The organism is Ochrobactrum sp. PL_is501, from assembly GCF_055816895.1.
Genome location: NZ_JBVPGR010000036.1, coordinates 282,836 through 398,178, shown reverse-complemented (window position 1 = coordinate 398,178; position 115,343 = coordinate 282,836). Strand labels below are relative to the sequence as shown.

Below are 115,343 nucleotides of genomic sequence, written 5' to 3'. Positions count from 1 at the left end.
GGCGGCAGCGCCCTTGAAGCCGCTTTTTACCAAGGCATTCGAATATTCGGATTGCTGGGTTGACGATGCGCGCTTCGTTGCCTTGACCGCCCGCGATGCTGCGGATCGCGGTGCGATGATCCGCACCCGGACCAAAGTCGTGGCGGCCCGCCGCGACCGGGAATGCTGGACCATCACGCTGGAAGATACTGGCACGCACGAGCGCGAGGACGTTCGCGCCCGCCTGCTGGTCAATGCCGCCGGTCCATGGGCGGACAGGATTTTGCGGGATGTCGAGGGAGATCGGCAGCTTCACAATGTCCGCCTCGTTCAGGGCAGCCATATCGTGGTGCGCAGGAAATTCTCCGATCCGCGCTCCTATTTCTTCCAGAACAATGACGGGCGCATCATATTCGCCATTCCTTATGAAGACGATTTCACCCTGATCGGCACGACCGATCAGGACTATCAGGGCGATCCGGCCAAGGTCGCGATCACTGACAGCGAGACCGATTATCTTTGCGCGGCAGCCAGCGAATATTTCAAGGAACCCGTCAGTCGCGGGGATATCGTCTGGACTTATTCCGGTGTCCGGCCGCTTTATGATGACGGCGCCAGCAAGGCACAGGAAGCGACCCGCGACTATGTGCTGAAAGAGGATGCGCCCGATGGGCTTGCTCCGCTGATCAACGTGTTCGGCGGCAAGCTGACCACGGCGCGGCGGCTTGCCGAACATATGCTGGAGAAGATCGAGCATCGGCTGGGAAAAAAGGGCGCGCCATGGACCCACGCCGCACCGCTGCCGGGCGGGGATTTCACTGATGTCGAGTTCGAGCGCGAGCTGCAAAAGATGAATGCCGCCTATTCCTTCCTGACGCCTGCTCACGCGCGGCGGCTGTTCCGGCAATATGGAACGCGCATTCATGTCCTGCTTGGAGATGCCGCTTCGCTCGCCGATCTCGGGCAGCATTTCGGGGCCGACCTTTACGAAGCCGAAGTGCGTTATCTGCTTGAGAATGAATGGGCTGTCAGTGCCGAGGATGTTTTGTGGCGGCGCACGAAGCTTGGTCTTCGCCTCAATGCGTCGGATGTTTCCTCGCTTGAGGAGTATCTGAAGCCGGCACGCGTCGCCTGACACTACAGTTGCATTCCTCGTGATGCCGGGCTGCAAAGAGCAATTTTTTGCGCTCCGGTGCTCACGTACCCTTAAGTACGCTCCGCTCCGGTGCTCGAAAATCACCCTTTTCGCCACGTCCTGACGAGTTTGCAACTGTAGTGCCAACCCTCTCAATCTTTAGCCGCACTTGCCAGTTGTGCCGTGAGCCGTCATTATCCTCCCATAAAGCGGGTTCCAGCCTTCCTGGGAGGAAAAGATGGGCACACCGCAAGACCGAACGCATGCTGACCGAATCCAGTCCGCGATCATGACGGCGGGTGGCGCTGCGCGGTCCGCTCTGGTCGCCTCGTGGCGACGCTCGGCGGAGCTGCACGGGCTCGACCCTGCCGAGCCGGGTGCCGTGCGCACGCTTTCCGATGGGGAATTCCGGACCGCTCATCAGCGTATCGAACGCCTTGCCAGCATTGCACAGGCCAGCATGGACCGTCTTTATCTGGCTGTCGGCGGCGTCGGCTGCTGCGTGCTGCTGGCCGATAGCGAGGGCGTGCCGGTCGAACGGCGCGGCGCACCCGGCGACGACGACACCTTCTACCGCTGGGGGCTGTGGACGGGCGCTGTCTGGAGCGAACAGAGCGAAGGCACGAACGGCATCGGCACCTGCATCGTCGAACAGCGCGCGCTGACGATCCATCGCGACCAGCATTTTCATACGCGCAATATCGGGCTTTCCTGCACCGTCGCCCCGATCCATGACCATCAGGGGCGGTTGATGGCGGCGCTCGATGTCTCCTCATGCCGCGCCGATCTGACAGAGGCTTTTGCGCAGCTTATATTGGTTGCCGTCATCGACGCCGCGCGGCGCATCGAGGCTGAAAATTTCCGTCAGGCTTTTCCTGATGCCCGTATCATGCTGGTTCCCAGCCCCGACCGTACCGGCGGCGCGCTGATCGCCGTGGACAAGGACGACCTCGTTGTCGGGGCGACCCGCGCCGCACGGCTTGCGCTGGAGCTTGACGATGACACACTGGCAGGCCCGTTGCCTGCCGCCGACCTTCTTGGCTGGCATGCCGACCCGCGTGAAGATATGGCGGAATCGGAGCGGAGCGTTATTCTGCGGGCTCTTGCGCGCGCCGAGGGGAATATTTCGGCTGCCGCCGGGCTTCTGGGCATCAGCCGCGCCACGCTTCATCGCAAGCTGAACCGTCTGAAGATCATTCGCGCCCATTGAGAAAGCCACGCTGAAATAGGCGGGCGAAACTGTCTCAATATTGCGACACATAACCTTGCCAGCTTGAATCTGCGGGATGACTCTTCCCCACCGCCGCGCGATCCTCAACCATGAAGCGCTGTAGGAGCAGCGTTGTTTCTGGGAGGATGTCATGAACAAGGTTGAATTCAGCCGGACAGTGAAGCCGGCCTTTGCAAAGCGCTATGGAAACTTCATCGGCGGCAAATGGGTAGAGCCCAAATCGGGCCGCTATTTCGACAACACATCGCCCGTCAATGGACAGGTGCTTTGCGAAATAGCCCGTTCCGATGCCGCCGATGTGGAAGCGGCGCTCGACGCAGCGCATGCCGCCAAGGATGCATGGGGCAGGACGAGCGCGGCTGAACGCGCGCTCATCCTCAATCGCATCGCCGACCGGATTGAGGAAAACCTGCCTGCGCTGGCGGCTGCCGAAACGTGGGACAACGGCAAGCCGATCCGCGAAACCACCAATGCCGACCTGCCGCTGGCGGTTGATCACTTCCGCTATTTCGCAGGCGTCATTCGCGCTCAGGAAGGCGGCATTTCGGAAATCGATCACGACACGGTTGCCTATCATTTTCATGAACCGCTTGGCGTCGTCGGTCAGATCATCCCTTGGAATTTCCCGATTCTCATGGCGACGTGGAAGCTTGCGCCCGCCCTTGCCGCAGGCAATTGCGTGGTGCTGAAGCCCGCCGAGCAGACACCGGCTTCCATCCTCGTTCTGATGGAACTGATCGGCGATCTGTTGCCGCCGGGCGTGGTCAATGTCGTCAACGGCTTCGGCCTTGAGGCAGGCAAACCGCTCGCGTCGAGCCCGCGCATCGCCAAAATCGCCTTCACCGGCGAAACGACGACGGGACGCCTGATCATGCAATATGCCAGCCAGAACCTCATTCCGGTCACGCTGGAACTGGGCGGCAAATCGCCCAACATCTTCTTCAAGGATGTTGCTGCCGAAGACGACGATTTTCTCGACAAGGCCATTGAAGGCTTCGTGATGTTCGCGCTCAATCAGGGCGAGGTGTGCACCTGCCCGAGCCGCGCTCTCATTCATGAATCGATCTATGACAGGTTCATGGAAAAAGCGCTGAAGCGTGTCGAAGCCATCGTGCAGGGCGATCCGCTCGATCCGGCCACGATGATCGGCGCGCAGGCCTCCAGCGAACAGTTGGAAAAAATCCTGAGCTATCTCGATATCGGCCGTCAGGAAGGCGCGGAAGTGCTGGCGGGCGGCGAGCGCAATGTCCTGCCGGGCGATCTGGCTGGCGGCTATTACGTCAAGCCGACCGTGTTCAAGGGCAACAACAAGATGCGCATTTTCCAGGAGGAAATTTTTGGGCCGGTCGTCTCGGTTGCGACCTTCAAGGACGATGCGGAAGCGCTGTCGATTGCCAATGACACGCTCTACGGTCTGGGCGCCGGCATATGGACGCGGGACGGAACGCGCGCCTATCGCTTCGGTCGCGCCATTCAGGCGGGTCGTGTCTGGACCAACTGCTACCATGCCTATCCGGCTCATGCGGCATTCGGCGGCTACAAGCAGTCGGGTATCGGTCGCGAAAATCACCTCAAGATGCTGGACCACTACCAGAACACCAAGAACATGCTGGTAAGCTACAGCCCGAAGAAGCTCGGCTTCTTCTGAGTGACTGTCCGCGGCCTGTAATCCGGCAATGCGGTGCGAATGCCCGTGCAGGGAAATCAGTCCAGCAGCTGATTTCCCTGTACGGATCTTTTGCTGGAATAGGAGCGCTGTTGATCCACAGTGTAGTGGATGAATGATGAAGCAACGGAAGGCGGATAAATATTTCCGGTGGCAAATTTCAGGTCGTATTAACTGAAAGGGATGATAGTATTTACAAAGTATATTTATCTTTTAGTTAGTGTAGCGACGGAAATATGAGGCCATATAATACCACCAAATATAATATTTACAGTTTGCGTGTACTGCAATTGTAGAAATTTTACTCCATTTCGCGTCACCATTCGTTCAATGTTGAATGTTGCCGTCGTGTCAATTGCTTCTGCATTGGTTCTGAGAAACGGAATGTTGGATATGCCGCCAAAGGGTATCGTGCTTACGCTAAGGGCAGTATTGGACTGGCACACCATTTTTTCTATATTGATCTGCTGGTGAAGCACATCTTTCAGCGGTTTGTTCAAATCGTCTGGATCATACCCACCGGGAAATGGTCCAGCACGATACGGGGCATTGTATCCGATTGTGAGGGGAGGTCCCCCCGGCACAGGACGCGCCAGGGGTGATGCTGAAGGGATGTATGGCGCTTGATCATCGGTATATGACGTGCCTTGTGCAAGCAGGGTCGTACCGTGCGGAATGCTCGACTGACGTACGACAGATGGCCCCCCGGGAGGACTTGTGGTCGCCGGTATGTTCAGCCAGATGCCGGGTTCGATGTGGATGCGCTGTCCCGTGCTCTGATCGTTTATTGTTTGAAGGTAGGTCACGCCCGCCAGAGATATGTCATCCTGACTGTCTCCGCGATTTACAACAGTTTGTGTTGGCTGAAAGGTCAGTGTCTCGGAGGTGGCATTGATCAAAACACGAAAAGATTTCCGATCGTGGAAATCAGGAAGTCCTATTACATTGTAACCAAATCCGGTCCAGGTTCCGGGCAAGTCGGCAAGAGGTCCGAGGGGATCGTCTGCAGCGGCAAAAATTGGCGAAGCTTGTTCATGATGGAGTTCGTCCATTTTGCTTTCCTTTTAATTATAAATACATTTATTGTTTTATATTCTATTTTAAAAATTTATATACGACAGTATTTACAGGATTATATTGTTAATATATACAGTATAAATTATTCCTGATAAGTGATGCGAGTCAGCAACCTGATGGAGGAGGCTATGGCTGAGGATATTTCAGGGAATGCTAAGAGGCAGGTGAGCGCCACGCCGGCGGCGCTCGAACTTATCCGCGAGTTGCAGGCCGAATATGGGCCGATCATGTTCCACCAGTCGGGCGGTTGCTGCGACGGATCATCGCCGATGTGCTATCCGCAAGGCGAATTCATCGTCGGTGATACGGACGTGAAACTCGGAGAAGTCGGTGGCGCGCCGGTCTATATCAGCGGTCCGCAATATGAAGTCTGGAAGCACACCGAGCTCATCATCGATGTCGTTCCCGGACGCGGCGGCATGTTTTCCCTCGACAATGGGCGCGAAGTCCGGTTTCTGACGCGCTCGCGGGTCTGCTCAATTCCCTGATTTCTCTTTTCGTTTTGCGGCGAAGCGGTTAGAGCATTTCCAGCAAAAGTGCGAAGCGGTTTTGCGTCGGATAATGCGTGAAAACAGAAGGATAGATCGGAGGGGAGGGAGACGATCCGACATGGCCGCAGCAGGAAAACGAGCAACGATACATGATGTGGCGCGCCTTGCCGGCGTGTCGATCAAGACAGTTTCACGTGTCTATAATGACGAACCGAATGTGCGCGAGGCCATTCGCGAAAAGGTCCGGCAGGCCGGAAGCGAGCTGCGTTACCGTCCCAATGCCGCGGCCCGAAACCTTGTCGAACGCCGTTCTCACCTGATCGGTCTTTTCTTCGAAAATCCGAGCGCCAGCTATGTCACCGAATTGCAGATGGGGGCGCTGGAACGGTTGCGTGACACACGATACCGTCTGCTGATCTTTCCGGTCGAAAATCGCGATGATATTCGCGGCGCGCTGATCGAAACGGCGCATGCTTCCGGCCTTGACGGCATTATCGTGACCCCGCCCATGTCGGACGATCCTGAAATTCTTGCCGAATTGAGCGCCTCTGCAATGCCCTTCGCCCGCGTTGCAGGCGACGTGAATGTGCACCCGACCGACAGCGTCACCATCGATGACGAGGCCGCTGCCGCAGATCTGATGGAATATCTTCTGAAACTCGGCCACCGCCGGATCGCCATCGTCATTGGCGATCCGACGCACCGTTCGGCTGAACTGCGTCTTGCTGGCTATCGGCGAGCGCTGCAGGAGGCGGGGATCGAGCGCAATCCGGATTATGAGGTGCAGGGCGGCTTCAGTTTTGCAAGTGGGCTTGCGGCGGGAGAAAAGCTGCTGTCGCTCGCCGAGCCGCCCACTGCCGTATTTGCGTCGAATGACGATATGGCGGCTGCCGTCATGCAGGTCGCTTATGACCGTAACATCGCTGTGCCGGATCAGCTGACGGTCGTGGGTTTCGATGACAGCGCCATTGCCAGTATGGTCTCGCCGCAGATCACCACCGTCCGCCAGCCGATTTTCGAGATGACCCGCGATGCGGCGGATATGCTTTTGAAGCAGATCGAAACCGGCCATGCATCAGCTTCGCGGCGGATCGACTACAAGCTCATCATCCGCCAGTCTTCCGGCAAGGCACCGATTTAGCTCTGCGCGGGATGCGCGGGGAAGAACCGCTCCCGCGCATAATTGCTGCCGAAGATCATGTCATATTGCAGCATCTGGTAGTCGCGGAGCAGCGGCGGGAAGGGCGGCCGTTGCTGCCAGCCTTCCTCGGCGTTTTCCGACCGGTCGAAAACCGCATGATTATCGACAACCCGGTATTGCTCGTGCAACTGGCGCAGGAAGCCGGTGTAATAGGGATGCTGCATCCCGGCCATGTCCAGAATATGCAGCGGCAGGAAAGCCGGGCTGATCGTGCCGGTGCCCCGCTCCGCGCCACGCTTGTTTGACCACAGGACAAGCGGCGTCTCGTGCTGCAACATCATGTCGGCGGCAGGCGCCGTGCGGCTTGCAACCCGGTTTGGCATGAATCCGGTCTCGACATAGACGGGGCCGAGCGGGGGCAGATGGTCGCCGAAGAAGACCAGAATGGTTTCGCGGTCACGCCTGGACGCCCATTCCATCAGCCGCGCAAGGCTTGCATCGGCATCCATCGCGCCTTGCGAATAGGAGCGGATCGACTGGCGCGTATGCTCGCTGGCGTCGGTCTGCACATCAAGTCTGGAATCCGGATAACGGTTGGTTTCGTAGGGGCCGTGTCCCTGAAGGGAAACCGCGAAGAAGAAGAACGGCGCGTCGGTGGCGTCAGCCTCCCGGATGATTTCATCGGTCAGGGCCGCATCCGATGCCAGCGCGCCGCGCTTTTCCAGCGGCGGCATGTTCTCTTCCGACATGAACCGGTCGAAGCCCATGTTTTCATAGACGGGGCCGCGGTTCCAGAACCACTGCCGATAGGGGTGGATCGCCCGCGTGGCATAGCCCTGATCCTTGAAGAAGCTTGCCAGCGACGGCAGCGGGCGGCGAATATATTGCTGATAGGGAATGCTGCCGGAAGGCAGGAAAGCCTTGGAAAATCCAGTCAGCGCCTCGAATTCGACATTGGCGGTCATGCCGCCGAATTCCGGCGAGAAAACATGGCCGGACTGTTCCGCACGCACTGTCGGGATCGGGTCGGCGCTGAAAGCCACGCCCGGAAGGCGCGTCGGGTCCCAGAAGGATTCGCTCATCACCATGATGACGTCGGGCTTGCTGCTGTCGAAGGCGGCAGGGATCAGCTGCGCTGGCGGTTCGATGGCGGCGATTGTCTCGGGCGAATAGCCGTCAGGGGCGAAGACGGTTGCCATCGGCACATTCAGGATGAAGGCCATGGTGAAGCCGTTATGCGCGTAATTTTCCTTCTGGTCCCACATGATGGGCAGGATGCGCAGACGGTCCCGCGCCAGCGAAAAACTCGCATAGTCGGAAATCACCGCGAACCAGGCCAGCAGCGGCAGCGCGAAGGCAAGGCGCAGCATGCGCCCCTTCCACGGAATGGGATCGAAGCGCCGCCACCAGAACAGGGTAACGGACACCATCAGCGCCAGGCAGGCGATGAGCAGCAGGCCGATGCCCAGAGCGCTCCATGGCCGGTCGCGCACCAGAAGCGGCAGCAGGTCGACGATCTGGCGGGCATAGAGAAAGTCGCTCGGATAGAGCGGGTCGCCAAGATAGAGGCTCTTTTCGCGCGCCGTTGTGGCGGCAAGCAGCATCATGGGGCCGATGACGAAAAAGCCGTAATGAATGCGCCCGAAAATCGCGTCGCTTGCGGTGAGCATGACGACGAAAAGCGCCACGGTCGTCCATGCGGGCTTGTGCGGCGTGCGAAAGAACTGCATCGTTTCGGTGAACGAGCCGCGCACGATCCATTCGACGGCAAAGACAAGCAGGGTTGAGAGAACGACGGAGGCAAGTGCGATTGCGGCAAAGCGCAGGGGCCACGCCATGCGGGCGGGCCCGAAAATCGCCGCATCGCTCCAGCGACGCGTCTCTGCGTTTTCCATCACATCCGACATGTACTCGCAACTCCCGATAATTTCAAAAAGCGTGTCACATTTCCGTCATGGAAATGTCAACTCACGTTTGACCCGCGCTTGGGTCGCGAGTGATACGCGCCGTGATCTGAATGGATGATGAATGGAGCGTGTCTGCCGAAAGCGGGCGCCCGTCAGGGTTAAAAACATGCGTAAATACAAATGAATATGAAATGAAAACAGGGCCGGATCGCTCCGGCCCTGTCCATCGCCACATTGCGGGGCAACATAGCGGAGCGGATTACGAAATGACGTCTTCCAGCCCCTTGGTCAGTTCCAGCGCCTGCCGTTCGAACAGGCGGCGATAGATGCCGCCCGGCTTGCGGATAAGCGCGTCGTGATCGCCTTCTTCAAGGATCTTGCCCTTGTCGAAAACCAGCAGCCGGTCGAGCGCGCGAACCGTCGAAAGCCGGTGTGCGATGACAAGCGTCGTGCGGCCAACCATCAGCCGTTCCATCGCCTGCTGGATCAGCACTTCCGATTCTGAATCAAGGCTCGATGTGGCCTCATCCAGAATGAGGATCGGTGCATCCGCCAGAAACGCGCGCGCTATCGCCACACGCTGGCGCTCGCCACCCGACAGCTTCACGCCGCGTTCGCCGACAAGCGTTGCATAGCCCTTCGGCAGACGGCTGATGAAGTCGTGCGCGCTTGCAAGCTTTGCGGCCTCCTCGATCTCCGCCTGCGTCGCGCCGGGGCGGGCATAGGCGATGTTCTCGGCCAGCGTCCGGTGAAACAGGATCGGCTCCTGCTGCACGATGGCGATCTGCGACCTGAGCGATGCCTGCGTGACATCGGCGATGTTCTGCCCGTCAATCCGGATCGCGCCGCCGCTGACATCGTAAAGCCGCTGGATCAGCTTGACGAAGGTCGTCTTGCCCGAACCCGAATGACCGACCAGACCGACACGCTCGCCAGCCTCTATCTTGACCGAGAAGTCGCGATAGAGAGCCGCATCGTGATTGCCGTAATGGAAGGTGACTTGATCGAAAGTGATCTCGCCATTTCCGATCTTTATCGCCGGTGCATTCGGCTTGTCGGCAATGCCGTAAGGCTGTGCTTCGATGTCGACCAGTTCCTCCATGTCGTTGACCGAGCGCTGCAGGTTGCGGATATGCATGCCCACATCGCGCAGATAGCCTTGCAGCATGAAGAAGGCGGTCAGGACGAAGGTGATGTCGCCCGCCGTCGCCTTGCCCTGGCTCCACAGATAGAGCGCAAAGGCAATGACCACGCCGCGCATCACCAGAAGGTTCGTACCCTGAATGAAGCCATTCAGCGTGCCGATCAGCCATGTGCGGCGTGTGCGGCCGCGCCACTTGGTCACGACCTTGGCAAGACGCACATCTTCGCGGGATTCCGCGCCGAATGCCTTGACGACGGCATTGCACGAAATCGCATCGGCCAAAGCACCGCCCATCCGCGTGTCCCAGCTATTGGCAAGCGTCGCGGCAGGCGCGACGAAGCCGAGCGAGATCACGATGGTGCAGACGATGAACAGCACCGAGCCGATGGCGACCAGCAAGCCCATCAGCGGCCAGTACCACGACAGAAGCGCGACCGAGCCGAGCAGCATCAGGATCGAAGGCAGGAGGGCCACGATCAGCGTATCGTTGAGCAGGTCGAGCGCCCACATGGCGCGCGAAACCTTGCGGACCGTCGATCCGGCAAAGGCATTGGCGTGCCAGTCGGTCGAAAACCGTTGCAGCTTGCGGAACGAGCTTGCCGCCATGTCGCTCATGATTTTCAAGCTGAAGTCCGTGATGACATAGAAGGTCAGCTGGCGCGTAATCAGCGCCAGCGCACCCAGCGCAAGCAGGACAATCAGCGCGTGAATGGCTGCATCCCATGCGCCGTCACTACCCAATGAAAGCGCATCGACCAGCCGGCCCGAATAGAGCGGGGTCAAGACATCTGCGGCTGTTGCGAGCAGCATGCCGATTATCATCAGCGTCAGCCGCAAGGGCTGACTTCGCCAGTGGCCGAATGTGTAGCCGAGGACGTTGCGGAAGGCAGGTCCCCGGAAATCTATGCGAAACCGAGTCATATCTACAATACCAGGCCGCGTTTGGGCGGATTCTGGTTCCTTTAAAAGCATTTTCAGCAAAAGTGCGAAGCGGTTTGGCGTCGGACAATGCGTGAAAACAAAGACAAAACAAGCAGCCGGTAATGGCTGCGGCAAATTTGGAAGTTTTGGAATGTGCCCTTTTAGGGAGGGCGTTCAGGCCTTAGCCTGCATCGCGGGCCAAGGACTTAAAGCTTGGAAGCGCCCGCGCGAACACTGGGCACCATCGGGAATGGGTAATAGACACGCATCTCATACCTCTTGCCAGTGTTGCGGATGGGTGCACAATAAATGAGCAAAAAGATTTGCCAAGCCGCAAAATGACAATTTTTCCAACTGGTCATTGACTGTGACAAATTTGCAAGACGGCCCTTTCCGGGCCGGGCGGCGCCACTTATTTTCACTTTTTTCGTTACAGGACGGCTCCGGCCTTGCAATTCCGCCGCTCATGGGTGAAGGGTCATCCTGAGATATATCAGAGCCTTGCGGCGCACAGGGAGAGTTCCATGACAGTACATCAAAATCTGATTGCGGGCGAATGGGTCGGCGGTGACGGGATCGCCAACATCAATCCTTCGGACACCAATGATGTCGTGGGAACCTATGCGCGGGCGACCGCCGACGACACCAAGACGGCTATCGCCGCCGCGAAAGCCGCTTTCCCGGCCTGGTCTCGTTCCGGCATTCTGGAGCGCCACGCCATCCTGCGCAAGACCGCCGATGAAATTCTCGCCCGCAAGGACGAGCTTGGCCGTCTCCTGTCGCGCGAGGAAGGCAAGACGCTGGCCGAAGGTATCGGCGAAACCATCCGCGCCAGCCAGATTTTCGATTTCTTCGCAGGCGAGTGCCTTCGCCTTGCCGGTGAAGTTCTGCCGTCGGCGCGTCCGGGCATCGGCGTTGAGGTCACGCGGGAGCCGGTCGGCGTTGTCGGCATCATCACGCCATGGAATTTCCCGATCGCCATTCCGGCATGGAAAATCGCGCCAGCGCTTTGCTACGGCAACACCATCGTATTCAAGCCGGCTGACCTCGTGCCGGGTTGCTCCTGGGCGATTGTCGATATCCTGCATCGCGCCGGTCTGCCAAAGGGCGTTCTCAATCTCGTCATGGGCAAGGGTTCGGTGGTCGGCCAGACCATTCTGGACAGCGCCGACGTCAATGCCGTCACTTTCACCGGTTCGACCGGCACGGGCAAGCGCGTTGCGGCGGCTTCCATCGAGCACAATCGTCGCTTCCAGCTCGAAATGGGCGGCAAGAACCCGGTCGTGGTTCTGGATGACGCCGATCTCAATGTCGCCGTGGAATCGGTCGTCAATTCGGCCTTCTTCTCCACCGGCCAGCGCTGCACGGCGTCCTCGCGCATCATCGTGACGGAAGGCATTCACGACAAGTTCGTCGCCGCGGCAATCGAAAAGCTGAAGACCGTGACGGTCGACAATGCGCTGAAGCAGGGCACGCATATCGGCCCGGTGGTCGATGAGAGCCAGCTCAAGCAGGACATGGATTATATCGAGATCGGTCGCAAGGAAGGCGCCAAGCTTGCCTTTGGCGGCGAGCGCCTCAACCGCGAAACGCCGGGCTTCTATCTCCAGCCTGCGCTGTTCACGGAAGCCACCAACCAGATGCGCATCAGCCGCGAGGAAATCTTCGGCCCCGTCGCCTCGGTCATCCGCGTCAAGGATTACGAAGAAGCGCTTGCCACCGCCAATGATACGAATTTCGGCCTGTCATCGGGCATCTGCACGACGAGCCTGAAACATGCGACCCACTTCAAGCGCAATTCGGAAGCGGGCATGGTGATGGTCAATCTGCCGACGGCAGGCGTCGATTTCCATGTGCCGTTCGGCGGGCGCAAGGGTTCGAGCTTTGGCCCACGTGAGCAGGGTCGCTATGCGGCTGAGTTCTACACCACGGTCAAGACGGCCTATACGCTGGCCTGATGATTCTGGCCTGACGATTCTGGCTTGACGATTCTGGCCTGATGATCTCGATGAATGCGAAAACCGGCGGGCGACCGCCGGTTTTTTCACGGGGTTTTCATGTGGTTTTGCGGGGCCATGCGGCAAGCTTGCGCGCAAAATATGAAACCGTCGCATGTAAAAGCATGGTGAAGGCCGCGAGCACGAAAAGGCTCGCGAACATGAGGTCCACCTTGGCGCGGCCGTTGGCAAGCAGCATCAGATAGCCAAGCCCTTTCGAAGCGCCGACCCATTCGCCGACCACGGCGCCAATCGGTGCATAGACGCTTGCGAGGCTCAGGCCCGAGGCGAGCGACGGGAACGCCGCCGGTATGCGCACGCTGAAAAGAATATGCATCCGCCCGGCCCCCAGATTTTCAGCGGCATCGATCAGGGTCCGGTCGGTGCGCTGCATTCCATCCAGAAAGGTGGAAACGACGGGAAAGAAGATCATCAGAATGGTAACGGCGATCTTCGATGCGGGGCCATAGCCGAGCCAGAGCGTAAGGATCGGCGCAAGCGCAAAGATCGGGATTGCCTGACTGAACACCATCACCGGCATGACAAGCCGCTGCGCCAGCGGCGACATCATCAGGCCGATGGCGGTCAGGACGCCAATCGCAGCGCCGAGCAACAGCCCGCCAAGCACTTCGCCGAATGTCACAATGGCATTGCCGGCAATCAGCTGCGCATTGGCGATGAGCGATTGCACGACATCGAGCGGACCGGGCAGGATGAAGCGCGGCATCTGCCAGACCGTCACTACCGCCTGCCACAGGCCAATCACGGCAACCGCCGACAGGAACCCGTCGGCGATGCGTTTTTTGCGGGAACGAAGAGGCGCGCTCGTCATGCAGCTTTTAGGCCCATGCTCCAGAAATCGGCTTCAAGCCTGCTTGCCGTCGCAAAGATCTGGCAGAGTTTTGGCCAGCGCGGGCTTTTCTCGAAATCGCCGCCGATGCGGTCCTTTGCAGCCTGATCGAAAAGCCGGCCGACCGTGTGGCACATCTCCTGATAATCAGCCCCGGCATAGGTATCGATCCACTCCTGATAGGGTGTTCCCGCCGTGGCCGTGGCGGCAAGGTTAAGCCCGATCTCGCCATAGCCGTGGGCGCAGGGCACAAGCGCGGTCAAGAGATCGAGGAAATCGCCCGCCTGTCCGCAGTCGAGCACATAGCGCGTATAGGCGAGGTTTTCCGGCTCTTCCTTCGTCGCGTACAGGTCGTCCTCGCTGATGCCTTCCCGCGCACAGATACCGACATGAAGCGGCAGTTCCGTCACCGCCAGACCGTGCATGATCTGGGCGCAGAGCCGGGTTTCCTGCAATGTATTGGCCTTCACGACGCCAAGCGCGAAGGCGCGGGCATAATGGTGCAGATAGACATAGTCCTGCCGCAGATAATGCAGGAACGCCGATTTCGGCAGTGTGCCGTCGCCAAGCCCGCGCACGAAGTCATGATCGATATAGGGCTTCCAGTCGCCAAGCGTCGCGGCGCGCAGGCGGGTGAACAGTTCGGATGAATAATGCGGTTGCGGCATGGTCATGATTTGCTCCCTTCAGCGTTTACGTCAGTGGCGAATTTTTCAACGGGCAGGATCGAAGGCACGAGACCGTTTTCCTTGAGATAGGCCTCGTAGCGGCTCCAGCGCCCATGATCGACGCTGGCAGGCGAGCGCGAGAAACGGGCGACGGTGTCTTTCCAGGCGCGCTTGTTCAGCGCGTCATTCAGTTCCGAACTGTAGGACGCGAACACATCGAAGCTCTGTTCGGGGTGATTGACGATATATTGCGCCGCCCTTTCGGTCGCAGCCAGGAAGCGCGAAATCCGGTCTTTTTCGGCGGCGTCGAGCCTGGCGGAATTGGCGACATAGACCAGCTCGTCATAGACCGGCACGCCTTCCTCCTCGACGAAGAAGCATTTGCCCGGCACGCCTTCGACGGCCATCTGGTTCAGTTCGACATTGCGATAGGCACCCATCACCGCATCGACCTGTTTCGACATGAGCGATGGCGCGAGGGAGAAATTCACATTGATCAGCTCGACGTCCGAGAGCTGGATACCGTGCTTCTTGAGGATCGTGCCGAGCACCGTTTCCTCGACGCCTGCAACCGAGAAGCCGATCTTCTTGCCCTTCAGATCGGCGATCGATTTCACCGACCCGTCATCGCGGGTCATCAGACAGTTGAGCGGGGAATCGATCAGAGTGCCGACCCGGATCAGCGGAATATCGGCATGGACATCGAGATGCACCTGCTGCTGATAGGAGATCGCCAGATCCGCCTGTCCGGCGGCAACCATTTTGGGCGGCACCGACGCATCCGCCGGAGCCACGATATCGACATCGAGACCGGCATCCTTGAAGTAGCCGAGCTTGTCGGCGACGATGATCGGCCCGTGATCGGGATTCACATACCAGTCGAGGATGAGCTTGAATTTATCGTTCGCCTGCGCAGCCTGAGCTGAAATCAGGGCGAACGAAGCCGTGGCGCTGAAGAGCGCTGCAAAAACCAGTTTTTTCAATGTTTCCTCCAGAAACTAATGCATGTCTCCCAAAAGTGGGAACCGGTTTTGGGATAAAGACATGCGTTAAGACAAAAACTTAAAGCGTGTCGTATGACTACGATAAAACGCGACACGCTTTAGATTACATGGGGCCGTGTAATTTCGATCCATTGCCGCACGCGGGCCTCCGGATCGGGGTTAAGGGTGATGTCGGTGACAACGGAAACGATATCGGCGCCTGCTTCGAACACGCCCGGCGCGCGGTCCACATTCATGCCTCCGATGCCGACAAGCGGGATATCGCCAAGTGCCGCTTTCCATTCGCGCACGCGATCCAGTCCCTGTTCGTGCCATTTCATCTTTTTCAAAATGGTCGGATAGACGGGACCGAGCGCGATATAATCAGGCTTCAGCGCCATTGCGCGGCCAAGTTCCGCCTCATCGTGGCTGGAAACGCCGAGCTTCAGGCCGCTTTCCCGGATCGCATCGAGATCGGCATCATCGAGGTCTTCCTGACCCAGATGGATGAAATCGCAGCCTTCCTCGATAGCCAGTTTCCAGTAGTCGTTGACGATAAGCTGGCAGTCATGGGCAAGGCATATGTCGCGAGCCGCACGGATTTCAGCGCGCAATTCAGCCTCGCCTTTGTCCTTGATGCGCAACTGCACCAGCTTGATGCCAAGCGGCACCAGACGCTCGCACCAGTTGGCGCTGTCAAAGATCGGGTAGAACGGATCGAGGGCCATTAGAGAAAAGCCTTTCCGATAAGGGGAGTGGAGGGAGAGGCCATGTCGCGGGCTTCAATCGGATCGGCTTCATAGGCGATGCGACCGGCTTCGACGGCCAGCGCAAAAGCGCGGGCGATGGCGGCCGGATCGCCCGCCTTGGCGACGGCGGTGTTGATGAGCACGGCGTCAAAGCCGAGTTCCATGGCGGCGGCTGCATGGGACGGTACGCCGATGCCTGCATCCACCACCAGCGGAACATCGGGGAAATGCGCCCGCATGGTTTTCAGCGCATAAGGGTTGTTGAGGCCGCGGCCCGAGCCGATGGGCGCCCCCCACGGCATCAGCACCTTGCAACCGGCTTCAAGAAGTTTCTCCGCGACGACCAGATCGTCATTCATATAGGGAAAGACCTCGAAGCCGTCGTCGCAGAGAATGCGGGCGGCTTCCACCAGTCCGAACGGATCGGGCTGCAATGTGTCGTGATCGCCGATCACTTCGAGCTTGATCCAGTTGGTGCCGAAGATTTCCCGCGCCATTTTGGCGGTGGTCACCGCTTCGCGCGGCGTGTGACAGCCTGCCGTATTGGGCAGGACGGATACGCCCATTTCCTTGATCAGCGTCCAGAAGTCCTGACCGGCACGCATGTTGCCGCTTTCGCGCCTGAGCGAAACCGTCACGATTTCGGTCTTTGAGGCGCGGACGCTTTCGGCGAGGATAGAAGGCGAGGGATATTGCGCCGTGCCCAGAAGCAGGCGGCTTTCGAATTGTTTTCCATAAAATTCCAGCATCTCAGCCTCCCTGCATCGGGGCGAGCACTTCAATACGGTCGCCTTCGCTGATCGGGGTTTCACCGCGCTCGTCGCTCGCCACGAACTCGCCGTTCAGTGCCGTTGCAACGACCGCTTCATCCAGTTCGATTTCGGCGAGCAGCGCCGCCAGATTGGCGGCTTTCGTGGTGATGACTTCACCGTTCAGCACGATCGTCATGCACAATCCTCCACAAATTCGGGCATGGTTTCGGGCGCGGTCGCTGCCGCAACCGCCATGCGCGCAACCGCAGGCGAGAGCAGGAAGCCGTGGCGGTAAAGCCCGTTGACATAGATGGTTTCGCCTCGCCGGCGCACACGCGGCAGATTGTCGGGAAAGGCCGGGCGCGCATCGACACCCACTTCCAGTATTTCCGCCTCGCCGAACGCCGGATGCAGCGCATAGGCAGCGCTCAAGAGTTCCAGCGTCGAGCGCACGCTGATGCCGCCCCGCTCATCGCTTTCGATCATGGTCGCGCCGATCATGTGCACGCCATCGCCGCGCGGCACGATGTAGAGCGGAATGCGCGGATGCAGCAGGCGCACGGGGCGCGAAAGGTTGATGTCACGCGAGCGGACCACCAGCATTTCGCCCTTGACTCCGCGCAGATCGGAAAGGGTATCGCGGGCGGCAAGACCGCGCGCATCGACGGTGATGTCCGCGTCGATTTGCACGTCTTTGGCGTCCTGCCCCAGGTGAAAGATCACGCCTTTGCGCTGCAATCTTTCGGCAAGCTCGATCAATGTCTTGCGCGGATCGAGATGGCCTTCGCCCGCGAAGAACAGTCCCTGCCGGAAGCGCCCGGCGAGATCGGGTTCCAGCGCATCGATGCGGCCCTGATCGATTGTGTCGAAGGCTTCTGTCCGGCGGGCGAAGCGGCGCAGCTCGCTCATGTCGCGATCATGCGAAAGAACCAGCGTGCCTTCGCGCCTGACGCCGCTGACATGCTTTTCCCACCAGCCGATTGCTTCCTGCCCGAGCCGCACCACCGGCTCCTCGGCGCTTTCGCCCTCGCACCATGGTGCCAGCATGCCGCCCGCAAGCCACGAACAGCAATCCGCGCCGATCTGCGGGCTGCGGGCGATCACGGTCACGGCATGGCCTTGGTCGTTGAATTCAGTAGCGCAGGCGAGGCCCGCAACACCGGCGCCAATGATGGTGACGCGCATCACACCGCCTCCTCTTTTGCGGCCTTCCAGAGGTCATGGAAATGATGCACCGGCCCATGGCCGTGGCCGATCCTCAGGCTGTCGGCAGCGCGGATTGCGCCTTGCAGATAGGCATGGGCCGAAAGCACCGCCTTTTCCAGCGGCAGGTTCTTGGCAAGCTCTGCGGCTATAGCCGAGGAAAGCGTGCAGCCGGTGCCGTGGGTGTTGGCGGTCAGCACCCGCGGCGCTTCGATCCGCAGGGTCGGACGGTCGCGGCGCACCAGCAGATCGACGCAGACCTCGCCCTCCGCATGCCCGCCCTTCATCAGAACCGCTTTCGCTCCGCGCGCCAGCAGAGCACGGCCCTGTTCCTCCGCCTGGCCGTCGTCGCGCGCGGTCTCCGTGTCGAGAAGGCAGGCGGCTTCGGGTCGGTTGGGTGTCAGCAATGTGGCCAGCGGAATGAGTTTCTGGCGCAGAAGCGCAATGGAATTTTCGCTCAAAAGCCGGTCGCCGGATTTTGCCACCATCACCGGATCGACAACCACGGGGCCGGAAAAATGTGCAAGGCCGCGCGCGATGGCGTCGATGGTTTCAGGCACGGAAACCATGCCGATCTTCACCGCGGCAACATCAAGATCGCTGAAAACGGCGTCGATCTGCCCGGCGACGATGGCGGGCGGGATGTCGTGCACGGCGCTCACCGTGCAGGTGTTCTGCACGGTTACGGCGGCAATGACGCTCGCGCCATAAACACCAAGCGCCGAAAACGTCTTGAGGTCGGCCTGTATGCCCGCGCCGCCGCCGCTGTCGGAACCGGCAATGGTCACGCAGATGGGTACGGATCGCGACGGATCGCTCGTTGATTTGGTTCGGGAGAAACTGTTCTTTTGGTCCATCATGCCGTCTCTCATTCCGAACGGAAGATGAGACGTCATGAACCTGATCGGAGCCGAGACTCCATCTGGGGCCTTGCCCCGTCCGCGACGCGCCAAACTCCGTTCCCTACGCAGGTATTACCCGGATCAGGTTCAATGGGTTGACGCGATCAGCGCCTCTCAGCCTCTTTTGTCGCAAGATCGGACGGAAAACCGCTCAGCGCTTTTCCTGATCCTGCTTCGAAGGCACCCCAACGAATTTTGCACCTGTAGGCATAGGACGGAAGTTGAAGCCGGTCAAGCGATGGAAAAAGTCTCGTTTTAAAGAAAATCCTTAAATCGACCCGCAATTTGTATATGGTTTATTAAAATTCTCAGCTTTAATCTAGGCTCGGGGTGCATCTGAATCGGGTTGCTCATAGTGCTAACAAACGAGACGGTCTGCTCGTGGAGTGGATCTGTATAAACCTGTAGGATCAGTAGGATGAGGGGTATGCGATGAAGAAGCGGGGGGGCGCTTCGGCTTCGGCGGAAGGTACGATGGCGCGCACGTCCGAACAGGACTTCCGCATTCTTTTCACGACGCATCCGACACCCATGTGGGTCTATGACCCGCAGACGCTGCGCTTCATCGTGATGAATGACGCCGCATACCGGCTGTACGGTTATACAGCCGACGAAATCCCGGCCATGACCGTGCTCGATATTCGCCCGCAAACCGAGCGGGACCGGATGCTTGCCGCCATTCGCGACCGCAGCGACCTTGAACGGCCTGAGCGCTGGCAGCATCTGCGCGCCAATGGCGAGATTATTGAGGTTCTCACTTACGGGCGCCAGGTGCTGTTCGACGGCAAGGAAGCGATTCTCGCCATTGTCCAGGACAGGACGGAACTCGCGGAAGCCAACCGTCAGGCCAGCCACGCACAGACCTTGCTGGACAGCCTCGTCAACAATTTGCCGCTCGGCGTGTTCGTCAAGGACATGCACGACGATGGCCGCTACGTGCTCTACAATCAGGCCGCATCGGCGGCGAGCGGCCAGCCGATAGACGAAGCCATCGGTTCCACCGACCTCGATCTTTTCCCCGAGGGGGAGGCCGCTATCATCAGGCAGCAGGATCGCACGACGATGCGCCGCCGGGACGTATTGAACGTCGAGCGCAAGATTTTGCGCAAGGACGGCACTTCCCGCACGATGCGTATCATAAAATGCTCGATCCCGCCGATCGAGGGCAATGAACCCCGCTATCTGATCGGCCTTCTGGAAGACATAACCGAGCGGCGCGAGATCGAGGAACGCATGGCGCATATCGCCATGCATGACAGCCTCACCGGCCTGCCGAACCGGGCCTATTTTGCCCATCATGTCGAAAGCATGCTGAAAAAGGGCGGGGATTGCGAGCCTTTCGCATTGTTCTATCTCGACATCGATCATTTCAAGAACATCAACGACAGTATCGGCCATCAGGCGGGCGACCAGCTTTTGCAGGAAGTGGGGCGTCGCCTGAAACGGATCACGACTTCGGACGAGTTCATCGCCCGGCTGGGCGGCGACGAGTTTGCCATCGTTTATCGTAGCGGAACGCTGGGGCAGGTCGCCATGTTCGCCGACCGCGTTCTTTCGGCTTTTCAGGACCCGTTCAAACTGGTCGGCAATTCGGAATTTGTCACCTGCAGCATGGGCATTGCTCAAGCGCCGCTGCACGGCGATACGCCCGATGCGCTGATGCGTAACGCCGATCTCGCGCTTTACGCATCGAAATCCGGCGGACGCCGCACATTCCGTTTTTATCAGCACTCGCTGCGTCTGGCAGCCGAGAAGCGTCACGTCATGACCGGCGAGCTTCGGCAGGCGCTGCTGGATGGACAGTTCGAGCTTCACTATCAGCCGATATTCAACCTGGAAAGCGGCAGGATTTCCGGCTTCGAGGCGCTGATCCGCTGGCGTCATCCGGATCGCGGCATGGTTTCGCCCGCCGAATTCATCCCCTTGGCGGAAGAAACCGGGCTGATCGGGCCGATTGGCGATTGGGTCTTGAGGGCGGCATGCCGGGAAGCGGTGCTGTGGCCGGAGGACATCAAGGTCTCCGTCAATCTCTCGCCGGTCCAGTTCAGCCAGACCACGCTCCTGCAATCGGTCAAGGACGCGCTGGAAGCGGCGCGCCTGTCGCCAGACAGGCTTGAGCTTGAAATCACGGAATCGGTCTTCCTGTCGAACAGCAAGAACAATATCGAGCTGCTGTTCGAACTGCGTCGGCTGGGCGTTCGCATTGCGATGGATGATTTCGGAACCGGTTATTCGTCGCTGAGCTATCTGCGTTCATTCCCGTTCGACAAGATCAAGATCGATCGCAGTTTCGTTTCCGGAATTGAGGTCGATACGCGCGATCTGGCCATCATTCAGGCGGTCGCGACGCTTGGGGCGGGTTTCAACATTGTCACCACGGCAGAAGGCGTGGAAACCGCGCAACAGCTTGAGCGCCTGAAGACCGAACGTTTCGGCGAGGTGCAAGGTTTCCTCACGGGCCGTCCGATGCCCGCCGGCGACGTGCAGTCCTTTATCGCCAATCGCAGCAATGCAGGGCTGGGACTGGTCGCGGCGCATAACACATTGCCGATTTAGAGCCGTCTGCCTAACCTGCGTGAGCGGATGCCGTAATATATAGCGGACCTTGTTTCGAAAAGGGCTTGACCTTCCAACGGTGGGAAGGACTATTTAAGGAGCAACTCTCGAATTGTGCCCTTCACGGGCAGTGAAAGGGATTGCCATGAACAAGCCAGTTAATCACGAAACCATCAGTTTTCCCGTGCCGGTCGAAGGGATGACCTGCGCATCATGCGTGTCATCCGTGGAAAAGGCTGTGGCGAAAGTTCCGGGTGTGGACAGGGTTTCCGTCAATCTCGCCACGGAGCGCGCCGACGTGACTTTCAAGGGCGCGCCGGATTTGCCATCGGTGGTCGAGGCCATCCGCAAGGCGGGCTATGAAGTGCCCGCAGCCAGCATCGATCTTGCCATCGAAGGCATGAGCTGCGCTTCCTGCGTCAGCAAGGTGGAAAAAGCCCTCAACGCCGTGCCGGGCGTGACGCGGGCCAGCGTCAACCTCGCGACCGAACGCGCCCATGTGGAACTGGCGGGCCCGGTCCAGACTTCCGATCTCGTCAAGGCGGTTGAGCAGGCGGGCTATGAAGCGCGCTCGCTCACTGACGCCGCATCCGATGCAAAGCCCGAGACGCAGGCCGAAAAGCGGGATGCGGAAGCGGCAGAGCTGAAGAAAAGCGTCATCCTTGCGGCTGTGCTGACCCTGCCGGTGTTTATCATGGAAATGGGGTCACACCTCATCCCGGCCATTCATATGTTCGTCGCCGACCGCATCGGGATGCAGAACAGCTGGTATCTGCAATTCGTGCTGACCACGCTCGTCCTGTTCGGCCCGGGCCTGCGCTTTTTCAAAAAGGGCGTCCCGACCTTGTTGCGCGGCACGCCGGACATGAATTCGCTGGTCGTTGTCGGCACGTTGGCCGCCTGGGGATTTTCCATCGTCGCCACCTTCTTCCCCGGCTTCCTGCCGGAAGGAACCGTCAATGTCTATTTCGAAGCGGCGGCGGTGATCGTGACGCTCATCCTGATAGGCCGCTATCTGGAAGCGCGCGCCAAGGGGCGCACCAGCGCGGCAATCAGCCGTCTCGTCGGCTTGCAGGCAAAGTCCGCCCGGGTCGTGCGTGACGGAGAAGCCATTGACGTGCCGCTCGAAGAGGTTCGCGCAGGCGATATCGTGCAGGTGCGTCCCGGCGAGAAAGTGCCCGTCGATGGCGAAGTGATCGAAGGTTCCTCCTATGTCGATGAATCGATGATCACCGGCGAGCCTGTGCCGGTTGTCAAGGAGAAGGGCGCGGAAGTGGTCGGCGGCACGATCAACAAGACCGGCACCTTCACCTTCCGCGCCACCAAGGTTGGCCGCGACATGGTGATCTCGCAGATCATCCGCATGGTCGAAGACGCACAGGCCGACAAGCTGCCCATTCAGGCCATGGTCGACAAGGTGACCGGCTGGTTCGTGCCTGCGGTGATGGCCGCCGCCGCTTTGACCTTTGCATTGTGGCTGGCGATTGGCGGCGCGGGCATGCTGGGTTACGCGCTGGTGAACGCCATCGCGGTTCTCATCATCGCCTGCCCGTGCGCCATGGGCTTGGCCACGCCGACCTCGATCATGGTCGGCACCGGTCGCGCAGCCGAGTTCGGCGTCCTGTTCCGTCGCGGTGACGCCTTGCAAACCTTGCGCGATGCTTCCGTCATTGCCGTCGACAAGACCGGAACGCTGACACAGGGAAAGCCTGCACTGGCGCACTTTGCAACCGTCGAGGGTTTCGACAAGGACGAACTTCTGGCGCTGGTTGCCGCTGTGGAAGCCCGCTCCGAACACCCGATTGCCGACGCGATTGTGGAAGCGGCAAAGGCGAAAGGATTGAAGCTCGCGGAGGTTTCCGCTTTCGAGGCCGTGCCCGGTTTCGGCTTGAAGGCGCAGGTTTCCGGCCATGAGGTCGCCATCGGTGCCGACCGTTACATGGCAAAGCTCGGACACGATGTGACTGTGTTCGCTCACGATGCGAAGCGTCTTGGCGATGAAGGACAGTCTCCGCTTTACGCGGCCATTGACGGCAAGCTGGCGGCAATCCTGACGGTCGCCGACCCGATGAAGGAAACCACGCCAGCGGCGATTGCGGCCCTTCACGAGCAGGGGCTGAAGGTTGCGATGATCACCGGCGACAATCGCCGCACGGCTGAGGCCATTGCAAAACGGCTGGGCATCGATGAAGTGGTTGCGGAAGTGCTGCCGGACGGCAAGGTCGAGGCGTTGAAGCGTCTTTCGGCGGGCGGCAAGCGGATTGCCTTTGTCGGCGACGGCATCAACGATGCCCCCGCACTCGCTGCCGCCGATGTCGGTATCGCCATCGGCACCGGAACGGATATTGCGATTGAAAGTGCGGATGTGGTGCTGATGTCGGGCGACCTGCGCGGCGTGGTCAATGCCATCGCCATATCCAAGGCGACGATCCGCAATATCGGTGAAAACCTGTTCTGGGCCTTTGCCTATAACGTGGCGCTGATCCCGCTCGCAGCCGGTGTCCTCTATCCCTTCACCGGCACACTGCTGTCGCCGGTTCTGGCGGCGGGCGCCATGGCATTCTCAAGCATTTTTGTTCTGAGCAATGCCTTGCGGCTCAAGGCTTTTAAAAGCCCGATAGAGGTCTGAGCAAAAGAAAGGCGCGGTCCCGGCCGCGCCTTTCTGTTTCAGAGCATTTCCAGCAAAAGTGCGAAACGGTTTTGCGTAGGATAATGCGTACAAACAAAGACTAATGAGTGCCGACAGCCTTGCCGTAAGTCCGCACGACATTGCGGACGGCCTCCACCATCAAGGCGTGGGGCGTTGCTTCCACCGCACCGGAGGCCACAGCCGGATAGAGCGTGCCGAGATACTGGCTGATCAGCGTTTCCGGTATCTTGCGGCCTTCGAGACGCTTCAAAAGCGCATCGACAGCAGCCGTTGCGACCGGATGCGGCCAGTAATAGCGAATGCGGTCGCTATAGGAGAAATGGCGTTGCAGCCGCAGTTCTTCCGCGTCGCCGTGGTAATATTTTTCCCAGTTCTTCGGCTCGGCCAGAAGCAGCGCTTCCATCTTGCCGCGCAGAGTTTCCTCTTCCGGCAGCTTGTCGAGGAAAGCGGCAATCTGGTCGAGACCATAGAGCGCCTCGCGCAGCGCGAAAGTCAGGCCGGGGCCGACTTTCAAAATGGCGAAACCATCGTGCACCAGATCGGAAAGCGCTTCCACCGGCTGATAGTCGGTCGAATGCGCCTCGAACACGAATTGCGGCATTTCGCTCAGAACGCCGCTCAACGCGGTTGCCTTGTCGCTGTTGTAGAAGACCACGTTCTCGTTGCCGAACTCGACGCCCGGCTGCACTACGACGCCGATCGCGCGGGCAAAGGCGTCTTCCAGTCCCAGCGCCGCGAAAGCCTTGCGGTGAATGGCGACGGTTTCAACCGCTGCATCCGGCCTGGTCAGTTCCAGCTCCTCGATCTCTTCCATCGCGCCGCCGGGGATCGGTACTTCGGTGCCGATGATGTAGACCGGCAGGTCATATCCGGCTTCACGGGCCGCCGCTTCCGACACCTTGGCAAGGCGCGCCGCGCGCTCGGCGGTCACGGCATCCGGCAGCGCGACCGGCTCGCCCGCGCAACCCATCGACGTATCGAGATGGATCTTGGTGAAGCCTGCGCGCACGAATGCGTCGATCATCACGTCCGATTTCGCAAGGGCTTCCTCGGCGGGCAGGTGCTTCCACGGGTTCGGCCCAAGATGGTCGCCGCCCAGAATGAGCCGCCCGGTGTCGAAGCCGACCCGCGCCGCGATTTCTTCCACAAAACGGCGGAAATCGGCAGGCGTCATGCCCGTATAGCCGCCATCCTGATTGACCTGATTGCAGGTGGCCTCGATCAGAACGTCCGTATTGGTCGTAACGCCTTCCAGAAGGGCGGCTTCAATGACCAGAGGATGCGCGGAGCAGATCGAGGTGATGCCGCCGCGAACGCCGCTGGCGTAACGTGCGGGAAGTGCGCTCAGAACTTTCGTGCTGCTCATGCTGGAACTCCGTCTTTCTGAAGGAAGGCTTCGATTTCAGCCATGGTCGAGGTGCCCTCCATCGGTCCCTTGACGCCGACGGCGCGCGCGCCGGTGGCATTGGCGATGGTCAGAGCGTCCTTCGGCGCCATGTCGCGCAGCCAGCAGGTGACGAATGCCGCGCCAAAACTGTCGCCTGCGCCGGTCGGGTCGATTTCCTCCACCTTGAAGGCAGGCGCGAAAACCTCGCCGGATTGGTCGAAATAGCTGGCGCCTTCCGCGCCGCGCTTGACCACCACGGCCTTGATGCCGCGCGCCAGAAGTTCTTCCACGGCTGGTTTTTCCTCGGTCGCCTTGGTGAAGAGAAAGATTTCCGGGCCGCTCGGCATGAACAGGTCAGTGTTCTCCAGCGCATGGGCCAATGCCTGGCGCATGCCCGGCAGTTCCAGCATTTCCTTGCGGATATTGGGATCGAAGGACACGGTGCCGCCCTTCGCCTTGATGCGGATCGTCGCCTCGTGGATCGCCGAAACAATGCCGTCGGAGAACAGCGCCGAACCCATGATATGGAGGTGATCGGCGGTTTCGATCAGCTTTTCGGCTTCCGGCGTCAGGCCGATGGCGCTGCATGCGCTGTGCTTGATGTTGAAGATGAAATCGCGGTTGCCGTCCGGGCGATAGCGCACGAAGGCGCTGCCGGTGGCGGCTGTCGGATGCACGCCGATGGCCGAAACATCCACGCCGTCTCTTTGCAGGCGCTCGACATTGAGCGCGCCGAAATCGTCATTGCCGACCGCGCTGACCATGCCGCAGGGCTGGCCCATCTTGGCCGCCTGATCGATGAAGATTGCGGGCGCGCCGGAAGCGAACGGACCGATCAACGGGATGGCGGACTTGAAGCCGTTGCCGGTTTCCACGGCCATGATTTCGACGACGATCTCGCCAATGGTGATGATCTTTTTCATGTTTGGGACCGCGATTACGTGCGCATGGATTTCGAGCGCACGTCGAGCCAGACGGCGACCAGAATGACCACGCCCTTGACGATGAGCTGGTAGAAATAGGGCACCGACAGCATGTTCATGCCGTTGTTGATGACGCCGATGATGAGCGCGCCCAGAATGGTGCCGACCATGGTGCCGACGCCGCCGGCAAGCGAGGTGCCGCCAAGCACCACTGCCGCAATGGCGTCGAGTTCATAGCCCATGCCCGCATTGGTCTGCGCGGAGGACAGGCGCGAGGAAAGCAGGATGCCGCTGATCGCCGCCATCACGCCGGAAAGCATGAAGACGATGATCTTGATGCGGTCGACGCGGATACCGGAATAGATCGCTGCTTCCTTGTTGCCGCCCGACAGATAGATGCGGCGGCCGAAGACCGTCTTCGAAAGCAGGATATAGTTGAAGATGAACAGGACGCCGACGATCCAGATGATGATCGGCAGGCCGAGCCAGCTTTCCGAGCCGATGGCAAGCCATGCATCGTTTTCGATGATTTCGGGCGCGCCATTGGTCGGCAGGCTGACCATGCCGCGATAGATGCCCATGGTCGCGACCGTGACGATGAAGGAGGGCAGCATCAGCTTGGCCGAAAGCACGCCGTTCAGCCCGCCCATGATTGCGCCCGCCGCAAGGGTGAAAACGACCGTTGGCACAAAGCCGAAGCCCATGGCGAAGGCTTGCGCCGCCACCATGCCGGAAACGGCGATGATGGAGCCGATGGACAGATCGATTTCGCCGAGCAGGATCACATAGGTCATGCCATAGGCGGCAACGGCAATCACCGCCACCTGCTGCATGATATTCATGAAGTTGTTGAAGGCGAGAAAGCGCGGGTTCAGCACCGCGAAGACCACGCAGAGCACGGCCAGCGAAATGATGATGCCGCCATACTGGCGCACCAGCGGGGAGGAGAAAAGCGAACGGCGGACTTCGGCGTCCACGGCTTTCTTCTGGATATCTGCGTTGCTCATTGATGCATTCCTGCTGCGTAGCTCATGACGGTTTCGGGCGTGAGGCCATCGGCATCGACAATGGCGGCGACATGCTTGTTATGCATGATTGCCACGCGGTCGCTGAGACCCAGCACTTCCGGCAGTTCGGAGGAAACCATCAGGATCGCCGCGCCATTGGCGGCAAGTTCTCGGATGATGCGATAGATTTCGAATTTCGCGCCCACATCGACGCCGCGTGTCGGCTCATCGAGAATGAGGATGCGCGGTTTTGTCTGCAGCCACTTTGCCAGCACGATCTTCTGCTGGTTGCCGCCGCTGAGCGATCCGGCAACCGTGTCGAGCGACGCTGTCTTGATGGCAAGCCGCAGCACTTCGGCCTTGGCGGCGGAACGCTCCGCCCTCGACCGCATGAGCCCGAGCGGGCCTGCGAGCTGGCCGAGCCCGACCATATTGATGTTGCGTTCCACGCTGTGCGGAAGAACGAGGCCTTCTTCCTTGCGGTTTTCGGTCACGAAGGCAATGCCGTTGCGAATGGCGTCGGTCGGCGAGGAGAGCGTGACAGGCTTTCCGTCGAGCCGGATTTCACCCGTTGGCCGCAGCATTCCGAACAACGCCTTCATGACGTCCGAACGACCGGAGCCGACCAGCCCGAAAAGACCCAGAACCTCACCGGGTTTCACGCCGATGGAAACCTCGTGAAATTTGCCCGGAACGGACAGGTTCTTCGTTTCGAGAATTGGCGCAACTGTGTCCGCAGGGCGCGGTGCTTCACGCGGCGGATAGATGTCGTTCATCTCGCGGCCAACCATCAGGGCGATCAGCCGTTCGATGGTGGTCTCGCCCTTTTCCGTGGTGGTGACATATTCGCCGTCACGCACGACCGTAATGTCGTCGGAAAGCCGCATGATTTCTTCCATGCGATGCGAAATGTAGATGACCGCCGTGCCGCGTGCTTTCAGGCGCTCGATGATCGAGAACAGGATTTCCGCTTCGCTGTCGGAAAGCGATGAGGTCGGCTCGTCCAGAATAACCACGTCGGCGGGCTGGCTCAGGCCCTTGGCGATTTCGACGAGCTGGCGCTGGGCAATCGACAGGTCGCCGACCTTGGCGCGCGCATCGACCGGCAGGCCAAGCTCGCCGATCAGCTTTTCGGCAGCGGCGTTCAGCTCGCGCTCCCGGATAAAACCGAAACGGCTCGGCTCATGATTGGCGAAGATGTTTTCGGCAACGCTGAGATTGCGCGACAGGCTCAGTTCCTGAAAGACGATGGCAATGCCGTTGGCGCGTGCATCGCGCGGGTCTTTCGGCGCATAGGTCGCGCCTTTCAGCAGGATGGTGCCGGAGGTCGGCTTGAAAACGCCAGCCAGGATCTTCATCAGCGTGGATTTGCCAGCGCCGTTTTCGCCAAGCAGCGTATGCACGCGGCCGCGACGCACGGTCAGGTTCATGCGCTTCAGCGCGACCACCGGGCCGAAGGATTTTGCCACGTCGCGAATGTCGAGAACGGTGTCCGAAGCGGCTTTTCGTTCGGATTTGGCGGCTGTCACAGTATCTGTCACTCTTGGGGCCTCCATTCTCCGTTGTTCAGTCTATCGGCAGGACTTCGCTCGAACGAAATCCGCGATCAAAAGGGATGCGGCGGCGGCAGGCGCGTGGTGTTCGCCGGGCCGCCGCACGCAGAAAGGAAACAGCGACTGGGAGGAGTGTCGCTGTTTCACGCGGTCTTACTTGGTTTCGCCGTCCTTGGTGACGACGCCCGGAACGATCGGCTGCTTGGCCGGGACTTCCTCGCCCTTGATGACCTTAGCCGCGGTTTCAACCGCAACCTTGCCCATCTGGTCCGGATACTGGGCGATAACGCCGACCATGACCGGATCGTTCTTCACGGCGTTGCGGGCTTCTTCCATGCCGTCGAAGCCGATGACCTTGACCTGGCTTTCAAGCTTGGCCGACTTCACCGCCGAGGCAGCGGCCAGTGCGGCGTCGTCGCCGAAGCCGAAGATGCCGACGATATCCGGGTTGGCCTGCAGGATGTTCTGTGCAGCCGAAAGCGCTTCCGGACGGGTGATGCCCGGCTGGATCGCCACGATCTTGATATCCGGATACTTTGCAATGCCCTTCTTGAAGCCTTCGATGCGATCCACGACCGACTGGACCGTCGGGTAATCGATAACGGCGACATTGCCCTTTTCACCGATGGACTTCGCCATCAGTTCGGCGGCCTTTTCGCCGCCCGCGAAATTGTCCGTGCCGACGAAGGAGGTCACATCGACATTGTTGGCCGGAACATCGACGGTGATGACCTTGATGCCTGCCTTCTGGGCCTTGTTGATGGCCGAGCGGACGCCCTTGCTGTCAACCGGCGAGATGACGATGACGTCGACGCCCTTGGTGATGAAATCTTCCACATCGGCGAGCTGCTTGCTCAGGTCCTGATTGGCGATGGCGATTTCCAGCGGCACATTCTCTGCCTGCGCTTCCTTCTTCATCGCGTCTGCGAGCGAGATGTAGAACGGATGCTGCTGGGTGAGAAGCGATGCGCCGATGCCTTCGGCAGATGCCGCGCCTGCCATCATGGCGAGCGCAACGCCGGAAAAGAGAATGCGGCTGAGCGATTTGCGAAACATGATTTCCTCCGAATGACCGGCGCTCGCCGGGGCGTCCTTCTATAGGGACATGAACAATGGTTTTTCCTGCAGGTTCATCCGTTGTCGCCAACTTCAAACCTCCCGAAGGGCAGGGCCTTCAGCTCTGATCGAGCTTCCCTAGACATGCTAGAGCTCGTTCAATGTGTCAACATAAAATTTTTCACGTGTAAAAATTATAACGATTGAATTTGAGCGTGATGCGACCAGATGCGCTGGCGTGGGAGCAAGAAAGCGTGGATCGTCCACCGGCAACCCGTTGAAATTTGTTGCGTCAGGGCGGAAAAAAATTTACGCATGGAAAGAAAAGTGAATAGCGCTGTAAAATCGCTATGATACCCGAGGGAAAACGAGGGCATGACCGAACAGAAGATCAGGACGATGGAAGAGTTCGCCGCCGCAAGCGGATTGTCCCGTCCCACGGTCTCGAAATATTTCGACAATCCTGAAAGCGTAAAGCCCTCGACGCGCCTTCGTATCGAGAAGGCGCTGAAGGATTACAACTATCAGCCCAACATCTTCGCGGTCAGCCTCAACCGCAAGAAGCCGAAGAATATCGGCGTCATCGTCCCCCATATCTCCGATCCGTTCTATGCGGAAATCATCCGCCAGATCGAAATGCGCTGTCTGGCGGAAGGCTACTGGCCGATCGTTCTGTCATCGCATGGCGAGAGAAAACTGGAGGCGCGGGCGATGCGCACGCTCATGTCTCTCAAGATCGCTGGCGTCCTGATGGCTCCGCTCGGTTTCGAGACGGATGCGAAACTGCTTTCCAGCCTGTCGAATTCGACGCCTGCGGTTTTCCTCGACAGCCGTATCGGTGACGATCAGCCTTTTGTCGGCACCGATAATCGCCAGAGCATCGGCAATATTACCGAATATCTTTATCGAACGGGCGAACATCCGTGCTTCCTCGAAATGCCGGCTGTAAACCAGAATGCGCTGGAACGGCGCTCGGCCTATATCGAAACCATGGAGCGGCTGGGCGTCGAACCCATCGTCCTGCCGATTGCTGCAAAGAACTGGAATTTCGAGGAACTGGGCTATCAGGAGGCTGGCCGGATTCTGGATCGCGGCGGGTTTCCGACGCGCACGGTTCTCTGCGCCAATGATCGCCTGGCTTTCGGTGTTATTTCCGCGGCCTTCGAAAGACGGCGGCATGTCGGGCGCGAGGAAGGCTGCGATCTTCGTGTCGCCGGTCACGACGACCATCCGCTCAGCCGCTTCACCTGTCCGCCGCTGACAACGGTTGCGCAGGACTATCGGCAAATCGCGCAACTGGGTCTCGACATGCTTTTCTCGCGGATCAATGCGCAGGAAAGTGGAGCAGCAGTCGAGAAGGAAATCCGTCGCCTGGATAGCCACCTCATCATGCGCGGTTCGGCCTGAAATCTCGAAAAAGCCGCCTGAAAGACACAAGATACACAGTTTCGCCATTCCTTCGCCACAATTGAACGGCGAAAATTTGCGTATTCGCGTAGCATTTTGCGTGGTTTAAGCGCTCAAAACCCCTCTGCCTTGATTTTGCCTTGATTAAGGGCGGCGCCCCTCGATCCATTCGGCCCGAAAGAAACACCTTTCCGCTCTCTGGATTTTTTCCATGCTCGCCTATGTGGATAGGCAGGCAGCAGGGAGTTGTGCGGCAAACGGAATGCTGCGAGACTTGCGATCATATCAGGCCATATCAGGCCAAATCAGGAATGCCTCGAAATTGGTGAGCGGTTGGTCCGCACGATTTTCCCGCATGTGAGCGGGGAGAACGGTTGTACTGGAAGGGGGTAGTGTCTTGCTTATCTGGTTAACTTCTCTCGTACTTCTCTTGATCGGGCTGGCGCTCGGCGCGGGCGGCATCTGGCTCGCCGTGCTGGGCGGAAGCTGGTATTACATACTCGCGGCGGTTGGCTTTCTGCTCACCGCCGTTTTGCTTTTCCGGCGCAACGCCGCCGCGCTTTGGGTTTACGCGCTCGTCATTCTCGGCTCGCTTGGCTGGGCCGTTTATGAAGTCGGCTTCGACTGGTGGCAGCTTGGCGCGCGCGGCGGTCTCATAGTGCTGCTCGGGTTCTGGCTGCTGGCCCCGTGGATCAGGAAGCCGCTCAATGGCGGCGCAGGCGGAGGCGGCTTGCCGCTGGGCGTGGCATCGCTGGTCGCGCTTGTGGTCGCGGGCTATTCCATGACGCAGGACCCCTACAATATCGCAGGCGACCTGCCGACGGAAAAAGTCGCCGCAACGCCCGATCTCGGCGGCAATGTTCCTGATGGCGAATGGCATCAATATGGTCGCACGCCTTACGGCCAGCGTTATTCGCCGCTGACGCAGGTAACGCCGGAAAACGTCGCCAAACTGCAAGTCGCCTGGCAATATCAGACCGGCGATGTGAAGCAGCCGCAGGATGTGGGCGAAACCACCTATCAGGTGACGCCGCTCAAGATCGGCGATTCGCTCTATCTGTGCACGCCGCATAATTGGGCGATTGCGCTCGATGCGGCGACCGGCAAGGAAAAGTGGAAGTTCGACCCCAAGGTCGGCTTCAACACCGACCGCCAGCACCAGACTTGCCGCGGCGTCAGCTACTGGAAGGATGCGACCGCCACCGCAGGCGCGAAATGCGCCGAGCGCGTCTATCTGCCAACCTCCGATGCGCGCCTGATCGCGCTCGACACGGCGACCGGGGAAATCTGCACGGATTTCGCCAATGGCGGCACGCTCGATCTCGGCCACGGCATGAAATACAACCCCGCCGGTTACTATTACTCGACCTCGCCCCCGGCGGTGGTCGGCGACAAGATCATTGTCGGCGGTGCGGTCAACGACAATTACTCGACCGAAGAACAGTCGGGCGTCATCCGCGCCTTCGATATCCGCACCGGGCAATTGTTGTGGAACTGGGATTCCGGCAATCCGGACGTGACCACGCCGCTGCCGGAGGGCGAACACTACACAACCAACTCGCCCAATAGCTGGTCGGTTTCCAGCGTCGATGAAAAACTGGGCCTCATCTTCGTGCCGCTCGGCAACAAGGTGCCGGACCAGCTTGGCATGGACCGCAGCGAGAATGTGGAGAAATATTCCTCGTCCATCGTGGCGCTCGACGTGAATAGCGGACAGGTCCGCTGGGTGCGCCAGACGGTGCACCACGACCTGTGGGACATGGACGTCCCGGCCCAGCCGGTCCTGCTGGATATCAACGGGGTTCCGGCGCTGGTCGACCCGACCAAACAGGGCGATCTCTATGTGCTCGACCGGCGCACGGGCGAGCCGATCATTCCGGTCAAGGAAATCCCGGCGCCGACCGGCACCATACCCGAAGACCATTCCTCGCCGACGCAGCCGATCTCCGATCTGACCTTCAGCCCGCCGCCCTTGCGCGAAAGCGACATGTGGGGCGTGACGATGTTCGATCAGCTTGCCTGCCGCATCAAGTTCCACCAGCTGTTTTACGAAGGCCGCTACACGCCGCCCTCGCTGAAGGGTACGATTGTCTATCCGGGCAATTTCGGTGTGTTCAACTGGGGCAGCGTGGCGGTCGATCCGGTCCGGCAGGTCATGTTCGGCATGCCGACCTATCTCGCCTTCACCTCGCGCCTCGTGCCGCGCGCCGATATTCCGCCGCGCGGACAGGATGAGAAGGGCAGCGAACAGGGACTGAACCGCAATGACGGCGCGCCTTACGGCGTCTTCATGGGGCCGTTCCTCGGGCCGCTCGGCATTCCCTGCCAGACGCCGCCATGGGGCTATGTGGCGGGCGTGGACCTGCGCACCGGCAAGATCGCCTACAAGCATCGCAACGGCACGATCCGCGACATGGCGCCGGTCCCGCTTCCGTTGAAGGTGGGCGTTCCGGGCATCGGCGGGCCGATGATCACGGCCGGCGGCGTCGCCTTCCTTGGCGCGGCTGTTGACGACTATCTGCGCGCCTATGACCTGACTTCGGGCAAGCAGCTCTGGGAGGCCCGGCTTCCGGCAGGCGGCCAGTCGACGCCGATGACCTATACGGTCGGCGACCAGCAATTCGTGCTGATGGTTGCGGGCGGGCATGGTTCGGTTGGAACCAAACCGGGCGATTATATAATCGCCTATACGCTGCCGAAGAGCTGAAACCCATGAAAACGCCGGGAGAAATCCCGGCGTTCCTTCTTCATATCTTGCCGTGCAGCAATTCGCCCTTGCGGGCTTGCGGACGCTTGCGCGGCTCCAGTTTCGGCTCGGCAAGCTGATGGATGATGGGGCAATCGGGCCGGTTGTCGCCATGGCAGTTTTGGGCGAGATGGCGCAGCGTGTCGGCCATTTCCTGCAACTGGCGCATCTTGGCTTCCAGTTCCTCGACATGGCCGAGCGCCACTTTCTTCACATCGGCGGAAGCGCGGTTGCGGTCGCGCCACAGCGCCAGAAGTTCCCTGATCTGATCGACCTGAAAACCGAGATCGCGGCTGCGGCGGATGAAGCGCAGCGTCTCCACATCCTTCTGCGTGTAGACGCGATAGCCCGAGCCGGTTCGTTCGGCAGCCTCGATGAGCCCGATGGTTTCATAATGGCGGATCATCTTTGCCGATATGCCCGATGCGGCGGCGGCCTGCCCGATATTCATCCCGTTCCTCACTGGCCCGTTTCTCACTGGCTTGTTCCTGCAAGGATATAGGCATGTTCAGGCGTATTTCAAAGAGGACTTGAGGTTTCAGATGGTGCGTCCGGACCGTTTCAGGAGATAATGCTCGATTGCCTGAAAGCCATCGAAGATGAGTATGGCAAGTGCGGCGACAACGAGGCCTCCCTGCAAAACGAAGGCGAGGTTGTTGGAGATCAGTCCGGCAATGATGACTTCCCCGAGCGTTCTGGCCGCGACGGTCGAACCGATGGTGGCAGTGGCAAGGCTGATCACGGCGGAAAGCCTGATACCTGCCAGAATGACCGGCATGGCCAGCGGAACCTCGATTTTCACCAGCCGTTGCGCGCTGGTCATCCCCATGCCGCGCGCGGCTTCGACGACCGGCGGGGGCAATGTCGTCAGTCCCGTCAGCGTGTTCTCGAAAATCGGAAGCAGGCCATAGAGGAAAAGGGCGATCAGCGTCGGCTTGTCCCCGAAACCGAAGATGGGAACGGCCAGCGCCAGCACCGCGACGGGCGGAAAAGTCTGGCCTATATTCACGAGGCTGCGCGAGAGCGGCAGGAATTCCGCGCCCTGCCTGCGCGTGACGAAGATCGCCATGGCGACGGCAAGCAGCGTCGAACAGAAGGTGGCCAGCGCCACCAGTCCCAGATGCTGCAAGGTCAGCGTCATCAGGTTCGCGCGGTCATAGATGACCGGGGCTCCCGCATCGACGAGCGGGCGGAAAACCGGCTCGAAAAGATGGGGCCGCGCCAGAAACAGGAGCAGCACCGCCAGAAGCACAGCGCGCGGAACGAGGGACATGAGCGATTTCATGCCGGGCGCTCTGCCTGATGAAGCAGCTTTTCCAGCGTCACCCGGCCAAGCGGCCTTCCTTCGCCGTCAAGCACGGGAAGCGCCTTGCGCCCCGACCATAAAAGTGCGGCGAGCGCATCGCGCTGCGAGGCGGTGACGGGCAGCGCCTCGCCGCTGGCGTCCCCCGGTTGCAGCACGGTTTTCAGATCGGTGAGCGACAGAAGACGGAACGGCCTTTCCCCGGTTCCCACCAGCCGTTCGACGAATTCGGTCGCGGGGCGGGCCAGAATTTCGGCGGGCGGGCCGAATTGCAAAAGCTTGCCGTCATCCATCACGGCGATGCGGTCGCCGAGCGAGATCGCTTCTTCCATGTCGTGCGTGACGAGCAGGATGGTCGTGCCGAGCCGCTTCTGGATCGTTTTCAGGTCTTCCTGCGCCTTGGCGCGGATCACCGGATCGAGCGCGCCGAAAGGTTCATCCATCAAAAGGATGTTCGGCCCGGCGGCAAGCGCCCGCGCCACGCCGACGCGCTGCTGCTGGCCGCCGGAAAGCTCGCTCGGATAGCGGTCGCGATAATCCGCGGGTTCGAGCTGGAACAGGTCGAGCAATTCGTTCACCCGCTTGTCGATGCGCTGTTTGCGCCAGTGCAGAAGCACCGGCACCGTGGCGATGTTTTCCGCCACCGTGCGGTGCGGAAACAGCCCATGCTGCTGGATTACATAGCCGATCCGCCGCCGCAACTGATGGCCCGGTTCGCTGAGCACGCTCTGTCCGTCAATGCGGATTTCGCCTTCCGTCGGTTCGACAAGGCGGTTCACCATCCGCAGCAGCGTCGTCTTGCCCGAACCGGACGTGCCGACGATTGCCGCGATGCTGTGCGGCTCGACCGTGAAGCTTACCGCATCGACAGCCGCGCGCCCGTTGTAGCGCTTGGTGATCCGGTCGAACTCGATCATGCGGTTTTCCTTCCTTCGGCGATTTCGATTGCCCCATCGAGGATGACGGCGGCGGCAAAGGCCAGAAGCACGGTCGGCAGCGCGCCAAGCAGCACGAGGTCCATCGCCGTCTGGCCGATGCCCTGAAAGACGAATGTGCCAAACCCGCCGCCGCCGATCAGCGCGGCGATGGTCGTCAGGCCGATATTCTGCACCATGACGATGCGTATGCCGGTGAGAATGACCGGGAAGGCCAGCGGAAACTCGGTCCTGAAAAGCCGTTGCAGCCGCGTCATGCCCATGCCGCGCGCGGCGTCGGTCACGGGTTCGGGCACCTGTGCCAGCCCGGCCACCGTATTGGCGACGATTGGAAGCAGCGAATAGAGAAACAGCGCAACGAAGGCAGGCGCCGCGCCGATGCCGCGTATGCCGAGGCTCGCCGCCCACGGAAATTGCGCCGCAAGCCAGCCGAGCGGCGCGATCAACAGGCCAAACAGCGCCATGGACGGAATGGTCTGCACGATGTTGAGGCTGTTCAGCACGAAGGCGCGCAACCCGGCCAAGCGATGGCAGACAAGACCGAGCGGAATGCCCGCTGCCGTGGCCGCCAGCAGCGACCCGAGGGCCAGCGCTATATGCCGTTCTGCTTCATTCCAGAAGCTGTCCGCGCGGCTTTGATATTCCTTCATGAAGGAAATATCGTCCCAGAGGCCGGAGGAAAGCAGCACGGCGAGCAGCACGCCTGCCATGACCAGCAGGCTGACACGCAGGAGCGGACCGGCCTGCAATCGGACCAGCCCATCGGCGACATAGAGGGCGCTGGCGAAGAACAGGAGCCAGAAACCGGACGCTGGGGAGACGCGCGCATAATTGTTTCCCTCCGGCGACAGGAACGACGCGGCCAGGCCGATCGCCACCATGACGGATGCGAGGCAGACCAGAGCAGCCCCGAGCCGCAACAGGCTGTTGCTGCGGACAAAGCCGATCAGCAGGCCCGCAGCCACGATTGCCGCAAGCGCCAGCGCCAGTTCGCCGGGCAGGGCATCGAACAGGTAACGAGGCTCGCCCTGAACGATGCGGTTGGCCCGAAAATTCGCAAAAGGCAGAAGCAATCCCGATAGGCCGATTGCCGCAATAACCAGTCCGAGCTTGTCGATACAGGCAAACAGGCCCTTCGCGCCATTTGCCCGGATCGTCTCCTGTGCTGCGCTCATGCCCGGCAAAAACCTATTTCAGAAAGCCGTTGGCTTTAAGAAAATCCTCGGCGACCGCCTTTGCCGGTTCACCGCCGAGCTGCACGCGGCCATTGAGGTCCTGCAAGGTGGTGAGGTCGAGCTTGGCGAAAACCGGCTTCAGCAATTCCTCGATTTTCGGGTTCTTCTTCAGAACCTCTTCACGGATGATCGGGGCGGGCTGGTAGACCGGCTGCACATGCTTGTCGTCTTCAAGCACGACAAGCCCGGAGGGCGCGATGCCGCCATCGGTGCCGTAGACCATGGCCGCATTGGCGCCATTGGTCTGGTTGGCGGCGGCGGCAATGGTCGCCGCCGTATCGCCGCCTGAAAGCGTGATGAGCTGGTCGGGTTTCAGGGTGAAGCCATAGGCGGTCTGGAAGGCGGGCAGGGCAGCGGCAGAATTCACGAACTCGGACGAAGCCGCCAGAACCACCTTGCCGCCGCCTGCAACATATTTGCCGAAATCGCTGAGGCTTGCGAGCTTGCTTTCGTCGGCCACGTCCTTGCGCACCGCGATGCCCCATGTGTTGTTGGCGGGAGAGGGGGCGAGCCACACGATCTTGTTGGCATCGTAATCAAGCTGTTTTGCCGTTTCGAACGCCTTGGCGGCATCTTTCCACAGCGGGTCGTCGGCCTTGTTGAAGAAGAAGGCCGCATTGCCGGTATATTCGGGATAGATGTCGATCTCGCCGGCGGTGATCGCCTTGCGCACCACTGGCGTCGCGCCAAGCTGGATGCGGTCCGTGGTCTGGATGCCATTTGCATTGAGAACGGCCAGAATGATATTGCCAAGGACGCCGCCCTCGGTGTCGATCTTGGAAGAAACGACCACCTGCGCCTGGGCAGTGCCGGAAAACTGGATTGCGCCCGCAAGAAGGGCAAGTGCGACGGCACTTCCCTTGAACAAGTTCCTGTATGACATGCTTTTCATCCCGTCACGCTGGTTGTGCCTTGTGACGGTAAACTATAGCGCAGGCGGAAAAAGGAAACCGCCGTTCGCCACCCCTCCTGACAGCAGGCTGGCAGGAGGGGTGATGTCAAAGGGCCGGATCAGGCCGTGAAATCGCTCTGCGTGCCATGTGCTTCAATGGCCTGTGCAAGGCGCTGCAGCGCATGGACATAGGCCGCCGAACGGACCGTCACATTATGCTGCTTGGCATGGTTCCAGATGGCGCGGCCTTCGCGTTCCATGATGGTTTTCAGTCGCTCATGGATTTCTTCCAGCGTCCAGTAATAACCCTGACGGTTCTGCACCCATTCGAAATAGGAAACCGTCACGCCGCCGGCATTGGCCAGAATATCCGGCAGAACGACGATGCCCTTTTCTTCCAGTATCTTGTCGGCTTCCGGCGTAACGGGACCGTTTGCAAGCTCGACAATCAGCTTCGCCTTGATGGATGCGGCATTGTCCTCATGGATCATGTTTTCCATGGCGCTCGGCACCAGAACATCGCATTCGGCGGCAAGCAGCTCATCGGCGGTGATCGCTTCATGGCCGTTGGTGCCAGCGGTCGAGACGACCGACTTGTTCTGTGCCTTCGCTTCCAGAAGCGCGTCGAGATCAAGACCGTCGGCGCAGTAAACCGCGCCTGCCGAATCCGACACGGCAACGATCTTGTGACCATCGCTTGCCATCAGCCTGGCGATGAACTGACCGGCATTGCCGAAACCCTGAACCGTGACGCGAAGCTGCGCAGCAAGGCCCAGATCCTGCGACAGATGACGCACGAGATAGAAGCCGCCGCGCGCCGTCGCATCGTTGCGACCGAGCGAACCGCCGAGCGCCAGCGGCTTGCCGGTGATGACGGCGGGCGACGACTGGCCGACGATCTGCGAATATTCATCCGCCATCCAGCCCATGATCATGGAATTGGTGTAGACGTCCGGTGCCGGAATGTCGCGGTCCGGGCCGATAATGCCGGAGAAAGCCTGGATATAGGCGCGCGAAAGGCGCTCCAGTTCAGCCTTGGAAAGCTGGCGCGGGTCGACCTGGATGGCGCCCTTGCCGCCGCCATAAGGCAGGTTCATCACGGCGCATTTGAAGGTCATCCAGAAGGCCAGCGTCTCGACTTCCTCCGCCGTCGATTCGGGATGGTAGCGAATGCCGCCCTTGGTCGGTCCGCGCGTGTCGTCATAACGGCAGCGCCATGCAAGAAAGGATTTGCGCGACCCATCGTCCATGCGAATCATCAGTCGCACTTTCATGGTCTCACGTGCATATTTCAGCTTCTCGATGACATCCGCATCGATGTTGATGTGGCTTGCCGCCTCGTCCAGACGAACGAGGGCGCTTTCGAGTAGATTCTCCTTAGTCACGGAATCACCTTTCTTGCGTTTCTTTTATTTTGGACGCGATTTTACGAAAGAATGCGTAGACCTTTGCGCAACAAAAGAAAAGGAAAAAGGACAATAATGTTGTCCTATTTTACAGGGGGCATTTTTGAAACTGCTTTGCCGTCCGGTTGCAGGCGAGGACAGGCCCGTCCGCATCGGACAGCATGTCGCGAAATGGTGGCCATGTCGTATTTGTGGCGTCTTTTGACGCAAGCCTGCTGTCGGGCTTGAAACGGAAACAATAGAAATATCATCAAAGGCTTCGCTTGTGCCGGAAGGGCGCTTGCGGCCCGCGAAACTGGTGGTTGTCCATGTCCCGTTTTTCTGCAGCTTCGATTATCAAGAATGCGCTTTCCGGCAACAAGAACTGGAAGCCGCAATGGCCGAATGCCGAACCCAAGGCCGAATATGACGTCATCATCGTCGGCGCTGGCGGGCATGGCCTGGGTGCCGCCTATTATCTGGCCAAGGAGCACGGCATCACCAATGTCGCGGTCATCGAAAAGGGCTGGCTCGGCGGCGGCAATACGGGCCGCAACACGACCATCATCCGCTCCAACTATCTCTATGACGAGAGCGCGCATCTCTACGAACATGCGATGAAGCTGTGGGAGGGGCTGAGCCAGGACCTGAACTACAACGTCATGTTCTCGCAACGCGGCGTCATGATGCTGGCGCATACGGTGCATGACGTGCAGAGCTTCAAGCGGCACATCCACGCCAATCGCCTCAACGGCATCGACAATGAATGGCTGACGAAGGAGCAGGCGAAGGAATATTGCCCGCCGCTCGATATTTCGCCCAATGCCCGCTACCCGGTGGTGGGCGCCACCTTGCAGCGTCGCGGCGGCGTGGCCCGCCACGATGCGGTTGCCTGGGGCTATGCGCGCGGCGCGACCGAGCGCGGCGTCGACATCATCCAGAACTGCCCGGTCACGGCCATCCGCCGCGACGCGTCGGGCCGCGTCACCGGCGTCGATACGCCACGCGGTTTCATCAAGGCGAAGAAGGTGGCGGTATCGGCTGCTGGCAGCACGTCGATTGTCATGGACACGGCAGGCGTTCGCATGCCGCTTGAAAGCTTCCCGCTGCAGGCGCTGGTGTCCGAGCCGGTCAAGCCGATCTTCCCTTGCGTGGTCATGTCCAACACGGTGCACGCCTATATCAGCCAGTCCGACAAGGGCGAGCTGGTGATCGGTTCGGGCACCGACCAATATGTGTCCTACAGCCAGCGCGGCGGCCTGCCTCTGATCGAGCATACGCTTGCCGCCATCTGCGAAGTGTTCCCGATTTTCACCCGCATGCGCATGCTGCGCAAATGGGGCGGCATCGTCGACGTCACGCCGGATCGTTCGCCGATCATCGGCAAGACCCCTGTGCCGGGCCTTTATGTCAATTGCGGCTGGGGCACGGGCGGCTTCAAGGCGACGCCGGGTTCGGCGCATGTCTTCGCCCATACGATTGCCCGCGATGAGCCGCACTGGATCAATGCGCCATTCACGCTTGAACGCTTCACCACTGGTCGCCTGATCGATGAAGCGGCTGCTGCTGCTGTCGCGCATTAAAAGCATTTCCAGGAAAAGTGGAAACCGGTTTTCCGTTCGGAAATGCGTTGAAAAAATAAGAGAAACACACATGCTTCTTATCCGTTGCCCTTATTGCGAGATGGAACGCCCGGAACTGGAGTTTGCCTATGCGGGCGAAGCGCATATTGCGCGCCCTGCCGACCCGTCGACGCTTTCCGATGATGAATGGCGCGATTTCCTGTTCACGCGCTCCAATCCACGCGGCACCCATTTTGAGCGCTGGCGGCATATCAATGGCTGCGGCCGCTTCTTCAATGCGGTGCGCGACACGGTGAGCGACAAGTTCGCGATGACCTACAAGGCCGGTGAACCCCGTCCTGCTTTGGCAGAAACTCCGGCTGCGGAGACGAAATAATGACCGATATGCGCATCCATAACAAAGGCCGCGTCAACAAGGCCAAGCCCGTTCGCTTCACCTTCAACGGCAAGGCCTATTCCGGCTTTGAAGGCGACACGCTGGCTTCCGCAATGCTCAGCCATGGCGAGCATCTGGCCGGTCGTTCGTTCAAATATCACCGCCCGCGCGGCATTCTTTCCGCCGGTTCCGAAGAGCCGAATGCGCTGATGGGCGTTTCACGCGGGCCGGGCCGTTTCGAGCCGAACACCCGCGCTACCGTGCTGGAACTCTATGACGGCCTGAAAGCCGAAACCCAGAACCACTGGCCGTCGCTGAAGCACGATGTCGGCGCGATCAACGACGCCTTCTACATGTTCTTCTCGGCGGGCTTTTACTACAAGACCTTCATGTGGCCGAAGAGCTTCTGGAACAAGGTTTATGAGCCTTTCATCCGTGGCGCCGCCGGTCTTGGCAAATCGCCCTCCGAGCCAGATCCGGACACTTATGCCAGCCGCTATGCCTATTGCGACGTGCTGGTTGCCGGTGGCGGGCCTGCCGGTCTTGCCGCAGCACTTGAGGCCGCGAAAAGCGGTGCGAAAGTGATCATCTGCGACGAGCAGGCGGAAATGGGCGGCTCGCTTCTGTCCGAGCCGGAGCCGGTCATCAATGGCCGTGCAAGCTGGGACTGGCTCAGCGAAACCATTGCCGCGCTCAAGGCCAATCCGAATGTCACGCTTTTGCCGCGCACCACGGCCATCGGCTATTACCATCAGAACATGGTCGGCCTTTGCGAGCGCCTGACCGACCATCAGGCCAAACCTGCCTCCAATGCGCCGCGTGAACGCATGTGGCGCGTGCGCGCCAAGCAGGTGGTGCTGGCTCAGGGCGCTATCGAAAAGCCGCTGGTCTTTGCAGGCAATGACCGTCCGGGCGTGATGCTGGCCTCCGCCGCGCGCACCTATCTCAACCGCTATGGCGTCAAGGTCGGCAATCAGGCCGTCGTCGTCACCTCGCATGACAGCGCATGGCTTGCCGCTTTCGATCTCGCAGTCGCAGGCGTCAAGGTTCCGGCCATCATCGATGTGCGTTCCAGCGTTGCCGACAGCCTCGTCAACCGCGCAAAAATGCTCGGCATCGAGACACTCACCGGCTGGACTGTGACGGACACAGGCGGACGCCATCGCGTTTCATCCGTGCGCGCCAATCCGGTTTCGAATGGCAAGGTTGGTGCCGCGCGCACGATTGCCTGCGATGTACTGCTGATGTCCGGCGGCTGGAATCCGAGCGTGCACCTGTTCTCGCATACCAAGGGTTCGCTGGTTTGGGATGAGACCCGCCAGATTTATCTGCCGGGCGAACGCACCGAGGAAAGCCGCTGTGCCGGTGCGGGCAATGGCAATTTCGACCTTGCTTCCGCGCTTCGCGAAGGCGCCGAGGCGGGTGCCGCCGCTGCCCGCGATGCGGGCCACAAGGCTAAGGCCGCCGATTATGCGGTTGCCGGAGATTTCATCTGCGATGGCATAAGCTGCCGCGAACTACCGACGGATCGCGATCCGGGCAAGGCCAAGGCTTTCATCGATTTCCAGAACGATGTGACCGCCAAGGATATTCGTCTGGCCGTGCGCGAGGGCTTCCACTCCATCGAGCACGTCAAGCGCTATACCACAAACGGCATGGCGACTGATCAGGGCAAGACCTCGAACATCAACGGCCTGGCCGTTGCCGCCGATGCGCTCAAGCGCCCGACGCCGCAGGTTGGCCTCACCACCTTCCGCCCGCCTTATACGCCGACGACCTTCGGCGCGTTCTGCGGCTATAATCGCGGAAAACTGTTCGATGTGACGCGCAAGACGCCAATCGACGCCTGGGCCGAACAGCATGGCGCTGCTTTCGAGCCTGTCTCGCTGTGGCGGCGCGCCTGGTACTTCCCGAAAGCCGGTGAAGACATGCATCAGGCCGTGGCGCGCGAATGCAAGGCGACCCGCCAGTCGCTCGGCATGTTCGACGCTTCCACCCTTGGCAAGATCGAGGTGGTTGGCCCGGATGCGGCGGAATTCATGAACCGCATGTACACCAATCCATGGACGAAGCTTGGCGTTGGGCGCTGCCGCTATGGCCTGCTGCTCGGCGAGGACGGCTTCATCCGCGATGACGGTGTTGTCGGGCGTCTGACGCAGGATCGCTTCCATGTGACGACAACGACCGGCGGTGCCGCTCGCGTTCTCAACATGATGGAAGACTATCTCCAGACCGAATGGCCGGAGCTGAAAGTCTCGCTCACCTCCACCACCGAGCAGTGGGCGGTGGTGGCGATCAACGGCCCGAATGCGCGCAAGCTCATCGAGCCGATGGTGGAGGGCTTGGACATTTCGGACGAAGCCTTCCCGCATATGTCGGTCGCCGAATGCACATTTTTGGGCGTGCCTGCGCGTCTGTTCCGCATGAGTTTCACGGGCGAGCTGGGCTATGAAATCAACGTGCCTGCCCGTTACGGCCTGTCGTTGTGGAAGGCGCTTTATGAGGCCGGCCAGCAATATGACATCACGCCTTACGGCACCGAAACCATGCACGTTCTGCGCGCCGAAAAAGGCTATATCATTGTCGGTCAGGACACGGATGGCACCGTGACGCCGGATGATGCAAGCCTTGGCTGGGCCATCGGCAAGCAGAAGCCGGATTTCGTCGGCAAGCGCTCGCTGTCGCGCCCCGACATGCTGAAAACGGACCGCAAGCATCTGGTGGGTCTGATGACCAGAAACCCGAAGCTGGTGCTGGAAGAAGGCGCGCAGATCGTCGCCGATCCGAAACAGCCGCTGCCCATGACCATGCTCGGTCATGTCACCTCGTCCTATTGGAGCGAAACGCTTGGCCGCTCCATCGCCTTGGCGCTGGTGTCGGGCGGCAAGGATCGCATGGGGGAAACGCTTTATATGCCGATGCCGGATGGCAGCGTGCATGAGGCCACCGTGTCGGGCATGGTCTTCTATGATCCCGAAGGCAAGAAGTTGAATGGCAACGGATAAGGATCGAACCATGCTCGTTGAAACCAAACCTTATTCGAACCGCAAGGTCGTCATTCCCGGCCGTCTGGAAATCCACGCGGCCGATGACGCGGCTCGCTTCATCCTGCGCATTGCCCCGGCAAAACTGCCGCTGGCTGAAAAGGCGCTGGGTGCAAAAATCCCCGCCAGGATCGGCGATCTTGTCCGCACCGGCGATATCGCCGTTGCCTGTATCGGACCGGACGAATGGTATATCTGGGCGGATGAAAGCAAGGGGACGGCCATTGTTGCGGCTTTCGCCAAGCTCTATGAAACTGAGCCGCACAGCCTGACGGAAGTGAGCCATCGCGAGACGGGCATCGACATTGCGGGCCCCAAGGCCGAATGGTTGCTCAATGCCGCATCGCCGCTCAATCTGGCTGAAATGCAAGCGCCGGGCGCGGCCCGCACCATCTTCGATCATGCCCAGATCATCCTGCTGAAATGGGACGCGGATCATTACCGTATCGAAGTGTGGAACTCATTCGCCGATCATGTCTGGACCTTGCTGGAACTGGCCAGCAACGAGGTCGAACTCGCAATTTGATCGAAAAAATGCCGCCCCGCCGGGCGGCGTTTTTGCGTTATGAGGCCTGATGCGACTTCGCCTTCCCTCATCCTGAGGAGCCGTTGAAAACGGCGTCTCGAAGGGCTGAGGGAAAATGCGCCGGGCATCCGCCTCTATCCTTCGACACGGTGCTTCGCACCGGCTCAGGATCAATTGAGTCTGAACCCTAAAGCTTCCAAAGACGCGTTGCATTCCCGGACAAAAGGCGCGCCTTTTCGTCATTGCTGCATCCCTCAAGAAGCGCGTGAGTCGTGGCGACCCATGTGGAAAGCCCGGCAGCGGCATTGGTTGCCCCCGGAATTGACAATGTGCAGACGGGCCAGTCGCTTCCCCAGACAACACGGTCCCAGCCGAACGACTGGATGACATGCTCGACATAAGGCCGCACCGTATCGACGGTCCAGGTTTCCGGGTCGGCATAGGCCACCACGCCGGAAATCTTGGCGACCACATTGTCGCGTTGCGAAATCGTGGCAATGCCCTTCTGCCAGCTTTCCAGCGCGCCTGATTTGATGTCCGGAACGCCGCAGTGATCGAGCACGAATTGCACGCCGGGCGCGAGGTCGGCGAGCGCCAGCACCTTGTCGATCTGATGCGGCAGTGTGCAGAGATCGAAGGTCAGGCCGGTGCCTTCCAGCCGCTTGATATTCTCGCGGAAAAGAGCGCCCTCGGAAACATCGTCCGGCACCACGTGCAGCACACGGCGAAAGCCCTTGACGAAGGGATTGCTGCGGCTCTGTTCCAGATAGGCCGCGAAGCCCGGTTCTTCCGGGCGGCAGGAGGCGATTGCGCCCTTGATGAAGCCGCCCGAGCGTCTGGAAATCTCCTGAATATGGTCCGTTTCAGCCTGAATGGCGTCGGCTGCCACATCCACTTCCATATGCAGCGCCGCCCCGATGCCGCAGCGCTCTGCCTGCGTCCGATAGGTCTCGAACAGAAAGTCGCGGTTGAGCGCCGGAACGCCGTCCAGCCATGGATAATTCAACGCGCTTTTGTCGATCAGATGCAGATGGGTATCGATAATCATGAAAAACGTCCTCCTTCCGCATAGTTTCAAAAAAGAAGAGAGTTTTCAAATAAGAATTACCGATAGGCCGTTACTCCATGGCTCCGATATCGGAGCCGACCAGTTTTGACAGGTCTTTGACCGTCTTTTGCAGCAGGCCGATGGTCTGCGTGATGTCGGGGGCGGAAGCCGAGTTGACGAGCGTCACATAGGGGCAGGTCAGCGAGGCTATGCAGGTGCCGTCCGGGCCGAGAATCGGCGCGGAAAGGTTATAGACGCCTGCCACCTGCGCGCTCGGCATCATTTCATAACCGCGCTCGCGAATCTGGTCGAGGCGCTCATAGAAACTGTCGTCGAGCTTCACGCTTTCACCGTCCTTGGCATATTCGGCAAGCATCATCCGGCGTTCTTCCGGCGAACGGAAGGCGAGAAGCACATGGCCCGAACCGGTATCGAATAGGCTGATATGCGAGCCGACGCGGATCGAAATACCCCAGTAATCCGGAGCTTCCTGCTGTGCGATGACCACGACAGACCCGCGGTCGAACACGGCAAGCTGGTTGGCCTGTTTCGAGCGGTCTGCGAGCTCACGCATGAAGGGCGTGGCAAAGGAAGCGAGCCTGCGCACCGGCGCATGCAGATGCGCCAGACCGAACAGCTTGAGGGTCAGCGAATAGCGGTCGCCCTCCAGCTTGGTCACGTATCCGCGCTTCACCAGCCGGTCGAGCATCCGGTAGAATTCATTGGGGCTGCGGTCGAGATGCTTGGCGATTTCCGCCTGCGTCAGCCCGCCATCCACGCTTGCAAGCAGCTCCAGAATATCCAGCCCCTTGTCGAGCGCCGGGGCGCGATAGCGATCCTCTGTTTCCAAGTGAACTCCCCTTGTGAATATCATTCTTCATATACGAAGAGCCGTGGATTCGAAAGGTGCAAACAGGCAGAGAGAGCCTTGACCAGATTTGCATAATATGTTTGCATATAAATAAACAATTTACAATTGGGGGCGGATCGGGAGCCGCCCGCCGGGAGGAAGAAGGTGCAAGGCGAGTTTCAAGTCGCGTTTCAGGGGCGCGTTTCAGGGCGCCCACGATCCTTGCAATCAACCCGGTTGCTTTTTCCCACGGTTATGATCGTCTGCGATTCATATCGGAAATACGCTTAATCAGCAGGATGACCACATCCTGCTTGTCGAACGGAAGGCTTGAAAATGACGATACGTTTTGATGGAAAAACCGCGCTGGTGACAGCCGCTGCGCAAGGGATCGGCCGTGCAAGCGCACTGGCCTTTGCGGAGGCGGGCGCGAAGGTCTACGCGACCGACATCAACACCGATGCCCTCAAGGAAATCGAAGGCGTCAACGGCATCATCACCCGCAAGCTCAACGTGCTTGACGACGCGGAAGTGAAGGCGCTTGTCGCCGAAATCGGGCAGGTGGACATTCTGTTCAACTGCGCTGGCGTCGTCCATGGCGGCTCGATCCTCGAAATGAAGGATGAGGACCTCGATTTCGCCGTCAATCTCAACATCCGTTCGATGATCCGCACCATCCGCGCCGTGCTGCCCGGCATGCTGGAACGTGAAGAGGGCGCCATCGTCAACATGGCTTCTGTCGCGTCGAGCGTGAAGGGCGTGCCGAACCGCTTTGCCTATGGCGTCACCAAGGCCGCCGTCATCGGTCTCACCAAGGCCGTCGCGGCTGATTACGTTGCCAAGGGCATCCGCTGCAACGCCATCTGCCCCGGCACGGTCGAAAGCCCGTCCTTGCAGGACCGCTTGCGCGCGCAAGGCGATTATGAAGAGCAGCGCGCCGCCTTCATCGCCCGTCAGCCGATTGGCCGCATCGGCCAGCCGGAAGAAATTGCCGATCTCGCCGTTTATCTCGCCGGTGCAACTTATACCACCGGCCAGGCCTATAACATCGATGGCGGCTGGACGATTTAGGGCAGTCGATATTCAGGCGCTGACGGCCTGCAAATGGCATTTTTCTTCGCTTCCGGTGCTCATGTACCTTTAAGTACACTCCGCTCCGGTTCTCAAAAAACACCATTTTCGGCACGTCATAGCCAGAATCTCAACCACCCTAAACGCCCTCTCTTTCATCCCCTAAAGGAGCAAACTCATGAAATTTCTTCGTTACGGTGAAGCCGGTCAGGAAAAGCCGGGCCTTCTGGCTGCTGACGGTTCGATCCGCGATCTCTCCGCGCATGTAAGCGACCTCTCCGGCGCGGCTCTTGCCCCGGATGCGCTGGCGAAGCTCGGCGCGATTGACGTTAATTCGCTGCCGAAGGTGGAAGGCAATCCGCGCCTTGGCCCTTGCGTCGCAGGCACCGGCAAGTTCATCTGCATCGGCCTCAACTATGCCGACCATGCCGCCGAATCGGGCATGGCCGTACCGCCTGAGCCGGTCATTTTCATGAAGGCCACCTCGGCCATCGTCGGCCCCAATGACGATCTCCTGATCCCGCGCGGCTCGGAAAAGACCGACTGGGAAGTCGAGCTTGGCATTGTCATCGGCAAGACCGCGAAATACGTCTCGGAAGAAGACGCGCTTGATTATGTCGCTGGCTATTGCACGCTGCACGATGTTTCCGAACGCGCTTTCCAGATCGAGCGCGCCGGTCAGTGGACCAAGGGCAAATCCTGCGACACGTTTGGCCCGACCGGCCCGTGGCTCGTCACCAAGGACGAGGTTGCCGACCCGCAGGATCTCAAGATGTGGCTCACCGTCAACGGCGAAACCATGCAGGACGGCTCGACCAAGACCATGGTCTACGGCGTGCGTCATCTGGTTTCCTACCTGTCGCAGTTCATGTCCCTGCAGCCGGGCGACATCATCTCCACCGGCACGCCTCCCGGCGTCGGCATGGGTATGAAGCCGCCGCGTTACCTCAAGGCTGGCGATGTCGTGGAACTCGGCATTGAAGGTCTCGGCAACCAGAAGCAGAACGTGCGCGCCGACGTTTAATTTGCTTGAGCATGACCCCCAAAACCGGTTTTCCCTTTTGGGGATCATGCTCGGATAACGGAATAAATCATGACGAAAATTACTGACCTGCGCGTCTTCGATCTGCGTTTTCCGACTTCGCAAAGTCTGGACGGTTCCGACGCGATGAACCCGGACCCGGATTACTCCGCGGCCTATGTCATCCTCGACACGGATGATGCGTCGCTGAAGGGCCACGGCCTAACCTTCACCATCGGCCGCGGCAACGATATTTGCTGTCAGGCGATCCTTGCCATGCGGCATCTGGTGGTCGGCTCCTCGCTGGAAGATTTCCGCGCGGCCCCCGGCAAGTTCTGGCGTTATCTGACCGGCGACAGCCAGCTTCGCTGGATCGGCCCGGACAAGGGCGCGATGCATCTGGCCACCGGCGCGGTCGTCAATGCCTTCTGGGATCTGCTGGCAAAGCAGGCGGGCAAGCCGGTATGGCGGCTGGTCTCCGACATGTCGCCGGAAGAAATCGCCGACATCGTCGACTACCGCTACCTCACCGATGCGCTGACGCGTGATGAAGCCGTCGCGATCTTGCGCAAGGCGGAAGCTGGCAAGGCTGAGCGCATCGCTACGCTGGAGGCGGAAGGCTATGCCTGCTACACCACTTCGGCCGGCTGGCTTGGCTATGACGACGACAAGCTGCGCCGTCTGTGCCAGGAAGCCATTGACGAGGGCTTCAACCACGTCAAGATGAAGGTTGGCCGCGATCTCGAAGACGATATTCGCCGCCTGACCATCGCGCGCGAAGTGATCGGCCCGGACCGTTACCTGATGATCGACGCCAATCAGGTGTGGGAAGTCGACCAGGCCATCGAATGGGTCAACAAGCTGGCCTTCTCCAAGCCGTTCTTCATCGAAGAGCCGACCAGCCCGGATGATGTTGCTGGCCACCGCAAGATTCGCGAGGCGATTGGCGATGTGAAGGTTGCCACCGGCGAAATGTGCCAGAACCGCATCATGTTCAAGCAGTTCATCGCGGAAGGCGCCATCGACATCGTGCAGATCGATTCGTGCCGCATGGGTGGCCTGAACGAAGTTCTGGCGGTGCTGCTGATTGCCGCCAAGTTCGGCAAGCCGGTCTGGCCGCATGCAGGCGGCGTGGGCCTGTGCGAATATGTGCAGCATCTGTCGATGATCGATTATGTGGCTGTTTCCGGCACCAAGGAAGGCCGCGTGATCGAATATGTCGATCATCTGCACGAGCATTTCATCGACCCGTGCGTGATCAGGGATGCGGCCTATATGCCGCCGTCCTTGCCGGGCTTCTCGATTGAAATGAAGCCGCAATCGATTGCGGAATACACGTTCAAGGGCTGAACGCCCTCATTCTTGAATGCAGAAAAGCCGCGCCGAACAGCGCGGCTTTTTTCGCTTATAGAAAGCGGATCATCAGCGCGCCGGTCAGAAGCAGGACGGCACCGGCAATGCGCCCGGCGGTGATTTCGCGCACGGCAACGCCCATGAAGCCGATGCGGTCGGCAGCAAGCCCGGCCATCAACTGTCCGGCGACTGCGAGACCCATCACGGCGGCGGCACCGATGCGCGGGGTCAGCAGGATAGACGTCGTCACGTAAATGCAGCCAAGCGCGCCGCCCACGACGAACAGCCAGCCTGCCGGAACGTTGAAGGCGGGCAGGGTGCCTGTCGCGCGCGCGGTAATGCCCGCGATAACGGCAAGTATGACGGCACCCGCCAGAAATGAAATCGCGGCAGCCGTTACCGGTGAGCCCAGACCGCGAGCCAAGGCTGCATTGATGGGGGCCTGAATGGCGATACAGGCACCGGAAAGGATGCCGAACAACGTCCACAGCATGGGAGTTCCTTATATGGAATTTTGGGAAGAACCGATTGGACCCTAGTCCTCGCAGAGGAATATCGTCAGGTCAATATTGGAGCGCGTCCGTATTGCTCGGGCATATTAGAAACAGTTTTACCAAGCCTCAGGCCGCACAGTGATCCAGTGCGGATTCCATGAGATATTCTGTGATTTATCTTGCCAATTTTGCAGCAGTTCGGGGTAAACTTCCCGAATGCAGGCAGGTGGCTACGGGCGCCGGAGTGCCTTACGTTCTTCGCGCTTAAAGAAATATCGATAGGGAACTATGCTTTCGCTGCGCGCATGTTCACGGCAGACAGAGAGCAACCGTGAAAATGCAAGCCTAGGGTTGCCGCCATCGTAGTCGACGATTGAGAGAAGCATCTTTAAAATAGGTTCCTGCGGAAATTCCCGAATTGCTTTTAACAAAAGGTTTCGCGCGGCGTTGATCCTGCCAATAGTCCTATAGGATGAAGCGAGACAGAAATAGACATTGATGCGTTGCGCTTCGGTCAGATCGCCTTGAAGTGCAGCCAGATAAAGCGGCACGGCGTTTTTCTCTTTACCCGCCCTGTCATAAGCATACGCGGCCTCCAAAATGTCATGAGGTGAAATCGCTCTATCTTCTCGGAGAAGTAGCTCGAAGAACCGCAGGGCCTTTCTATGGTGCCCTTTCAAAGATTCTTCTACAGCGTTTGCAACAGACAAAATCATCGTGCACGTCACTTGGTTTCAACGGTGTAGGTATGAGTTTTTCGTCCCCTTCCGCAGCGCGGTTTTTAGCGTGCTGTTTAAGGCGGATCGGCATTATCCGTTCTGTGTCGCGAACGCATGGGCTTGCGAAGTTGCAATTGTCCATTCATCCGGTCTTGCCCGTTGTGGGCGCAAGCAAAATCCTGGCTCAAAGCGAGGTAGAAATTCTACCTTATAAAGGCGTGCACAGAACCTCCCATTATCGGCTTGCATTTTCATGGGGCGGATTATTCGGCAATATTCCTATGCGTCCGCCTCGGCTTTGTGCTGGACGGCATGAGCCAGAACGCCAGAGCGGTTTACCCCTCTGCTTTTCGCTGCAAAAGCTCGCTATCGCAAAATCCAGAAAACTAGCGATGCTACCAGTGTGCTACCACGGCGCAATTTCAAGGCCCGATTTTTAAGGAGGATTTTTGCCAGATTACCTAAGTAAATCAAAATGGTGCCCGGAGGCGGATTCGAACCACCGACACGCGGATTTTCAATCCGCTGCTCTACCAACTGAGCTATCCGGGCATCCGTAACAAGCGATTTGCTCGTTCAGGGCGGTGTTGGTTCCCGCCGGAAGTGGGTGGGTTATAGCATTAAATTTCGCGCTGTCCAGCACCGTATCGCAATTTTTATCAGCTTTTCTCACAGTTTCGATAAATAGCTGATTTTATTGCAGGAAAATGGTTTGGAAGAGGCTTAGTTCCCGTCTTCTTCCTCTTCATCGATCGGCTTTCCGGGCAGCACATAGCTGCCGGACAGCCAGCGATTGAGGTCAATGCTTTTGCACCGGGGCGAACAGAAGGGATAGGATTCGCGCGTTGAAGGTTTTCCGCATTCCGGGCAGGGACGCGTCGGACGCAATGGCGTCACGCGTCCACCGGCTGATATGTCCTTCTTGTCGTCCATGGCTGTTCTTCAGACTTTTCCGCTGTTCCAGTTGGCGTAAACCGGATAATCGATATCGCTCAGCAGGCTCGTGGTCTCCTGCAGCGGCAACCCCACCACATTCGTATAGGAGCCAACCAGCTTCACGACAAAACTGCCGGCCAGTCCCTGGATGGCATAGCCGCCCGCCTTGCCGCGCCATTCGCCCGACGAGAGATAGGCATCCATCTGCTGGCGGGAAAGGCGTTCGAAGCGAAGCCGCGTTTCAACCAGCGTCTGGCGCAGATTGCCGTTCGGCAGGACGAGGCTCACCCCTGTGAAGACCTTGTGCGTGCGTCCCGAAAGCAGGCGCAGGCATTCCCGCGCTTCGTCTGCGATCTCGGTCTTGGGCAGAATGCGCCGGCCAACCGCCACAACCGTGTCGGCGGCGAGAATGAAGGCGCTGGCGAAATTCGCGTCGTCCTTCAACTGTTCCTGCGCCTTGCGCGCCTTTTCCCGCGACAGACGCTTCGCCAGCGAGCGCGGATGTTCGCCACGCTGCGGCGTTTCGTCAATATCGGCCGGATGGATATGGTCCGGTTCGATGCCTGCCTGCCCCAGAAGCTCGATCCTGCGTGGAGAACCGGAGGCAAGAACCAGCTTGTGTTGCGCGCTCATCGAATAGACATTTCCTGGAACGGATTGCTTACTTGAAGCGGTAGGTGATGCGGCCCTTGGTCAGGTCGTAAGGGGTCATTTCAACCAGAACCTTGTCACCGGCCAGAACGCGGATGCGATTCTTGCGCATGCGGCCAGCGGTGTGGGCGATGATTTCATGTTCGTTTTCGAGCTTCACGCGGAACATAGCATTGGGCAGCAGTTCCGTAACAACACCCGGAAATTCGAGGACTTCTTCTTTCGCCATGCGATACCTGTTTCTTTCTTCGGTAAAATGCCGCTCTCGAGCGGTCTTTAGGTCTGAATTTGCGCGGAACCTATATGATTAGGCGGCATTTGTGAACAACGGAATTCGGCGAACTTATTGCTCGCCAAAACGGTGCATGATCTGGCGCTTCAGGCGGTCACGCACATCGCGATAGGCCGCCATGATCTGGCTTCTGCTGCCGGTTACCAAAGTCGGGTCCGGCGTCGGCCAATATTCCACGTCAACCGAGAAGCCGCGCATGCGTTCCAGAACGGTGTGATGGGCAAGCGGCGTCAGCGTTACGATCAGGTCGAAATAGCCATCCGCCAGTTCTTCGAGGCCACGCGGTTGCCGGTTGTCGAGCGAGAGACCCTCTTCCTGAAGCACGGCATCGACAAACGGATCGCGCTCGCCCCGCTTCACGCCCGCCGACGCCACATAGATATTGGGTGGCAAGGCTTTTCTTGCAAGTAATTCCGCGATTGGCGAACGAATTGCATTCTTGCCGCAGACGAAAAGCAGCGACGTGGGCAGGCGTCGTTTATGATCTTCCTTGTCAGTTTCGCTAAGCGTTTCGGGAGGTCCATCGGCGACGATCATCGATGATCAGCCCCTCCAGTGCAAAACGCAGACAAGTGTGAAAAGCCGTCGGGCGGTGTTGAAATCAACCTCGATCTTGCCCTTTAACCGCGCTTGCAGGGTTTGCGATCCTTCATTGTGCAGGCCGCGCCGCCCCATGTCGATTGCCTCGATCTTGCTTGGCGTGGCCGAGCGGATGGCCTGATAGTAGCTTTCGCAAATCATGAAATAATCGCGCACCACGCGGCGCAGCGGTGTGAGCGAGAGAATATGGGTTGCGACATCCTCGCCGGTTTCCCGTGCGATGGCGAAAATCAGCCGTGATTCCATCAGCGAAAGCTTCAGGCGATAAGGCCCGCCCGTATCGTCTCCGATCGGGTGGAAGGAGTTTTCCTCGATAAGGTCAAAAATGGCCACCGCGCGTTCATGCTCGACGTCAGGCGTCGAGCGCCCGATGGATTCATCGAGCTCGACGTCAACAAGGCGGGCATTTGGAACACCGGCGGTCATGTCACCTCATAGGTTCAGCCGGATGGCGACAGACTGCGCATGGGCATCAAGGCCTTCGGCGCGGGCAATTTCGATTGCCGCGGGCCCAAGCACGCGCAGTTGATCGGGGCCGAGTTTGAGAAGCGACGTGCGCTTCATGTAATCGAGGACGGACAGGCCCGATGAGAAACGCGCCGAGCGCGCCGTCGGCAGAACGTGGTTGCAGCCGCCGACATAATCGCCGATCACTTCCGGCGTATAGCCGCCGATGAAGATCGATCCTGCATTGCGGATTTTCGGCAGCAAGGCTTCCGGATCGGCGGTGGCGATTTCCAGATGCTCGGCGGCAATGCGATTGGCAAGCGGAATGGCTGCCTCGAAATCCTCGACCAGAATGACGGCCCCGAAATCGCGCCAGCTTGCGGCTGCGGTTTGCGCGCGCGGCAGCGTGCGGAGCTGGCGTTCGACGGCCTCCTCCACCGCTATCGCCAGCGCTTCATCATTGGTCATGAGGATCGACTGCGCGGCGGTATCGTGTTCTGCCTGGGCGAGCAGGTCAGCGGCGATCCAGTCGGGATTGTTGTCCTTGTCGGCAATGACCAGAACCTCGGACGGGCCTGCGATCATGTCGATGCCGACCGTGCCGAAGACGATGCGCTTGGCGGCAGCAACATAGGCATTGCCGGGGCCGACGATCTTGGCGACAGGCTTGATTGTTTCGGTGCCATAGGCAAGCGCCGCGACAGCCTGCGCGCCGCCGACACGGTAAATCTCGGAAACACCGGCCAGCCGCGCTGCCACCAGAACCAGCGGATTGAGAATGCCATCGGGTGCCGGAACCACCATGACGATGCGTTCCACGCCCGCCACCTTGGCGGGAACGGCATTCATCAGCACGGAACTTGGATAGCTTGCCGTGCCGCCCGGAACGTAAAGCCCCACGGCCTCGATAGCCGTCCAGCGCGAGCCGAGCTCGACACCCAGCGCATCGGTATAACGGTCATCCTTCGGCAATTGCCGCGCATGGTGCTTTTCGATGCGCTCATGCGCGAGCTTCAGCGCTTCAATTGTGGATGCGGGCGCGGTTTTGAAGGCTGCGTCGATTTCAGCCTCGGTGACCGCGATGCCGGTTTTTTCGAGATCGATCCGGTCGAAGCGGCGGGAATAATCGATCAGCGCGCTGTCACCTTCCCGGCGCACACGGTCGACAATTTCCCGCGCCGCGCGATCGACATCTTCCGATGCCTCGCGCTTGCCTGCCAGAAACGTCGCGAAATTATTCTCGAAATCGGGATCGGTTTGTCTGAGCGTCTTGACCACGCTTCTGTTCCTTCAAATATGCTTGCCGGACCTCGTGCCCGGCTGACGAATGACGGTTGTGCAGAACCTGCTCTCAGACGTTATGGCGGGGAAGCGATTCCGTTTCCCATGCCGCGCCAAGGTCCGTCATTTGCGCCTCAATACATTCCACTTCAAGACGGATAGCCGCATTTGCCGAAAAAGTCAGTTCTATTGTACCTGCGGGCGTTTCACCGGCGGTGAACTGAATGGCCATCAGGGAAAGCACGTCTTCGGGCTTCTGGCGGTCGATGCCGGTCGCCTTCGCCGCAATCACACGGTTGAAATGCAGGGCGGTGCGTCGGCGCTGATATTGCGGCTTGCGCAGGAATCTCGGCTTGCTTTCTTCCCAGACAAAACGGTTTGCCGTCAGGATGAAACGCTTTTCGTTGGCGAGATATTGAAGGTCGGATACTTTCAAAACCGCGTCCTGAAGATGAGCGGAAAGGACCTGCAAGTCCTCCTCATCCAGCGCCACAAGCTTCAACATATCCATACTCCAGCACCGCTTTCCGTTGTCGGTCAATAACTGCTCCGGCGGGAAGAAAATCAATCACTCGCCCGGCGGTTACCAACTTGGCATGTCAAAACAAAAAAATCGACAGGCTTTTCAAACCCGTCGCTGTTCAAATAACGTCAGCCAGGAAAAAGCCGGAGCAACGAATGTCACTCCGGCTGATCACATCAACCGCTGATGCGTTCCACCATCGCGCCGCAGCGCGACAGCTTCTCTTCCAGTCGCTCGAAGCCGCGATCCAGATGATAAACGCGATTGACCATGGTTTCGCCCTCGGCGGCGAGGCCCGCGATCACCAGGGAAACCGATGCGCGCAGATCCGTCGCCATCACCTGTGCACCCTTCAGGCGCTCAACGCCTTCAACGGTTGCGGTCTGGCCGGACAGGGAAATTTTTGCGCCAAGACGCGCCAGCTCCTGCACATGCATGAAGCGGTTTTCAAAAATGGTTTCCGTGATGCGCGACGTTCCCTTCGCCTTGGTCATCAGGCCCATGAACTGCGCCTGCAAGTCGGTCGGGAAGCCGGGGAAGGGGTCGGTGGTGACATCGACAGGCTGGATGCCATGGCCGTTGCGCACCACGCGAAGACCGCTATTGGTTTCGGTGATCTCGGCACCGGCCAGACGCAGCGTGTCCAGCGCCGATGACAGCAGGCTTTCCTGCGCGCCTTCCAGAAGCACGTCGCCGCCGGTCATCGCGACCGCCATCGCATAGGTGCCGGTTTCGATACGGTCGGGAATGACGCGAACGCGTGCGCCCGAAAGGCTGGTCACGCCTTCCACATGGATGGTGCTGGTGCCCGCGCCGGTGATCTTTGCGCCCATCGCATTGAGGCAGTCGGCGAGATTGACGACTTCCGGCTCGCGGGCCGCATTTTCGATGATGGTCTCACCCTTGGCGAGAGCCGCCGCCATCAGCATGACATGGGTTGCGCCGACCGAGACTTTCGGAAAGCTGTAGCGTGCGCCGACAAGGCCGCCCTTCGGCGCGCGCGCCTTGGCATAGCCGTTTTCAATGTCGATTTCCGCGCCCAGCGCCTGGAGGGATTCCAGCAGCAGGTCGACGGGACGGGTGCCGATGGCGCAGCCGCCCGGCAGCGACACGGTTGCCTCGCCGGTGCGCGCCAGAAGCGGGCCGATCACCCAGAAGCTCGCGCGCATCTTCGAAACGAGTTCATAAGGAGCCGTCGTGTCGACGATGTTGCGGGCGGTGAAATGAATGGTGCGCGAATAGGCGCCGTTCTGGTGCTCGCGACGCCCGTTCACAGAATAATCGACGCCGTGATTGCTGAGGATGCGGATCAACTGCTCGACATCGGCCAGATGCGGCACGTTTTCGAGCGTCAGCGTATCGTCGGTCAGAAGCGAGGCGATCATCAACGGCAGGGCGGCGTTTTTGGCGCCGGAGATCGGAATGATGCCGTTGAGCTTGTTGCCGCCGACGATTTTGATGCGATCCATGCTGTGTCACCTTCTGGGCCGATGCCTTGCCCGATAAATTTCACCAAACCCGGCAGCCCTTGCGGCGCGGTGGCGTTGCGTCATGAAATTACGAGTCTTGCGGCCAAATTACGTCAAATACGAATCACAATAGGACGATATCGCTGCGAAGAACGGAAGTAAGCTTTTACCGCAGAGCCTCCCTATCTTCAAGGAAGGCTTTGTTGCCGTGATTCTCAATCGGTCTTGTCGCTGGCGGCGGTAATGCCGTCGTTTCGCTCGTCGGCTTCGCCTGCGCGGCGCGAGCGCGATTGCGCCTTGCGGCGCATCAGATTCGCGCGCAACTCCTCAGCGCGGCGCTTTTTGCGCTGGTCTGATTGGATTTGTTTCTCTTTGTTGGTCGTATTTTCGCTCATGACGGTCTTCTATTACGGGAAAAAGGGCCGGAAAAGCGGCTTTCAAATGCGTCTCCGACAGATTTCCACATTATGTGCAAAGAAATGCAATTGCTTGCTTGCGATTTGCGTAATGATGTGGCAGAAGTCCGCCGCACTCAAGAGATTGCTGCGGTAGCTCAGTGGTAGAGCACTCCCTTGGTAAGGGAGAGGTCGAGAGTTCAATCCTCTCTCGCAGCACCATTATTCCCCGGACATTCAAGGCAAATTTGGTTTCACTCTGTCGAGGGATGAAGAACAGATGCGCGCTGGCCTGCGTTGGCGGCACAAATCTGGCGCTGCCTGTCCTTTATTCCGTTCTCAAGGGCTGATCTGCTCCAGCCGTTCGATCAAATCGAACGGTGATCTTCTGGCTTTTGCAGGCTCTTACGTCCCGCCTTCCTTGTTTTTCTTCTTCTTGCCCTCATCATAATGAAACTTGATGGCAAAGAACATGGCCACGCCCAACACGATAACCTTGAATGCCATCAAGCCAATAGGGATCCATTCCATTTAACTACATTCCTGAGCTGCTATTTTCCGTGAGTGGCAGTAGCACATCGCGGTTCGATGAACAGATCATATTTGGTTGATCTCGTTGACGTTTGGAAAGCGCCGGGTCGTGCGCATTTGGTATTCGTTCAAGCGGGCTCGATCCTGCCGGGCCGTTTTCCTTTCGCAGCCGGTCTTTTCGATGTATACTGCCGGTCTCATCGTCAGGCTTCTCAAAGCCGGAAATTGCGTGCAGGCCTGTCCTAACCGCCGCCCTGCCGTCAGGACTGCCTAACCCGCAGGAGGAACGTCATGGCACAGTTTCATGTGATTGCAGGTCGGGACCAAACAACCTTTTACCCGGAAGTCAAACGCATCCAGATGGCGGATGTATTCGACGCCCTGCGTTTGGGATTCGACGATTTTTGGGCGAAGCCATCGCATTATGTTTTTCTTTGTCTGATATATCCGCTGGCCGGATTGTTCATCACCTATTGGAGCACGAACGCAAACGCTCTGCCGCTTCTGTTTCCCCTGATGTCCGGATTTGCCCTGATCGGGCCAGTTGCCGCCTTGCCGCTTTATGAAATGAGCAGGCGCCGCGAGGAGAAACTGGACGCCAGTTGGAGGCGCGCTTTCGACGTCAGCCACTCCCCGGCATTGCCGTCCATCGTGGCCGTCGGCTCTTTCCTTTTCGCAATCTTCATTGCGTGGCTGCTGGTGGCTCAAAATCTCTATGTTCACTATTTCGGCCCCATGCCGCCCGACAGCTTCTCGATGCTGATGAATCAGGTGTCATCGACGGAAGAGGGGCGTAGCCTGATTTTCGCCGGCTGCGGCATTGGCTTGCTTTTTGCAATCGTTGTCCTGTGCCTGACGATCGTCACCTTCCCGATGCTGCTTGATCGGGATTGCGGTGCGGCGGCGGCAATCGCCACGTCATTGCGCGTGGTATCTCGCAATCCGCTGGAGGCGCTGCTTTGGGCGGCAATCGTGACCGCGATGCTGGTGGTGGGATTTGCCACGATGTTTGCCGGATTGGCGTTGGTCCTGCCCATCCTTGGACACGCGACATGGCATCTCTATCGAAAGACGGTCGCAATTCCATTGGGGTGACATGGAGGACGACAAATTTCCTTGTCGGAAATAGCCAAGCAATTTCAAATTCTTATGGAGAAGAAATGGCGCACCCGAAAGGATTCGAACCTCTGACCCCCAGATTCGTAGTCTGGTGCTCTATCCAGCTGAGCTACGGGTGCTTGCCTGTGTGCCGCTCGCTGCGGCGATGGGCGGTTGATAATCGGACAAATCGCTAAATGCAAGCGTCTTCTTAGAAAAAAATGTGGTTCTGTGAAGATTTCTTGTCAGGCACCACGTTTCCGGGCTTTTCCACCAGAGCCGGTGCAACGGCAGATTGTCTACGCGCGCTCTTCGGTGCGCAGGTTGTTGCGGTCTTCGCGTTGCATCGGCAAATCAGGGATGCGAATCTCGAAATGCGCGCCAACGGGACGGTCTTCCCGAAGCTCGATTGTGCCGCCATGCGCGCGGATCAGTTCCTGTGCGATGGCAAGCCCTAGGCCGGTGCCGTCGCTGCGTGTCGAGCCACGGAACGCCGTGAAAAGATTGTCGCGCGCCTTTTGCGGCAGGCCGGGACCGGTATCCTCGACGCCGATGATCGTCGTAGTCCCGATTTTCCCCGCAGATATCGTGAGCCGCTTGACCGTCGCGACATCGGTCGTCTGGTCGCGCTCCATTGCCTGAACGGAATTTCGGCACAGATTGCTCAGGACACGGAATAGCTGCTCCGAATCGACATTCAGTTCAAAATCTTCCGGAACGAGATTCTCGAACTCGATGCTGCTTTCGGAACTGGGGCTGAGGGTTTCCTGCACATCCGCGATAATTGTGTGCAGCAGGACGCGGCGCGGGCGCGGCGGCGCTTCCTGCGAGCGGCCATAGGCCATCACGCTTTCGGAATAGCTGATCGCGCGGCTGAGCGTGCGAATGAGTTTGGGTGCGAACCGCTGCACCATCGGGTCTTCGGTGTCGGCGAGCCTGTCCGACATCAGCTGTGCCGAAGCCAGAATATTGCGCATGTCGTGGTTGATCTTGGAGACGGCAAGGCCGAGATCGGCCAGATGCTTCTGCTCCTTCAGCGTGCGCTGGAGATCGCTTTGAATGTGGGATATCTGGCGCTGGGCGATGCCGAATTCATCCTTGCGGTTTTCCGGAACGAGGATGAGTGCCGGATTGTCGGGGGACGACGCGAAGTCGATCATGTTGCGATGCATGATGCGCACGGGCCGCAGCAGCATTTCGTGGATGATCAGGTAGATCAGGCTTGCCGCTATCACCGAAATGATGAGCGATATGAAGGTGACGTTGCGCGCATAGACCAGCATGGCGTGGCGCAGCGGCGCGTCCGAGGTCACGATTTCAATGATGCGCTGCGAAGAGCCGGCCGGTGAAACCGAGCCGAAGATGCGCAGCGTTCTGTCCCCGCCATTGAACAATGTGCCGAATGCGTCCCATATGGCCGCCGCTTCGCTGATATTGTTCAGATCGATGACCTGATCGATCTTGTCGGGAACCTCCGACATGGCGAGCAGGCGCGACGCACCGGCTTCACGCATGGCGATGGCCTTGGTGCCGGTGGCCAGAAGCACCTTGTCCTGAATGTCGCGCGGCACGTCCATGTCGCCCCCGGCGACCAGGACCTCGCTGACGGCGCTCACGGTATCGAGCCTGGAACTCATCCAGCGCACGCGCATATTGGCCACGGAGGGGACGAAGATCAGAACTTCCGTGATCAGCACTGCAAGCGCGGTCAGGAGCAGCAGCTTGCTCGAAAGGCGGTTGCGCCAGGGAAGCCGTGTGAATTGCGTTGGAGAGACCCGTTCAGCGGTCGCGGTCTGGGAGGCCGCTTCAGGGGAAAGCGCGCCCGTGTCTGTGGTCTTTTCAACAACCGCCATAGCCTGCTTCCAATTCAAGGCGAACCGGCCCAACTGCCGCGGTGCCCAGGGTCAGGACCTATTAATTTGATGGAAATGGCACCTGAAATGACAAGAACTGCCAGGAGAGCCGCGAAGGACGGGGTGGTTCCCCCGGCCGAGCGGTTCAACGCAGCAGATCGCCAGTCATTTCGGTGTCCAGAGGATGTGGTCCATCCGCCCGGCTATCTCGTCGAAAAGTCTCGAAAATGAACCACATTTCCTTCGCCTTTTCTCCTCGTATCCAAACGGATGGCCGCACACCATTTTCATCAAATTAATAGGTCCTGACCCTAAACCGGTTTGCCGTCGAAACGCAATTCGTAAAGGTAGCCTCCTATATATGGAGCCTGTCGATAAATCCAACAGCCTTTGTTCAATCGGTTAAAAGCGTGCGGCTTTCCCGGGGCTTTCATACGTTGCATTACCGAAATTTAACTCGACGGGTCGGGGCCTCTGTGCGAAATCTTAACCGGAAAAATCTATGTATCCTTATGGGATGCGTGATTTGCGCAATGTGAAGGCAATCATCATTCTGATACTATTTGCTGGCATTTTCCGCGCCCGACATAATGGTTTCGAATACGAGGTCCCGCCAGGGCGACGGTACACCTCGCCGGAGAGCTGAATGAAATCCTGGAAGCAGATTGCCTTGTGCCTGCTCATCGCCGCAGCCGCCGTTGGTGGCTGGTATGCTTATAAGAACAAATCTGAGGTGGTGAAGGCTGCCGCTACAGGCGAAGCGCCCAGAAACGGGGGCGGGCGGTCCGCGCCGCTGGTCGTCGTTGAGGCAGCGGGCGAAGAGACCATCAACAACCGGCTGACGGCGATCGGTTCGGCACGGGCGCTCACCACCGTATCGATAACCCCGTATTCCAGCGGTTACATGACGAAGCTCTACGTCAAGGCCGGCGACATGGTGAAGGAAGGCGATCCGATCGCCGAACTGGATGCCGAGACCGAGAAGATCGCCGTTGCCAAGGCGCAGACCGCACTGAAAGATGCGCAGACCACCCGCCAGCGCATCGCAAAATTGCGCGCGACCAACACCGCAACGGAAGTTCAGGTGGTCGAAACGGAACTGGCGGTTGCCAATGCGCAGCTTGCCTTGCAGGACGCGCAACTCGCCTTGAGCCGCCGCACGGTTCGTTCGCCGATTTCCGGCATCGTCGGCATTCTTCCTGTCAATGTGGGCAATTACATTACCGCACAGACCTCCATCGGTCGCATCGATGACCGGTCGAAAGTGCTGATCGATATCTGGGTGCCGGAACGGTTCGCACCGCAGATCAAGGTTGGCCAGCCTTTGACAGCGGAATCGACCGCTTTCCCCGGCGAGACCTATAGCGGCGAAATCAACGCCGTTGACAACATGCTGGATGAAGCCAGCCGGACACTGCACGTCCGCGCCGAAGTCCCCAACACGCAGGATCGCCTGCGCGCTGGCATGTCTTTTTCCGTCACCGTTCTTTTCCCGGGCGACCGCTATCCTTCGGTCGACCCGCTGGCCATCCAGTGGGGCGCCGACGGTTCCTATATCTGGCGGGTTGAAGACGGCGTGGCCCGCAAAGTCGAGGCCCGTATCGTTCAGCGCAACGCGACCAACATCCTCGTTGACGGCCCGGTAAAGCAGGGCGACCTGATCGTCACGCAAGGCGTTCAAACCGTGCGGGACGACGCGCCCGTTCGTGTGAAGGACGAGCAGGGGACGGCGCTGGCTGACCCGGCCTCGGCAAAGCGGACCGCAGGATGAGGATGGCAACGTGACCGGTCACAATTCTCCATCCGACAAGGGCGGATCGACGGCGCTGTTCATCCGCCGCCCGGTCTTTGCGTTCGTTATCAACGTTCTGATCGTTGTCGCGGGTCTGGCGGCGTTCACAGGCGTCGATATCCGCGAACTGCCGGACGTCGACCGGCCCGTCGTGACGATCAGCACGGACTTCAAGGGCGCGTCCGCCGAAACCATCGATCGCCAGTTGACGCAGGTTCTCGAAAACGCCGTGGCGCGTGTTTCTGGCGTGAAATCCATTTCCTCGACATCGTCCTTTGAGCGCAGCCGCGTCACGGTGGAGTTCAATGACGGTGTGGACCTCAATGTTGCGGCCGCCGATATGCGGGATGCGATCTCTCGCGTGGCAAACACAGTGCCGGAAGAGGCCGACCCGTCGCGCATCATCAAGGCCGACTCCAATGCCGATGCGGTGATGCGTCTGGCGGTGACGTCTGACACCATGTCCGTCGACGACATGACGGTGCTGGTTGAGGACCAGATACAGGATATTCTGTCGGCGGTGCCAGGTGTGGCCGACGTGCAGATCTACGGTAATCGGGACAAGATTTTCCGCATCGATATCCTTCAGTCGCGCCTTGCCAGTTACGGCCTGACCATTGCCGATATTTCCACGGCGCTTTCTTCCATGGGGCTTGATGCTCCTGCCGGTTCCCTGCGCAGTTCGGATCAGTCCATCGTGGTGCGCGCTACGGCCAATCTGGAGAAGCCGGAGGATTTTGAGAACGTCTATATCAAGGGACGCACGCAGATCCGCGATGTGGCGACGGTCACGCTTGGGCCGGATATCGAAAGTTCCGCTGTTCGCTCCAACGGCAAGACGGCAATCGGTCTCGGCATCGTCCGTCAGGCGCAGTCCAATACGCTCGACATTTCGCAAGGCATTCGCGCCGCAGTTGCCAATCTGCAAAAGACCTTGCCTGCGGGCGTCAATATTACCGTCACCAGTGACGATGCGAACTTCATCAATGGCGCTATCCACGAGGTGGAAATCGCGCTGATCGCGTCGGTGATCATCGTCGTGGCAATTATCTTCATGTTCCTGTGGGATATACGCGCCACGCTTATCCCGGCCTTGTCGATGCCTGTTGCTCTCATCGGTACGGTTGCAGCTATTTATCTGGCGGGTTTTTCGGTCAATATCCTCACGCTTCTGGCGTTGGTGCTCGCCACGGGGCTGGTGGTCGACGACGCCATTGTGGTGCTGGAAAACGTCGTCCGGCGACGCAATCAGGGCATGGGGCCGCGAGCAGCCGCCGTGCTCGGCACGCAGGAAGTCTTCTTCGCCGTTATCGCCACCACGCTCACGCTGGCGGCGGTCTTCGTGCCGATCTCGTTCTTGCCGGGTCAGGCGGGTGGCCTGTTCCGCGAATTCGGCTTCGTTCTGGCGATTGCCGTTCTTCTGTCGTCCGTGGTTGCGCTGACACTGTGCCCGATGCTCGCTTCCCGCTTTCTGAAAGAAAGCAATGGCGAGGATAGCGGCCATGGTCCGCTTTTCCTGCGCCGGATCGGCGGCGGACTTGCTGCTTTTTATAAAAAGACGCTGCATCTTTGTCTTTCGGGGCCTTTCGTGGTCGTGCTCGTCGCGATGCTTTTCGCCGGTGCCTCTTTTGTTGCCTATGGTCTGATCCGTCAGGAATTGACGCCATCGGAAGATCGGGCGGTTGCGCTGCTGCGGATCAACGGGCCGCAGGGCATCAGCGTGGAGTTCCTTCAGTCGCAGCTCGACAAGATCGAGGAGGCGATTCAGCCCCTGCGCGATAGTGGTGAAATCACCACCACCTATGCCATCGCCGGTTCGAACGGAGCGTCGAACAATGGCTTCGTCGTTCTGACGCTGGCCCCCTGGCAGGAACGCGCGCGCAGCCAGCAGGAAATCATGGCTGACATCACCCAGCGCATCAAAGGCATAACGGCGGTGCGCATATTCACCACCCAGCCGAACAGCCTTGGCATTCGCGGCGCGGGCAACGGCTTGCAGTTTGCCATAGTCGGCAGCGACTATGCCAAGCTACAGCCTGCGGCGCAGGCCGTTGTCGCCGCGCTGGAAAAGGACCCGCGCTTCGTACAGCCGCGCCTTTCCGTGGAACCGACCCAGCCGCAATTGTCCGTCGAGATCAATCGCGAGCGGGCCTCTGATCTTGGTATCGACATCACCGGGCTCGCCAATGCCGTGCAATCGGTGCTGGATGGCCGCAAGATCGGATCGGTCTATGTCGGGGATCGCAGCTTCGATGTGAAACTCGTTGCCACCACCAATCCGATCAACGATCCGACCGATCTTGAAAACATCTTCATGAAGACGACGGATGGCCGGTATGTGCCGATGTCGTCCATCGCATCGGTCGTCGAAAAAGCGGTTCCGCCGCAGCTTGATCGCGAGACGCGCCAGCGTTCCGTCTCCATCACGACAAACCTGCGTGACGATTTCGCTCTGGGCGACGCCTATAAGGCCGCGCAGGAAATCGCAGCGCCCCTGTTGCCGCCGGGAAGCCACATCATTCCGCTGGCCGAAGCTTCCACGCTCAGCGAAACGTCAAGCGGGCTGGCCATGGTGTTCGGCTTTGCCATCATCATCATCCTGCTGGTGCTGGCGGCGCAGTTCGAAAGCTTTGTCAGCGCCCTGATCGTGATGGCGACCGTTCCCTTGGGGCTGGGTTGCGCCGTTTTCGCCATGCTGCTGACCGGCACCAGCCTGAACGTCTATAGCCAGATCGGCCTTGTGCTTCTGGTCGGCATCATGGCCAAGAACGGCATCCTGATCGTCGAGTTTGCGGATCAATTGCGTGACAAGGGCTTAAGCGTCCGCGAAGCTATCGAGGAAGCATCCAATATCCGTCTTCGCCCTGTCTGTATGACGATGATCTGCGCTGTTCTTGGCGGCGTGCCCCTGATTCTGGCGAGCGGCGCCGGTGCGGAAGCCCGCGTGGCTCTGGGCTGGGTCATTGTTGGCGGCCTTGGTCTGGCAACCATCGCCACGCTCTATGTGACGCCGGTTGCCTATCTGCTGCTCGGACGCTTTACGCAGCCCAAGGCAGAGGAAGAAGCGCGACTTGAGCGGGAACTCGACCAGGCGCTCAAGGGAAAGCCGCAAAGCGGCGCCGCGGCTGAACCCGCAGAGTAGAACAAGAAACCGACCTTTTGGGCCGGTTTCTTCTTTTCATTTTAAACTTGTCATTTCTTCATCGCGTCGGTGATCTTCGCGGTCCACGCGCCTTCCGGTTTCTTGGTGATGACAGGATCGGAACCGCCGCCGAGAAGGGTTTCCACCGTGCGGTCGGCGGCTGCTACGTCAAGGGTGCCATCGGAACCGTCGACCAGCTTGCCGATTTCCTTGACCATACGCTCCTGAACCACCTTGGTCTGCGCGCCGGAAGCATCATTGTCGAGCACGATATCCGCTGCCTCGCCCGGATTTTCGGAAGCGTATTTCCAGCCCTTCATCGAGGCGCGGACAAAACGGGCCAGCTTGTCGACCATTGCCGGATCGTCAAGGCTCTTTTCCAGCACGTAAAGCCCGTCTTCCAGCGTGGCTACGCCCTGTTCCTCATAAGGGAAAACGACGAGCTGGTCGGCTGGAATGCCTGCATCGATCACCTGCCAATATTCATTATAGGTCATGGTGGATATGCAGTCGGCCTGCTTCTGGATCAGCGGGTCGACATTGAAGCCCTGCTTCAGCACGGTCACGCCGTCCTTGCCGCCCTCGGTCGGGATTTTCAGGTGGTTCATCCAGGACAGGAAAGGATATTCATTACCGCCAAACCAGACGCCAAGCGTGCGCCCCCTGAAGTCTTCGGGCTTGGTGATGTTGGTGTCCTTGCGGCAGGTCAGCATCATGCCGGACTTCTTGAAGGGCTGGGCGATGTTGACGAGCGGGACGCCTTTTTCGCGGGTGGCGAGCGCCGACGGCATCCAGTCCACCACCACATCCGCCCCGCCGCCGGCGATAACCTGCGGCGGCGCCACGTCAGGCCCGCCGGGCTTGATATCGACGTCGAGATTTTCTTCTTCGTAGAAGCCCTTGTCCTTGGCGACATAATAACCGGCGAATTGGCCCTGCGTCACCCATTTGAGCTGCAAGGTCAGCTTGTCGGCAGCCATTGCCGAACTGCTCATAAGCGCGAGCGCCAGCCCCGCAGTGCCAAGGCATAAGGAAATTGCCTTTTTCATTTTCAGTTCTCCTCTGGTTCTTTTTTATTGCGTGCATTTGCCCGAAAACCGGTTGCCACTTTTCGGAATGCACTTTGGTCCACCTTATTTTTGCGGATGCCAAATATTCAGGCTCAGGCCCTCCTGTATGAAGGGTGCCAGAATGTCACTTTGCGCTCGATCAGCGCGATCAGCCCGTAAGAAAGCGATCCGGCAAGCGCAGCCACAAAGATTTCAGCCCAGACCATATCCACATTCATCCGTCCGATCTCGGCGGAGATGCGGAAGCCCATGCCGACAATCGGCGTGCCGAAAAATTCCGCCACGATCGCGCCGATCAGCGCCAGGGTGGAATTGATCTTGAGCGCGTTGAAGATGAAGGGCATGGCGGCTGGCAGGCGCAGCTTGAACAATGTCTGCCAGTAGTTCGAGCCGTAGGTTTCCATCATGTCCCGTTCCATCGCCCCGGTGCTGGCAAGGCCCGCAACCGTGTTCACCAGCATCGGGAAGAAAGTCATGATGATGACGACCGCCGCCTTTGACTGCCAGTCGAAGCCGAACCACATCACCATGATCGGCGCGACGCCGACAATGGGAAGCGCTGCGGCCAGATTGCCGAGCGGCAGCAGCCCTTTGCGCAGGAAAGGAATACGGTCTGCGATAATGGCGGTGATGAAGCCAAGGCCGCACCCGGCGACATAGCCGATGATGACGGCCTTCAGAAATGTCTGCCTGAAATCCGCCCAGAGGATCGGCACGGACGCCGCGATGCGCGCCCAGATCGCCGAAGGCGCTGGCAGGAGAACCTGCGGAATGGCGAAGAGCCGGACCGTCACCTCCCACAGCAACAGCATTGCAATGCCGAACAGCGCGGGCACCGCGATATCCAGCATCTTCTGGCCGAATGGATTACGGGTTTTCAGGCTTGCCACCCAACCCACGAGCAGCCAGGAACCGGCAATGAGTGCCATGACGGAAAGAATGCCTGTCATCATGCGGCTGCCCTTTCCGGCTTTGCGCCCATGCGCCGGTTGACGATCCCTGCGGCAATGCCGATGAGGGCTACGAGAACCGCAGCCATCAATGCGGCTGCAACAAGTGCCGCCCATATCTGCACGGTCTGCCCGTAATATGAACCTGCAAGCAGGCGCGCGCCGAGACCGGCGACCGCGCCGGTTGGCAACTCACCCACAATCGCGCCGACGAGGCTGATGGCGACCGCGATCTGCATGGAAGTGAAGAGAAACGGCATGGCCGCAGGCCAGCGCAATTTCCAGAATACCTGCGATCTCGATGCATTATAGGTGCGCATAAGGTCGAGATGCATGACGTCAGGCGACCTCAGCCCCTTCACCATGCCGACAGCCACCGGGAAGAAGGAGAGATAGGTCGAAATGATCGCCTTGGGCAGCAGGCCGGATATGCCGATGGCGTTCAGCACCACGATAATCATCGGCGCGATGGCGAGGATCGGGATCGTCTGCGATGTGATGATCCACGGCATCAGGCTTTTGTCGAGCGTGCGGGAATGCACGATGCCGACAGCAAGGAGAACGCCGAGCGCCGATCCAAGCACGAAGCCGAGCATGGTGGACGATAACGTCACCCAGCCGTGATAGACGAGGCTGCGCTTGGAGCTGGGCTTGACCCCGAAGACGGTCTTCCAGATTTCTTCGGCCACCTGATGCGGCGCAGGCAGCACCGGCCGCTCCTGATGCATCGTGTTGGCGACGAGCGTCGAGAAGGTGATTTCCGTCCCCGCGCGCGCAGCCTGATCACGCTCGAATGGCGCATTGAGCACAATCGCCAGCCCATACCAAAGCGCAATGATGACGGCGAGTATGGTCGTCACCGGAATGAATCTGTCGCGCAGAAAACCTTTCATGGGCAATCTCCAGCACGATGCGGTCGATGCGCGTTACTCATGGATATGCCCCAGCCGCAGGCCCTCACGGACCCTGTGGGCAATTTTCAGGAATGCTTCCGATTCCCTGATTTCCAGCGGCCTGTCAGGACCAAGGTCGCAATCGATGATTTCATGGATACGGCCCGGACGCGGGCTCATGACGACGATTTTCGTGGACAGAAAGACCGCTTCCGGAATCGAATGCGTGACGAAAATCACCGTCTTGCGGGTCGCTGCCCAGAGTTTCAGAAGCTGTTCGTTGAGGTGATCGCGCACGATTTCGTCGAGCGCGCCGAAGGGCTCGTCCATCAGCAGCATGTCCGGGTCGAAGGAGAGGGCGCGGGCAATAGATGCGCGCTGCTGCATGCCGCCTGAAAGCTGCCATGGATATTTCTTGCCGAAGCCTGAGAGATTGACGAGCGCGAGGTTCTTTTCGATCCGCTCGCGCCGGTCTGCCTTGGAGAACCCCATGATCTCCAGCGGCAGGCTGATATTGTCTTCGATGGTGCGCCACGGAAACAGCGCCGCCGCCTGAAAGACATAACCGTAGGATCGGTCGAGGCGGGCTTGCTCCGGCGTTTTTCCGTTCACGGTTACGGAGCCGGAAGTGGGCTGTTCGAGATCGGCGACCACGCGCATCAGCGTGGTCTTGCCGCATCCCGAAGGCCCGATGAAGGAGACGAACTCGCCGCGCTTGACGGCGAGGTCTATATTCGAAAGCGCATGAACCGGCCCGTCATTGGTCTCGAAGACGAGCGACAGGTTTTTGATGTCGATCACGGTCCGCGCATCGTCCAAGCCCCTCTCCGGGGCAACGCTGTTTTCCAAATTCATGCGCATTTCCCGAAGCTGAGCTAGAGCCATGTATCAGACCCCTATCGGCATATGTTCGGCGCTGCGCTCCACCTTGCGCGGCGCAACGATTTCCTTCCATTGCGACAGCGCCCGATTGGCGGCGCCATTCGGCTCGCGCTCGATGAAGCGCCCGTCGCCCGGCTGTGCCGTGACATGGCCCTTGTCGAAAGCAATGCGCCCGCGGGAAAGCGTCATCTTCGGCAGGCCCTTGAGTTCAAAGCCTTCGAACACGTTGTAGTCGATGGAGGAATGCTGGGTCTTTGCAGAGACCTTCCGGGTTGCCTCCGGGTCCCAGATGACAAGATCGGCATCCGCACCCGGCAGCACCGCGCCTTTTTGCGGATAGATGTTCAAGATCTTGGCGATGTTGGTCGAAGTGACAGCCACGAATTCATTTGGCGTGAGGCGCCCGGTGCGCACGCCGCGTGTCCACAGCACCGGCATGCGTTCTTCCAGCCCGCCCGTTCCGTTGGGTATCTTGGTGAAATTGCCGATGCCGTAACGCTTCTGATCGGTGGTGAAGGCGCAATGGTCGGTGGCCACCACTTGCAGGCTTCCAGCCGCAAGCCCGGCCCAAAGACTGTCCTGATTGACCTTGTCGCGGAATGGCGGCGACATCACCCGGCGCGCCGCATAGTCCCAATCGCGATTGTGATATTCGCTTTCATCGAGCGTCAGATGCTGGATCAAAGGTTCGCCGAAAACACGCATCCCCTTCTGGCGGGCACGGCGGATCGCCTCATGGCTCTGCTCGCAGGAAACATGCACCACATAAAGCGGCACGCCTGCCTGATCGGCGATCATGATGGCGCGGTTGGTGGCTTCGCCTTCCACTTCCGGCGGACGGGAATAGGCATGCGCCTCCGGCCCGTCATTGCCTTCCGCCAGCAGTTTCGCCTGCAACTGCGCGACGATGTCGCCGTTTTCGGCATGGACGAGCGGCATGGCGCCCAGTTCCGCGCAGCGCTGGAACGAGGCGAACATCTCGTCGTCATTCACCATCAGCGCGCCCTTGTAGGCCATGAAATGCTTGAAGGTGTTGATGCCGCGCTTCACCACTTCGGCCATTTCAGTAAAAGTACGCTCGTTCCAGCCGGTGATGGCCATGTGGAACGAATAGTCGGTGCGCGCCTTGCCCGCTTTCTGAAACCATTCCTGCAAGGCTTCCAGAAGATTGCCTTCCGAGCCGGGGAGGACGAAATCGACCACCATCGTCGTGCCGCCCGCAAGCGCGGCAGAAGTTCCCGTATCGAAATCGTCGGAGGAATAGGTGCCCATGAAGGGCATCTGCAAATGGGTGTGCGGGTCAATACCGCCGGGCATGATATAGCAGCCGGATGCATCGATCACTTCATCGCCGGAGAGATTGTCGCCGACGGCAACGATCTTCTCGCCTTCGATGAGAACATCGGCTTTAAAGGTGCGGTCAGCCGTGATGACGGTTCCGCCTTTGATGACCTTTGCCATTGTTCGTCGTTCCCCTTTTGGTTTTGTTGCGAACAGTAGCAGTCTTGGAGAGGTCCGAAATCAACTCACAATTTCTGCGGTCTCCAATACTGCATGCAGAAGCACGTCGGTTCCCGCCGACGCCCATTCCTTCGAAATGTCCTCGTCTTCGTTATGGCTGAGCCCATCCACGCAGGGGCACATGACCATGGCGGTCGGTGCGACGCGGTTGACCCAGCAGGCATCATGACCTGCGCCCGAAACGATATTGCGATGGCTGTAGCCGAGCCGTTCCGCCGCATTGCGGATCGCCTCCACGCAGCCATTATCGAAAGTCACCGGGTCGAAATGACCCGCCACTTCGATCTCGATGCCGATGCCAAGTTCTTCGGCGATCTTCGGCGCTTCCTTTTCAAAACGCGCTTTCATGTCGTCCAGCACGGCCTGGTTGGGCGAGCGGAAATCGACGGTGAAAACAATCTGGCCGGGAAGCACATTGCGCGAATTGGGCGATACGTCGATATGGCCGACGCCGCCCACCGCGTCCGGCTGGTGCGACATGGCGATCTCGTTGACGAGCTGCAGCATCTTGCCAAGGCCAAGACTTGCATTCTTGCGCATCTTCATCGGCGTGGAGCCGGTATGCGCTTCCTTGCCGGTCAGGGTCACTTGCAGCCACCACAGCCCCTGGCCGTGGGTGACGACGCCAATATCCTTGTGCTCCGCCTCAAGGATCGGCCCCTGTTCGATGTGAAGCTCGAACATCGCATGGATCTTGCGTTTGCCGACCGGCTCATCGCCTTTCCAGCCGATGCGCTCCAGCTCATCGCCGAATTTCTTGCCCTTGGCGTCGGTGCGCTGATAGGCCCAGTCCTGCTCGTGGACACCGGCAAATACGCCGGAGGAGAGCATGGCGGGCGCAAAGCGCGTGCCTTCCTCATTCGTCCAGTTGACGACGACGATCGGCCGTTTCGTCTTGATATTCATGTCGTTGAGCGTACGCATGACTTCGAGGCCGCCCAGCACGCCCAGCACGCCGTCGAACTTGCCGCCAGTCGGCTGTGTGTCCAGATGGCTGCCCATATAGACCGGATCGGCATCCGCATCTTCGCCGGGGCGGGTGAAGAACATGTTCCCCATCGTGTCCACGCCCATCGAAAGCCCGGCTTTTTCGCACCAGCTCTGAAACAGCTTGCGGCCTTCGCCATCTTCATCGGTCAGGGTCTGGCGATTGTTGCCACCGCGCAAACCGGGTCCGATCCGGGCCATGTCCATCAGACTGTCCCACAGACGATCGCCGTTGACTCTAAGATTGCTGGTGAGCACCATGCGCTCTGCCTCCGCATTATGTATGGGCGTTCAAATCCGGGCCATTATATTTCTGGCCCACATTCACCCGCCAATATATGTTCCCGTGACCCGGCTCTTTGGCCACAATATTCTTGCCTTGCGCAAAAACTTGACTAGTTGGTCAAATTGCAGGCTAGAAGAGCCTTTGAACATGGTCAAGCGCTTTTGAAAAATTCTATGCTGCTGAAAGGTGTCAAATGGCCACAGCTCCTTCAGACTCACGGACCGAGGCGGTCGAAAGCGACAGGACGTCGAACGACAGGTCGGAAGGTGCGACGCGCATTCAGGGCATCAATCGCAGGCTTATCCTTGATGCGGCGCTGGAGGTTTTTTCCGCTTACGGCTTTCGCGGCTCGACGGTCGACCAGATCGCCGAAAAGGCGGGCATGTCGAAGCCAAACCTGCTTTATTATTTCCCGCGCAAGCAGAATATCTATGTGACCGTGCTGGAAGATACGCTCGCCAGCTGGCTGGAGCCTTTCGAGCACATCGACCCGGACGGCGATCCGCTGGAAGAATTGCGCCGCTATATCCGGTTGAAGCTCGAAATGTCGGCGAAGAAACCCGAGGCTTCGCGCCTTTTTGCCAATGAGATATTGCATGGCGCTCCGGCGATTTCCGATTTCCTGAAGGGACATTTGAAGCAATTGGTCGATGAAAAGGCGGCGGTCATTCATCGGTGGATTGCTGAAAAGCGCCTGGCTCCGGTCGATCCATACCATCTGATTTTCACCATCTGGGCGGTAACGCAGCACTATTCGGATTTTTCCGTTCAGGTCGCAGCCGTTCTCGGACGCCGTTCGGAAGAAGCCGGATTTTATGACGAAACAGCCCGGGCGGTGAGCGCCATCATTCTTGACGGCATTCGCCCGCGAGACGAAAGTCCGTCATCATGAAGACGATTCGAATTTCAGCAGCCATTGTCCGCGATGAAGCGGGCCGTTTCCTTCTCGTGCGCAAGCGCGGCAGCGAGATTTTCTTTCAGCCCGGCGGCAAGATCGATGCGGGGGAGCAGCCTGAAATCGCGCTCATCCGCGAGATCGAGGAAGAGCTTGGCATTCTCATTGACGAGAGCCAGCTGCGCTATGCCGCGAAAATGGCAGCGCCTGCCGCGAACGAAGCCGATGCGACGGTCGAGGCGGAATTGTTTCACCTCACTTTGAAAGACGGTCAGGTTCCGATTGCCTCCAGCGAGATCGAGGAACTTCTATGGAACCCGCCGGGTGATACGACACGCCCGGTCGCCCTGTTGTCGCAGAGCATCCAGGCGCGTTTTGCAGAAAAATAGCCGTTGTTGCGGTAATTTTATTCGTGCATGAATAATCTGTTCGCAGGTGCACATATTTTCAATTGCGCTTCGACAATCCGGCTTCTATCAATCGCCAAAAGAGGAGTGCGGTGTTGGACGCCGCTACGGAGGAGATATCCATGCAATTGAAGGCATCCGAAAAGCGAACGCTTGGCCGTACCGGTTTGACCGTAACCGCGCTTGGTCTGGGAACCGCGCCGTTGGGTGGGCTATATGCGCCTGTTTCCCGCGCTGACGCCGACGCTTTGCTGGAAGCTGGCTGGGATAGCGGCATCCGTTATTACGACAGCGCGCCGATGTATGGCTACGGTCGCAGCGAGCATCTTCTCGGCGATATGCTGCGTGAGAAGAGCGAGCGCGCCGTTGTTTCAACCAAGGTTGGGCGCCTGATGGCCAATGAGCGTGCTGGCCGTACCTTGCCGCCGCCGCTGCCGAAAAATCCGTTCGATTCCGGCTGGCACAATGGCCTCAATTTTCGTGAGGTTTTCGATTACAGCTATGACGGCATCATGCGCAGTTTCGATGACAGCCAGCAGCGTCTCGGCTTTCCCGAAATCGACCTGCTTTATGTCCACGATATTGGCCGCGTGACCCATGCCGAAAGGCATGAGCATCACTGGAACGCGCTGACCAGGGGCGGCGGATTTCGGGCGCTGGCCGAATTGCGCGATGCGGGAAACATCAAGGGCTTTGGTCTCGGCGTGAACGAATGGCAGGTCATTCGCGATGCGCTGGAAGAAGCTGATCTCGATTGTTCGCTTCTGGCTGGCCGCTATTCGCTGCTTGATCAGGTGTCGGAAAAGGAATTCCTGCCATTGGCGCAAAAGCGCGGCATGGCGCTGGTCATTGCCGGTGTTTTCAATTCGGGGATTCTGGCCGCGCCGCGCGGCGGCGAGCAGAAGTTCGACTATGCCGACGCGCCTGCCGAAATCGTTGCGCGCACCAATCGCCTGCATGATATTTGCGATGAGTATCATGTTCCGCTTGCCGCTGCCGCCATGCAGTTCCCGATGAGACATGAGGCCGTCAGCTCCATTCTGATCGGTGTCCGCTCGCCGGAACAGATCAGGCAGAATGTGGTCTGGTTCGAGCAGTCGATCCCGGATGAATTCTGGACGAAATTGCGTTCTGAAGGTCTTATTTCGTAACCATGACCTCCAGAGTTCTCTGCGTCGGTGCCCTCACCATGGACACCATCTTGCGCCTTGATGCGCTCCCTCAAGCGGCGGGCAAATATCTGCCGCGCGAGGCCGTGGAAATCGCAGCAGGCATGGCTTCGAGCGCAGCCGCGGCTATTGCCCGGCTTGGCGGCGATGTGGCGCTTTGGGCTTCTGCGGGGATTGACCCGGTGGGTGATCGCGCCGTCGCGGAGCTGGAAGCCGAAGGCATCGATTGTGCCTATATCCGGCGGCTGGAAGGCGCACGCACCGCATTTTCGTCGATCCTCGTCGATGCGGGCGGCGAACGCATCATCGTGCCTTTTTATGATCGCAGGCTCGCAAGCCCGTCTGATGTGGCGCCGCCGATTGCAGCGGGAGCCTATGCTGCCGTGATGGTCGATGTTCGCTGGCCGTGGGCGGCTGAAACCGCACTGCGTGCCGCACGCGAAGCGGGTATTCCGGCCATATTGGATGCCGATACCGCGCCCGTCGAACTGCTGGAAACGCTGCTGCCGCTTGCAACCCATATTGTTGCATCGGAACCCGCTGCAATCAGCGTCGCGGGCGCGACGGATTTGCGCGAGTGCGTCCGGATCCTGAGCCGTCGCTATGATGTATTCACCGCGGTCACCGCTGGGGCGGAAGGCTGCTACTGGGCGGAAGGCGCTGGCGAGCCGGTTTCGCATATGCCCGGTTTCAGGGTGGATGCAGTGGATACGCTGGCGGCAGGCGATGTCTTCCATGGGGCTTTCGCGCATGGTCTGGTGGAAGGCAGGGATATCGCCGAGATCATCCGCTTTGCCAGCGCCGCAGCCGCCATCAAATGCGCACGTTTCGGCGGGCGGGCCGGTTCGCCGAGCCGAAAGGAAGTCCTTTCCTTTATCGAAACGGGTGTCGTCCCAGCCCGATAAGCTGATTGCTGCAGAGCGTTCCCTCATCCTCAGCCAGCGTGAAACACCATGCCCGTTTTATAAGAATACGCGCTGAACACGAATTAACTCTTTACTAACATGTTAGTATGTGCAAGCTTAAAGTTCAAATTTGGGAGGAGCCAGTTTTGGCACATAATCATTCCGGTCAGGAACGCTTCGGGCTTTCCGCCGCCCTGACGACGCCATTCGATGCGGATGACAAGATCGACGTTGCGCGTGCATTGGCGCATGCCCGTGCACGGCTCGATAATGGCTGCTCAAGCGTCACGCTTTTCGGCACGACGGGCGAGGGCTCATCGATTGCCGATGCCGAGCGTGCTGCTCTTCTCGATGCATTTGTCGCAGGCGGTTTTCCGGCATCGCGCATTGTCGTCGGCGTCATGCAGAATGCGATTGGCGATGCGGTCTTGCAGGCAGGGGATGCCTTGCGCCGCGGCTGCAAGGCCATTCTTCTGGCGCCGCCATCCTATTTCAAAAACCTCTCTGACGATGGGCTTTTCAACTGGTTTTCCGCGGTTCTGACCGGTCTGGGCGGCGATGCGCGGGGCGTCATCCTTTATAATATTCCCTCTGTTACGGCGGTCGAACTCTCCATCGATCTGATCGGCCGTCTGCGTGCGGCCTTCGGTCCGGTCATTGCGGGCGTCAAGGATTCATCGGGCAATTGGGCCTATACGGAAAAGCTTCTGGCGGCGCATAAGGACATTGCGATCCTGATCGGTGACGAGCGCGATCTGGCCGCAGGCGTCCGCCTTGGCGGGCAGGGTGCGATTTCCGGCATGGCCAACCTGTTTCCCGATCGGCTGCTGCGCATGATCAATGAGGGACAGGACGATCCCGAACTGGTCGGTGCCGTCCAGCAATTGCTGAACTATCCGGTGACGCCTGCGGTAAAGGCGCTGGTGGCGCGCCATATGCGTGACCCCGAATGGCGTCGCGTGCGTGCGCCGCTGCTCGCGCTCAATGACGCGGATTTCGAAGCAATCGGTCGTGTATTCGATCAATTGCATCTGGCAAAAGCCGCCTGAGCGCGTCATAAGCTCTGTGAGTCTTTAAAAGGGGATGGATTTGGCGGAAGATCACGGCGAACCGGTAAAATTGCGGGACAAGGCTTATCAAAGCTTCACCCGGCATTTGCTGGCGCGTGATTTTCATCCGGGCCAGTTTGTTTCGCAGCGCCAGCTCGTCACCATGACGGGCCTGCCGCTGGGCGCGATCCGCGAACTCATCCCCCGCCTTGAAGCGGAAGGGCTGATCAAGACCGTGCCGCAGCGCGGGCTTCAGATCGCCCATATCGATCTCAATCTCATCCGCGAGGCGTTTCAGTTTCGCCTTTTCATCGAAAAGGAATCGGTGGCCATCTTCTGCCAGTCGGCATCGGATGACTTGCTGCGTTCCTTGCGCGCCGAGCATGAGGAGACGCTCCAACGCGCAATGAGCGAAGGCGAGACGCCGGAACTGGAACAGCAGGCGCAGAACATCGATTGGAACCTGCATGATACGATCGTCGGGTCGCTCGGCAACGAGATCATCTGGCGCGCCTATCAGACCAATACGATCAAGATGCGGCTGATCAATCAGGAACGGTTTCGCATCACGGGGCGCGTCATTCCGGTCATGCAGGAGCATCTGGCGGTGCTGGCGGCGATTGAAACCCGCAATCCGCAGACCGCTATGGAGGCCATTGCGATCCATATCGACAATGCGCGCAAGCTGGCTTTGCAGATATAGACGGGGCTTAAATCAACGGCATGACAAGGGAGTTGTCGTGCCGCGAGAAAAGGGAGGAACGAAATGAAATTACTACATCCAACACGACGCCAGTTTCTGGCGGGCTCGGCGGCCCTGGCCGCATCGGGCATGACGGGGATCGCCCCGTCTTTCGCGCAGTCATCCGTTGACTGGAAGAAATATGCCGGCACGACGCTGGAAGTGAACCTCATCAAGAGCCCGCGTGGCGAAATCCTTCAGAAATACCAGAAGGAATTTGAGGAGCTGACCGGCATCAAGGTGCGTTCCGAACAGACGCCGGAACAGCAGCAGCGCCAGAAGGCGGTGATCGAGCTTACCTCGGGCCGTCCGAGCTTCGACGTCATCCATATCAGCTATCACGTCCAGAAGCGGCAGTTTGAGAAAGGCGGCTGGCTTGCCGATCTCAATCCGTTCCTGAAAGACCCGGCGCTGACCGATGCGAGCCTGACCGAAAGCGATTTCGCAAGCGCCGGTCTCGCCTTCGCCAAGGATGCCAATGGCCGTTTCGGGGCGCTGCCCTTCTCGGTCGATTACTGGATCATCTACTGGAACAAGGAGCTCTTTGCCGCCAAGGGCATCGAATATCCCAAGACCTTCGAGGAACTGGTCGCTGCTGCCGAGGCGCTGACCGACCCGTCCACAAACACCTATGGTTTCGTGGCGCGCGGCATGAAGAACGCCAATGTTCCGGTCTGGACCAGCCTCATGCTCGGTTACGGTCAGGAAGCTGTCGATGCGGCGGGCAATCTGAAAACGGATTCGGCGGAAGCCATCGAGGCGGCAAAACTCTATCAGCGCCTGATGACCAAGGCAGCACCTCCCGGCGTGGCGGGTTTCAACTGGGCGGAATGCCAGTCGAGCTTCCTGCAAGGCAAGGTCGGCATGTGGCTGGACGGCATTGGCTTTGCGCCGCCGCTGGAAGATCCGAACAAGTCGCGCGTGGTCGGCAAGGTCGGCTATGGCGTCATGCCCGCTGGCCCGAAGGCGCAGGCCGCTCCAACGACCGGGGACGGCATCGGCGTGGCGGAAGCCTCCACCAAGAAGGAAGCGGCCTATCTCTACTGCCAATGGGCCATTTCCAAGGAGATGGGCGCGCGCCTGCTGCAAACCGGCTCCGGCGTTCCGTTCCGTAAATCGATCATTGATGATGAGGCGGTGCGTAAGGGCGTCACCATGCCCGAAGGCTGGGTCGAAGCCCTGTCGAAATCAGCGCCCGTCAGCCAGCTCTGCCTGCCGGTTATCGTGCCGGTCACGGAATTCCGCGACATCATGGGCGTCGGCCTCACCAATCTTCTGAACGGCGCGGAAGCGGAAGCCGAAATGAAGCGCGCGACGGAAGAATTCCGTCCCGTCCTCGCAAGGAGCGAAGGAAAATGACCTCTGCCGCCCCGACAGGAACCAGGCAGAAAGCCGTCGCTAAAAGCCGGCTGCGGCCGAGCTACTGGCCTTTTGTGCTTCCCGCCTTGATCACCGTCGGGGCGGTGATCGTCTTCCCGTGGCTGTTCACGCTCTGGATGAGCGCCAATCAGTGGCAGCTTGGCGGCGGCATCAGTTTTGTCGGTTTCGACAATTATCTGCGCCTTGCCACCGACGCCCGCTTCTGGGACTCCATGGGGCATGCGCTTGTCTATACCATCCTCTCCGTTGTCGCGCCCATGATCCTGGGCACGCTCGCGGCGCTGGTTTTTGACAGCAAATTGCCGATGCGCGGGCTGCTGCGCGGCATTTTCGTCATGCCGATGATGGCAACGCCTGTCGCGGTTGCGCTGGTCTGGACCATGATGTTTCACCCGCAGCTCGGTGTGCTGAACTATCTGCTGTCGCTCATCGGCATTGGCCCGCAGGAATGGATTTTCAACCAGAATACGGTCATTCCGTCGCTGGTCGCGGTCGAGACCTGGCAATGGACGCCGCTCGTCATGCTGATCGTGCTGGGCGGCCTTGCCTCGATGCCTCGCGATCCGTTTGAAAGCGCTGAAATCGACGGCGCCAATGGCTGGCAGAAATTCCGCTATATCACGCTGCCGATGATCCTGCCCTTCATCATGCTGGCCGTTATCATCCGCTCCATCGATGCGCTGAAAAGCTTCGATATCATTTATGCGATGACGCAGGGCGGGCCGGGCACGGCATCGGAAACCATCAATATCTATCTCTACAATGTGGCGTTCTCCTATTATGACATTGGCTATGCTTCGGCGATTGCCGTGGTCTTCTTCGTTGTCATCATCGCCATGTCGCTGATCCTGCTGGCGCTGCGCCAGCGGACGGCATGGAACGCCTGAGGAACGGCCATGGCGCGCAAATCCATTCTTTCCAAGCTCGGCACGGCGCTGCTTGTCTTTGTCATCGTGTCGCCCGCCATCCTGTTTTTCGTGTGGATGCTGTCGCTTTCACTGAAATATGAAATCGACAACGGCGCTTATCCGCCGATCCTGATTCCGGAGCGTTTTGCCTGGTCGAACTATGCCCAAATTTTCGAGGCCAATGATTTCCTGCTCTATTTCTGGAACAGCATTCTCGTCACCGGTATGGCGACGCTGCTGGCGCTTCTGGTAGGCGTGCCCGCAGGCTACGGCATTGCGCGGCTCAAGGCGCATAAATCGGCCATTGTCATCATGATTGCGCGCATGACGCCGGGCCTTTCCTATCTGATCCCGCTATTCCTGCTGTTCCAGACGCTGGGCCTGCTCGGCACGCTCTGGCCGCAGATCATCATCCATCTGGTCGTCACCGTGCCCATCGTGATCTGGATCATGATCGGCTATTTCGAGACGACGCCGATGGAACTGGAAGAAGCGGCCATGATCGACGGCGCATCTTCATGGCAGATCTTCATGAAGGTGGCGCTGCCCATCGCCAAGCCCGGCATTGTGGTTTCGCTCATCCTTGCGGTGATCTTCTCGTGGAACAATTTCGTTTTCGGCATCGTTCTCGCAAGCCGCGAGACACGCACCCTGCCGGTCGCGGTCTATAACATGCTGTCCTTCGAGCAGGTCAGCTGGGGCCCGCTTGCCGCCGCAGCCTTGGTGGTCACGCTGCCGGTTCTCCTTCTCACCGTCTTCGCACAGCGCCAGATCGTCGCCGGTCTGACAGCGGGTGCCGTTAAATAGAATTGAGATCAAGATGGCATCCGTATCCATCCGCAATGCAATCAAGAAATATGGCAATGTCAGCGTTCTGCGCGGTGTGTCGGTCGATATCGAAGACGGTGAATTCGTCGTGCTGGTCGGCCCTTCCGGCTGCGGCAAGTCCACGCTTCTGCGCATGATCGCGGGGCTTGAGGATATCAGCGGCGGCGAGATTGCCATCGGCCCGCGCGTGGTCAACGATCTGCGCGCCAAGGAACGCGACATTGCCATGGTGTTCCAGAATTATGCGCTCTATCCGCATATGACGGTGGCCGACAATATGGGCTTTGCGCTGATGCTGAAAAACGCGCCGAAGCAGGAGCGCGAAAGCCGCGTCGCGCGCGCCGCCGAAATTCTCGGCCTCAACAAGCTGCTCGACCGCTATCCACGCCAGTTGTCCGGCGGTCAGCGCCAGCGCGTCGCCATGGGCCGCGCCATCGTGCGCGATCCGCAGGTGTTCCTGTTCGATGAGCCTCTGTCCAATCTGGACGCCAAGCTGCGCGTGCAGATGCGCAGCGAAATCAAGGGGCTGCACCAGCGCCTGAAAACCACGACCATCTATGTCACTCACGACCAGATCGAAGCCATGACCATGGCCGACAAGATCGTCGTCATGCGCGATGGTCTGGTGGAGCAGATCGGCGCGCCGCTCGATCTCTACGATCATCCGGCCAATATGTTCGTCGCGGGCTTTATCGGATCTCCGTCGATGAATTTTATCAACGGCAAGATCGAGGAGGGGGCTTTCGTGGCCGATGGCGGTTTCCGCCTGCCCTTGCCGCAGGGTGATTATGCAAATCTCTCAGGCAAGGCCGTTTATGGTGCGCGCCCGGAACATCTGAAAATTGCCGAAGGCGGCGTTCCGGTCACGGTTGAAATCGTGGAGCCGACCGGCTCGGAAATCATGGTCATGGGCAAGCTCGGCGATCAGCCGCTCACCTGCCTGTTCCGTGAGCGTCTGACCGTGCGTCCCGGCGACGTGCTGTCGGTTGCGGTTAATCCGGCGACAAGCCATGTGTTCGAGCCGGAAAACGGTAAACGCATCAGCGCATAAAAAAACGCCGGGCTGCCCCGGCGTTTCTGTTTATTCAGCAGCCTCCTTGACGGCCATCGGGTTATTGGGATGGGTCGTCCAGTTGGCATATTGCGCCGGGATCGGTTCCTTGGTGCGCGGATCGAAACCGCCGATCTGCTCCATGGTGATGCAGTCCTCGACCGGGCAGACATTGACGCAGAGATTGCAGCCAACGCATTCCTCATCGATCACCTCGAAGTGGCGCGCGCCATTGACCAGATTGGTGATCGCCTGATGTGAGGTGTCCTCGCAGGCAATATGGCAACGGCCGCATTTGATGCAGAGGTCCTGATCGATCCGCGCCTTGGTGACATAATTGAGGTTGAGATATTGCCAGTCGCTGACATGTCCCACGGCCATGCCGCGGAAATCGTCGAGCGACCGATAGCCTTTGCTATCCATCCAGTCGGACAGGCCGTCGATCATTTCCTGAACGACCTTGAAGCCATAGGTCATGGCAGCCGTGCAGACCTGCACCGTGCCGCAGCCAAGCGCGATAAACTCTGCCGCATCGCGCCACGTGCTGATGCCGCCGATGCCTGAAATCGGCAGGCCGTGCGTTTCGGGATCGCGGGCGATTTCCGCGACCATATTCAGCGCAATAGGCTTGACCGCAGGTCCGCAATAGCCGCCGTGACTGCCGCGACCGTCAATGGACGGAACCGGCGACATGCTGTCGAGATCGACCGATATGATGGAGTTGATCGTGTTGATCAGCGACACGGCATCCGTGCCCGCCGCATGGGCGCCCCGGGCTGGCTTGCGAATATCGGTGATGTTGGGCGTCAGCTTGGTGATCACCGGCATGCGGCTATATTGCTTGCACCACTTGACGACCATGGCGACATATTCCGGCACCTGGCCGACAGCCGCGCCCATGCCGCGTTCGCTCATGCCATGCGGACAGCCGAAGTTCAGCTCAATGCCGTCCGCTCCCGTTTCTTCCACCAGAGGAAGGATCGCCTTCCAGGCTTCTTCTTCGCATGGCACCATGATCGAAGCGATCAATGCGCGGTCGGGCCAGCGCATCTTCACTTCCTTCATTTCGCGAAGGTTCACTTCGAGCGGCCGGTCGGTGATCAGTTCGATATTGTTGAGGCCAAGCAAGCGCCGGTCAGCGCCATGGATCGCGCCATAGCGCGGCCCGTTGACATTGACCACCGGCGGCCCTTCCGCGCCCAGCGTTTTCCAGACCACGCCGCCCCAGCCAGCCTTGAAAGCGCGCTCGACATTGTAGGCTTTATCGGTCGGCGGAGCCGAAGCCAGCCAGAACGGATTTGGAGACTTGATACCGAGGAAATTCGTTGAAAGATCAGCCATTTTCTGTCTCCTCAGCCCTGTTCCTGGCCCAGATGAACACTGCGGTTGTGGGAGGCTGGCGCATGAAGCGCACCGCCTGAAAGCACCGCATCGGCAAAGCCTTCAATTGCTTCGGGACGTTTGACGAGCGTGGCATGGATGGATTCAGCGGCAAGCTTGCCATCCTCCACCGATGCAACGGTCAGGTCCTGACCGCCTGCAACACAGTCGCCACCCGCCCATATGCCGTCAACCGAAGTACGGCAGTCCGCGTCGACACTGATGCGTCCCTTGGACAGTGTGATGCCTGAACCTGCCAATGGCTCCGGCTCGAATTTCTGCCCGATGGCCTTGAAAACCTGATCGGCCTCAAGCGTCAGATATTCGCCCGTACCGGAAAGCTTGCCGCCGCTCATCGCGGTATATTCAAAGACCACGGCATTGACGGTGCCGTCTTCGTTCCGTTCAAGGGCGTGCGGCTGCAACCAGTGACGGATCGCCACGCCATGAATCTGCGCCAGTTCCTGCTCATAGGCGCTGGCATTCATGTTTTCCTGACCGCGGCGATAAACGATGGTCACGTTTTCAGCGCCGAGCTTCTTGGTCTGGATGGCAACGTCCACCGCGGTCATGCCGCCGCCGATAACCACGACATTGCGGCCAACAGGCAGGGATGACAGGTCTTTTGTCTGGCGCAGATTGGCGATGTAGTCGACCGCATCGATAACGTTTGGCGCATCTTCGCCAGCAAGCCCCAGATCGTTGACGCCCGGCATGCCCATGCCGAGGAAAACCGCGTCATAGCCGGCTTTCAGCGCTTCGATGGTGATATCCTGACCGAGCGTCTGGTTATATTCGATATTGATCGCACCGATCTTGAGCACGAATTCCAGTTCGCGCTGCGCGAAATTATTGACTGTCTTGTAGGCGGCAATACCATATTCGTTAAGACCGCCGCCCTTGGGCCGCGCTTCGAAAATCGTTACCCGATGCCCATGCATCGCAAGGCGATGAGCAGCGGAGATGCCCGCCGGGCCCGCACCAACCACGGCAATGTGTCTGCCGGTTTCAGGCGCACGCTTGAATGGATGATTGCCGGTTTCCATCAGAACGTCGGTGGCGTAGCGCTGCAATTCACCAATCTTGACCGGCTTGCCTTCCGAAGTTTCGCGAACACACACTTCTTCGCAAAGCGTTTCGGTCGGGCAGACGCGGGCGCACATGCCGCCCAGAATATTTTCCGAAAGGATGGTCTTTGCTGCCCCCACCGGATTGCCTGCGTTGATCTGCCGGATAAACAGCGGAATATCGATGCCGGTCGGGCAGGCATTCATGCAGGGCGCATCGTAGCAGAAATAGCAGCGGTCGGATTCGACCAGGGCTTCGTGCCTGGTAAGCGGCGGATGCAGATCGTCGAACACATGCGCATAGTCGGCTTTTTCAAGCCGCGCCCCACGAATGTCAGGCCCGTTCGCGTGTCCCGGATTGTCGACTGCATCAATAGGCGAATTCTCTGCTGATCTCATCGACCGCATCTCCCATTTTTGCTTGTTCAGGCGCGGGTTCCCTTTGCGCGCCGCAACTATGTTCCGGGCTGCGATCTTTGCTGCCGCTTGATGCCCGTTAATGACAGGATGACAGATTTTTACGGAAGGTCAAATTTTTTATCATCTGGTCAATTTATGAGAATTGCATACCAGAAATAGCGAAAGGTCCGGCCGGGAATGCACGGACCTTTCGTGTTCGTCATGAGCCGGAAATCAGAGCGGATCGGACTTGAGGCTGCTTTCCGTCGCTTCCAGTGCCGGAATAGTTTCGATTTCTTTGGGCTGCGCGGGGCGTGAACTCAGCACCAGCGCACATCCCCCAATGATGACGGCAGCACCGACAAACTGGATGAAAGACAGCTGTTCTTTCAGGAACACCGCGCCGACCAGAACGGCTATGACCGTCACCGCAAATTCGACGCTGATGGCCTTGGTCGGGCCGACATTTCCGACCAGCCTGAAATAAAGCACATAGGTGAGGGCGCTCATGACACAGGCGGAAATCAGCAGATAGGCGAAATCGCCCAATCCGGGCATGGTTGGAACCGGAACGGCAAGGACCAGCGGCAAGGTCAGGATGCCGCCGAAGATGAACGCGCCAATGGTCGTTTCCCACGATCCCGTGCCGGCAAGGCGGCGGCTTGCGTAATTGCTGCCGAAAGCCGCGGAAAAGCAGGAAAACAGGACGGCGATGCAGCCTGTTACAAAGGCAGGGGTAACCGCAACCGCGGGAAAGCCGACGAGGCAGATAATGCCCGTCACGCCGAGCAGCAGGCCGATTAGGCCGCGCGACGTGATGCGTTCAAGCCCCCAGAACTGGCTGATGATCATCGAGAAAAGTGGAATCGATGCGACGCAGATCGCGGCCATCGCCGTTCCGATCAGCGGGGTGCCGTAAGAAAGGCCGATCAACTGGCCCGCAACCGTGGTTGCGCCAACAATGGCGAAGGGCTTCCAGCCTGCCTGGAAATTGAGCCTGCGCCCGGAGAGCCTTGCAATTGCAAAAAGCGTTCCGGCTGCGATGAAGGAACGGAAGGCCACCGCGCCCGCCCAGCCGAAGGCGGCAACGACCTGCACCACCACCAGGAACGACAGCCCCCAGGCGACGGCAAGGAAAATATAGGTCGCAATATCTCTCGGTTTCATGCCGTTGAACTTTCAGGAAGTTTACAGACTTTCGGGTGCTTGCCTTGTAAAAGATGAAGCCGGATCAGGTCGTTTTTGCGGCGGCGTTGGACGCCGCTTCCGCGATATTGGCAAAGAACCGATCGGCGATTTTCCGGGCGACGGAGCCAAGCAGTTTTGTGCCGATCTGCGCGACCTTGCCGCCCGCGTCACCACGTATGGAATAAGACAGGATCGTATCGCTGCCGTCCTCGTCGAGGCGAACATCCGTAGCACCATGCGCAAAGCCCGCTATGGAACCCTCGCCATGACCGGAGATGGTGTAGGATACAGGCGGAACCATGTTCGAAAGTTCGAGCATGCCATGAAAGCGGACTTTGAGGATTCCAAAGCTCACCTTGAGGGCGGCGCGTATTTCCCTTTCCGAAATACGCTCGATATCCTCACAGCCGGGAATGCAGGATTTCAGCGTTTCAATGTCGTTCAACGCATCCCACACCGCTTGTCGTGGCGCCGCAATCCGCTCTTCTCCGGTCAGGTCCATGCTTCACTCCTGGGGCGCATTCCGAAAGGTGTGAAACCATTTTCGGATCAAATGCGCCAAAACAAAATTGCAGCAACGCGCCGATCTGGTTGGACCGGATCGAAACGCGCTCTGGATGGATCACCCTAAATTGATCAATATGGTGTATATGACACTCCGTCCAAATTGGAAGTTCGGTAATTTATTTGCCGCAAATCCTCTCTAAAACGCTTAATGTCCGCAATTAAATCGATTTGATTCGGGAGTAGCATTCATGGCAAGAGACGCGACCAAGCTTGAAACAACAGTCGCAAAGCTGAAAAAGCACTGGGCAGATTCGGCCCCGCGCGACATGCGCGCGGCGTTCAAATCAGATCCGGGCCGTTTCGAGCGGTATTCGCTATCCCTCGATGACCTTTTGTTCGACTGGTCGAAATGCCGGGTCAACGACGAAACGATCGAACTGCTCAAGGAACTGGCCGTCGCTGCCGATGTTGAGGGCCGTCGTGCGGCGATGTTCGCGGGCGATCATATCAACAATACCGAGGACCGCGCCGTTCTCCACGTCGCGCTGCGCGATACGTCCTCGAAGGAAGTGCTCGTTGACGGACACAATGTTCTGCCGGACGTGAAGGAAGTGCTCGACCGTATGGCGGCATTTTCGGATGGCATCCGGTCAGGCGCGATCAAAGGCGCGACGGGCAAGAAAATCACAGATATCGTCAATATCGGTATCGGCGGTTCCGACCTTGGCCCTGTCATGGCGACGCTGGCTCTGTCCCCATATCATGACGGCCCGAAAGCGCATTTCGTTTCCAATATCGACGGCGCGCATATTGCCGATACGCTTGGCGTTCTCGATCCTGCAACGACGCTTGTCATCATCGCTTCCAAGACGTTCACGACCATCGAAACCATGACCAATGCGCAGACGGCGCGCAAATGGGTTGCCGATGTGCTGGGCGAAGCTGCCGTTGGCGCGCATTTCGCCGCCGTCTCGACTGCGCTCGACAAGGTCGCGGCTTTCGGCATCGGCGAAGAGCGCGTCTTCGGTTTTTGGGACTGGGTCGGCGGACGCTATTCGGTCTGGTCGGCCATCGGCCTGCCGGTGATGATCGCCATCGGACCGGATGATTTCCGCAAGTTCCTCGCTGGCGCGCATTCGATGGATGTGCATTTCCGCGATGCGCCGCTGGAAAAGAACCTGCCCATCTGGCTCGGCCTTATCGGTTACTGGCACCGCGCAATCTGCGGCTATGGCAGCCGTGCGATCATTCCCTATGATCAGCGTCTTGCCCGCCTTCCGGCCTATCTGCAGCAACTGGACATGGAATCGAACGGCAAGAGCGTCACGGTCGATGGCAAGCCGGTTTCCGGTCCGACCGGCCCGGTCGTCTGGGGCGAACCCGGCACCAACGGCCAGCATGCCTTCTTCCAGCTTCTGCATCAGGGCACCGACACCATTCCGCTGGAATTCATCGTCGCGGCAAAGGGCCATGAAAAGCACCTCGATCACCAGCACGAAATGCTGCTGGCGAATTGCCTTGCGCAGTCGGAAGCCTTGATGAAAGGCCGCACGCTGGACGAGGCACGCGCGCAGTTGAAGGCAAAGAATCTGCCCGATGCAGAAGTCGAGCGCATTGCGCCGCATCGCGTTTTCTCGGGCAATCGTCCTTCATTGACGCTGGTTCACGACAAGCTTGATCCTTTCGCTTTCGGGCGTCTGGTTGCGCTTTACGAACACCGTGTTTTCGTTGAAGCGCAGATTTTCGGCATCAACGCTTTCGATCAATGGGGCGTGGAGCTTGGCAAGGAGCTGGCGACCGAACTTCTGCCGGTCGTGTCGGGGCAGGAAGCGAGCGACGGTCGCGACGCATCCACGCAAGGGCTTGTCGCGCATCTGCATGCGCGAAGGAAAGCTTGACGACATTCTCTGCACAATTAGAAATGAAAGAGAGCCGGGTTTGTAATCCGGCTCTCTTCATGAGGAATAGAATGGGACATGAAATGAAAACCGAGATTATAAAATTTGCCGGCGATGTACCGGGAAATGCCATCGAGTTGCGCGTTCTGCGCTTTGAAGGCAACGACAAGGATGCCCCCGGCGCCTATCTTCAGTCCTCGCTTCACGGGGGCGAGCTTCCGGGGCAGGCGGCTCTTCATTTCCTGGTTCCCATGCTGAAGAAAGCTGCCGAAGAAGGGCGCGTTCTTGGCAATATCACGGTTGTTCCGCAGGCAAATCCCATCGGCTCGAACCAGTGGCAGGCTTATCAGCACCTTGGCCGTTTCGAGACCTTCTCGATGACCAATTTCAACCGTGCGTTTCCGCTTCTGCCGGACTTCGACACATCCGGGCTCGCCGAACCCGATGCGCCGGTCGCCCTGGCACAACGCCTCAAGGCGACGCTTCTGAAGCTGGCCCTGCCGCACGAGATCGTGCTCGACCTCCATTGTGACGACGAGAGCGACAACTATGTCTATATCGCCGGGGAATTTGCCGAGGACATGAAGGATCTCGCCATCGCGCTCAATTCCACGGCAATCCTCGCATGGGACACCACGGCGGATGCGGCGTTTGAAGAAGCTTGCGCGCATCCGGTCCTGAAATTGCCTGCCGACAAACGCAACATGAAGCGCCGCGCCGTGACGACGGTGGAGTTCCGCGGATTGACCGATGTTTATGCGGATATGGGCAAGGGCGATGCGGAGGGGCTGTATAAATTCCTCGTGCACCGCGGTGTTGTCCGCGACGACAACGTGAAGCTTGAGACCGAATATAAGGGGCGCGTAACCCCGTTGTCGCATGTGGAGATGATCCGCGCACCGGAAGGCGGCATGGTGCTGTATCATGCAGCGCCCGGCGATGAGGTCAAGGCAGGCGCGGCGCTGGTAACCGTTGTAACGCGCCCGGGCGAGCCGGAAGGCGACATCACGCTGACCGCCCCTCAGGATGGCCTTGTCCTGACCCGTCGCTCGCTGCGTTATGTGCGCCGTGGCGACGATCTGCTCAAGCTGCTTGGGGCAAAACCTTCCGCCGTCAAAAAGCGCGCTGGTGCGCTGGAAGCATGAGCGGCAGGCTTTCCGCAGATAGCCTCAAATCGATCCGTGCCGTCCTGTTCGACAAGGACGGCACGCTGATCGATTTCGACCGCACGTGGTTTTCGATTTCGTGGCAACTGGCGCAACGCTCGGCGGAAGGCGACGAGGCGAGGGCGCGCGCCCTGCTCGATGCCGGCGGCTATGACTGGATGAGCGAGCGGTTCCGCGCCAATTCCGTTATCGCCGCAGGTACTGTCGAGGACATCGTTTCGCTTTGGCACCCCGATCTTGGCGATGCGCAATTGCGCGAGCGGATAGAGGAATATGACGCCTATTGCGTCACCGAGGGCGCGCGGTCTGCGGTTGCTATCGAGGCTGTGCGCGAAACGCTCGAAACCCTTCGAACGATGGGGTTTCGTCTGGGAATTGCCACCAACGATTCCGAAGCCGGAGCACACGCGACGGCCAAGGCGCTGGGCATTGACGGGCTTTTCGACGTCGTGATCGGCTATAACACGGCGGCACGTCCAAAACCTCACCCCGATCCGCTGCTCTATTTTGCAGAAAAGCTGGGGCTTTCGCCGCACGAGATCGCCATGGTCGGCGACAATCTGCACGATCTGGAAACGGCACATGCAGCCGGGGCAGGGCTGGCGGTCGGCGTCCTGTCGGGCAACAGCCCACGCGAAGCACTCGAGCCCCATGCGGATGTGGTGCTGGATAGCGTTGCCGGATTGCCTGAGCTACTGACCCTAACCTCTGCATGAAACACTTTGAAACGACTGCGGCCGGATAAGTTATCCGGCCGCAGTCACCTCTTGATGAATGCTCTTGGAGCGCCATGCGTTCGCTCTAACCTATTGAGCCATCGTGCTTTTCGAAAATCGATTCCGATTTTCGGGCCGATGCCCTAGTCGCGCAGTTCGCGGCGCAGTATCTTGCCGACATTGCTTTTCGGCAGGCTTTCGCGGAACTCGACCTCGCGCGGGCGCTTGTAGTTGGTGAGACGTTCAGCGCAATAGGCTTTGACGTCATCTGCGGTCAGGTTGAGGTCGCTGCGCACGACGAACAGTTTCACGACCTCGCCCGAATGTTCGTTCGGTATGCCAATGGCAGCCGATTCCACGATCCCCGGATGGCCAGCGGCTACTTCCTCGATCTCGTTCGGATAAACATTGAAGCCGGAAACAAGGATCATGTCCTTCTTGCGATCGACGATCTTGGTATAGCCTCGTTCATCCATGAAGCCCATGTCGCCGGTGCGGAAGAAACCGTCGGGCATGATCGAACGTTTGGTTTCATCAGGACGGTTCCAGTATCCCGCCATCACCTGCGGTCCGCGCACACAGATTTCGCCGACTTCTCCGAGCGCGAGGTCTGTTCCGTCATCATCACGGATTGCGACGTCGGTCGATGGCATGGGCAAGCCGATGGTTCCCGAGAACTCGGTTGCATCGAGCGCATTGGCGCAGGCAACGGGCGAGGTTTCTGAAAGGCCATAGCCTTCCGTGATGTGGCAACCGGTCATCTTCTGCCAGCGTTCGGCAACGGGGCGCTGAACAGCCATGCCGCCGCCAAGGGTCAGGATGAGGGGCTTGAAATCCAGCGTCTGGAAATCGGGATTGTTCATGAGGCCGTTGAACAGGGTGTTGAGGCCGGGGAAAATGTGGAACGGATATTTTTTCAGCTCTTTTACAAAGCCGGGAATATCGCGTGGATTTGGAATGAGAATGTTTCGGGCGCCAAGCTTGATGCCGACCATCGCATTCACGGTCAGCGCGAAAATGTGATAAAGTGGCAGGGCGCATACGAAATTCAGCGCCTTCGGCCTGCCCTTCTTGCGGAACGCAACATCCATCCAGACATTCATCTGCTCAACATTCGCAAGAATATTGCTATGGGTAAGCATCGCACCCTTCGAGACGCCTGTCGTGCCGCCTGTATATTGCAGGAAGGCGAGGTCGGAACCTTGTACCGGAATGGGATTGAAGGACTGGGCGCGGCCTTGTGCCAACGCATCCCTGAAGCGGATATGCCCCGGAATGTTCCACGCCGGCACCATTTTCTTCACGCGGCGCACGACGAGATTGATGATGTGGCCCTTTAAACCGTGCATGTCGCCCATCGAGGCCACGATGATATTGGGGACGTTGACGGTGTTCAGGGTCTTTTCCACCGTCGACGCGAAGTTTTCCAGAACAATCACTGCTTTGGCCCCGGAATCGCTCAGCTGATGTTCCAGCTCGCGCGGCGTATAAAGCGGATTGACGTTCACAACTACAAAACCGGCCCGCAAAATAGCGGTAAAGGCAATCGGATAATGCAGGATGTTTGGCATCATCACCGCAACACGATCACCTTTGACGAGGCCGCGCGATTGGAGAAACGCTGCGAGCGCCCGCGAGTGTTCGTCAAGTTCGCTGTAGGTGAGATCCTTGCCCATACAGGTGAAAGCACTGTTGGAAGCAAATTGCTTGCAAGATGCCGAAATCATGTCGCCGATCGAGGTCATCTTGCTCAGATCGATTTCGTGAGGCGTGCCGGCCGGATAAGTCTTGTACCAGATCTTTTCCTGCGCCGAGGCGCCTTTGGCTGCCGATCCTGCGGTCATGGCTTCAGCCGCGGATGCACTTTGCCCAGTCGTTTTTTTTGCCATTTCTTCTCCCCGGATTGCTCCGTCCTATATTGGGCCGCCTGTGCGCCCGCCGTCTCCCAAGCCATCCGCCCCCCGGATGGCTCCCTCGTTGATAAATGTGGTCGAGTTTTGATTTCTTCGCAAGAGTTACATTGACGTAAGCGTAAATTATAAAAGAGTCGAGCGTCTCTCCCAATTTTGAAGTTTGACATTCACAATTGGTTGAAATTCTCTGTTGGAAAAAATTGCCTCCTCGGCAGATAAAACATATCGCAATTATATCTGGCAAAAATATTCAATCAGCTTCGAATGCCTGATTCCTCAGGGATCGAACGAGTGTTGAGATTGCTCTCCCACCATAAGTCACAAGATCATAATTCCTGTCGCCTCGCAACCATTCGTTGAGAAGACCGCTCAGCATGGAAAGCAGGATCGGGGCTGCGGTGTCCGCGGTCCATTCCTTTGAAAGCTCGCCGCGTCTTGCGGCCACGTCGAGCAATCCTGCGAACAAGGAGAGGACATTGGCGCGCGCTTCCCTGACGCGCTCTTCAAGCGGGGCCATTTCGCCGACGAATTCGCAGCGCTGGTTGATGATAATGAAGATATTCTGCTGACGCGTATCTTGCGAAAACAGCTGCAACGCCTGGATGCTCGATTGCTCCAGGACATGCATTGGATTGGGGTGATTGACGGCTGCCGCCTGCAGCATGATTTCTTCTTGCGGGAAACGGACGCTGCCTATGATCGTGCGAAGAATTTCGACCTTGTCGCGGAAATGAAAATAAATCGCACCCCGGGTCACTCCTGCATGACAGGCGATTTCCATAAGTGTAGATTGGTTGACACCGCGTTCGAGGAAAACCTGTTCGGCGGCCAGCAATATGGCCTCCCGGGTTTCGGCAGCCTCGGCTTTCGTTCTTCGCATGGCTTCTCTCGGGTAATCGCAGGCTGGAGGCTCAGTTAGCCACTCAAATCCGGGTAACTCATTCGTGATCTGAAACATTAGATGATTGACTATAACACGGTAGTTCGTATTTACAAACACTCGTGTATGTTAAATTGGCAGCACCGCGCGACAGCAAGGGCACTCCCACCATGAAATTGAACCGTTCCATTCGGCTTTATGCGGCAGGGGCCGCTTTTCTCGTCTTTGCGGGTCAGCCCGTTCTGGCGCAAGCGCCCGGAGGCGCGACGCCGCCACCGCCGCAGGTTTCCGTTACCGTGATCGAGCCGCATGATGTGCCGGTCACCTATGAATATGCGGCACGTATCAGCGCCTATCGCGATGTTCAGGTGCGCGCGCGTGTGGGCGGAATATTGCTTCACCGCAACTTCACCGAAGGCACGGAAGTCAAGGCTGGCGACGTGCTGTTCGAGATCGATCCCGCCCCTTACCAGGCGGAGCTTGAAAAAGCTCAGGCGCAGGTAGCACAGGCCGAAGCGCAGTATCAGCAATCCATCCGTGACGCTGAACGCGCTGAGCAGCTGGTGCAGCAGAAAGTGCAGAGCACCGCCGTTCGTGATTCCGCTTTCGCGACGCGCGACCTGAACAAGGCGTCGGTTGCGGCAGCCAAGGCGCAGTTGCGCACCGCCGAACTCAATCTGAGCTATACCAAGGTGACCGCACCGATCAGCGGCATCACCAGCCTTGAGCAGGTCAATGAGGGCAGCCTCATCGGCACCGATGCAGCCTCCAGTCTCCTGACCTCGATCACCCAGCTTGATCCGGTCTACGTGAACTTCTCGTTTACGGACACGGAAGCAGCCGAAATCGACCGTCTGCGCGCTGAACGCGGCGCCACCGGAGAAGATGCCGATCGCCTCAAGATCAAGGTCGTGTTCGGTGACGGGCAGGCTTATGACCATGAAGGAACGATCGACTTCACCTCGTCGTCGCTCGATACGGAAACGGGCACGCTTGGCGCCCGCGCGGTCGTTGAGAACCCCAATCGCCGCCTGATCCCCGGCCAGTTCGTCCGCGCTGTGATCCTTGGCATTCAGGTCAAGAACGCCATCACGATCCCGAAGGCTGCATTGCTTCAGGGGCCGCAAACGCAGTTCGTTTATGTGGTCAACAAGGACAATGTTGTCGAAGTTCGGCCGATCACGGTTGCGCGTGAACTGAGCGATGCGTGGCTGGTGTCCGAAGGTCTCAATGCTGGTGATCGGGTCATCGCCGAAGGGCTTATCAAGGCTGCTCCCGGCAAGCCCGTGAACCCGGTCGAGGCAGCGACTGAAGCAGGCAAAGAACAGGCGGCAGGCAAGCAATGAACAGATTTTTCGTCGACCGCCCCGTTTTTGCGGCGGTCATCTCCATTGTGCTCGTGCTGGCCGGCCTGATCTGTATCCGGATTTTGCCGATTGCCCAGTACCCCGAACTGACGCCGCCGCAGGTTGTCGTCAGCGCGACCTATCCCGGTGCGAGCGCTGAAACGGTGGCGCAGACCGTTGCCGCGCCGTTGGAACAGCAGATCAACGGCGTCGAGAACATGCTTTATATGCAGTCCTCGAGCCTCGGCAGCGGCACGATGCAGTTGACCGTGACCTTTGCTCTGGGCACCGACCCGGATCAGGCCACGATCAACGTCAACAACCGCGTGCAGCGTGCGACGTCGTCGCTTCCGCAGGAAGTTCAGCGCCTTGGCGTCACCGTGGACAAGCGGTCCACCACGATCCTCGGCATGGTCGCCATGTTCTCCGACAGCGATCGCTATGACCGCACCTATGTGGGTAACTATGCGCTCCTGAACGTGGTCGATGACCTCAAGCGCTTGCAGGGCGTTGGCGATGTGCAGCTGCTCGGCAATATCGATTATTCGATGCGTATCTGGCTGCGTCCGGACAAGCTGGCGCAGTATAATCTGACACCGAGCGATGTCTCGACGGCTATCCAGGAGCAGAATGCGCAGTTCGCCGCAGGCCGCTTCGGCGACCAGCCGGACCCGCAAGCCGGGCCGTTCACCTATACGGCGACCACGCAGGGACGCCTGCCGGATGCTGCGGCATTCGAGAACATTATCCTCCGTTCGAGCCCCAATGCGGCAACGCTCCGTCTCAAGGACGTTGCGCGTGTCGAACTCGGTACGGAAAGCTATCTCGTCGACAGTAATCTGAACGGCACGTCCGCTGTCCCGATTGCAATCTATCTGCAGCCGGGCGCCAACGCGCTCAACACGATGGAGCTTATCCAGAACCGTATGGATGAGCTGAAGGCAAGCTTCCCGGCGGGTATCGACTATTCGATCCCGTTCGATACGACCAAGTTCATCAAGGTTTCCATTGAGGAAGTGGTTCACACTTTCATCGAGGCGATCATTCTCGTCGTGCTGGTGGTGTTCATCTTCCTGCAGAACTGGCGCGCGACGCTTATCCCCATCATCGCTGTGCCGATCTCGATCATTGGTACTTTCGCGGGCATGTATGTGCTGGGCTTCTCCATCAACCTCCTGACGCTCTTCGGTCTGGTGCTGGCAATCGGCATCGTGGTCGACGACGCTATCGTGGTTCTGGAAAACGTCGAACGTATCATGACGACCGAAAAACTGTCGCCGCGCAAGGCTGCCATCAAGGCCATGGGCGAAGTGACGGGGCCGGTGGTTGCGATTGTTCTGGTGCTGTGTGCGGTGTTCATTCCGGTCGCCTTCATGGGCGGTCTGGTTGGCGAAATGTATAAGCAGTTCGCTGTGACCATCGCGATTTCGGTGACGCTGTCGGGCCTCGTGGCTCTGACACTGACACCGGCACTTTGCGCGCTTATCCTGAAGCCGGGGCACCATGAGCCGATGCTGCCGTTCCGCATCTTCAACCGCTTCTTCGAGCGGGTGACAGATGGTTACTCCAGCGGCGTTCGCTTCTTTTTGAAGCGTGCTGCCATCGGCCTGATCATTTTTGCGGGCCTTCTGGGCGCTACCTACTATCTTTTTGAAAGGGTGCCGGGATCGCTGTTGCCGGATGAAGATCAGGGCTTCCTGTTCAGCGTTGCCGTGCTTCCTCCTGCGGCCTCTCTGGAGCGCACGACGGCGGTTCTCGATCAGGCGAGTGAGAACATCCGGAAAAGCCCGGCGGTGGAAAGCGTCTTCGCGGTATCTGGTTTCGACCTTCTGTCGGGCGGCCTGAAAACCAGTGCGGGCACGATGTTCATCATGCTCAAGGACTGGAAGGAACGCACGACGCCGGAAACCGACGCGCGCAATCTGCCCGGTGCCATCATGGGGATGAATGCGGGCATCAAGGACGGTCTTGTTCTGGCGTTCAACCCGCCGCCCATCATGGGCCTCAGCACCACCGGCGGCTTTGAGCTCTATGTTCAGGACCGTACGGGCGGCGGTGTGGATTCGCTGACGCGGGCCACCAAGCTCATTACCGACGCTGCGGCCAAGAGACCGGAATTGCAGGGCGTGCGTACCACGTTCGATCCGAATGTCCCGCAATACGACATCCAGCTTGATCGCGAGAAAGCGAAGGCCATGGGTGTGCCGATCAACTCTGTGTTCACCGCGATGCAGGCGACGTTCGGCAGTCTCTACGTCAACGACTTCACGCTGTTTGGCCGCAACTATCAGGTCAACCTCCAGTCGGAAGCCGAATTCCGCCGCGATCCGAGCGACCTCAAGCATGTCTTCGTGCGGGCCAACTCCGGCAGCATGATCCCGCTTGATGCCCTTGTGACCGTCAAGCGTATTGTCGGTCCCGATCAGCTTGAACGCTTCAACGCCTTCAACGCGGCCAAGGTCACTGGCAATCCGGCGCCGGGCTTCACTTCCGGCGATGCGATCAAGGCAATGCAGGAAGTGGCTGCGGAAGTTCTCCCGCAAGGCTACCAGATCGCATGGACCGGCTCGGCCTATCAGGAAGTGACGACCAGCGGCACAGGCACGCAGGCCATGATCTTCGGCCTGGTGATGGTGTTCCTGATCCTTGCCGCGCAATATGAACGCTGGAGCCTGCCGCTCGCCGTCATCACGGCAGTGCCGTTTGCAATCTTCGGCGCATTGCTGGCGACCGATCTGCGCGGATTGACCAATGACGTGTATTTCCAGATCGGTCTGGTGACACTCATAGGTCTGGCGGCCAAGAACGCGATTCTGATCGTGGAATTCGCGGTGCTTGAGCGAGAGACCGGCAAATCCGCCATTGAGGCGGCAGCGTCGGCGGCCCGCTTGCGCTTCCGTCCGATCGTGATGACGTCGCTGGCCTTCATTCTCGGCGTGGTGCCGCTGGCCATCAGCACGGGTGCCGGTTCGGCAAGCCGTCACTCGATCGGTACAGGCGTTATCGGCGGCATGTTGGCAGCAACGTTCATCGCGACCTTCTTCATTCCGATGTTCTATAGCCTGATAGCACGCAAGCCTCCGAAAAGGCCGGAGGATGAGGATGTGAACGAAACGACCAGCCCAAGCGGGCAGGCTGATAGTCAGATCTAGCCCGCTTCAAACTGCAAACAAAAGCCCCGTCGAAAGGCGGGGCTTTTGTGTCACGCTCAAGCGTGCATCGCTGCTTGCAACGGCATGGCATCTCTCGTCTGCCCAGGCGCTATCATCCCTGGACCAATGGACAGGCTGAGCGGATGGTGCGGACGATCAAGGACGCCACCATTCGATCCTTCCACTATGCCTCCATCACCGATCTACGCCGTCATGTCCGGGATTGGTTGTTGGCATATAATTACGCCAAACAACTCAAAGCGTTGCGCTTCAAAACGCCGCTCGAGGCCATCCAGCAACTCAGCCACACAAAACCCGAAATCTTCAACCGAAAAACAAACCAACATATGCTGGGACCAAACATTAGAATTCATGCTGCCCGCTTCGGCAACCGCACCGTGAATGTCGACCCTTCGCCCAACTGCGAGCGAACGACCAGGCGTCCGCGATGGCGCGCGAGAATATGTTTGACGATGGCAAGGCCAAGACCTGTGCCCTTTTGCGCCCGGCTGGTTTCCACGTTGATCCGATAGAAGCGTTCCGTGAGGCGGGGCAAATGCTCAGCAGCGATGCCTGGACCAAAATCCTGAACCGATGCGACAACCTCCGGAGAACTGCCGCTATCGTCTTCATCCAGTTTGACAATCACCCGCTTGCCTGCCTGTCCGTATTTGCAGGCATTCTCGACCAGATTCTGGAACACCTGGATAAGCTCGTCACGCGCGCCGGTGACCATCACGGGATGATCCGGCAGTACTCGCTCGATATTGATGTCGAGGCCCGCCGCCAACGGAGTGAGCGTGTCGGCGACATGATTGAGAATGGAAGTCATGTCCACGCATTCACTGACCGCCAGATGCGCCCGCATCTCAAGTCGCGACAGGGACAAGAGATCATCAATCAGGCGCGACATGCGTTCGGCCTGTTTCTGCATGATATCCAGAAAGCGATCGCGGGCAGCCGCATCGTTTCGGGCGGGGCCTTGCAACGTTTCGATGAAGCCGCGGAGCGATGCCAGAGGCGTGCGCAACTCATGGCTTGCATTGGCGATGAAATCCGAACGCATGCGATCGATGCGGCGCGTTTCACTCTGATCCCGAAAAAGCAGGACAAAAAGTTCCGGCCTGCCATCCTTGCCGGGCAAGGCCTTGACCATGGCCTTGAACCAGCGATCAATCGGGACACGCTCGAAATATTCTATGCTTCGCGCTTCGCCGTCAGCGATAACCCCTTGAATAAGGGCGTGCATTTCGGGCGCCCTGAACCGCAGATAAAGTGCTGTTCCGGTTTCCAGTGACTGGAAGGCTTCAAGAGCCGCCGAATTGATGAATAACACCGTGCCACTATGATCAAAGACGATCATAGGATCGGTAAGAAGTTCGGCCAGACGCTCGCCGGACACGCCTGCCATTTCGTTGGGCGCTATGCTTTTCACTGGAATTTCGTCCGGTTCGCTGCCCGCAACTTCGCTCGCAAGCCACACGGCGCCAAGAACAACAAGGGCCAGCAGGCCAGCGCGAAACCAGAACGGGAGATCCAGTGCCAGCACACAAACCGCAAGGACAATGCTGGCGATCACAACGCCCTTGACCCGCAGAAGCGGCTCGAAAATCGACGTCGCGGCTTCTGGTTCTGGATCGGTGCGGTTGCCTGCCTCGCTCATGCTGTTTCCTTCTGCGGTTGTGGCATCGACTTTATCCGGAAATGCTGGAACACCTTTACGCGGCTTCCAAACAGCCCATATCATGCTTTGATATAAACGAAAGGGAATTGCCGTGGGTGACAGTTCGAAGACAGCTAACAAAAAGAAAGACAAAAAAGACGAAGCAAAATCGGGCGACAAGCCAATCAAGCTGAAAATTGACGGAGTGGCGCGCTCGTTTGACATCAATGACCCGAAGCTGCCGAAATGGATCGATGACAATGCGTTGCGGTCAGGCGGGTATCCCTATCCGTCCAAAATGAAGTCGGATGAATATGAAGAAACGCTGGAGCGGCTTCAGATCGAACTCGTCAAGCTTCAATATTGGCTTCAGGATACGGGCGGGCGCGTCATCAGCGTGTTCGAAGGCCGCGACGCTGCCGGCAAGGGCGGCACCATCTTTACGATCCGCGAGTTCATGAACCCCAGAACCGCGCGCAATGTGGCGTTGCCGAAGCCTACCGAAACCGAACAGGGGCAATGGTACTTCCAGCGCTATGTCGCGCATTTTCCAACGGCTGGCGAGTTCGTCACATTTGATCGCTCATGGTACAACCGGGCCGGTGTGGAACGCGTCATGGGTTTCTGCACGCCGGCGCAGCTTGAAACGTTCCTGACCGAAACACCCGATTTCGAGCGCATGATTGTTACGGATGGCATTCATCTCTTCAAATTCTGGCTTGATATCGGCCAGGAAATGCAGCTCAAGCGTTTTCACGAGCGCCGCCACAGCCTACTCAAGAACTGGAAGTTTTCGCCTATGGACGTGGCAGGCATATCCCGCTGGAACGATTATTCCGACGCATTGCACACCATGCTTGAAAGGACCGATACAGGTTACGCGCCCTGGACGATCATCCGGTCGAATGACAAAAGGCGCGCCAGACTGGCTGCAATCCGGCGCATCCTTTTGACCCTGCCTTATGAAGGAAGAGACCTTCAGGCAATCGGCGCCGAGGATCAATCGATCATCGGACGCGGCTCCACATTTCTCACCTCGTCATTTGCCGAGATATAAAACAGGCTTGGCTGGTGCGGCGTCTTTTCCCACAGATGAGGCACACGCACCAGTTGCCACAAGGCACGCCAGGCCGAGATCGAGATCAACACCCAATATACCGGGATCGAGAACAGGTAGGCATAGCCTCCAAGCTCCGTTGGCTCCATCGTCCTTGCACCCAGAAGATAGAAGCTCAGATAGGCCAGCAGGATGTTCGTCACATCGATCCCCAACAGCCACAGACCGTGTGTCGTCAGGGGCTCGAACAGCATGCTGATCAGCAGGAGAGCGAACATGACGAGCATCAGAGGATGCAGAAGTGCAGAACTGATTATACCCAAAGAGTAAATCTGATTGACGGTAAATCTGAACCAGCCAAGCTCGCGCCATGTGTCACGCGGCTGGCGCCCGTGGACGAGCCATGTCTGCATCCAGCCCTTGAGCCAGCGTGTCCGCTGCTTGCGCCATACATCATAATTTACCGGCGCATCTTCGATCGTTCCCCGCGTAATGACGCCGATGCGATAGCCGAACCGCGCGAGCCTCACGCCAAGATCGGCATCTTCCGTGACGTTGTAGGCATCCCAGCCGCCAACCTCTTCCAAACAGGATCGCCGAAAATGATTGGAAGTTCCCCCGAGCGGAATGACAAGGCCTTGAGAAGCAAGCCATGGCAGCAGCCCGCGGAAAAGCGCAGCATATTCGAACGCGAACATGCGCGTCAGCAAATTATGGCGAAAGTTTCCGATTATCAGCGGCGCCTGGACACAGGCCAATTCGTCGCCTTCAGCCTGAAAAGTCTGCCAGGCCTCAAGTAACTGATCAGGATGCGGACGGTCCTCGGCGTCGAAAACGGCAACAATCTCGCCCCGCGCGAATTGCAAGGCGTAATTCAAGGCCTTCGGTTTTGTCTTCGGACCTCCGGACGGCACGAGAACCAGTTCGAAATTGGACGGGAGCCGCTCACGACGTATCGCCGATACTGTATCGAAATCATCCTTCTCGCAGACCAGCTTAATATCGAGTTTGCTGGCGGGCCAGTTCAGCCGCTTCAAGCTCGTGACAAGCTGGCCAACCACATCCTGCTCGCGATACAGCGGAACAAGGACGGAATAAGTCGGCAAGTCGCGTGGCCGGCATTTCTTGATTTCGAGAAACTTCAACCGCTGTCCGGAGACAGCTGCGAACAAGCGGATCATCACGCAACCGAAGAAGAATATAGACAGCGCTACATGGAGCACAAGAAGCGTGGTTCCCGGCCAGTTGAACATGCAGGCGAAGAAAGCGTAGATCGACATGGCGATGACGAATGCCTGCGGCGTATCCAGAACCCGGGCAGCGGAAAGTGACTGCGGCGTCATCTCATAGGCCCGGGCGATCAGATCCTTCTGATGCCGTTGCCGCATGATCTGCTTGAGAAGTGGCGGCGTGCAGATACGTATCCGGTTCTTCAAATGCGGTGCTGCAAGAATATAATCCCGCAGCGCCCTGATGCGATTTTCCGACGGAGCTATATAGAGATGACTGCCCCCATCTGCTCCCAGAACCATGACCTGCCCGACGTCGACGAAAGCCGATGGCTTCTCTTCGCCAGACACGAAAATGCGGGACGGCATAGCTTCGTTTGTGAACTCCACTCCCAGAATATCAGCGATAGCTGCATAAATGACCGATTCTGCGACGTCCCCTCTCTGAACCAGTTCCACACAGAAAGATGTTCCATGGTGAGCAGCCGCGCCATAGGCCCCCAACAACGCATCTCTAGACACACCCCATTGCTCCAATCTGGCTGATATGGCGCTGCATATCTCCAGATCGAACGCAGTCGATACACTACTCATAGTACCCCCGCACTACTGAATATTTATGTTATATTTTATGAATTTGCGTATATACTAATTTTACCGAATACTTAATTAGTTAATTATTTCGGTAAAATTACAATCGGAAAGTAATATGCCCTGAGATATTTGCAACCTTTATTTTCATGGAACCTTGGGTGAATATGCGCACCACCCGATTGTTCAATTAACGCGAAATTATAGAAAAGAGGCCAAAAGCCAGTCATGAAACGCCGCCCTTCCAGACTGCTGATCGCGCTGACATTCGCATGTGGCATTCATGGCGCAGAAGCTTCCGGCGCAGAGGCTTCCGACACCAAGCCGCTGGCTCCCTCGTTCATTAACCAGAAGGAGCGGCTGCCCTCGCCGTCACTGCAAACGCTCAGCCGGTTGAGGCTCATCACCACAGTCGACTTCCCTCCATTCAACATGCTGAGCGACCGGGGACAGCTTTCCGGTTATAATGTCGATCTTGCCAAGGCGCTTTGCCGTCAATTGGGCGTAGACGACATATGCCAGATCGAAGCCGTGCCATGGGATGAGCTGGAGGAACGATTGCTCAGCGGACAGGCAGAAGCCATCATCGCCGGTTGGAAACCGACCGATGCAAACCGCGAACAATTTGCCTTCACGCGGTCCTATATGCGTCTGCCTGCACGATTTGCGACGACCAACGCTGACGTCTTCAACGGCGATCCGGCGACAGCCATCAAGGGCAAGGAGGTTGGCGTCGTTGCCGGCACAGCGCATGAGCAGTTGCTGAAAAGCTATTTTCCCGAGGCAGCCGCGAAACCTTACGCCGATGCTTCCCTCATGCTCGCCGACCTCAAGGGCGGCAAGATCAGCGCCGTGTTTCACGACGGCATGGCGCTTTCATTGTGGCTGAACGGTCCCGAAGGTCATGCGTGCTGCACTTTTGCAGGTGGCCCTTATCTTGCGCCGCAATTTCTTGGCAGCGGCCTCTCCATCGCCGTAGCACAGCAAAATGCGCCTCTCGTGAACGCCTTCAACAATGCCCTTCAAGCCTTGCAGCAGAAGGGCACGCTGACAGAGCTTTACCTGCGCTATTTTCCGAACAGCTTTTACTGATCCGGATATCCGGCCGGCGGACAGTTGAATCCGTCCGCCCCATCGCGTGCCATTTTGACGCAGGAAAAGGCCGCCACTAAACGAGTTTTCAGATATTTTTGAAATTTCCGATATATCGATACTTACAGTAAAAAAGTAAAATTGTTTTTTATCAAGCAAATAAAGCGGGAAACGAGCCTTTCCTCCGGCATCAGCGCAGACAAGTCAGGCTAAGTTGCGCCGCTTTTAGCATAAAATACACAATAAATACATCCATTTATTTTGACTTGAACAATTCCGCCTTCGATCAATAATCAAAGCGAGGGAGAAGGAGGATATATATAATGTTCGATGGCGTACCTGCTCAATGGCACAAGACTCCGGAGCAAACAAAACGCTCGCCGAATGAAGCCGCTTATGTGTTTCTCGGCATCATGCTCGCTGCACTCAGCGTGCCGGCGACATTCCTGGGCTGGGCAATCGTTCAAAGTATCGCATCGCTTTTCTAGGTGTTTGGTCCCAGTCAAAACAGTGCCATACAAAATCCATACCGTTCTCACGGATAACGGTGTTCAGTTCGTCTAGCACGGCAAACGGGCTGAAACGGTTTTGTCGGTCATATCTTCGGTGCGGTCTCCTCGGCAAATGGCATCGAACATCGCCATCCAGCAACACAAAACCCGAAATCTTCAAACGAAAAACAAACCATCACATGCTGGGACCAAACAACAAGAGCGGTTCCTGTTTTAACGGAATCGCTGGAACCGCTCTATCTATTTGTTTTTTCGCATTTCCGAATGCATCAAAGCGGGATTAGAAATCAGTCCGGGGACTGATTTCCCCGCGTGGGCGTTTCACATTTTTGGTTCGGAAATGCTCTATCGAAGCTTTCGCAGCAATTGCCATTTCAAAGGACGTAACTTCTGATAAAGCGCCGTGGCGCGTATCCGTTCCAGCGACCGATTGAGAGTGAGCGATATACGCCCGCGAAGAGTGACCGCTCTGATATAGTCACGCATAGGAACGGTCCGGTCACGCAAGCCTTGCTTCCATGGTTCATCGCCAAAGCCCAGATCGAAACACTGGTAGCCGTCCGCTTTGAGCATGTGCAAAAGATGCAGAATTATCACCTTGCCGGGCGAGTATCTGCTCCATTCACAGTCTTCAAAAGTCGTAATCATTGCGCAGTAATGGCCATTGCGCACGACGCTCCACATCGTAGCCAATATCGTCTCATCCACAGCAAGTGCCGAAAAATGAAGAGCATCGCGTCGCGCAAGCTGTTCGGTCGCCTCTTCAAAGAACCGTCGCTTTTCAGGATGGGCATCGAAGCCCGGAACCATTGTTTCCTCGAAACGACGCTGTTTCTGGCGTAGCATCGTTTCGAGAAGAGACTGCCGCTGGGTTTCCGTTTGGGCTACGTAAAAACGGAAACCGTCCAGTTTCTGAAGTGCCCGGTCCCGCTTCTTGATGTTCCTTATGCCCTGTATGGACTGCTCGATCTCTTCCATTGGACGGGTCAAGGAAATTGCATGGGTTGACGCTTCGGAGGAAAGATTTGTCAACTGCCACAAAGGGTTTGCGATGCCTTCGACCTGCTCTGACATTTTGCAAAGCGCGATCACGTCATGAGAGGGAACCGTTGCAATGACAGCTTCAAGTATGCGAACGGCAGCGTCCCGCGAAAGTTGCGCTGCCGCTGGAAATATAATGGGCCCGTTGTAATCGCTAACACCGTCATCGATAAATGAAAGGACGCGGGAACCGTAGCCGGGGGTGATAGAGAGAGGCAGAAAGAGAAGCGGGGTTCCGTTCGTCTGACGGACTTCGGTCAGGCATAGCTCGGTTCCGGATTTCTGTCCGTAGCTCGCTTCCCATGCCCGGATAAAGGATTTGGACTGAAAAACAAAAAATGCGCTACCGGTCTTGTCATCGGCATCCGGCCAGTCACTGGATAACTGTTCCGTGTTTTTATAAACTCGAATGTCAAAATCAACGGTCATCATAAATGTCTTTCACGGTCTCCGCGTCGAATCTCATTTTGTAGTTGAAAGGTTTAGTAGATTTGAAACCAAAGAAAACTATGAAATGCCAGCCTGGCTGGTGTGCTGCTTCGAACGTGCTTTCTCGCAAATAGGACAACGATGTCTGTTTCGATCATCATCAAGACTTTGAACGAGGAAGCGCGCATCGCCGCGGCCATCGAGAGCGCCCTGAAGGCTTTGCCCGGCGGAAAAGTCGAAGTCATCGTAGCGGACAGTGGATCGACCGACCGCACCATCGAAATCGCGCGGGCATATCCGATCAGGATCGTGCAGATCGAGCCACCCGCGCAGGCCAGTTGCGGCCTTGGTCCACAGCTTGGTTTTCAATATTCGACACAGCCATTCATCTGCCTGATCGATGGCGACATGATAATTGAGCCGGATTTTCTTGCCGCCGCCCTTGCTTATCTCGACAGCCACCCCGACGTCGGCGGCGTGACCGGCCATGTCGTGGACCAGATTTTGGAAAGCCTGGAATTTCAGCGCCGTTCAAAACGTCATTCGCCTGAAGCACGGACAGGCGATATCGACCGCATGAACGGCGGCGGGCTTTACAGGCGCAGCGCCATTGAGCAGGCCGGTTATTTTTCCGATCGCAATCTGCACGGTCACGAAGAGTTTGATGCCGGTGTTCGCCTGCGCAGCCATGGATGGAAACTCCATCGTCTGGACCGGCCGTTCGTGCAGCATTTTGGCTATACGATGAACGCCTACAAACTTCTGGTCCGTCGCTGGAAAAGCAAATACCTGCGCGGCACCGGTGAAGTGTTGCGTGCTGCGATGGGGCAACCGCATCAAAAAAACCTGTTTCGCGAACTGCCGGAATTACGGCTCTGGGGCGCGGTTTATCTGTGGTGGCTGGCCGTCATAGCTGCCCTGTTTCTTGTGCCGGGATGGTTTCCCGCAATTGTTGTGGCTGGCATCATTGTCGCGGTTCCGTTCGTGGCAATGTGTGTCCGAACGCGTAGTATCGAACTTGGTGTCTACGCGGTGGTTGCCTGGATATTTCATGCAGCAGCACTGCCCCTCGGCTTTTTTCAGCCGCGCCGCAAACCGACCGAATGGATTGAGAGCAAGGTTATAAGGGAACCCTGATGGACATGCGGCGACTGGCCTTATCCGCCTTGTTGATTGGCCTCGCAATGTCCGGTGCCGGTGCCGAAGAATGGCTTCCGGTCAAAGAAAACAATCTCGAAATCTCTGCCGGGAGTCCTCTCGATTTTTCGGGATTTCTGGTCAACGCGCCCATCGAAGAGAAAAATCGCCTGATCGCAAATGCCGACGGGCATTTCGCGCATGCTGACAAGCCGGGCGAGGCGCTGCGGTTGCAATGTGCGTCCATTGCCTGGGGGCCGCCGTCGTCGCGGGCGGTGGATCACGCTTTTATTGATCGATATGTACGGCAGCTCCGCCTGCACGGTTACAATATAGCCCGGTTTCACTTCGTCGATGCCGACCTGATGCTCGGGCAGGCGCGTGATTTTGATTTCCGCCCTGAGGCCCTTGACCGGATGCGCTATCTGATGGCGGCGCTCAAGCGCGAAGGTATCTACTGGATTATCGACGGGCTTACTTCCGAAAGCGGCGCTTTTGGCGGCAAGGACAACGATCGATGGGGGCCGGACGGCAATCTGAAACGCCGAATTTATGTCGATGATGCGGCATTCGATCACTGGCTGCGTTTTCAGAAAGAAGTCTATGCCACGGTCAATCCCTATACGGGACTTGCACCTTTGCAAGACCCTGCGCTGGCGCTGATCATTCCGTTCAACGAAAATGGCATCGAGTTTACGAGCTTTGTGCACGAGCCCGGTGACGGGACAACATTCTGGACCGGCTATCGTTCGGCATTCAATGCATTTCTGAAAAAGCGATATGCGGATACCCGTGCCGTGTCACGAGCCTGGGGCGGCTTGGCATCCGGCGAAAATCTGGAGCAGCAAACCATCCGTTTGCCGGAAAGACGGAGCGGAGGTGGCGGACGGCTCCGGGATTTTCAGGCTTTTCTCGTTGAGAGAGAGCGTTTGTTGACCCGGCGTCTGGAGCAGGCGCTGCGCGATCTTGGTTATCGCGGCCTCGTCGCTCCCTATAACAACTGGTTCACGGTGCAAACGGCTCTTTCGCGACAGAACCAGCAAGCGGTCGTTGCCAATACCTATCATGACTGGATCGGAACGCTTGATCCGGGTACCGAAATCAAAGACACCAGTTCGATTGCCGACGCCGCGTCCTATGTCGGTGAAATCGCTGCCGGACGTTGGCTCGGGCGGCCTTTCCTCGCGACAGAATACGAGCACCTGTTCTGGAACCGTTATCGCTACGAAGCTGGAATAGTGATGCCAACCTATGCCGCCTTGCAGGGCTGGGATGGTATTTGCCGCCATGGTCAAGGGCCGCTGACGCTGGCTTTCAATGAGGCGGCTCCGTTCCGCCAACGCATCGTACCCTATACTTTCGCTGCGGATCCCGTTGCTCGTGCCGGCGAAACACTGGCGTCGCTGCTGTTTCGCAGGGGCGACGTCGAAACGGCACCTTTCAATGTACCGTTTCTGATGCAGGGCGAAGCGAGTCTTGGTGAATCGCTCGAGTTCCGGGAACCGGCGCGACTGAAGCCATTGGCGCTTGTCGGTGGAATAGGTCTTGCAGCGAAAGGGCTGGCTTGGCCGCGGGGCCTGCAAAAATCGGTTGCGGTCGACTATCGGAGTGTATCGCTCGACAATGTATTGCGGCGCTTGAAAGCGGCAAAACTGTTGCCGCACGATAACGCCACCGATCCGTCGCAAGGCTTGTTTGAAAGCGTCACAGGCCAGGTCATGCTCGACCGCAACAAACAGCGCATGCAGGTTGTTACGCCTCAGACCGAGGCCATTGCCTTTGCCGAGCTGAGAGATCACGTGACCTTGAAGGAACTGTCCCTCGGCAATGCGGAGGCGAGGGGGCTGTTTGCAGTTTCGGCAATTGATGGAAAAGGGCTGAAGGACAGCGAAAAGCTGCTTGTAATTTTCGCCAGCGATGCGCGCAATTCCGATATGCGTTTCCGTGATAAGGCGCAGAAGGTTATTGAGGATTGGGGGCGTCTGCCGGTTACTTTGCTGCGCAATCGCGTGGATGTGAATCTGGCAGGAAACACGGTTTCATGGGCACTGTCGCCTGTTGGCCTTGACGGCAAGGTTCACGAAAAAATAGCCGCCGGGTCTGGCCCGATTGCATTCCAGTTGGATAATGGTGCAGGCAAGGCGGGGCCGACTACTTTCTTTCTTTTGGAAAGGACGCTCGCCGTTCAATAGAAATCGGTCGACAACCTGCTCCAGCTTTCACCCGCAAGACCGCCAATAAAGATATCACCGCGCTGAATTGCGTTCAGCATTTCCACGTTTGCCGTCGCAACGCAGACATTGGCTTTCAGGCGAAAGAACATGATCGACTGCTGCGAAAGCGCATTGAGATAACGCGGATCAACCCTTCCTTGTGCCGCGATATGCCCTTCATCCTGCAGGTGGATCAGCATCGCATCGACGGCATGTTTTTCCATTCCCGCTTTTGTGATGATGTTCAGAACTTCTGCGATGCCATTGGGGCGCGTATAGTAACAAAAGAAGCCGCCCGGGCTGCCGGTGCGGTCGTTGATCGCGCAGAACCGCAAGGCACCGGCAGCATGATTGTCTGAAGCCATCCGGAAGAGCCAGTTGACGTCGCTTTCTGTCCAGGCTGGATGCGCCAAATAGCTTTGCAGGTAACCGGGAACGAGAGATATGGCTTCTTCTTGCGCAATTTCCCTCACATCTGCCCGGGATTTGGCTGTTTTCTTGATCGCGGGAATTGGAAAGAGGGGGTTGAGCATTCTGCCCACTAAACTGGTTGCCCATCCGCCGAGAACTGGACGCCGTTCGGCAACGTAATTGGCCACATAGCTGGCCGCTCGGAATACACGTGTCCATCCGAGCCCGTGTGTGCCGAGTGTTATCCCGCCGATCGCTTCGGAGTGCTTGAGGCTCACGGGGGCGGCGCTGTCGGTGAAGTTGAGGATTTTCTCGCTCGGACGCAAGGTGAGTGTCAATTCGGCGGCGCCGCGTGGCGACATTTCCGGCTTCATCATGAAAGCGCAAAGCAATCGCCCCATGATCGATTGGCCGTTGACCCTGTAGGGGATAGGCAGGACCGAGATGGCGCTATCGATCTCACCGTGCTCGTTTTCATGGACCACGCTGCCAATCGCCGGGTCGTAATAAGGGTTTTCAAAAAAGAACTTTTGAAAATACGGATCGAAAGTCTCGTGGCACGATTTTGAATGTGGACGAAAAACTTGCTGGAAGAGCGCGCGAATAGCGGGGATATCATCAGTCTTCATCGCGCGAACGCGCTGCGACTTGACGTCGTTTGCCGAGATCGAGATGTCCGCCATCTAAGCCCCCACTGTTGAAACCGCTTTCTTCGCTTCTGCGTCACGACTCCGGCGAACAAGGTAGACAACGCATCCCCATGATGCCAGCACAATACTGATTTCAATTGCGTAAATGGCCGCGAAAGTTCCCGTGACGGGCGCGTACCACGTTGCCAGCGCCAGCAGCGGGGCGCCGAGAATGTTGCCTGTGTTGAGGACAGCTGTGCGATAGCTGTGCTGGCTGGAAGCACCCAGAAGATCGACCGCAATCGACCACAGGGCAACAAACACGGTGACCCAGCAAAGCGTGCGACAGAAGGAAACCAGCGTGTCATACTCGCTGCCAAACAGATATGGCAGGTAGGGTGCAATGATAAACACGGCCAGCGACGTTAATATGCCGATGGCAAATGCGGCGCCAAGCAGGCGCATAGTGATCGGCAGGGCATGATGGATGCCGTTTGCGCTCGCACGCGCCAGATGAGGATAGATAAGGCGATTCATCGCCTCGATAGTCAAGGTACTGCTGTCGATGATACGGCGGGTGACGCCATAGCTGCCGACGATGCTGGGCGGCATCAACGTGCCGAGAAGCAGAAGGTCGGCATTCTGGCGCACTGCCCTGAAAATGAACTGCGACGCGAACATCACGCCGAGCCGAAGTTCATCGCGGACGATTGTATATTGCGGCCGCCCGAGCCTGCGCAGGAACAAGCCATAGACGACTGCGACCAGGACATGGACTGCAAATTGCCAGTAGGCCCATCCGACAACGGTGGAGACGCCGAACAGAAGACAGGCAATCGCTGCCGCGATGGTGCGGGCGATGGCAAACCCGACAACGGAAAGATTGGCGGACACGAAATCGGTATGCGCGATATAGATCTGCTCAACGAGCAGGATAAGGCGCACCAGAACGATATTGGTGACAAGCAGCAGGAAAAGCCCGACCAGATTTCCCGTAAACTCCGGAGAGCCGCTCAACCAGAACGGTAATATCAGCATGCCGGCAGCAACGAGGACAACACCGGTTATTCCGATAAGAATGAGATTGTGCCCCAGCATTGCCGGATAGATCGCCCGATCTTGTGCTACCCGGCGCACGAGGCATTCTGTTCCGCCCAGGCCGCAGATGAAGGTGGCGATGCTGGTAACGGCCATCACCGTCACAAACAAACCGAATTCATGCGAACCGAGATACCGCGCCAGAATGGCAAATGTAAAAAGCTGTGCGATATTTGCTGCAAAAAGGCTCCCGCTGGAAGCTGCGTAGGACAGGAATGTCGACCAATGGCGTTTCAATATTTCATACCGAATTTTCGGGGCGCTCCTGCCAGGCGTGCTTTTGGGAGAATGACGCTCGGAATTTCAAGAGACAGGCAAGTAGGGAATCGGATCGTTTCGCGTATTTGGGGTGGCGAGACATATGTTCCATTTTCTCTTAATCCCGAAAAACTCCAGGTGCCAAGCATGCCGACGAAAATTTTTCAGAAACCGAAGGAGTAATTGACCGCCATTTGCATTTTAGCGACACTCTCAAGTGTGATTGCCTTTCATTAACCGAATTTTTTAATCTTTAAGTCTAAGGAAACAGTAGCGCCAAGTTTGCGCTTCTGACTGAATTTTAGGGGTAACTAATGTATACCTTGCGCGATCTCGCTTCCAAAGCACGGATAACGGAGACTGCCAGTGAAGAGCTGGTGTCTGCCGATAACCGGCCGCGCGCAGTCAGGCACCAAACATATGTCGTCCGAGAAGAGGAAACGGTCGCGCCCGCAAGCAAAGGATTGATGCTGCCTGAAGTCGATCTTTTCCAGGCGCTCGCCTGGCTGCGTGCAAGGTGGATTTCGATAGCTTTGCTCGCCGTCATAGGCGGGCTGGCCGGGCTTGCCTATGGCATGGCGGCAAAGCCGCGATATACCGCCTACACGGATTTGCTGGTGCCGCCCTCCGGTCTTCAATTGCTGCCGAACGATGTCTATGCCCAAAGTTTGCAGGCGGATAGTCAGATTCTCGACATCGAAAGCAAGATGCGCATCCTGACTTCCGGCAATGTGCTCCGGCGGGTCGTGACGGATTTGAAACTGAACGACGATGCCGAGTTTGTTCCTCCGCCGCCAGCTTTCGATCTTCGAGCAATGCTTGGCCTCAGCAAACCGGCAGGCCCGAAAGACGATACGCTGACCGCAGTGCGCGCGCTGTCGCAACGCATCAACGTTACGCGGCCCGAGCGTTCCTATCTGGTTACGATTGCGGTTTGGACGGACAGTCCGGAAAAATCGGTAAGGGTTGCCGATTCCCTCGCGAATGCCTTTCAGGAAGAAGTTGCCCAAGCGGATGCCGACGGAGCTGGGCGGGCCGCCACCGCCCTGTCCGAACGTCTGGCCACCTTGCAGAAGGCCGCGACGGAAGCGGAAGAGAAAGTCGCGGCGTTTCGCAGGGCGCATGGTCTGCAGACGGCAGGAGGGGAACTCGTCAGCACCCAGTCGATGACGCAGATCAACTCCAAGCTGGTCGATGCCAAGGCGCGAGTTGCTGACGCAAGCACGCGCTACGAGGAATTGACCAGGGACACCGGCAGCGCCGTCAGTCCGGCAAGCACATTGCAGTCGCCCACGATGACGAACCTGCGCGGCCAATATGCGTCGCTGAAACAGCGTTACGACGCTCTCGCCATGACTTATGGGCCACGTTACCCGGAACTTATAAATACGGAACGCCAGCTTGCAGGTCTGGAACAGCAGATGATGCAGGAACGGGCACGTATCCTGCAATCGGCGAAGGTCGATCTTGATCAGGCGAATGCGGTCGTAGCTGCGCTTAATGCACAGGCAGCTTCCGCACGTTCGGCTGTCGCACTCGACAATGATGCCCAGGTCCAGCTTTCGGACCTCGAACGGGACATGGCCGCGAAAGTTTCGATCTACAACACGTTCCTGACCCGCTCGTCGGAGACAAGCCAGCGCCAGCAGCTCGATGCGACCAATATCCGCATCATTTCGACGGCAATTCCGCCAATAGGCCGCAGCTGGCCGCCCAAGACGGTGGTGCTGGGTGCCGCTGGCGGCATTGCCGGAATGGGCCTCGGGGTGGTTCTTGTGCTGGGTCTGAGCTATCTTGGTGCATGGCGCCGAAACCGTGAGGGTCTGGTCTGACTTGGCTGAACTGTCGGTACATTACCGTGAAGGGATCCGGCCACAGGTCTCGTCGGCTATTGGGGCCGCTTTTTTTCTTTGTATGTTCCTGTTTATCTGGGTCGGGACGAATCCCTATCCTGATCTTGGCGCCGTGACCGGGGTGTCGGCTAAAGCCGCTGAATCCAGTTCGCTCAATCAGTTGGTCACCTTGTTTCTCACGGGCGGCTTTCTGGTTTGTGCGCTTAGCAGCTCGATGCGCGATGCCGTCTTGCAACCGCGCGTTTTGATCGGTCTGGTTTTCTTCTGGCTTTTCGTGACAGCCTTGCCGTCTGCTCATCCCCTGATCGCAGGCAAAAAAGTGGTTTTGTCTGTTCTGACTGCGTTAAATGCAAGCATCTTTCTCCTGCTGCCGCAGTCTGAACGCCAGCTGGCGCGGTTGTTGGCGATCGGCTCACTGATAACGCTGGCATTGGCCTATTTCGGCGTAATCTTTTTGCCACAACGTGCCATTCATCAGGCTACCGAAGTCATTGAGCCCATGCTGGCCGGTGCATGGCGTGGTCACTATCCGCACAAGAATGCTGCCGCTGCCTCTCTGGTTCTGCTGAGTTTTTTCGGGCTCTACGTCTGGAAAACCGGCTTGCCGAAAACCGGATTGCTGATTGTTGCGCTTTGTGTGGTCTTTGTTCTGCATACGGGCGGCAAGACGTCGACGGCGATGCTGCCGTTTATCGTCCTGATGTCGCAGATGTTTGTACGGCTGAAATGGACGCGTGTTTTCATCGCGATTGGCGGGATCGCGGCCTTTAATATTATTGCCGTCGGGGCCGCTGTATTCGATCCACTGCGCGAGCTTGTCCAAAACTTGGGAGTTGACGCCAGCTTCACCAATCGGTCAGATATCTGGAAACTTGCATTCTCTGCTATCTCGGCCAAACCGATTTTCGGCTATGGTCTGGACTCGTTTTGGAAGACGCCTGAAATGGTCTATGCAGGCGGCGGTGGCGCAAGCTGGGCTGTCGCCGCTTTCAATGCGCATAATTCGTTTCTCGATATGATGATCAATGCCGGTATTATCGGTCTGGTTTTGACACTTTTCTGGATAATGATCCTGCCCCTTCGATATATTAAGGAAGCGGAAAGAACAGATAACAATCCTATATTAACGCTCCTGTACATTCGGCTTTGGCTTTATGGATTATATATGTCTTGTATGGAAAGTACGTTCTTTCAGAACGGTGGGGCAGTTTGGTTCTGTATCATGGTTGCCATCTTCGGATTGCGTTTGCAGGCTAAGGCAAGGCTTGTCTGAGAGTCTGAATTAAAAAACGCCGTTTGCAGGCCGGGATGGCGATTTTGAACAGGCTCTGAGATAGCTTTGGGGAAGGCAGTGCAGTGGCGGACATGAACGGTCTTGAAAGGGCGCGCAGTCGCCTGGAATGGTATGTCACACGGCTGAACGACAGTATCAGCCGTCGCTTTCCATTGCGGCCGTGCTCCCTGCCGGAGAATGAACGGATCATTACTTTTACGTTTGACGATGTGCCTGACACGGCGCAATGCACCGGGGCTGCCATTCTGGAGAAGTATGGCGTTCGCGGTACATTCTATATCGCAGGGAATCTGGTTGGCACGAAAGAAACCAAAAGAAACCTGATTACGCAGGAAGGCTGTCGGAAGCTGGTCGAGCGTGGGCATGAACTGGGCT

General features: G+C 58.5%; 97 protein-coding genes, 3 tRNA genes, 1 pseudogene and 1 riboswitch (2 of these 102 running past the window's edge). Of the genes and pseudogenes, 45 read left to right on the top strand and 56 right to left on the bottom strand.

From position 1 onward, the window contains the following. From glpD to adh, 3 genes are all read left to right on the top strand, one after another. Positions 1 to 1,114, top strand: the 3' portion of a protein-coding gene (gene glpD / locus AC0TOF_RS15255) for a glycerol-3-phosphate dehydrogenase (protein ID WP_473768886.1). Its footprint begins 398 nt before the window's first position; 1,114 of the gene's 1,512 nt are visible here — the last part of the coding sequence; the start codon falls outside the window, past its left edge; the stop codon is at positions 1,112 to 1,114. Between the two features lie 238 nt (positions 1,115 to 1,352). After that, positions 1,353 to 2,324 carry a GAF domain-containing protein gene (locus AC0TOF_RS15250; RefSeq protein ID WP_473768885.1) on the top strand — a complete coding sequence of 324 codons (972 nt, stop codon included), beginning with the start codon at positions 1,353 to 1,355 and terminating at the stop codon, positions 2,322 to 2,324. 151 nt (positions 2,325 to 2,475) lie between these two features. Next, positions 2,476 to 3,993 carry an aldehyde dehydrogenase gene (adh, locus tag AC0TOF_RS15245; RefSeq protein WP_473768884.1) on the top strand — a complete coding sequence of 506 codons (1,518 nt, stop codon included), beginning with the start codon at positions 2,476 to 2,478 and terminating at the stop codon, positions 3,991 to 3,993. A 224-nt stretch (positions 3,994 to 4,217) separates the two neighbouring features. Here the strand turns inward: adh and AC0TOF_RS15240 are convergent, their stop codons facing one another. After that, positions 4,218 to 5,063, bottom strand: coding sequence for a heme-binding protein (locus AC0TOF_RS15240; RefSeq protein ID WP_473768883.1), 846 nt, complete (start codon positions 5,061 to 5,063; stop codon positions 4,218 to 4,220). A 123-nt stretch (positions 5,064 to 5,186) separates the two neighbouring features. Between AC0TOF_RS15240 and AC0TOF_RS15235 the strand changes: the two genes are divergently transcribed. Both AC0TOF_RS15235 and AC0TOF_RS15230 read left to right on the top strand, forming a co-directional pair. Continuing rightward, entirely contained in the window at positions 5,187 to 5,576 is a 390-nt protein-coding gene (locus AC0TOF_RS15235; RefSeq protein ID WP_473768882.1) for a DUF779 domain-containing protein, read from the top strand. Between the two features lie 121 nt (positions 5,577 to 5,697). Continuing rightward, positions 5,698 to 6,720, top strand: a complete 1,023-nt coding sequence (locus AC0TOF_RS15230) for a LacI family DNA-binding transcriptional regulator (RefSeq protein WP_473768881.1) — start codon at positions 5,698 to 5,700, stop codon at positions 6,718 to 6,720. On the opposite strand, the gene AC0TOF_RS15225 is transcribed toward AC0TOF_RS15230, so the two are convergent. After that, the gene (locus tag AC0TOF_RS15225) at positions 6,717 to 8,627 is read right to left on the bottom strand and encodes an LTA synthase family protein (RefSeq protein WP_122003097.1); all 1,911 of its coding nucleotides are present in this window, start codon (positions 8,625 to 8,627) and stop codon (positions 6,717 to 6,719) included. The two genes, AC0TOF_RS15230 and AC0TOF_RS15225, sit on opposite strands and share 4 nt — an antisense overlap. A gap of 259 nt (positions 8,628 to 8,886) precedes the next feature. Beyond that, entirely contained in the window at positions 8,887 to 10,692 is a 1,806-nt protein-coding gene (locus AC0TOF_RS15220; RefSeq protein ID WP_473768880.1) for an ABC transporter ATP-binding protein, read from the bottom strand. Positions 10,693 to 11,216: 524 nt separating this feature from the next. Here AC0TOF_RS15220 and AC0TOF_RS15215 point away from each other — a divergent pair. Next, positions 11,217 to 12,650, top strand: a complete 1,434-nt coding sequence (locus AC0TOF_RS15215; RefSeq protein WP_473768879.1) for an aldehyde dehydrogenase family protein — start codon at positions 11,217 to 11,219, stop codon at positions 12,648 to 12,650. 97 nt (positions 12,651 to 12,747) lie between these two features. On the opposite strand, the gene AC0TOF_RS15210 is transcribed toward AC0TOF_RS15215, so the two are convergent. The 8 genes from AC0TOF_RS15210 to thiD form a co-directional block, all read right to left on the bottom strand. Beyond that, positions 12,748 to 13,521, bottom strand: coding sequence for an ABC transporter permease (locus tag AC0TOF_RS15210; protein WP_473768878.1), 774 nt, complete (start codon positions 13,519 to 13,521; stop codon positions 12,748 to 12,750). Next, positions 13,518 to 14,213, bottom strand: a complete 696-nt coding sequence (tenA, locus tag AC0TOF_RS15205; protein WP_473768877.1) for a thiaminase II — start codon at positions 14,211 to 14,213, stop codon at positions 13,518 to 13,520. The genes AC0TOF_RS15210 and tenA overlap by 4 nt, the downstream gene beginning before the upstream one ends. Continuing rightward, positions 14,210 to 15,190 (bottom strand): ABC transporter substrate-binding protein, encoded by a 981-nt coding sequence (locus tag AC0TOF_RS15200; protein WP_473768876.1) that lies wholly within the window; start codon positions 15,188 to 15,190, stop codon positions 14,210 to 14,212. Before AC0TOF_RS15200 ends, tenA begins: the two co-directional genes overlap by 4 nt. A gap of 119 nt (positions 15,191 to 15,309) precedes the next feature. Beyond that, complete coding sequence (locus tag AC0TOF_RS15195) at positions 15,310 to 15,918, bottom strand: thiamine phosphate synthase (protein WP_473768875.1); 609 nt, start codon at positions 15,916 to 15,918, stop codon at positions 15,310 to 15,312. Beyond that, on the bottom strand, positions 15,918 to 16,688 hold the full coding sequence (locus AC0TOF_RS15190) for a thiazole synthase (protein WP_473768874.1): 771 nt from the start codon (positions 16,686 to 16,688) through the stop codon (positions 15,918 to 15,920). The genes AC0TOF_RS15195 and AC0TOF_RS15190 overlap by 1 nt, the downstream gene beginning before the upstream one ends. A 1-nt stretch (position 16,689) precedes the next feature. Then, on the bottom strand, positions 16,690 to 16,887 hold the full coding sequence (thiS, locus tag AC0TOF_RS15185; RefSeq protein ID WP_122003105.1) for a sulfur carrier protein ThiS: 198 nt from the start codon (positions 16,885 to 16,887) through the stop codon (positions 16,690 to 16,692). Then, entirely contained in the window at positions 16,884 to 17,876 is a 993-nt protein-coding gene (locus AC0TOF_RS15180; protein WP_473768873.1) for an FAD-dependent oxidoreductase, read from the bottom strand. The genes thiS and AC0TOF_RS15180 overlap by 4 nt, the downstream gene beginning before the upstream one ends. Then, complete coding sequence (thiD, locus tag AC0TOF_RS15175) at positions 17,876 to 18,751, bottom strand: bifunctional hydroxymethylpyrimidine kinase/phosphomethylpyrimidine kinase (protein WP_473768969.1); 876 nt, start codon at positions 18,749 to 18,751, stop codon at positions 17,876 to 17,878. Before thiD ends, AC0TOF_RS15180 begins: the two co-directional genes overlap by 1 nt. An 86-nt stretch (positions 18,752 to 18,837) precedes the next feature. Then, positions 18,838 to 18,994, bottom strand: a riboswitch (TPP riboswitch). A gap of 234 nt (positions 18,995 to 19,228) precedes the next feature. Between thiD and AC0TOF_RS15170 the strand changes: the two genes are divergently transcribed. Continuing rightward, positions 19,229 to 21,352, top strand: a complete 2,124-nt coding sequence (locus AC0TOF_RS15170; protein ID WP_473768872.1) for a putative bifunctional diguanylate cyclase/phosphodiesterase — start codon at positions 19,229 to 19,231, stop codon at positions 21,350 to 21,352. A 145-nt stretch (positions 21,353 to 21,497) separates the two neighbouring features. Then, positions 21,498 to 23,981: a heavy metal translocating P-type ATPase gene (locus AC0TOF_RS15165; protein ID WP_473768871.1), complete on the top strand. Its 2,484-nt coding sequence runs from the start codon at positions 21,498 to 21,500 to the stop codon at positions 23,979 to 23,981. Positions 23,982 to 24,081: 100 nt separating this feature from the next. Here the strand turns inward: AC0TOF_RS15165 and AC0TOF_RS15160 are convergent, their stop codons facing one another. The 5 genes from AC0TOF_RS15160 to AC0TOF_RS15140 form a co-directional block, all read right to left on the bottom strand. Further along, complete coding sequence (locus AC0TOF_RS15160; protein ID WP_473768870.1) at positions 24,082 to 25,368, bottom strand: D-tagatose-bisphosphate aldolase, class II, non-catalytic subunit; 1,287 nt, start codon at positions 25,366 to 25,368, stop codon at positions 24,082 to 24,084. Further along, positions 25,365 to 26,312: a tagatose kinase gene (locus tag AC0TOF_RS15155; protein WP_473768869.1), complete on the bottom strand. Its 948-nt coding sequence runs from the start codon at positions 26,310 to 26,312 to the stop codon at positions 25,365 to 25,367. Before AC0TOF_RS15155 ends, AC0TOF_RS15160 begins: the two co-directional genes overlap by 4 nt. 14 nt (positions 26,313 to 26,326) lie before the next feature. Then, positions 26,327 to 27,319, bottom strand: a complete 993-nt coding sequence (locus AC0TOF_RS15150; RefSeq protein ID WP_162997281.1) for an ABC transporter permease subunit — start codon at positions 27,317 to 27,319, stop codon at positions 26,327 to 26,329. Further along, a complete protein-coding gene (locus AC0TOF_RS15145) occupies positions 27,316 to 28,875 on the bottom strand; it encodes a sugar ABC transporter ATP-binding protein (RefSeq protein WP_473768868.1) in 1,560 nt (519 codons plus the stop codon). The genes AC0TOF_RS15150 and AC0TOF_RS15145 overlap by 4 nt, the downstream gene beginning before the upstream one ends. A gap of 150 nt (positions 28,876 to 29,025) precedes the next feature. Then, on the bottom strand, positions 29,026 to 29,928 hold the full coding sequence (locus AC0TOF_RS15140; protein WP_025089726.1) for a substrate-binding domain-containing protein: 903 nt from the start codon (positions 29,926 to 29,928) through the stop codon (positions 29,026 to 29,028). 375 nt (positions 29,929 to 30,303) lie between these two features. Here AC0TOF_RS15140 and AC0TOF_RS15135 point away from each other — a divergent pair, with 375 nt between their 5' ends. Both AC0TOF_RS15135 and AC0TOF_RS15130 read left to right on the top strand, forming a co-directional pair. Then, entirely contained in the window at positions 30,304 to 31,335 is a 1,032-nt protein-coding gene (locus AC0TOF_RS15135; RefSeq protein WP_122000721.1) for a LacI family DNA-binding transcriptional regulator, read from the top strand. 397 nt (positions 31,336 to 31,732) lie between these two features. Beyond that, positions 31,733 to 34,042 (top strand): glucose/quinate/shikimate family membrane-bound PQQ-dependent dehydrogenase, encoded by a 2,310-nt coding sequence (locus AC0TOF_RS15130; protein WP_473768867.1) that lies wholly within the window; start codon positions 31,733 to 31,735, stop codon positions 34,040 to 34,042. Positions 34,043 to 34,082: 40 nt separating this feature from the next. Here the strand turns inward: AC0TOF_RS15130 and cueR are convergent, their stop codons facing one another. The 6 genes from cueR to AC0TOF_RS15100 form a co-directional block, all read right to left on the bottom strand. Next, positions 34,083 to 34,532: a Cu(I)-responsive transcriptional regulator gene (cueR, locus tag AC0TOF_RS15125; RefSeq protein ID WP_122000719.1), complete on the bottom strand. Its 450-nt coding sequence runs from the start codon at positions 34,530 to 34,532 to the stop codon at positions 34,083 to 34,085. An 87-nt stretch (positions 34,533 to 34,619) separates the two neighbouring features. Beyond that, entirely contained in the window at positions 34,620 to 35,366 is a 747-nt protein-coding gene (locus AC0TOF_RS15120) for an ABC transporter permease (protein WP_473768866.1), read from the bottom strand. Beyond that, positions 35,363 to 36,301 carry an ABC transporter ATP-binding protein gene (locus tag AC0TOF_RS15115; RefSeq protein ID WP_473768865.1) on the bottom strand — a complete coding sequence of 313 codons (939 nt, stop codon included), beginning with the start codon at positions 36,299 to 36,301 and terminating at the stop codon, positions 35,363 to 35,365. Before AC0TOF_RS15115 ends, AC0TOF_RS15120 begins: the two co-directional genes overlap by 4 nt. Next, entirely contained in the window at positions 36,298 to 37,494 is a 1,197-nt protein-coding gene (locus AC0TOF_RS15110; protein WP_473768864.1) for an ABC transporter permease, read from the bottom strand. The genes AC0TOF_RS15115 and AC0TOF_RS15110 overlap by 4 nt, the downstream gene beginning before the upstream one ends. Before the next feature lie 13 nt (positions 37,495 to 37,507). Then, the gene (gene osmF, locus AC0TOF_RS15105; RefSeq protein ID WP_473768863.1) at positions 37,508 to 38,437 is read right to left on the bottom strand and encodes a glycine betaine ABC transporter substrate-binding protein OsmF; all 930 of its coding nucleotides are present in this window, start codon (positions 38,435 to 38,437) and stop codon (positions 37,508 to 37,510) included. Between the two features lie 128 nt (positions 38,438 to 38,565). Beyond that, positions 38,566 to 39,831, bottom strand: a complete 1,266-nt coding sequence (locus tag AC0TOF_RS15100) for a Glu/Leu/Phe/Val family dehydrogenase (RefSeq protein ID WP_473768862.1) — start codon at positions 39,829 to 39,831, stop codon at positions 38,566 to 38,568. 329 nt (positions 39,832 to 40,160) lie between these two features. Between AC0TOF_RS15100 and AC0TOF_RS15095 the strand changes: the two genes are divergently transcribed. The 4 genes from AC0TOF_RS15095 to AC0TOF_RS15080 all read left to right on the top strand — a co-directional run bounded on the left by AC0TOF_RS15095 (position 40,161) and on the right by AC0TOF_RS15080 (position 45,360). Continuing rightward, complete coding sequence (locus AC0TOF_RS15095; protein WP_006465958.1) at positions 40,161 to 41,414, top strand: sarcosine oxidase subunit beta family protein; 1,254 nt, start codon at positions 40,161 to 40,163, stop codon at positions 41,412 to 41,414. A 70-nt stretch (positions 41,415 to 41,484) separates the two neighbouring features. Beyond that, positions 41,485 to 41,790, top strand: a complete 306-nt coding sequence (locus AC0TOF_RS15090) for a sarcosine oxidase subunit delta (RefSeq protein WP_025089722.1) — start codon at positions 41,485 to 41,487, stop codon at positions 41,788 to 41,790. Continuing rightward, on the top strand, positions 41,790 to 44,795 hold the full coding sequence (locus tag AC0TOF_RS15085) for a sarcosine oxidase subunit alpha (RefSeq protein ID WP_473768861.1): 3,006 nt from the start codon (positions 41,790 to 41,792) through the stop codon (positions 44,793 to 44,795). Before AC0TOF_RS15090 ends, AC0TOF_RS15085 begins: the two co-directional genes overlap by 1 nt. Before the next feature lie 10 nt (positions 44,796 to 44,805). Beyond that, a complete protein-coding gene (locus AC0TOF_RS15080; RefSeq protein WP_122000738.1) occupies positions 44,806 to 45,360 on the top strand; it encodes a sarcosine oxidase subunit gamma in 555 nt (184 codons plus the stop codon). 187 nt (positions 45,361 to 45,547) lie between these two features. Here AC0TOF_RS15080 and AC0TOF_RS15075 read toward each other — a convergent pair whose 3' ends face one another. Further along, positions 45,548 to 46,408: an amidohydrolase family protein gene (locus AC0TOF_RS15075; protein WP_473768860.1), complete on the bottom strand. Its 861-nt coding sequence runs from the start codon at positions 46,406 to 46,408 to the stop codon at positions 45,548 to 45,550. A 70-nt stretch (positions 46,409 to 46,478) separates the two neighbouring features. Further along, positions 46,479 to 47,282 (bottom strand): IclR family transcriptional regulator, encoded by an 804-nt coding sequence (locus tag AC0TOF_RS15070; RefSeq protein ID WP_473768859.1) that lies wholly within the window; start codon positions 47,280 to 47,282, stop codon positions 46,479 to 46,481. 312 nt (positions 47,283 to 47,594) lie between these two features. Between AC0TOF_RS15070 and AC0TOF_RS15065 the strand changes: the two genes are divergently transcribed. The 3 genes from AC0TOF_RS15065 to AC0TOF_RS15055 all read left to right on the top strand — a co-directional run bounded on the left by AC0TOF_RS15065 (position 47,595) and on the right by AC0TOF_RS15055 (position 50,700). Beyond that, complete coding sequence (locus AC0TOF_RS15065) at positions 47,595 to 48,329, top strand: SDR family oxidoreductase (RefSeq protein WP_473768858.1); 735 nt, start codon at positions 47,595 to 47,597, stop codon at positions 48,327 to 48,329. Positions 48,330 to 48,507: 178 nt separating this feature from the next. Then, on the top strand, positions 48,508 to 49,353 hold the full coding sequence (locus AC0TOF_RS15060; protein ID WP_473768857.1) for a fumarylacetoacetate hydrolase family protein: 846 nt from the start codon (positions 48,508 to 48,510) through the stop codon (positions 49,351 to 49,353). A gap of 69 nt (positions 49,354 to 49,422) precedes the next feature. Next, a complete protein-coding gene (locus tag AC0TOF_RS15055; RefSeq protein WP_473768856.1) occupies positions 49,423 to 50,700 on the top strand; it encodes an L-fuconate dehydratase in 1,278 nt (425 codons plus the stop codon). A 55-nt stretch (positions 50,701 to 50,755) separates the two neighbouring features. Here AC0TOF_RS15055 and AC0TOF_RS15050 read toward each other — a convergent pair whose 3' ends face one another. From AC0TOF_RS15050 to AC0TOF_RS14995, 12 genes are all read right to left on the bottom strand, one after another. Further along, positions 50,756 to 51,196, bottom strand: coding sequence for a DMT family transporter (locus AC0TOF_RS15050; protein WP_122000706.1), 441 nt, complete (start codon positions 51,194 to 51,196; stop codon positions 50,756 to 50,758). Positions 51,197 to 51,427: 231 nt separating this feature from the next. Next, complete coding sequence (locus AC0TOF_RS15045; protein ID WP_473768855.1) at positions 51,428 to 51,913, bottom strand: tetratricopeptide repeat protein; 486 nt, start codon at positions 51,911 to 51,913, stop codon at positions 51,428 to 51,430. 479 nt (positions 51,914 to 52,392) lie between these two features. After that, positions 52,393 to 52,468 (bottom strand) — tRNA-Phe (locus AC0TOF_RS15040). A gap of 171 nt (positions 52,469 to 52,639) precedes the next feature. Then, positions 52,640 to 52,849 (bottom strand): DNA gyrase inhibitor YacG, encoded by a 210-nt coding sequence (yacG, locus tag AC0TOF_RS15035; protein ID WP_473768854.1) that lies wholly within the window; start codon positions 52,847 to 52,849, stop codon positions 52,640 to 52,642. Between the two features lie 9 nt (positions 52,850 to 52,858). After that, positions 52,859 to 53,485: a Maf-like protein gene (locus AC0TOF_RS15030; RefSeq protein WP_473768853.1), complete on the bottom strand. Its 627-nt coding sequence runs from the start codon at positions 53,483 to 53,485 to the stop codon at positions 52,859 to 52,861. A gap of 28 nt (positions 53,486 to 53,513) precedes the next feature. Then, complete coding sequence (infA, locus tag AC0TOF_RS15025; protein WP_002965531.1) at positions 53,514 to 53,732, bottom strand: translation initiation factor IF-1; 219 nt, start codon at positions 53,730 to 53,732, stop codon at positions 53,514 to 53,516. Between the two features lie 114 nt (positions 53,733 to 53,846). Then, positions 53,847 to 54,332: an arsenate-mycothiol transferase ArsC gene (locus AC0TOF_RS15020; RefSeq protein WP_473768852.1), complete on the bottom strand. Its 486-nt coding sequence runs from the start codon at positions 54,330 to 54,332 to the stop codon at positions 53,847 to 53,849. 6 nt (positions 54,333 to 54,338) lie between these two features. Further along, a complete protein-coding gene (locus AC0TOF_RS15015; RefSeq protein ID WP_104754647.1) occupies positions 54,339 to 54,821 on the bottom strand; it encodes a UPF0262 family protein in 483 nt (160 codons plus the stop codon). Positions 54,822 to 54,827: 6 nt separating this feature from the next. Then, on the bottom strand, positions 54,828 to 56,120 hold the full coding sequence (gene hisD / locus AC0TOF_RS15010) for a histidinol dehydrogenase (protein WP_473768851.1): 1,293 nt from the start codon (positions 56,118 to 56,120) through the stop codon (positions 54,828 to 54,830). A 73-nt stretch (positions 56,121 to 56,193) separates the two neighbouring features. Continuing rightward, the gene (locus AC0TOF_RS15005; RefSeq protein WP_122000701.1) at positions 56,194 to 56,634 is read right to left on the bottom strand and encodes a DUF2948 family protein; all 441 of its coding nucleotides are present in this window, start codon (positions 56,632 to 56,634) and stop codon (positions 56,194 to 56,196) included. 188 nt (positions 56,635 to 56,822) lie between these two features. Continuing rightward, positions 56,823 to 58,115, bottom strand: a complete 1,293-nt coding sequence (gene murA / locus AC0TOF_RS15000; protein ID WP_122000700.1) for a UDP-N-acetylglucosamine 1-carboxyvinyltransferase — start codon at positions 58,113 to 58,115, stop codon at positions 56,823 to 56,825. Positions 58,116 to 58,330: 215 nt separating this feature from the next. Further along, positions 58,331 to 58,510, bottom strand: a complete 180-nt coding sequence (locus AC0TOF_RS14995) for a hypothetical protein (protein ID WP_122000699.1) — start codon at positions 58,508 to 58,510, stop codon at positions 58,331 to 58,333. A gap of 147 nt (positions 58,511 to 58,657) precedes the next feature. Between AC0TOF_RS14995 and AC0TOF_RS14990 the strand changes: the two genes are divergently transcribed. Then, positions 58,658 to 58,732 (top strand) — tRNA-Thr (locus tag AC0TOF_RS14990). A 183-nt stretch (positions 58,733 to 58,915) separates the two neighbouring features. Here AC0TOF_RS14990 and AC0TOF_RS14985 read toward each other — a convergent pair. Beyond that, on the bottom strand, positions 58,916 to 59,041 hold the full coding sequence (locus tag AC0TOF_RS14985) for a hypothetical protein (protein WP_006465979.1): 126 nt from the start codon (positions 59,039 to 59,041) through the stop codon (positions 58,916 to 58,918). A 291-nt stretch (positions 59,042 to 59,332) separates the two neighbouring features. On the opposite strand from AC0TOF_RS14985, the gene AC0TOF_RS14980 reads away from it, so the two are divergent. Beyond that, a complete protein-coding gene (locus tag AC0TOF_RS14980; protein WP_473768850.1) occupies positions 59,333 to 60,136 on the top strand; it encodes a DUF2189 domain-containing protein in 804 nt (267 codons plus the stop codon). Between the two features lie 66 nt (positions 60,137 to 60,202). On the opposite strand, the gene AC0TOF_RS14975 is transcribed toward AC0TOF_RS14980, so the two are convergent. Together AC0TOF_RS14975 and AC0TOF_RS14970 are read right to left on the bottom strand one after the other, a co-directional pair. Then, positions 60,203 to 60,279: transfer RNA gene (locus AC0TOF_RS14975), tRNA-Arg, on the bottom strand. Positions 60,280 to 60,438: 159 nt separating this feature from the next. Then, a complete protein-coding gene (locus tag AC0TOF_RS14970) occupies positions 60,439 to 61,992 on the bottom strand; it encodes a sensor histidine kinase (RefSeq protein WP_473768849.1) in 1,554 nt (517 codons plus the stop codon). Positions 61,993 to 62,638: 646 nt separating this feature from the next. Between AC0TOF_RS14970 and AC0TOF_RS14965 the strand changes: the two genes are divergently transcribed. Continuing rightward, positions 62,639 to 63,763 carry an efflux RND transporter periplasmic adaptor subunit gene (locus AC0TOF_RS14965; RefSeq protein WP_473768848.1) on the top strand — a complete coding sequence of 375 codons (1,125 nt, stop codon included), beginning with the start codon at positions 62,639 to 62,641 and terminating at the stop codon, positions 63,761 to 63,763. A gap of 10 nt (positions 63,764 to 63,773) precedes the next feature. Next, on the top strand, positions 63,774 to 66,926 hold the full coding sequence (locus AC0TOF_RS14960) for an efflux RND transporter permease subunit (protein ID WP_473768847.1): 3,153 nt from the start codon (positions 63,774 to 63,776) through the stop codon (positions 66,924 to 66,926). Between the two features lie 50 nt (positions 66,927 to 66,976). Here AC0TOF_RS14960 and AC0TOF_RS14955 read toward each other — a convergent pair whose 3' ends face one another. The 6 genes from AC0TOF_RS14955 to AC0TOF_RS14930 form a co-directional block, all read right to left on the bottom strand. After that, positions 66,977 to 67,975 carry an ABC transporter substrate-binding protein gene (locus AC0TOF_RS14955; RefSeq protein WP_122000694.1) on the bottom strand — a complete coding sequence of 333 codons (999 nt, stop codon included), beginning with the start codon at positions 67,973 to 67,975 and terminating at the stop codon, positions 66,977 to 66,979. Between the two features lie 113 nt (positions 67,976 to 68,088). After that, positions 68,089 to 68,949 carry an ABC transporter permease gene (locus AC0TOF_RS14950; RefSeq protein WP_473768846.1) on the bottom strand — a complete coding sequence of 287 codons (861 nt, stop codon included), beginning with the start codon at positions 68,947 to 68,949 and terminating at the stop codon, positions 68,089 to 68,091. Further along, positions 68,946 to 69,839 (bottom strand): ABC transporter permease, encoded by an 894-nt coding sequence (locus AC0TOF_RS14945; protein ID WP_122000692.1) that lies wholly within the window; start codon positions 69,837 to 69,839, stop codon positions 68,946 to 68,948. Before AC0TOF_RS14945 ends, AC0TOF_RS14950 begins: the two co-directional genes overlap by 4 nt. 33 nt (positions 69,840 to 69,872) lie before the next feature. Continuing rightward, on the bottom strand, positions 69,873 to 70,694 hold the full coding sequence (locus AC0TOF_RS14940) for an ABC transporter ATP-binding protein (protein WP_122000691.1): 822 nt from the start codon (positions 70,692 to 70,694) through the stop codon (positions 69,873 to 69,875). 33 nt (positions 70,695 to 70,727) lie between these two features. Continuing rightward, a complete protein-coding gene (hydA, locus tag AC0TOF_RS14935; RefSeq protein ID WP_122000690.1) occupies positions 70,728 to 72,182 on the bottom strand; it encodes a dihydropyrimidinase in 1,455 nt (484 codons plus the stop codon). A gap of 60 nt (positions 72,183 to 72,242) precedes the next feature. Then, complete coding sequence (locus AC0TOF_RS14930; RefSeq protein ID WP_122000689.1) at positions 72,243 to 73,490, bottom strand: Zn-dependent hydrolase; 1,248 nt, start codon at positions 73,488 to 73,490, stop codon at positions 72,243 to 72,245. A gap of 218 nt (positions 73,491 to 73,708) precedes the next feature. Here AC0TOF_RS14930 and rutR point away from each other — a divergent pair, with 218 nt between their 5' ends. The 10 genes from rutR to AC0TOF_RS14880 all read left to right on the top strand — a co-directional run bounded on the left by rutR (position 73,709) and on the right by AC0TOF_RS14880 (position 82,849). Beyond that, entirely contained in the window at positions 73,709 to 74,407 is a 699-nt protein-coding gene (rutR, locus tag AC0TOF_RS14925; RefSeq protein ID WP_122000688.1) for an HTH-type transcriptional regulator RutR, read from the top strand. Beyond that, the gene (locus tag AC0TOF_RS14920; RefSeq protein WP_473768845.1) at positions 74,404 to 74,799 is read left to right on the top strand and encodes an NUDIX hydrolase; all 396 of its coding nucleotides are present in this window, start codon (positions 74,404 to 74,406) and stop codon (positions 74,797 to 74,799) included. Before rutR ends, AC0TOF_RS14920 begins: the two co-directional genes overlap by 4 nt. A 140-nt stretch (positions 74,800 to 74,939) precedes the next feature. Then, positions 74,940 to 75,968 (top strand): aldo/keto reductase, encoded by a 1,029-nt coding sequence (locus tag AC0TOF_RS14915; RefSeq protein ID WP_473768844.1) that lies wholly within the window; start codon positions 74,940 to 74,942, stop codon positions 75,966 to 75,968. Positions 75,969 to 75,970: 2 nt separating this feature from the next. Beyond that, positions 75,971 to 76,891, top strand: coding sequence for a PfkB family carbohydrate kinase (locus AC0TOF_RS14910; protein WP_122000685.1), 921 nt, complete (start codon positions 75,971 to 75,973; stop codon positions 76,889 to 76,891). A 146-nt stretch (positions 76,892 to 77,037) separates the two neighbouring features. Then, positions 77,038 to 77,940, top strand: a complete 903-nt coding sequence (locus tag AC0TOF_RS14905) for a dihydrodipicolinate synthase family protein (protein WP_473768843.1) — start codon at positions 77,038 to 77,040, stop codon at positions 77,938 to 77,940. A 40-nt stretch (positions 77,941 to 77,980) separates the two neighbouring features. Beyond that, positions 77,981 to 78,643 (top strand): GntR family transcriptional regulator, encoded by a 663-nt coding sequence (locus AC0TOF_RS14900; RefSeq protein ID WP_122000736.1) that lies wholly within the window; start codon positions 77,981 to 77,983, stop codon positions 78,641 to 78,643. 63 nt (positions 78,644 to 78,706) lie between these two features. Continuing rightward, positions 78,707 to 80,041 carry an ABC transporter substrate-binding protein gene (locus tag AC0TOF_RS14895; RefSeq protein ID WP_122000683.1) on the top strand — a complete coding sequence of 445 codons (1,335 nt, stop codon included), beginning with the start codon at positions 78,707 to 78,709 and terminating at the stop codon, positions 80,039 to 80,041. Next, positions 80,038 to 80,949: a carbohydrate ABC transporter permease gene (locus tag AC0TOF_RS14890; RefSeq protein ID WP_473768842.1), complete on the top strand. Its 912-nt coding sequence runs from the start codon at positions 80,038 to 80,040 to the stop codon at positions 80,947 to 80,949. The genes AC0TOF_RS14895 and AC0TOF_RS14890 overlap by 4 nt, the downstream gene beginning before the upstream one ends. 9 nt (positions 80,950 to 80,958) lie before the next feature. After that, positions 80,959 to 81,777: a carbohydrate ABC transporter permease gene (locus tag AC0TOF_RS14885; protein ID WP_122000681.1), complete on the top strand. Its 819-nt coding sequence runs from the start codon at positions 80,959 to 80,961 to the stop codon at positions 81,775 to 81,777. 13 nt (positions 81,778 to 81,790) lie between these two features. Continuing rightward, on the top strand, positions 81,791 to 82,849 hold the full coding sequence (locus AC0TOF_RS14880; protein WP_473768841.1) for an ABC transporter ATP-binding protein: 1,059 nt from the start codon (positions 81,791 to 81,793) through the stop codon (positions 82,847 to 82,849). Between the two features lie 30 nt (positions 82,850 to 82,879). Here AC0TOF_RS14880 and preA read toward each other — a convergent pair whose 3' ends face one another. The 4 genes from preA to AC0TOF_RS14860 form a co-directional block, all read right to left on the bottom strand. After that, a complete protein-coding gene (preA, locus tag AC0TOF_RS14875) occupies positions 82,880 to 84,190 on the bottom strand; it encodes an NAD-dependent dihydropyrimidine dehydrogenase subunit PreA (protein WP_473768840.1) in 1,311 nt (436 codons plus the stop codon). Positions 84,191 to 84,201: 11 nt separating this feature from the next. Then, a complete protein-coding gene (locus tag AC0TOF_RS14870; protein ID WP_473768839.1) occupies positions 84,202 to 85,704 on the bottom strand; it encodes an NAD(P)-dependent oxidoreductase in 1,503 nt (500 codons plus the stop codon). 225 nt (positions 85,705 to 85,929) lie between these two features. After that, positions 85,930 to 86,862 (bottom strand): DMT family transporter, encoded by a 933-nt coding sequence (locus AC0TOF_RS14865; RefSeq protein WP_473768838.1) that lies wholly within the window; start codon positions 86,860 to 86,862, stop codon positions 85,930 to 85,932. Between the two features lie 64 nt (positions 86,863 to 86,926). Beyond that, a complete protein-coding gene (locus tag AC0TOF_RS14860; protein WP_473768837.1) occupies positions 86,927 to 87,385 on the bottom strand; it encodes an SRPBCC family protein in 459 nt (152 codons plus the stop codon). A gap of 253 nt (positions 87,386 to 87,638) precedes the next feature. Here AC0TOF_RS14860 and pgi point away from each other — a divergent pair, with 253 nt between their 5' ends. From pgi to AC0TOF_RS14845, 3 genes are all read left to right on the top strand, one after another. Next, positions 87,639 to 89,288: a glucose-6-phosphate isomerase gene (pgi, locus tag AC0TOF_RS14855; RefSeq protein WP_473768836.1), complete on the top strand. Its 1,650-nt coding sequence runs from the start codon at positions 87,639 to 87,641 to the stop codon at positions 89,286 to 89,288. Positions 89,289 to 89,371: 83 nt separating this feature from the next. After that, complete coding sequence (locus tag AC0TOF_RS14850; protein ID WP_473768835.1) at positions 89,372 to 90,433, top strand: M14 family metallopeptidase; 1,062 nt, start codon at positions 89,372 to 89,374, stop codon at positions 90,431 to 90,433. Further along, a complete protein-coding gene (locus tag AC0TOF_RS14845; protein ID WP_473768834.1) occupies positions 90,430 to 91,170 on the top strand; it encodes an HAD family hydrolase in 741 nt (246 codons plus the stop codon). Before AC0TOF_RS14850 ends, AC0TOF_RS14845 begins: the two co-directional genes overlap by 4 nt. 143 nt (positions 91,171 to 91,313) lie before the next feature. Here the strand turns inward: AC0TOF_RS14845 and AC0TOF_RS14840 are convergent, their stop codons facing one another. Both AC0TOF_RS14840 and AC0TOF_RS14835 read right to left on the bottom strand, forming a co-directional pair. Next, on the bottom strand, positions 91,314 to 93,059 hold the full coding sequence (locus AC0TOF_RS14840; protein ID WP_473768833.1) for a long-chain-fatty-acid--CoA ligase: 1,746 nt from the start codon (positions 93,057 to 93,059) through the stop codon (positions 91,314 to 91,316). Positions 93,060 to 93,333: 274 nt separating this feature from the next. After that, positions 93,334 to 93,963, bottom strand: a complete 630-nt coding sequence (locus tag AC0TOF_RS14835) for a TetR family transcriptional regulator (protein ID WP_122000672.1) — start codon at positions 93,961 to 93,963, stop codon at positions 93,334 to 93,336. A 170-nt stretch (positions 93,964 to 94,133) separates the two neighbouring features. Here AC0TOF_RS14835 and AC0TOF_RS14830 point away from each other — a divergent pair, with 170 nt between their 5' ends. The 3 genes and pseudogenes from AC0TOF_RS14830 to AC0TOF_RS14820 form a co-directional block, all read left to right on the top strand. Beyond that, positions 94,134 to 95,309, top strand: coding sequence for an efflux RND transporter periplasmic adaptor subunit (locus AC0TOF_RS14830; RefSeq protein ID WP_473768832.1), 1,176 nt, complete (start codon positions 94,134 to 94,136; stop codon positions 95,307 to 95,309). Next, entirely contained in the window at positions 95,306 to 98,461 is a 3,156-nt protein-coding gene (gene bepE, locus AC0TOF_RS14825) for a multidrug efflux RND transporter permease subunit BepE (protein ID WP_473768831.1), read from the top strand. The genes AC0TOF_RS14830 and bepE overlap by 4 nt, the downstream gene beginning before the upstream one ends. 71 nt (positions 98,462 to 98,532) lie before the next feature. Further along, positions 98,533 to 98,823 (top strand): annotated as a pseudogene (locus AC0TOF_RS14820) (integrase core domain-containing protein); the annotation flags it as partial. 8 nt (positions 98,824 to 98,831) lie between these two features. Here the strand turns inward: AC0TOF_RS14820 and AC0TOF_RS14815 are convergent. Next, positions 98,832 to 100,124 carry an ATP-binding protein gene (locus tag AC0TOF_RS14815; RefSeq protein ID WP_473768830.1) on the bottom strand — a complete coding sequence of 431 codons (1,293 nt, stop codon included), beginning with the start codon at positions 100,122 to 100,124 and terminating at the stop codon, positions 98,832 to 98,834. 112 nt (positions 100,125 to 100,236) lie between these two features. Between AC0TOF_RS14815 and ppk2 the strand changes: the two genes are divergently transcribed. Next, on the top strand, positions 100,237 to 101,181 hold the full coding sequence (gene ppk2 / locus AC0TOF_RS14810; RefSeq protein WP_473768829.1) for a polyphosphate kinase 2: 945 nt from the start codon (positions 100,237 to 100,239) through the stop codon (positions 101,179 to 101,181). Here ppk2 and AC0TOF_RS14805 read toward each other — a convergent pair. Further along, positions 101,124 to 103,004 (bottom strand): glycosyltransferase, encoded by a 1,881-nt coding sequence (locus tag AC0TOF_RS14805; protein WP_473768828.1) that lies wholly within the window; start codon positions 103,002 to 103,004, stop codon positions 101,124 to 101,126. The genes ppk2 and AC0TOF_RS14805 overlap by 58 nt on opposite strands. A 225-nt stretch (positions 103,005 to 103,229) precedes the next feature. Here AC0TOF_RS14805 and AC0TOF_RS14800 point away from each other — a divergent pair, with 225 nt between their 5' ends. Further along, positions 103,230 to 104,093, top strand: a complete 864-nt coding sequence (locus tag AC0TOF_RS14800; RefSeq protein WP_473768827.1) for a transporter substrate-binding domain-containing protein — start codon at positions 103,230 to 103,232, stop codon at positions 104,091 to 104,093. A gap of 323 nt (positions 104,094 to 104,416) precedes the next feature. Continuing rightward, the gene (locus tag AC0TOF_RS14795; RefSeq protein ID WP_006466025.1) at positions 104,417 to 104,581 is read left to right on the top strand and encodes a hypothetical protein; all 165 of its coding nucleotides are present in this window, start codon (positions 104,417 to 104,419) and stop codon (positions 104,579 to 104,581) included. Between the two features lie 369 nt (positions 104,582 to 104,950). Here AC0TOF_RS14795 and AC0TOF_RS14790 read toward each other — a convergent pair whose 3' ends face one another. Next, positions 104,951 to 106,078 carry a GNAT family N-acetyltransferase gene (locus AC0TOF_RS14790; protein WP_473768826.1) on the bottom strand — a complete coding sequence of 376 codons (1,128 nt, stop codon included), beginning with the start codon at positions 106,076 to 106,078 and terminating at the stop codon, positions 104,951 to 104,953. 138 nt (positions 106,079 to 106,216) lie between these two features. Here AC0TOF_RS14790 and AC0TOF_RS14785 point away from each other — a divergent pair, with 138 nt between their 5' ends. Then, positions 106,217 to 107,212 carry a glycosyltransferase family 2 protein gene (locus AC0TOF_RS14785; protein WP_473768825.1) on the top strand — a complete coding sequence of 332 codons (996 nt, stop codon included), beginning with the start codon at positions 106,217 to 106,219 and terminating at the stop codon, positions 107,210 to 107,212. After that, positions 107,212 to 109,404 (top strand): glycoside hydrolase, encoded by a 2,193-nt coding sequence (locus AC0TOF_RS14780; RefSeq protein WP_473768824.1) that lies wholly within the window; start codon positions 107,212 to 107,214, stop codon positions 109,402 to 109,404. Before AC0TOF_RS14785 ends, AC0TOF_RS14780 begins: the two co-directional genes overlap by 1 nt. Here the strand turns inward: AC0TOF_RS14780 and AC0TOF_RS14775 are convergent. Both AC0TOF_RS14775 and AC0TOF_RS14770 read right to left on the bottom strand, forming a co-directional pair. Continuing rightward, a complete protein-coding gene (locus AC0TOF_RS14775; RefSeq protein WP_473768823.1) occupies positions 109,398 to 110,519 on the bottom strand; it encodes a hypothetical protein in 1,122 nt (373 codons plus the stop codon). The two genes, AC0TOF_RS14780 and AC0TOF_RS14775, sit on opposite strands and share 7 nt — an antisense overlap. Then, positions 110,520 to 111,800: a lipopolysaccharide biosynthesis protein gene (locus tag AC0TOF_RS14770; RefSeq protein WP_473768822.1), complete on the bottom strand. Its 1,281-nt coding sequence runs from the start codon at positions 111,798 to 111,800 to the stop codon at positions 110,520 to 110,522. Positions 111,801 to 112,135: 335 nt separating this feature from the next. Between AC0TOF_RS14770 and AC0TOF_RS14765 the strand changes: the two genes are divergently transcribed. From AC0TOF_RS14765 to AC0TOF_RS14755, 3 genes are all read left to right on the top strand, one after another. Continuing rightward, positions 112,136 to 113,653, top strand: a complete 1,518-nt coding sequence (locus tag AC0TOF_RS14765; RefSeq protein WP_473768821.1) for a GumC family protein — start codon at positions 112,136 to 112,138, stop codon at positions 113,651 to 113,653. Position 113,654: 1 nt separating this feature from the next. After that, positions 113,655 to 114,947, top strand: a complete 1,293-nt coding sequence (locus AC0TOF_RS14760) for an O-antigen ligase family protein (protein WP_473768820.1) — start codon at positions 113,655 to 113,657, stop codon at positions 114,945 to 114,947. Between the two features lie 92 nt (positions 114,948 to 115,039). Further along, a protein-coding gene (locus tag AC0TOF_RS14755) for a polysaccharide deacetylase family protein (RefSeq protein ID WP_473768968.1) crosses the window boundary here: on the top strand, positions 115,040 to 115,343 show its beginning. It continues 485 nt past the right edge of the window; 304 of the gene's 789 nt are visible here — the first part of the coding sequence; it begins with the start codon at positions 115,040 to 115,042; its stop codon lies off the right edge, out of view.

Excerpts from the sequence above, each read along its gene's own strand:
- preA (WP_473768840.1), bottom strand. The coding sequence starts at position 84,190 with ATGGCTGATCTTTCAACGAATTTCCTCGGTATCAAGTCTCCAAATCCG.
- AC0TOF_RS15070 (WP_473768859.1), bottom strand. The coding sequence starts at position 47,282 with ATGATATTCACAAGGGGAGTTCACTTGGAAACAGAGGATCGCTATCGC.
- osmF (WP_473768863.1), bottom strand. The coding sequence starts at position 38,437 with ATGTCATACAGGAACTTGTTCAAGGGAAGTGCCGTCGCACTTGCCCTT.
- AC0TOF_RS14950 (WP_473768846.1), bottom strand. The coding sequence starts at position 68,949 with ATGATGACAGGCATTCTTTCCGTCATGGCACTCATTGCCGGTTCCTGG.
- AC0TOF_RS15020 (WP_473768852.1), bottom strand. The coding sequence starts at position 54,332 with ATGATCGTCGCCGATGGACCTCCCGAAACGCTTAGCGAAACTGACAAG.
- AC0TOF_RS14780 (WP_473768824.1), top strand. The coding sequence starts at position 107,212 with ATGGACATGCGGCGACTGGCCTTATCCGCCTTGTTGATTGGCCTCGCA.
- AC0TOF_RS15005 (WP_122000701.1), bottom strand. The coding sequence starts at position 56,634 with ATGGATATGTTGAAGCTTGTGGCGCTGGATGAGGAGGACTTGCAGGTC.
- AC0TOF_RS15090 (WP_025089722.1), top strand. The coding sequence starts at position 41,485 with ATGCTTCTTATCCGTTGCCCTTATTGCGAGATGGAACGCCCGGAACTG.
- AC0TOF_RS15210 (WP_473768878.1), bottom strand. The coding sequence starts at position 13,521 with ATGACGAGCGCGCCTCTTCGTTCCCGCAAAAAACGCATCGCCGACGGG.
- cueR (WP_122000719.1), bottom strand. The coding sequence starts at position 34,532 with ATGAATATCGGGCAGGCCGCCGCCGCATCGGGCATATCGGCAAAGATG.
- AC0TOF_RS14890 (WP_473768842.1), top strand. The coding sequence starts at position 80,038 with ATGACCTCTGCCGCCCCGACAGGAACCAGGCAGAAAGCCGTCGCTAAA.
- hydA (WP_122000690.1), bottom strand. The coding sequence starts at position 72,182 with ATGGCAAAGGTCATCAAAGGCGGAACCGTCATCACGGCTGACCGCACC.
- AC0TOF_RS14970 (WP_473768849.1), bottom strand. The coding sequence starts at position 61,992 with ATGGCGGTTGTTGAAAAGACCACAGACACGGGCGCGCTTTCCCCTGAA.
- AC0TOF_RS15215 (WP_473768879.1), top strand. The coding sequence starts at position 11,217 with ATGACAGTACATCAAAATCTGATTGCGGGCGAATGGGTCGGCGGTGAC.
- murA (WP_122000700.1), bottom strand. The coding sequence starts at position 58,115 with ATGGATCGCATCAAAATCGTCGGCGGCAACAAGCTCAACGGCATCATT.
- AC0TOF_RS14800 (WP_473768827.1), top strand. The coding sequence starts at position 103,230 with ATGAAACGCCGCCCTTCCAGACTGCTGATCGCGCTGACATTCGCATGT.
- yacG (WP_473768854.1), bottom strand. The coding sequence starts at position 52,849 with ATGGACGACAAGAAGGACATATCAGCCGGTGGACGCGTGACGCCATTG.
- AC0TOF_RS14930 (WP_122000689.1), bottom strand. The coding sequence starts at position 73,490 with ATGGTGCTCACCAGCAATCTTAGAGTCAACGGCGATCGTCTGTGGGAC.
- AC0TOF_RS15195 (WP_473768875.1), bottom strand. The coding sequence starts at position 15,918 with ATGGCCCTCGATCCGTTCTACCCGATCTTTGACAGCGCCAACTGGTGC.
- infA (WP_002965531.1), bottom strand. The coding sequence starts at position 53,732 with ATGGCGAAAGAAGAAGTCCTCGAATTTCCGGGTGTTGTTACGGAACTG.
- AC0TOF_RS15075 (WP_473768860.1), bottom strand. The coding sequence starts at position 46,408 with ATGATTATCGATACCCATCTGCATCTGATCGACAAAAGCGCGTTGAAT.
- AC0TOF_RS14895 (WP_122000683.1), top strand. The coding sequence starts at position 78,707 with ATGAAATTACTACATCCAACACGACGCCAGTTTCTGGCGGGCTCGGCG.
- bepE (WP_473768831.1), top strand. The coding sequence starts at position 95,306 with ATGAACAGATTTTTCGTCGACCGCCCCGTTTTTGCGGCGGTCATCTCC.
- AC0TOF_RS15220 (WP_473768880.1), bottom strand. The coding sequence starts at position 10,692 with ATGACTCGGTTTCGCATAGATTTCCGGGGACCTGCCTTCCGCAACGTC.
- AC0TOF_RS14795 (WP_006466025.1), top strand. The coding sequence starts at position 104,417 with ATGTTCGATGGCGTACCTGCTCAATGGCACAAGACTCCGGAGCAAACA.
- AC0TOF_RS15150 (WP_162997281.1), bottom strand. The coding sequence starts at position 27,319 with ATGAGCAACGCAGATATCCAGAAGAAAGCCGTGGACGCCGAAGTCCGC.
- AC0TOF_RS14815 (WP_473768830.1), bottom strand. The coding sequence starts at position 100,124 with ATGAGCGAGGCAGGCAACCGCACCGATCCAGAACCAGAAGCCGCGACG.
- pgi (WP_473768836.1), top strand. The coding sequence starts at position 87,639 with ATGGCAAGAGACGCGACCAAGCTTGAAACAACAGTCGCAAAGCTGAAA.
- AC0TOF_RS15180 (WP_473768873.1), bottom strand. The coding sequence starts at position 17,876 with ATGCGCGTCACCATCATTGGCGCCGGTGTTGCGGGCCTCGCCTGCGCT.
- AC0TOF_RS15015 (WP_104754647.1), bottom strand. The coding sequence starts at position 54,821 with ATGACCGCCGGTGTTCCAAATGCCCGCCTTGTTGACGTCGAGCTCGAT.
- AC0TOF_RS14840 (WP_473768833.1), bottom strand. The coding sequence starts at position 93,059 with ATGGCAAAAAAAACGACTGGGCAAAGTGCATCCGCGGCTGAAGCCATG.
- AC0TOF_RS15160 (WP_473768870.1), bottom strand. The coding sequence starts at position 25,368 with ATGAGCAGCACGAAAGTTCTGAGCGCACTTCCCGCACGTTACGCCAGC.
- rutR (WP_122000688.1), top strand. The coding sequence starts at position 73,709 with ATGGCCACAGCTCCTTCAGACTCACGGACCGAGGCGGTCGAAAGCGAC.
- AC0TOF_RS15190 (WP_473768874.1), bottom strand. The coding sequence starts at position 16,688 with ATGCTGGAATTTTATGGAAAACAATTCGAAAGCCGCCTGCTTCTGGGC.
- AC0TOF_RS15250 (WP_473768885.1), top strand. The coding sequence starts at position 1,353 with ATGGGCACACCGCAAGACCGAACGCATGCTGACCGAATCCAGTCCGCG.
- AC0TOF_RS14985 (WP_006465979.1), bottom strand. The coding sequence starts at position 59,041 with ATGGAATGGATCCCTATTGGCTTGATGGCATTCAAGGTTATCGTGTTG.
- AC0TOF_RS14940 (WP_122000691.1), bottom strand. The coding sequence starts at position 70,694 with ATGAATTTGGAAAACAGCGTTGCCCCGGAGAGGGGCTTGGACGATGCG.
- AC0TOF_RS15030 (WP_473768853.1), bottom strand. The coding sequence starts at position 53,485 with ATGAGCGCGCAACACAAGCTGGTTCTTGCCTCCGGTTCTCCACGCAGG.
- AC0TOF_RS15145 (WP_473768868.1), bottom strand. The coding sequence starts at position 28,875 with ATGGAGGCCCCAAGAGTGACAGATACTGTGACAGCCGCCAAATCCGAA.
- thiS (WP_122003105.1), bottom strand. The coding sequence starts at position 16,887 with ATGACGATCGTGCTGAACGGTGAAGTCATCACCACGAAAGCCGCCAAT.
- AC0TOF_RS15045 (WP_473768855.1), bottom strand. The coding sequence starts at position 51,913 with ATGATTTTGTCTGTTGCAAACGCTGTAGAAGAATCTTTGAAAGGGCAC.
- AC0TOF_RS15065 (WP_473768858.1), top strand. The coding sequence starts at position 47,595 with ATGACGATACGTTTTGATGGAAAAACCGCGCTGGTGACAGCCGCTGCG.
- AC0TOF_RS15135 (WP_122000721.1), top strand. The coding sequence starts at position 30,304 with ATGACCGAACAGAAGATCAGGACGATGGAAGAGTTCGCCGCCGCAAGC.
- AC0TOF_RS15060 (WP_473768857.1), top strand. The coding sequence starts at position 48,508 with ATGAAATTTCTTCGTTACGGTGAAGCCGGTCAGGAAAAGCCGGGCCTT.
- AC0TOF_RS14765 (WP_473768821.1), top strand. The coding sequence starts at position 112,136 with ATGTATACCTTGCGCGATCTCGCTTCCAAAGCACGGATAACGGAGACT.
- AC0TOF_RS15050 (WP_122000706.1), bottom strand. The coding sequence starts at position 51,196 with ATGCTGTGGACGTTGTTCGGCATCCTTTCCGGTGCCTGTATCGCCATT.
- AC0TOF_RS14850 (WP_473768835.1), top strand. The coding sequence starts at position 89,372 with ATGAAAACCGAGATTATAAAATTTGCCGGCGATGTACCGGGAAATGCC.
- AC0TOF_RS14910 (WP_122000685.1), top strand. The coding sequence starts at position 75,971 with ATGACCTCCAGAGTTCTCTGCGTCGGTGCCCTCACCATGGACACCATC.
- AC0TOF_RS15095 (WP_006465958.1), top strand. The coding sequence starts at position 40,161 with ATGTCCCGTTTTTCTGCAGCTTCGATTATCAAGAATGCGCTTTCCGGC.
- AC0TOF_RS15080 (WP_122000738.1), top strand. The coding sequence starts at position 44,806 with ATGCTCGTTGAAACCAAACCTTATTCGAACCGCAAGGTCGTCATTCCC.
- thiD (WP_473768969.1), bottom strand. The coding sequence starts at position 18,751 with ATGGACCAAAAGAACAGTTTCTCCCGAACCAAATCAACGAGCGATCCG.
- AC0TOF_RS14915 (WP_473768844.1), top strand. The coding sequence starts at position 74,940 with ATGCAATTGAAGGCATCCGAAAAGCGAACGCTTGGCCGTACCGGTTTG.
- AC0TOF_RS15055 (WP_473768856.1), top strand. The coding sequence starts at position 49,423 with ATGACGAAAATTACTGACCTGCGCGTCTTCGATCTGCGTTTTCCGACT.
- tenA (WP_473768877.1), bottom strand. The coding sequence starts at position 14,213 with ATGACCATGCCGCAACCGCATTATTCATCCGAACTGTTCACCCGCCTG.
- AC0TOF_RS14980 (WP_473768850.1), top strand. The coding sequence starts at position 59,333 with ATGGCACAGTTTCATGTGATTGCAGGTCGGGACCAAACAACCTTTTAC.
- AC0TOF_RS14880 (WP_473768841.1), top strand. The coding sequence starts at position 81,791 with ATGGCATCCGTATCCATCCGCAATGCAATCAAGAAATATGGCAATGTC.
- AC0TOF_RS14965 (WP_473768848.1), top strand. The coding sequence starts at position 62,639 with ATGAAATCCTGGAAGCAGATTGCCTTGTGCCTGCTCATCGCCGCAGCC.
- AC0TOF_RS15230 (WP_473768881.1), top strand. The coding sequence starts at position 5,698 with ATGGCCGCAGCAGGAAAACGAGCAACGATACATGATGTGGCGCGCCTT.
- AC0TOF_RS15170 (WP_473768872.1), top strand. The coding sequence starts at position 19,229 with ATGAAGAAGCGGGGGGGCGCTTCGGCTTCGGCGGAAGGTACGATGGCG.
- AC0TOF_RS14775 (WP_473768823.1), bottom strand. The coding sequence starts at position 110,519 with ATGGCGGACATCTCGATCTCGGCAAACGACGTCAAGTCGCAGCGCGTT.
- AC0TOF_RS14995 (WP_122000699.1), bottom strand. The coding sequence starts at position 58,510 with ATGAGCGAAAATACGACCAACAAAGAGAAACAAATCCAATCAGACCAG.
- AC0TOF_RS14865 (WP_473768838.1), bottom strand. The coding sequence starts at position 86,862 with ATGAAACCGAGAGATATTGCGACCTATATTTTCCTTGCCGTCGCCTGG.
- AC0TOF_RS14785 (WP_473768825.1), top strand. The coding sequence starts at position 106,217 with ATGTCTGTTTCGATCATCATCAAGACTTTGAACGAGGAAGCGCGCATC.
- AC0TOF_RS14805 (WP_473768828.1), bottom strand. The coding sequence starts at position 103,004 with ATGAGTAGTGTATCGACTGCGTTCGATCTGGAGATATGCAGCGCCATA.
- AC0TOF_RS14845 (WP_473768834.1), top strand. The coding sequence starts at position 90,430 with ATGAGCGGCAGGCTTTCCGCAGATAGCCTCAAATCGATCCGTGCCGTC.
- AC0TOF_RS15240 (WP_473768883.1), bottom strand. The coding sequence starts at position 5,063 with ATGGACGAACTCCATCATGAACAAGCTTCGCCAATTTTTGCCGCTGCA.
- AC0TOF_RS15120 (WP_473768866.1), bottom strand. The coding sequence starts at position 35,366 with ATGAAATCGCTCATGTCCCTCGTTCCGCGCGCTGTGCTTCTGGCGGTG.
- AC0TOF_RS14945 (WP_122000692.1), bottom strand. The coding sequence starts at position 69,839 with ATGAAAGGTTTTCTGCGCGACAGATTCATTCCGGTGACGACCATACTC.
- AC0TOF_RS14830 (WP_473768832.1), top strand. The coding sequence starts at position 94,134 with ATGAAATTGAACCGTTCCATTCGGCTTTATGCGGCAGGGGCCGCTTTT.
- AC0TOF_RS14835 (WP_122000672.1), bottom strand. The coding sequence starts at position 93,963 with ATGCGAAGAACGAAAGCCGAGGCTGCCGAAACCCGGGAGGCCATATTG.
- AC0TOF_RS15155 (WP_473768869.1), bottom strand. The coding sequence starts at position 26,312 with ATGAAAAAGATCATCACCATTGGCGAGATCGTCGTCGAAATCATGGCC.
- AC0TOF_RS14885 (WP_122000681.1), top strand. The coding sequence starts at position 80,959 with ATGGCGCGCAAATCCATTCTTTCCAAGCTCGGCACGGCGCTGCTTGTC.
- AC0TOF_RS14860 (WP_473768837.1), bottom strand. The coding sequence starts at position 87,385 with ATGGACCTGACCGGAGAAGAGCGGATTGCGGCGCCACGACAAGCGGTG.
- AC0TOF_RS15235 (WP_473768882.1), top strand. The coding sequence starts at position 5,187 with ATGCGAGTCAGCAACCTGATGGAGGAGGCTATGGCTGAGGATATTTCA.
- AC0TOF_RS15110 (WP_473768864.1), bottom strand. The coding sequence starts at position 37,494 with ATGAGCGCAGCACAGGAGACGATCCGGGCAAATGGCGCGAAGGGCCTG.
- AC0TOF_RS15140 (WP_025089726.1), bottom strand. The coding sequence starts at position 29,928 with ATGTTTCGCAAATCGCTCAGCCGCATTCTCTTTTCCGGCGTTGCGCTC.
- adh (WP_473768884.1), top strand. The coding sequence starts at position 2,476 with ATGAACAAGGTTGAATTCAGCCGGACAGTGAAGCCGGCCTTTGCAAAG.
- AC0TOF_RS14920 (WP_473768845.1), top strand. The coding sequence starts at position 74,404 with ATGAAGACGATTCGAATTTCAGCAGCCATTGTCCGCGATGAAGCGGGC.
- AC0TOF_RS15165 (WP_473768871.1), top strand. The coding sequence starts at position 21,498 with ATGAACAAGCCAGTTAATCACGAAACCATCAGTTTTCCCGTGCCGGTC.
- AC0TOF_RS15225 (WP_122003097.1), bottom strand. The coding sequence starts at position 8,627 with ATGTCGGATGTGATGGAAAACGCAGAGACGCGTCGCTGGAGCGATGCG.
- AC0TOF_RS14790 (WP_473768826.1), bottom strand. The coding sequence starts at position 106,078 with ATGATGACCGTTGATTTTGACATTCGAGTTTATAAAAACACGGAACAG.
- AC0TOF_RS14870 (WP_473768839.1), bottom strand. The coding sequence starts at position 85,704 with ATGCGGTCGATGAGATCAGCAGAGAATTCGCCTATTGATGCAGTCGAC.
- AC0TOF_RS14955 (WP_122000694.1), bottom strand. The coding sequence starts at position 67,975 with ATGAAAAAGGCAATTTCCTTATGCCTTGGCACTGCGGGGCTGGCGCTC.
- AC0TOF_RS15115 (WP_473768865.1), bottom strand. The coding sequence starts at position 36,301 with ATGATCGAGTTCGACCGGATCACCAAGCGCTACAACGGGCGCGCGGCT.
- AC0TOF_RS15085 (WP_473768861.1), top strand. The coding sequence starts at position 41,790 with ATGACCGATATGCGCATCCATAACAAAGGCCGCGTCAACAAGGCCAAG.